106 protein-coding genes (2 of these 106 only partly in view) are annotated in these 111,510 nt (G+C 68.6%); 64 read left to right on the top strand and 42 right to left on the bottom strand.

The genetic code is table 11. The annotated features are described in order from the left end of the window. The 5 genes from speD to GGQ59_RS01755 all read left to right on the top strand — a co-directional run. Positions 1-253, top strand: the 3' portion of a protein-coding gene (gene speD / locus GGQ59_RS01775) for an adenosylmethionine decarboxylase (RefSeq protein ID WP_183815272.1). The gene continues 188 nt to the left of window position 1, outside the view; only the last 253 of its 441 coding nucleotides appear in the window; its start codon lies beyond the left edge, outside the window; it ends in the stop codon at positions 251-253. After that, the gene (locus GGQ59_RS01770; RefSeq protein WP_183815270.1) at positions 253-618 is read left to right on the top strand and encodes a hypothetical protein; all 366 of its coding nucleotides are present in this window, start codon (positions 253-255) and stop codon (positions 616-618) included. Before speD ends, GGQ59_RS01770 begins: the two co-directional genes overlap by 1 nt. After that, positions 615-1,499, top strand: a complete 885-nt coding sequence (speE, locus tag GGQ59_RS01765; protein ID WP_183815268.1) for a polyamine aminopropyltransferase — start codon at positions 615-617, stop codon at positions 1,497-1,499. Before GGQ59_RS01770 ends, speE begins: the two co-directional genes overlap by 4 nt. A gap of 181 nt (positions 1,500-1,680) precedes the next feature. Continuing rightward, positions 1,681-2,934 carry a hypothetical protein gene (locus GGQ59_RS01760; RefSeq protein WP_183815266.1) on the top strand — a complete coding sequence of 418 codons (1,254 nt, stop codon included), beginning with the start codon at positions 1,681-1,683 and terminating at the stop codon, positions 2,932-2,934. 56 nt (positions 2,935-2,990) lie between these two features. After that, on the top strand, positions 2,991-3,179 hold the full coding sequence (locus GGQ59_RS01755) for a hypothetical protein (RefSeq protein ID WP_183815265.1): 189 nt from the start codon (positions 2,991-2,993) through the stop codon (positions 3,177-3,179). 371 nt (positions 3,180-3,550) lie between these two features. Here GGQ59_RS01755 and GGQ59_RS01750 read toward each other — a convergent pair whose 3' ends face one another. From GGQ59_RS01750 to GGQ59_RS01730, 5 genes are all read right to left on the bottom strand, one after another. Further along, complete coding sequence (locus GGQ59_RS01750) at positions 3,551-3,907, bottom strand: hypothetical protein (protein WP_183815263.1); 357 nt, start codon at positions 3,905-3,907, stop codon at positions 3,551-3,553. A 183-nt stretch (positions 3,908-4,090) separates the two neighbouring features. Further along, on the bottom strand, positions 4,091-4,855 hold the full coding sequence (locus GGQ59_RS01745; protein WP_183815261.1) for an autoinducer binding domain-containing protein: 765 nt from the start codon (positions 4,853-4,855) through the stop codon (positions 4,091-4,093). A 703-nt stretch (positions 4,856-5,558) separates the two neighbouring features. Continuing rightward, on the bottom strand, positions 5,559-7,112 hold the full coding sequence (locus GGQ59_RS01740) for a S10 family peptidase (RefSeq protein WP_221400824.1): 1,554 nt from the start codon (positions 7,110-7,112) through the stop codon (positions 5,559-5,561). Continuing rightward, positions 7,109-7,852, bottom strand: a complete 744-nt coding sequence (locus GGQ59_RS01735; protein ID WP_221400823.1) for a glycosyltransferase family 2 protein — start codon at positions 7,850-7,852, stop codon at positions 7,109-7,111. The genes GGQ59_RS01740 and GGQ59_RS01735 overlap by 4 nt, the downstream gene beginning before the upstream one ends. A gap of 61 nt (positions 7,853-7,913) precedes the next feature. Next, the gene (locus GGQ59_RS01730) at positions 7,914-10,169 is read right to left on the bottom strand and encodes an HAD-IIB family hydrolase (RefSeq protein WP_183815257.1); all 2,256 of its coding nucleotides are present in this window, start codon (positions 10,167-10,169) and stop codon (positions 7,914-7,916) included. Between the two features lie 93 nt (positions 10,170-10,262). Between GGQ59_RS01730 and GGQ59_RS01725 the strand changes: the two genes are divergently transcribed. Continuing rightward, the gene (locus tag GGQ59_RS01725; protein WP_183815256.1) at positions 10,263-11,285 is read left to right on the top strand and encodes a glycosyltransferase family 4 protein; all 1,023 of its coding nucleotides are present in this window, start codon (positions 10,263-10,265) and stop codon (positions 11,283-11,285) included. Continuing rightward, on the top strand, positions 11,282-11,998 hold the full coding sequence (locus GGQ59_RS01720) for a hypothetical protein (protein WP_183815255.1): 717 nt from the start codon (positions 11,282-11,284) through the stop codon (positions 11,996-11,998). The genes GGQ59_RS01725 and GGQ59_RS01720 overlap by 4 nt, the downstream gene beginning before the upstream one ends. Here the strand turns inward: GGQ59_RS01720 and rfbA are convergent. From rfbA to rfbC, 4 genes are read right to left on the bottom strand one after another with little or no spacing between them, the layout of a single operon-like run. Continuing rightward, positions 11,966-12,880, bottom strand: coding sequence for a glucose-1-phosphate thymidylyltransferase RfbA (rfbA, locus tag GGQ59_RS01715; protein ID WP_183815254.1), 915 nt, complete (start codon positions 12,878-12,880; stop codon positions 11,966-11,968). The genes GGQ59_RS01720 and rfbA overlap by 33 nt on opposite strands. Then, positions 12,877-13,755: a dTDP-4-dehydrorhamnose reductase gene (gene rfbD, locus GGQ59_RS01710; RefSeq protein WP_183815253.1), complete on the bottom strand. Its 879-nt coding sequence runs from the start codon at positions 13,753-13,755 to the stop codon at positions 12,877-12,879. The genes rfbA and rfbD overlap by 4 nt, the downstream gene beginning before the upstream one ends. Further along, positions 13,755-14,807, bottom strand: coding sequence for a dTDP-glucose 4,6-dehydratase (rfbB, locus tag GGQ59_RS01705; RefSeq protein WP_183815252.1), 1,053 nt, complete (start codon positions 14,805-14,807; stop codon positions 13,755-13,757). Before rfbB ends, rfbD begins: the two co-directional genes overlap by 1 nt. Positions 14,808-14,820: 13 nt before the next feature. After that, the gene (gene rfbC / locus GGQ59_RS01700) at positions 14,821-15,417 is read right to left on the bottom strand and encodes a dTDP-4-dehydrorhamnose 3,5-epimerase (RefSeq protein ID WP_183815251.1); all 597 of its coding nucleotides are present in this window, start codon (positions 15,415-15,417) and stop codon (positions 14,821-14,823) included. Between the two features lie 203 nt (positions 15,418-15,620). Between rfbC and GGQ59_RS01695 the strand changes: the two genes are divergently transcribed. Further along, complete coding sequence (locus GGQ59_RS01695) at positions 15,621-17,237, top strand: GumC family protein (protein ID WP_183815249.1); 1,617 nt, start codon at positions 15,621-15,623, stop codon at positions 17,235-17,237. A gap of 16 nt (positions 17,238-17,253) precedes the next feature. Continuing rightward, on the top strand, positions 17,254-18,135 hold the full coding sequence (locus tag GGQ59_RS01690; protein ID WP_183815247.1) for a CpsD/CapB family tyrosine-protein kinase: 882 nt from the start codon (positions 17,254-17,256) through the stop codon (positions 18,133-18,135). 35 nt (positions 18,136-18,170) lie between these two features. Here the strand turns inward: GGQ59_RS01690 and secB are convergent, their stop codons facing one another. Beyond that, positions 18,171-18,680 (bottom strand): protein-export chaperone SecB, encoded by a 510-nt coding sequence (gene secB, locus GGQ59_RS01685; protein WP_183815244.1) that lies wholly within the window; start codon positions 18,678-18,680, stop codon positions 18,171-18,173. A 58-nt stretch (positions 18,681-18,738) separates the two neighbouring features. Between secB and GGQ59_RS01680 the strand changes: the two genes are divergently transcribed. The 4 genes from GGQ59_RS01680 to ypfJ all read left to right on the top strand — a co-directional run bounded on the left by GGQ59_RS01680 (position 18,739) and on the right by ypfJ (position 20,973). Beyond that, entirely contained in the window at positions 18,739-19,284 is a 546-nt protein-coding gene (locus GGQ59_RS01680) for a DUF2721 domain-containing protein (protein WP_183815242.1), read from the top strand. 53 nt (positions 19,285-19,337) lie between these two features. Further along, entirely contained in the window at positions 19,338-19,790 is a 453-nt protein-coding gene (locus tag GGQ59_RS01675) for a hypothetical protein (protein WP_183815240.1), read from the top strand. Continuing rightward, complete coding sequence (locus tag GGQ59_RS01670) at positions 19,787-20,002, top strand: helix-turn-helix domain-containing protein (protein WP_183815238.1); 216 nt, start codon at positions 19,787-19,789, stop codon at positions 20,000-20,002. Before GGQ59_RS01675 ends, GGQ59_RS01670 begins: the two co-directional genes overlap by 4 nt. Before the next feature lie 77 nt (positions 20,003-20,079). Next, the gene (gene ypfJ, locus GGQ59_RS01665) at positions 20,080-20,973 is read left to right on the top strand and encodes a KPN_02809 family neutral zinc metallopeptidase (RefSeq protein WP_183815236.1); all 894 of its coding nucleotides are present in this window, start codon (positions 20,080-20,082) and stop codon (positions 20,971-20,973) included. 1 nt (position 20,974) lies between these two features. Here the strand turns inward: ypfJ and GGQ59_RS01660 are convergent, their stop codons facing one another. After that, positions 20,975-22,114, bottom strand: coding sequence for a glycosyltransferase (locus tag GGQ59_RS01660; protein WP_183815234.1), 1,140 nt, complete (start codon positions 22,112-22,114; stop codon positions 20,975-20,977). 162 nt (positions 22,115-22,276) lie between these two features. On the opposite strand from GGQ59_RS01660, the gene GGQ59_RS01655 reads away from it, so the two are divergent. Both GGQ59_RS01655 and GGQ59_RS01650 read left to right on the top strand, forming a co-directional pair. Then, the gene (locus GGQ59_RS01655) at positions 22,277-24,598 is read left to right on the top strand and encodes a glycosyltransferase family 4 protein (protein WP_183815231.1); all 2,322 of its coding nucleotides are present in this window, start codon (positions 22,277-22,279) and stop codon (positions 24,596-24,598) included. Between the two features lie 49 nt (positions 24,599-24,647). After that, positions 24,648-25,955, top strand: a complete 1,308-nt coding sequence (locus GGQ59_RS01650) for a glycoside hydrolase family 130 protein (RefSeq protein WP_183815230.1) — start codon at positions 24,648-24,650, stop codon at positions 25,953-25,955. Between the two features lie 4 nt (positions 25,956-25,959). Here the strand turns inward: GGQ59_RS01650 and GGQ59_RS01645 are convergent, their stop codons facing one another. Next, on the bottom strand, positions 25,960-27,678 hold the full coding sequence (locus tag GGQ59_RS01645; protein ID WP_183815229.1) for a matrixin family metalloprotease: 1,719 nt from the start codon (positions 27,676-27,678) through the stop codon (positions 25,960-25,962). A gap of 265 nt (positions 27,679-27,943) precedes the next feature. Here GGQ59_RS01645 and GGQ59_RS01640 point away from each other — a divergent pair, with 265 nt between their 5' ends. Then, complete coding sequence (locus tag GGQ59_RS01640) at positions 27,944-28,723, top strand: response regulator (RefSeq protein WP_183815228.1); 780 nt, start codon at positions 27,944-27,946, stop codon at positions 28,721-28,723. Further along, a complete protein-coding gene (locus tag GGQ59_RS01635; RefSeq protein ID WP_183815227.1) occupies positions 28,724-29,359 on the top strand; it encodes a UdgX family uracil-DNA binding protein in 636 nt (211 codons plus the stop codon). A 493-nt stretch (positions 29,360-29,852) separates the two neighbouring features. On the opposite strand, the gene GGQ59_RS01630 is transcribed toward GGQ59_RS01635, so the two are convergent. The 3 genes from GGQ59_RS01630 to GGQ59_RS01620 form a co-directional block, all read right to left on the bottom strand. Then, positions 29,853-33,467 (bottom strand): ABC transporter permease/M1 family aminopeptidase, encoded by a 3,615-nt coding sequence (locus tag GGQ59_RS01630; RefSeq protein ID WP_183815226.1) that lies wholly within the window; start codon positions 33,465-33,467, stop codon positions 29,853-29,855. After that, positions 33,467-34,357: an ABC transporter ATP-binding protein gene (locus GGQ59_RS01625; protein ID WP_183815224.1), complete on the bottom strand. Its 891-nt coding sequence runs from the start codon at positions 34,355-34,357 to the stop codon at positions 33,467-33,469. The genes GGQ59_RS01630 and GGQ59_RS01625 overlap by 1 nt, the downstream gene beginning before the upstream one ends. Positions 34,358-34,455: 98 nt before the next feature. Further along, positions 34,456-35,613 carry a baeRF3 domain-containing protein gene (locus GGQ59_RS01620; protein WP_183815222.1) on the bottom strand — a complete coding sequence of 386 codons (1,158 nt, stop codon included), beginning with the start codon at positions 35,611-35,613 and terminating at the stop codon, positions 34,456-34,458. Positions 35,614-35,752: 139 nt separating this feature from the next. Between GGQ59_RS01620 and GGQ59_RS01615 the strand changes: the two genes are divergently transcribed. Together GGQ59_RS01615 and GGQ59_RS01610 are read left to right on the top strand one after the other, a co-directional pair. Next, positions 35,753-36,196, top strand: a complete 444-nt coding sequence (locus GGQ59_RS01615; RefSeq protein ID WP_183815220.1) for a hypothetical protein — start codon at positions 35,753-35,755, stop codon at positions 36,194-36,196. A 48-nt stretch (positions 36,197-36,244) separates the two neighbouring features. Next, positions 36,245-37,456 (top strand): glycosyltransferase, encoded by a 1,212-nt coding sequence (locus tag GGQ59_RS01610; protein WP_183815218.1) that lies wholly within the window; start codon positions 36,245-36,247, stop codon positions 37,454-37,456. 52 nt (positions 37,457-37,508) lie between these two features. On the opposite strand, the gene GGQ59_RS01605 is transcribed toward GGQ59_RS01610, so the two are convergent. Continuing rightward, positions 37,509-38,420 (bottom strand): DUF4394 domain-containing protein, encoded by a 912-nt coding sequence (locus GGQ59_RS01605; protein ID WP_183815216.1) that lies wholly within the window; start codon positions 38,418-38,420, stop codon positions 37,509-37,511. Positions 38,421-38,720: 300 nt separating this feature from the next. On the opposite strand from GGQ59_RS01605, the gene GGQ59_RS01600 reads away from it, so the two are divergent. Beyond that, entirely contained in the window at positions 38,721-39,302 is a 582-nt protein-coding gene (locus tag GGQ59_RS01600) for a sigma-70 family RNA polymerase sigma factor (protein ID WP_183815214.1), read from the top strand. After that, positions 39,299-40,033, top strand: a complete 735-nt coding sequence (locus GGQ59_RS01595; protein ID WP_183815212.1) for an anti-sigma factor — start codon at positions 39,299-39,301, stop codon at positions 40,031-40,033. Before GGQ59_RS01600 ends, GGQ59_RS01595 begins: the two co-directional genes overlap by 4 nt. Before the next feature lie 4 nt (positions 40,034-40,037). Here the strand turns inward: GGQ59_RS01595 and GGQ59_RS01590 are convergent, their stop codons facing one another. Beyond that, entirely contained in the window at positions 40,038-41,462 is a 1,425-nt protein-coding gene (locus GGQ59_RS01590) for a Glu/Leu/Phe/Val family dehydrogenase (protein WP_183815210.1), read from the bottom strand. Between the two features lie 341 nt (positions 41,463-41,803). Here GGQ59_RS01590 and GGQ59_RS01585 point away from each other — a divergent pair, with 341 nt between their 5' ends. Beyond that, the gene (locus tag GGQ59_RS01585) at positions 41,804-43,720 is read left to right on the top strand and encodes a DEAD/DEAH box helicase (protein ID WP_183815208.1); all 1,917 of its coding nucleotides are present in this window, start codon (positions 41,804-41,806) and stop codon (positions 43,718-43,720) included. A gap of 25 nt (positions 43,721-43,745) precedes the next feature. On the opposite strand, the gene GGQ59_RS01580 is transcribed toward GGQ59_RS01585, so the two are convergent. From GGQ59_RS01580 to GGQ59_RS01565, 4 genes are all read right to left on the bottom strand, one after another. After that, positions 43,746-44,111 (bottom strand): response regulator, encoded by a 366-nt coding sequence (locus tag GGQ59_RS01580; RefSeq protein ID WP_183815206.1) that lies wholly within the window; start codon positions 44,109-44,111, stop codon positions 43,746-43,748. Next, entirely contained in the window at positions 44,104-45,582 is a 1,479-nt protein-coding gene (locus GGQ59_RS01575; protein WP_183815204.1) for a histidine kinase dimerization/phosphoacceptor domain -containing protein, read from the bottom strand. Before GGQ59_RS01575 ends, GGQ59_RS01580 begins: the two co-directional genes overlap by 8 nt. A gap of 156 nt (positions 45,583-45,738) precedes the next feature. Further along, positions 45,739-47,319: a bifunctional phosphoribosylaminoimidazolecarboxamide formyltransferase/IMP cyclohydrolase gene (gene purH / locus GGQ59_RS01570; protein ID WP_183815202.1), complete on the bottom strand. Its 1,581-nt coding sequence runs from the start codon at positions 47,317-47,319 to the stop codon at positions 45,739-45,741. Positions 47,320-47,395: 76 nt separating this feature from the next. Beyond that, positions 47,396-48,715 (bottom strand): class I SAM-dependent methyltransferase, encoded by a 1,320-nt coding sequence (locus GGQ59_RS01565; protein WP_183815200.1) that lies wholly within the window; start codon positions 48,713-48,715, stop codon positions 47,396-47,398. 332 nt (positions 48,716-49,047) lie between these two features. On the opposite strand from GGQ59_RS01565, the gene rpe reads away from it, so the two are divergent. The 3 genes from rpe (at position 49,048) to GGQ59_RS01550 (ending at position 52,585) form a co-directional block, all read left to right on the top strand. Next, positions 49,048-49,722 (top strand): ribulose-phosphate 3-epimerase, encoded by a 675-nt coding sequence (gene rpe / locus GGQ59_RS01560; RefSeq protein ID WP_183815198.1) that lies wholly within the window; start codon positions 49,048-49,050, stop codon positions 49,720-49,722. Between the two features lie 11 nt (positions 49,723-49,733). Beyond that, entirely contained in the window at positions 49,734-51,218 is a 1,485-nt protein-coding gene (locus tag GGQ59_RS15305; RefSeq protein ID WP_183815196.1) for a heparinase II/III domain-containing protein, read from the top strand. Positions 51,219-51,382: 164 nt separating this feature from the next. Beyond that, positions 51,383-52,585, top strand: coding sequence for a UDP-N-acetylglucosamine 4,6-dehydratase family protein (locus GGQ59_RS01550; RefSeq protein ID WP_221400821.1), 1,203 nt, complete (start codon positions 51,383-51,385; stop codon positions 52,583-52,585). A gap of 3 nt (positions 52,586-52,588) precedes the next feature. Here GGQ59_RS01550 and ispH read toward each other — a convergent pair whose 3' ends face one another. After that, entirely contained in the window at positions 52,589-53,554 is a 966-nt protein-coding gene (gene ispH / locus GGQ59_RS01545; protein WP_183815194.1) for a 4-hydroxy-3-methylbut-2-enyl diphosphate reductase, read from the bottom strand. A 100-nt stretch (positions 53,555-53,654) separates the two neighbouring features. Here ispH and GGQ59_RS01540 point away from each other — a divergent pair, with 100 nt between their 5' ends. The 7 genes from GGQ59_RS01540 (at position 53,655) to GGQ59_RS01510 (ending at position 63,194) form a co-directional block, all read left to right on the top strand. After that, entirely contained in the window at positions 53,655-54,218 is a 564-nt protein-coding gene (locus tag GGQ59_RS01540; protein ID WP_183815193.1) for a hypothetical protein, read from the top strand. Positions 54,219-54,222: 4 nt separating this feature from the next. Next, positions 54,223-56,004: an arginine--tRNA ligase gene (gene argS, locus GGQ59_RS01535; protein ID WP_183815192.1), complete on the top strand. Its 1,782-nt coding sequence runs from the start codon at positions 54,223-54,225 to the stop codon at positions 56,002-56,004. Positions 56,005-56,255: 251 nt separating this feature from the next. Beyond that, the gene (locus GGQ59_RS01530; protein ID WP_183815191.1) at positions 56,256-59,375 is read left to right on the top strand and encodes a TonB-dependent receptor; all 3,120 of its coding nucleotides are present in this window, start codon (positions 56,256-56,258) and stop codon (positions 59,373-59,375) included. 87 nt (positions 59,376-59,462) lie between these two features. After that, positions 59,463-59,897 carry an iron-sulfur cluster assembly scaffold protein gene (locus GGQ59_RS01525; RefSeq protein WP_183815190.1) on the top strand — a complete coding sequence of 145 codons (435 nt, stop codon included), beginning with the start codon at positions 59,463-59,465 and terminating at the stop codon, positions 59,895-59,897. Further along, positions 59,890-60,138: a membrane protein insertion efficiency factor YidD gene (gene yidD, locus GGQ59_RS01520; RefSeq protein WP_343074219.1), complete on the top strand. Its 249-nt coding sequence runs from the start codon at positions 59,890-59,892 to the stop codon at positions 60,136-60,138. Before GGQ59_RS01525 ends, yidD begins: the two co-directional genes overlap by 8 nt. Positions 60,139-60,217: 79 nt before the next feature. Then, positions 60,218-62,197: a threonine--tRNA ligase gene (gene thrS, locus GGQ59_RS01515; RefSeq protein WP_183815188.1), complete on the top strand. Its 1,980-nt coding sequence runs from the start codon at positions 60,218-60,220 to the stop codon at positions 62,195-62,197. Further along, a complete protein-coding gene (locus tag GGQ59_RS01510) occupies positions 62,187-63,194 on the top strand; it encodes a glycosyltransferase (protein ID WP_183815186.1) in 1,008 nt (335 codons plus the stop codon). The genes thrS and GGQ59_RS01510 overlap by 11 nt, the downstream gene beginning before the upstream one ends. Here the strand turns inward: GGQ59_RS01510 and phaR are convergent. After that, positions 63,191-63,787: a polyhydroxyalkanoate synthesis repressor PhaR gene (gene phaR, locus GGQ59_RS01505; RefSeq protein ID WP_183815184.1), complete on the bottom strand. Its 597-nt coding sequence runs from the start codon at positions 63,785-63,787 to the stop codon at positions 63,191-63,193. The genes GGQ59_RS01510 and phaR overlap by 4 nt on opposite strands. Positions 63,788-63,905: 118 nt before the next feature. Between phaR and GGQ59_RS01500 the strand changes: the two genes are divergently transcribed. From GGQ59_RS01500 to GGQ59_RS01490, 3 genes are all read left to right on the top strand, one after another. After that, positions 63,906-65,081 (top strand): acetyl-CoA C-acetyltransferase, encoded by a 1,176-nt coding sequence (locus GGQ59_RS01500; RefSeq protein ID WP_183815182.1) that lies wholly within the window; start codon positions 63,906-63,908, stop codon positions 65,079-65,081. Positions 65,082-65,127: 46 nt separating this feature from the next. After that, the gene (phbB, locus tag GGQ59_RS01495) at positions 65,128-65,853 is read left to right on the top strand and encodes an acetoacetyl-CoA reductase (RefSeq protein WP_183815180.1); all 726 of its coding nucleotides are present in this window, start codon (positions 65,128-65,130) and stop codon (positions 65,851-65,853) included. Positions 65,854-66,034: 181 nt separating this feature from the next. Continuing rightward, positions 66,035-66,208 carry a hypothetical protein gene (locus GGQ59_RS01490; RefSeq protein WP_183815178.1) on the top strand — a complete coding sequence of 58 codons (174 nt, stop codon included), beginning with the start codon at positions 66,035-66,037 and terminating at the stop codon, positions 66,206-66,208. Here the strand turns inward: GGQ59_RS01490 and GGQ59_RS01485 are convergent. The 4 genes from GGQ59_RS01485 to GGQ59_RS01470 are packed head-to-tail and all read right to left on the bottom strand — an operon-like array spanning position 66,205 to position 68,705. Then, a complete protein-coding gene (locus GGQ59_RS01485; RefSeq protein ID WP_246408230.1) occupies positions 66,205-67,242 on the bottom strand; it encodes a sodium:calcium antiporter in 1,038 nt (345 codons plus the stop codon). The genes GGQ59_RS01490 and GGQ59_RS01485 overlap by 4 nt on opposite strands. 4 nt (positions 67,243-67,246) lie before the next feature. Further along, positions 67,247-67,591 (bottom strand): cupin domain-containing protein, encoded by a 345-nt coding sequence (locus GGQ59_RS01480; RefSeq protein WP_183815176.1) that lies wholly within the window; start codon positions 67,589-67,591, stop codon positions 67,247-67,249. Positions 67,592-67,603: 12 nt separating this feature from the next. Continuing rightward, positions 67,604-68,509: an SDR family oxidoreductase gene (locus GGQ59_RS01475; protein ID WP_183815174.1), complete on the bottom strand. Its 906-nt coding sequence runs from the start codon at positions 68,507-68,509 to the stop codon at positions 67,604-67,606. A 52-nt stretch (positions 68,510-68,561) separates the two neighbouring features. Beyond that, positions 68,562-68,705, bottom strand: a complete 144-nt coding sequence (locus GGQ59_RS01470; RefSeq protein WP_183815172.1) for a hypothetical protein — start codon at positions 68,703-68,705, stop codon at positions 68,562-68,564. Positions 68,706-68,857: 152 nt separating this feature from the next. Between GGQ59_RS01470 and GGQ59_RS01465 the strand changes: the two genes are divergently transcribed. Both GGQ59_RS01465 and GGQ59_RS01460 read left to right on the top strand, forming a co-directional pair. Continuing rightward, complete coding sequence (locus GGQ59_RS01465) at positions 68,858-69,442, top strand: DUF4142 domain-containing protein (protein ID WP_183815170.1); 585 nt, start codon at positions 68,858-68,860, stop codon at positions 69,440-69,442. Between the two features lie 160 nt (positions 69,443-69,602). Beyond that, positions 69,603-70,613: a sulfite exporter TauE/SafE family protein gene (locus GGQ59_RS01460; protein WP_183815168.1), complete on the top strand. Its 1,011-nt coding sequence runs from the start codon at positions 69,603-69,605 to the stop codon at positions 70,611-70,613. On the opposite strand, the gene GGQ59_RS01455 is transcribed toward GGQ59_RS01460, so the two are convergent. From GGQ59_RS01455 to GGQ59_RS01435, 5 genes are all read right to left on the bottom strand, one after another. Further along, positions 70,601-71,863 (bottom strand): M20/M25/M40 family metallo-hydrolase, encoded by a 1,263-nt coding sequence (locus tag GGQ59_RS01455; RefSeq protein ID WP_183815166.1) that lies wholly within the window; start codon positions 71,861-71,863, stop codon positions 70,601-70,603. The genes GGQ59_RS01460 and GGQ59_RS01455 overlap by 13 nt on opposite strands. A 39-nt stretch (positions 71,864-71,902) precedes the next feature. Next, positions 71,903-72,349 (bottom strand): nucleoside deaminase, encoded by a 447-nt coding sequence (locus tag GGQ59_RS01450; RefSeq protein ID WP_221400820.1) that lies wholly within the window; start codon positions 72,347-72,349, stop codon positions 71,903-71,905. 27 nt (positions 72,350-72,376) lie between these two features. Beyond that, complete coding sequence (locus GGQ59_RS01445; RefSeq protein WP_183815164.1) at positions 72,377-73,735, bottom strand: DUF1501 domain-containing protein; 1,359 nt, start codon at positions 73,733-73,735, stop codon at positions 72,377-72,379. A 12-nt stretch (positions 73,736-73,747) separates the two neighbouring features. After that, positions 73,748-75,529 carry a DUF1800 domain-containing protein gene (locus GGQ59_RS01440; protein WP_183815162.1) on the bottom strand — a complete coding sequence of 594 codons (1,782 nt, stop codon included), beginning with the start codon at positions 75,527-75,529 and terminating at the stop codon, positions 73,748-73,750. Between the two features lie 152 nt (positions 75,530-75,681). Then, positions 75,682-76,398 (bottom strand): class I SAM-dependent methyltransferase, encoded by a 717-nt coding sequence (locus tag GGQ59_RS01435; RefSeq protein WP_183815160.1) that lies wholly within the window; start codon positions 76,396-76,398, stop codon positions 75,682-75,684. Positions 76,399-76,629: 231 nt separating this feature from the next. On the opposite strand from GGQ59_RS01435, the gene groES reads away from it, so the two are divergent. The 12 genes from groES (at position 76,630) to GGQ59_RS15105 (ending at position 85,882) form a co-directional block, all read left to right on the top strand. After that, a complete protein-coding gene (gene groES, locus GGQ59_RS01430) occupies positions 76,630-76,917 on the top strand; it encodes a co-chaperone GroES (protein ID WP_183815158.1) in 288 nt (95 codons plus the stop codon). 50 nt (positions 76,918-76,967) lie between these two features. Next, complete coding sequence (groL, locus tag GGQ59_RS01425) at positions 76,968-78,617, top strand: chaperonin GroEL (protein ID WP_183815156.1); 1,650 nt, start codon at positions 76,968-76,970, stop codon at positions 78,615-78,617. Between the two features lie 105 nt (positions 78,618-78,722). Continuing rightward, positions 78,723-79,388 carry a DUF4328 domain-containing protein gene (locus tag GGQ59_RS01420; protein ID WP_183815154.1) on the top strand — a complete coding sequence of 222 codons (666 nt, stop codon included), beginning with the start codon at positions 78,723-78,725 and terminating at the stop codon, positions 79,386-79,388. A gap of 150 nt (positions 79,389-79,538) precedes the next feature. After that, the gene (locus GGQ59_RS01415) at positions 79,539-79,892 is read left to right on the top strand and encodes a hypothetical protein (protein ID WP_183815152.1); all 354 of its coding nucleotides are present in this window, start codon (positions 79,539-79,541) and stop codon (positions 79,890-79,892) included. Positions 79,893-79,945: 53 nt separating this feature from the next. Beyond that, positions 79,946-80,641 carry an esterase/lipase family protein gene (locus GGQ59_RS01410; RefSeq protein WP_183815150.1) on the top strand — a complete coding sequence of 232 codons (696 nt, stop codon included), beginning with the start codon at positions 79,946-79,948 and terminating at the stop codon, positions 80,639-80,641. Beyond that, complete coding sequence (mutM, locus tag GGQ59_RS01405; protein ID WP_183815148.1) at positions 80,634-81,500, top strand: bifunctional DNA-formamidopyrimidine glycosylase/DNA-(apurinic or apyrimidinic site) lyase; 867 nt, start codon at positions 80,634-80,636, stop codon at positions 81,498-81,500. Before GGQ59_RS01410 ends, mutM begins: the two co-directional genes overlap by 8 nt. A 44-nt stretch (positions 81,501-81,544) precedes the next feature. After that, the gene (locus GGQ59_RS01400) at positions 81,545-81,838 is read left to right on the top strand and encodes a metalloregulator ArsR/SmtB family transcription factor (protein ID WP_183815146.1); all 294 of its coding nucleotides are present in this window, start codon (positions 81,545-81,547) and stop codon (positions 81,836-81,838) included. After that, entirely contained in the window at positions 81,835-82,488 is a 654-nt protein-coding gene (locus tag GGQ59_RS15300; RefSeq protein ID WP_183815144.1) for a DUF1648 domain-containing protein, read from the top strand. The genes GGQ59_RS01400 and GGQ59_RS15300 overlap by 4 nt, the downstream gene beginning before the upstream one ends. Positions 82,489-82,552: 64 nt before the next feature. Next, positions 82,553-82,819 (top strand): 30S ribosomal protein S20, encoded by a 267-nt coding sequence (gene rpsT / locus GGQ59_RS01390; protein ID WP_183815142.1) that lies wholly within the window; start codon positions 82,553-82,555, stop codon positions 82,817-82,819. A gap of 658 nt (positions 82,820-83,477) precedes the next feature. Next, entirely contained in the window at positions 83,478-84,971 is a 1,494-nt protein-coding gene (locus tag GGQ59_RS01385) for a DnaA ATPase domain-containing protein (protein WP_183815140.1), read from the top strand. Between the two features lie 91 nt (positions 84,972-85,062). Further along, the gene (locus tag GGQ59_RS01380) at positions 85,063-85,695 is read left to right on the top strand and encodes a DUF2799 domain-containing protein (RefSeq protein WP_183815138.1); all 633 of its coding nucleotides are present in this window, start codon (positions 85,063-85,065) and stop codon (positions 85,693-85,695) included. Between the two features lie 64 nt (positions 85,696-85,759). Further along, positions 85,760-85,882 (top strand): hypothetical protein, encoded by a 123-nt coding sequence (locus tag GGQ59_RS15105; protein ID WP_281373693.1) that lies wholly within the window; start codon positions 85,760-85,762, stop codon positions 85,880-85,882. 10 nt (positions 85,883-85,892) lie between these two features. Here GGQ59_RS15105 and trhA read toward each other — a convergent pair whose 3' ends face one another. Then, positions 85,893-86,648 carry a PAQR family membrane homeostasis protein TrhA gene (gene trhA, locus GGQ59_RS01375; protein ID WP_221400819.1) on the bottom strand — a complete coding sequence of 252 codons (756 nt, stop codon included), beginning with the start codon at positions 86,646-86,648 and terminating at the stop codon, positions 85,893-85,895. 75 nt (positions 86,649-86,723) lie between these two features. Here trhA and GGQ59_RS01370 point away from each other — a divergent pair, with 75 nt between their 5' ends. Both GGQ59_RS01370 and treF read left to right on the top strand, forming a co-directional pair. Continuing rightward, positions 86,724-87,089: a DUF2237 family protein gene (locus GGQ59_RS01370; protein ID WP_183815136.1), complete on the top strand. Its 366-nt coding sequence runs from the start codon at positions 86,724-86,726 to the stop codon at positions 87,087-87,089. After that, positions 87,086-88,702 carry an alpha,alpha-trehalase TreF gene (treF, locus tag GGQ59_RS01365; protein ID WP_183815134.1) on the top strand — a complete coding sequence of 539 codons (1,617 nt, stop codon included), beginning with the start codon at positions 87,086-87,088 and terminating at the stop codon, positions 88,700-88,702. Before GGQ59_RS01370 ends, treF begins: the two co-directional genes overlap by 4 nt. Here the strand turns inward: treF and gshB are convergent. Together gshB and GGQ59_RS01355 are read right to left on the bottom strand one after the other, a co-directional pair. After that, the gene (gene gshB / locus GGQ59_RS01360) at positions 88,699-89,664 is read right to left on the bottom strand and encodes a glutathione synthase (RefSeq protein WP_183815133.1); all 966 of its coding nucleotides are present in this window, start codon (positions 89,662-89,664) and stop codon (positions 88,699-88,701) included. The two genes, treF and gshB, sit on opposite strands and share 4 nt — an antisense overlap. Positions 89,665-89,721: 57 nt before the next feature. Further along, on the bottom strand, positions 89,722-90,942 hold the full coding sequence (locus GGQ59_RS01355) for an SAM-dependent methyltransferase (RefSeq protein ID WP_183815132.1): 1,221 nt from the start codon (positions 90,940-90,942) through the stop codon (positions 89,722-89,724). Positions 90,943-91,101: 159 nt separating this feature from the next. Here GGQ59_RS01355 and GGQ59_RS01350 point away from each other — a divergent pair, with 159 nt between their 5' ends. Beyond that, positions 91,102-92,277, top strand: a complete 1,176-nt coding sequence (locus GGQ59_RS01350; RefSeq protein ID WP_183815131.1) for an MFS transporter — start codon at positions 91,102-91,104, stop codon at positions 92,275-92,277. Here the strand turns inward: GGQ59_RS01350 and GGQ59_RS01345 are convergent. Then, the gene (locus tag GGQ59_RS01345) at positions 92,274-94,526 is read right to left on the bottom strand and encodes a CHASE2 domain-containing protein (protein ID WP_183815130.1); all 2,253 of its coding nucleotides are present in this window, start codon (positions 94,524-94,526) and stop codon (positions 92,274-92,276) included. The genes GGQ59_RS01350 and GGQ59_RS01345 overlap by 4 nt on opposite strands. A gap of 217 nt (positions 94,527-94,743) precedes the next feature. Between GGQ59_RS01345 and GGQ59_RS01340 the strand changes: the two genes are divergently transcribed. Genes GGQ59_RS01340 through GGQ59_RS01325 form a run of 4 tightly spaced genes read left to right on the top strand, consistent with a single transcriptional unit; the run spans position 94,744 to position 98,326 of the window. Next, positions 94,744-95,880 carry an MlaE family ABC transporter permease gene (locus GGQ59_RS01340; protein ID WP_183815129.1) on the top strand — a complete coding sequence of 379 codons (1,137 nt, stop codon included), beginning with the start codon at positions 94,744-94,746 and terminating at the stop codon, positions 95,878-95,880. Then, the gene (locus GGQ59_RS01335; RefSeq protein WP_183815128.1) at positions 95,877-96,692 is read left to right on the top strand and encodes an ABC transporter ATP-binding protein; all 816 of its coding nucleotides are present in this window, start codon (positions 95,877-95,879) and stop codon (positions 96,690-96,692) included. The genes GGQ59_RS01340 and GGQ59_RS01335 overlap by 4 nt, the downstream gene beginning before the upstream one ends. Before the next feature lie 8 nt (positions 96,693-96,700). Further along, positions 96,701-97,636 (top strand): MlaD family protein, encoded by a 936-nt coding sequence (locus GGQ59_RS01330; protein ID WP_183815127.1) that lies wholly within the window; start codon positions 96,701-96,703, stop codon positions 97,634-97,636. A 12-nt stretch (positions 97,637-97,648) separates the two neighbouring features. Next, complete coding sequence (locus GGQ59_RS01325) at positions 97,649-98,326, top strand: ABC-type transport auxiliary lipoprotein family protein (RefSeq protein ID WP_183815125.1); 678 nt, start codon at positions 97,649-97,651, stop codon at positions 98,324-98,326. A gap of 6 nt (positions 98,327-98,332) precedes the next feature. Here the strand turns inward: GGQ59_RS01325 and GGQ59_RS01320 are convergent, their stop codons facing one another. Both GGQ59_RS01320 and GGQ59_RS01315 read right to left on the bottom strand, forming a co-directional pair. Further along, the gene (locus tag GGQ59_RS01320; protein WP_183815124.1) at positions 98,333-99,799 is read right to left on the bottom strand and encodes a hypothetical protein; all 1,467 of its coding nucleotides are present in this window, start codon (positions 99,797-99,799) and stop codon (positions 98,333-98,335) included. Between the two features lie 133 nt (positions 99,800-99,932). Then, on the bottom strand, positions 99,933-101,132 hold the full coding sequence (locus tag GGQ59_RS01315) for a cation:proton antiporter (protein WP_183815123.1): 1,200 nt from the start codon (positions 101,130-101,132) through the stop codon (positions 99,933-99,935). 126 nt (positions 101,133-101,258) lie between these two features. Here GGQ59_RS01315 and GGQ59_RS01310 point away from each other — a divergent pair, with 126 nt between their 5' ends. Next, positions 101,259-101,786 (top strand): hypothetical protein, encoded by a 528-nt coding sequence (locus GGQ59_RS01310; protein WP_183815122.1) that lies wholly within the window; start codon positions 101,259-101,261, stop codon positions 101,784-101,786. Positions 101,787-101,823: 37 nt separating this feature from the next. Beyond that, positions 101,824-102,780, top strand: a complete 957-nt coding sequence (locus GGQ59_RS01305; protein WP_183815121.1) for an NAD(P)/FAD-dependent oxidoreductase — start codon at positions 101,824-101,826, stop codon at positions 102,778-102,780. Here GGQ59_RS01305 and GGQ59_RS01300 read toward each other — a convergent pair. Further along, complete coding sequence (locus tag GGQ59_RS01300) at positions 102,777-104,630, bottom strand: EAL domain-containing protein (protein WP_183815120.1); 1,854 nt, start codon at positions 104,628-104,630, stop codon at positions 102,777-102,779. The genes GGQ59_RS01305 and GGQ59_RS01300 overlap by 4 nt on opposite strands. A gap of 111 nt (positions 104,631-104,741) precedes the next feature. Next, positions 104,742-105,518, bottom strand: a complete 777-nt coding sequence (locus GGQ59_RS01295; protein WP_183815119.1) for an NAD kinase — start codon at positions 105,516-105,518, stop codon at positions 104,742-104,744. A 238-nt stretch (positions 105,519-105,756) separates the two neighbouring features. On the opposite strand from GGQ59_RS01295, the gene GGQ59_RS01290 reads away from it, so the two are divergent. The 6 genes from GGQ59_RS01290 (at position 105,757) to atpC (ending at position 111,069) form a co-directional block, all read left to right on the top strand. Then, positions 105,757-106,305 carry a F0F1 ATP synthase subunit delta gene (locus GGQ59_RS01290; RefSeq protein ID WP_183815118.1) on the top strand — a complete coding sequence of 183 codons (549 nt, stop codon included), beginning with the start codon at positions 105,757-105,759 and terminating at the stop codon, positions 106,303-106,305. Between the two features lie 4 nt (positions 106,306-106,309). Next, the gene (gene atpA / locus GGQ59_RS01285; protein ID WP_183815116.1) at positions 106,310-107,848 is read left to right on the top strand and encodes a F0F1 ATP synthase subunit alpha; all 1,539 of its coding nucleotides are present in this window, start codon (positions 106,310-106,312) and stop codon (positions 107,846-107,848) included. Positions 107,849-107,887: 39 nt separating this feature from the next. Then, positions 107,888-108,268 carry a hypothetical protein gene (locus tag GGQ59_RS01280; protein ID WP_183815114.1) on the top strand — a complete coding sequence of 127 codons (381 nt, stop codon included), beginning with the start codon at positions 107,888-107,890 and terminating at the stop codon, positions 108,266-108,268. 2 nt (positions 108,269-108,270) lie between these two features. After that, positions 108,271-109,149: a F0F1 ATP synthase subunit gamma gene (locus GGQ59_RS01275; protein WP_183815112.1), complete on the top strand. Its 879-nt coding sequence runs from the start codon at positions 108,271-108,273 to the stop codon at positions 109,147-109,149. A gap of 62 nt (positions 109,150-109,211) precedes the next feature. Beyond that, entirely contained in the window at positions 109,212-110,639 is a 1,428-nt protein-coding gene (atpD, locus tag GGQ59_RS01270) for a F0F1 ATP synthase subunit beta (protein WP_183815110.1), read from the top strand. Positions 110,640-110,688: 49 nt separating this feature from the next. After that, complete coding sequence (gene atpC / locus GGQ59_RS01265) at positions 110,689-111,069, top strand: ATP synthase F1 subunit epsilon (RefSeq protein ID WP_183815108.1); 381 nt, start codon at positions 110,689-110,691, stop codon at positions 111,067-111,069. Between the two features lie 107 nt (positions 111,070-111,176). Here the strand turns inward: atpC and GGQ59_RS01260 are convergent, their stop codons facing one another. Both GGQ59_RS01260 and GGQ59_RS01255 read right to left on the bottom strand, forming a co-directional pair. Then, the gene (locus GGQ59_RS01260) at positions 111,177-111,383 is read right to left on the bottom strand and encodes a dodecin family protein (RefSeq protein ID WP_183815106.1); all 207 of its coding nucleotides are present in this window, start codon (positions 111,381-111,383) and stop codon (positions 111,177-111,179) included. Positions 111,384-111,434: 51 nt separating this feature from the next. Then, on the bottom strand, positions 111,435-111,510 hold the end of the coding sequence (locus tag GGQ59_RS01255) for a TerC family protein (protein WP_183815104.1). 671 nt of this gene lie beyond the right edge of the window; 76 of the gene's 747 nt are visible here — the last part of the coding sequence; its start codon lies beyond the right edge, outside the window — the gene reads right to left on this strand; it ends in the stop codon at positions 111,435-111,437.

Below are 111,510 nucleotides of genomic sequence, written 5' to 3'. Positions count from 1 at the left end.
GGAAGCGTGCGGCGCGACGCTCCTGCACATCCACATCCACACCTTCCTGCCTTCGGGCGGCCTGTCGGGCGTGGCGGTCCTCGCCGAGAGCCACATCTCCGTGCACACCTGGCCCGAGCGCGGCTACGCCGCTTTCGACGTCTTCATGTGCGGCGACAGCGAGCCGCAAAAGGCCGTCGCGATCCTCGAGGCCGCCTTCAACGCGGGCTCCAGCCGCGTCGGCACGCACCTCCGCGGCGAAGGCGTCGAGTAATGCGGCCGGGGCGGCTCGGCCTCGCCCTTCTGGGCGCGGCCGAGCCGTCCCTCGCCTCGGCAGGGGGCGGCGTCGTCACCGTCTGCCAGGCCCGTGACGCCCTCCTCCTCGAGCGCGCCCGCCTCGCGGCGCGCCTCGATGCCCCCGCGCCCCCCGGCGCCGAGGCGCCTCCCTCCGCCGCCGACTTCGCCCGTCTGGAGGGCCTCGGCGCGGAGGAGCTCAAGGGTCGCTACGGCGACCCCCGCATGACCGCGCTGCAGGACAGGCTCGACGCGCTGCGTCCCCTGGCCGAGGAGCGCGGCTGCCCCCCGCCGGACCTCGAACGGACGGCCGAAGACCTCTTAAGACAAGGACGCGCCCCATGACCAACTTCCTCTACAAGCTCGACGGCGAGACCTGGTTCAAGGAGCAGGTCACGGGCGAGATCGGCCACGCCCTTCGCGTGGACGAACTCCTCTTCGAGGGCGAGATCGACCACCAGCACATCGCCGTCTTCGAGAACGAGCGCTTCGGCCGCCTCTTCGCGCTCAACGGCTTCATCCAGCTGTCGACGGCGGACGAGTTCATCTACCACGAGATGGTCACCCACGTGCCCCTGTTCGAGCACGGCGCGGCGAAGCGCGTCCTCGTCATCGGCGGCGGCGACGGCGGCGTCATCCGCGAGGTCCTGCGCCACGAGGAGGTGGAAGAAGTCACCCTCGTCGAGATCGAAGCCGACGTGATCGAGTTCTCAAAGAAGTGGTTCCCGGGCGTCTCCGCGGGCGCGTTCGAGCATCCGAAGCTCAAGCTCGAGATCGCCGACGGCGCGCAGTTCGTGAAGGACCCCTCGCGGCAGTACGACGTCATCATCGTCGACTCGACCGACCCCGTCGGCCCCGGCGAGGTTCTGTTCACGGAGGAGTTCTACGCCGACTGCCGCGCGCGGCTCACCGACGGCGGCATCATGGTCAGCCAGTGCGGGCTCCCTTTCCTGCAGCCCGTGGAGCTCAAGAAGGCGCACGACAACCAGGCCCAAAGCTTTGGCAGCGTCACCTTCTACACCATCGCCGTCCCCGCCTATTCCGGCGGCCTCATGGCGCTCGGCTTCGCGCGAGCAGGCGGCGTCATCCCGGCCGAGGGCGAGATCGCGCAACGCGTCGCGCGCTCGGGGCTCGAGTTCCGGTACTACACGCCGGAAGGGCACAGGGCGGCGTTCGCGCTGCCGGCGTATGTGAGGCGGGTGGTTGAGACGGGGGCGTTTGGGTGAGGCTTTTTCGAGCTTAAGAACGTTGTTCGGCTCTGAGCATGCCTAACAACGCGCGTGCCTACGAACTCTGGCCAAACCGGCCCGAATCCAGGGAATAGGAACATTGATGGGCGCGCGAGCGGAGAAGTAGGCTCAGAAATGAGCTTTGGCGATGGAGTTATGCTCCGCAAAGGTATTACTGATGACAGCCGAAATTGCAGTTATGAACAAGTTCGGAGTGTCTATCGCCGCCGATAGTGCTGTTACTGTACAGGCATACCATAACCGGGAGATTCGGCGAAAAGTCTACAATACGGCAAACAAAATATTCACATTGTCGAAGCATGCGCCAATCGGTGTTATGTTCTATAATGCTGTATCTTTAGCTGGTATACCATGGGAAACAATCGTAAAATCTTACAGAAGAGAACTTGGTGAGAAGAAATTCGATCATCTGATAGATTATTGTAATGATTTTATACGCTTCCTGAATGCCCAGAATGATATATTTCAAGACTCAGCAATTGAAGCTACCCTCGATTCAATATTTGTACGATATTTTCTTCGACTGAGTACGAATTCTGAATATGAAGTTATAAGCAAAGAGGAATTTGATCGACGTCTGGGGGGTGAGTGCGAACGTCTTCGTAAGCTCGACGATATCGAAGGTTTCGATGATGCCTTTGTAGGCCGTGTTTACGACGATCGAAAAAATCTGGTCCTACAATCGGCAAGAAAAATTATCCCAAAGAACCTTGCTATTGGTCGTGTGCGCCGAATTGCTGAACTTGTGCGCTTGCTGATCCGGAAACAGACACCGCTTGCCGAGCAGTCCGGCCTTGTATTTACAGGATTTGGAGAGCGCGAGTATTTACCTGCGCTGCGGCACTATATAGTTGACTGCCATTTAGGTGGCCGAGCTCGCCTGTGGTTGCGTGAAAGTCATTGTGTTTCTCACGATGAGCAAAGCTACGTTATTCCGTTCGCTGATGCGGACGCGATCAGGACCCTTACCGAGGGAATATCGCCACAGTTCCATAGTCAAATGGCTAGAGGCGCACTCGACTTATTACTTCAGATACCTGCAGAGGTACTCGCTGAAATCACCGAATTGAACGATGAGCAAAGAGAAGGCTATCTTCAAAAAGTCAGGGAAGCTCTTCCGTCGCAATTTGAACAATACATGAAAGATATCAGTATTTTTCGATACGAGAACTATACGGAGCCGATGACTAAGTCGATCGCAAGCCTTCCAATCAGTGATCTTGGTGGGGTGGCAGAGTCTCTACTTAATAGCAGTCAGATTAGCAAGCGGGTGAATCCAGACATAGAAACTGTTGGCGGTCCGATAGATGTTGCCACAATTTCGAAGGGCGATGGGTTCGTCTGGATAAAGCGAAAACACTACTTTGAATCTGGCATTAATCCCTCCTTCAATTCACGGTATCTAAAATGAGAAAAAGATGCCAGAATCAGGATCCAGCCTATCTCGGCCTCGATATGGAGGAAGCGATGCCCACTTTTCTGAAGCCGATCGAGAAAGATGTGGCTGAAGAACTCGCCCGGCTTCTCGCAGATTTCGACGTTTCGGAGTCTGAAGACGACCATGTCGCGAGGGCGGCAGACGCTGCTGTCCGGGGATTTCGTCGCCGATATCATGAGCTAATTGCTGAAGAGAAGGCGTCTAGCAAAGCTGATTAGGGCAGTAGTAGCAAGCGTCGCACGGAGGATTGCGCTGCCATCCGCCGATGATCGCGGAGTGATCCCCCTCCCACCCCACCCACGACAGGCCCCCTTGGCCGAGGGCCTTCGGCGGCACGCTTCGCGAGCCGCCCTACGCTGCCCGGCCTCGCCGTCCCGCGCTGAAGGCCCGAGCCTTGCAGCGCGCGGGGTCAGCAGACCGCGCGGGGCGCGGGGGAGGGCGTCTTGCCGGTGCGGGAGATGGAACGGCGCATTCGGCGCGAGCGGACGGGCGAGCTGATCGGTCGCGCGCTGGCGCTCCTCCTTCTGGGCGCCGTCCTCCTCTGGGTCGGGCACCGCCTCGGCTGACGCCGCCCGGCGGCGGCCTCGCCTCAAGGCCGCGTCAGGCGGTCGAGGTCGCGGCGGGCCGAGACGACGAGCTGGCCTTCCGGCGAGGCCACCTCCTCGCTCGACGCCTGCAGCGACCACGTGTCGAGCTTGAACCGGGCGCCGTCGACCGTGCGGGCCTCGGCCGTCGTCACCTCGGCCACGGCCCGGTCGATCTCGTTCATCGGAAACCCTTCGCGGGCGTCCGTCTCGGGCGTGACCGCTCGCGGGGGCAGGTGCGACAGCGCCGAGAGCGCGTCCCACGCGGTCGTCGGCTCGGTCTTGAGCCGGTACAGGCGGCTGTCCGGGAATGGGGGGTCGATCAGTTTTGAAGTCGCCCCTTGCGGGCGGCTGGATGCCACGGTCGCGTCCTCCTCTTGCTTCTTACGACGGTCCGACTCCCCCAAGGGCCGTACCAGCAAGACGAAGAACGCGACCGCAACTCGTCTCTCCGCCCCGCCCGGGGGCGACCCCGGGCGCCTTCGGTGACGAAAGCACGAGAGGCGGCACTGACGACATGGCCCGTTCCTGCCATGGACGCGGGTTCAGCCGATGACGTCGCTCGGCGCGATGTGGCCGTGGATCAGGGCCTTGGCGACCAGGTGCGGGCGGGTCTGCACGTCGAGGCGGGCCTTCGCGTTCTCGACGTGGCGATGCACGGTGTGCTCAGACAGGCCAAGGATGCGGGCGCACTCCCAATCGGTCTTGCCGCGCGCGATCAGCGCGACGACGTCGGCCTGGCGCGGGGTCAGGCCCGCCGCCCCCGCCCCCGCCGCCTGGCGCAGGCGGTCCGCGGCGGCGTAGGCCGAGAGCGCCATGGCCAGAAGCGCCCAACGGGGACGCTCCGGCACCGGCTTGCCGGTCCGCGACGCGAAGCAGGCGACGGCGCGAAGGCTCTTGGTCCCCGGCAGCGGCACGGTGAAGCCGTCGCCCAGGCCCTCGCGCTGGGACTGGTGCAGGATCTCCTTCTGCACGCCGCTCAGCGAAATGAGGTCCGGCAGCTGCGACCAGGTGAAGGGCGAGAACGAGCGGCGGCAGGTCGCCATGACCGGGTCGTGGCGGTCGTAGCGCCGCTCGAAGAACACCTCCTGCCAGCCCGTGGGGTAGTTGGTGTAGAGGACCGCGTCCGGCGGCGGCGCGGCGTAGGGCACGTCGTCCAGAAGCGCGAAGTGGTCGAGCCCGCACTCCCGTGTCGCCGCCTCGCAAAGCCGCGAAAGGTCCGCCGCGTCGGCGACCTTGTTCGTCATGGCGACGAAGTGTTCGATCTGCGCTGGCGTCATGAGCGGCGGGAGCCTCGCGGCATCGGTCACGCTATCGTGAAGCGTTTGGCGGCGCCGCACAAGCCGTTCTTCGCGCACGGAAAACCGCTGGCGCCCCCTCTCCCGTAGGGCGGCTGCCCGGTCACGCTGCCACCGACGGCTTCCGGCCTCTCCGGCAGCCGCGCACCGACCTTGCCGCCCGCGATGTCCCATCGTCCGGCCCCGCGGCTGCGGGCATTCCCCGCGCGCCGCCTCGGCGTTCGTGCCCGCGCAGCCGCCCTACGACTTATCCCCGCCCCCTTGGGCCCGTGCCATTCTCTCCTGGTCGCGGCAGGGCCGGGGCGGGGCGGACAGCTGACGTCTCCCCTGCCTGCCGCCACGAGGTCACGTGCTGGCGAAGTCTGGATGATGGAATGCATCCCACTTGGCCAGGCCAGACACGCGCCGGGCGAGCTGAAGAACGGCCCCGGCGGATCGCGCTGAGGAGCGTGGAGGACTTCGTGCCGCGCGCGGCGAGGGTGTGGGACCCCTTGCGCCGCAGACAACCTCAACTCTCCCCGAACTGCGGCGAGCCGCGCGCGGGACACCCCGGACTTCTTCAAACCCGGCTCGGACGGACGATGAGCGCTGCCTCGCTTCCGGTCTCGCTGGCCCCGCGCCCGCTGGCGCACAGGCCAAAGGCCCGTGCGCCAGCCCAGCGCTCAAGCAGGTGGGCGGTCAGCCCGCCGGTAGCGCCACGAAGAAACTCATACGATCACCGCTGCGCGTCTTCCGCCTCGCCCTCGACGAAGGCCCGTACGTCGTCCGACAGCTGACGGTGCGGCTCGTCCTCCAGGTACATCATGTGTCCGCCTTCGAAGTACCGCGTGACGATCCGATCCTGCGGCATCCCGTAGGCGCTCATCGACATCTCGGCGGCGAACATGGGCGTCGCGAGGTCGTAATAGCCCGCCGCCAGCAGCACGCGCATCTCGTCGTTCTCGCGCATGGCGCGGGCGAGGCCGGGGCCGACATCGACATAGCCGGACCAAAGCTCGTTCTGCGGCTCTTGCGCCTTCCATCCCTGGCCGACCGCGCCCGACAGCACCTGGTACTGACGGTCGATCGTCACGCCTAATGTCCGCGTCAGGTAGTCGTTGACGGCCGAGCTGTACGCCCCGTCGATCGCGTAGAAGGAGGGGTCGGCCTCCGCGGTCTCGCCGACGCGGTCCGAATCCTCGCCCGTGAACCGCCCGTCGAGCCGCCCCACGACGAGGCCGTCGTCACGGCGAAGCTCCTTCATGAAGCGGAACACCCCGACCTCGAGGTCGGCGCGGCGCAGATAGTCCTCGGACAGCCCCGTGAAAGCCGCCATCCGCGCGGTCACCTCGCTCACCGCCTCTTCGGGCGCGCCCTGGCCCAAGAGCAGCACCGGCGCGAGGTCGTTCGCCGCGAAGCTGCGCGCCTCGCTCATGAAGCGCTCGAAGTCGCCCCCCCAGGCGTCCTTGTCGACCTTGCCGTGATACCAGGCGATGGCCGCTTCGGTCGGCAGGAGCCCCACGCCCGACAGCTTCCCGTCGGCAAGCTCGAAGTCGAGGATGGACGAGATCAGAACGATCCCGTTCAGCGTCACGTCGTCGTAACCGGCCGTCAGCTCTTCCGCCACCGCGGCGGCCCTCGTCGTGCCATAGCTCTCCCCGGCGAGGTAGCGCGGGCTCGCCCAGCGGTGATGCTCGGTCAGCCACCGGCGGATGAACTCCCCGATGGAGGCGGCGTCGTTCTTCACGCCCCAGAACGCCTCGGGCTTCGTCTCGCCGAGGGCCCGCGAGTAGCCGGTGCCGACGGGATCGATGAAGACGAGGTCCGCGACGTCCAGAAGGCACCCCTCATTGTCCACCAGCGGATAGGGCGGGCTACCATCGTCCCCGATCCCATAGGGCCAGTCGATCCTCTTGGGTCCGAAGGCGCCCAGGTGAAGCCACAAGGACGCCGAGCCTGGCCCTCCGTTGAAGACGAAGATGACCGGGCGTTCGGCCGGATCGGTGTCTTCGGTCTGGGTATAGGTCACGGAGAAGATCGCGGCGCGGGGCGTTCCGTCCTCGGCGCGAAGGTAGGTCTCCCCGGCGACCGCCCGATAGGCCACCGTCCGGCCGCCCAGCGAGACCTCGCCCTCGCTCTCGAAGCGCTGGGGCGGCGTCTCGGCGGCGGGCGCGGCCTTCCCGGGGGCCTCGTCGGCGCCCTTCTCCTGCGCCTCAGCAGGAAGGACGGCGACCGCCGCGAGAAGAGCGCCGGCGACGAGAAGCGGGCGGAGCAGAAGGCGGGCGCTCAAGAGAAGAGCGTGCCCGGCGGCGCCTTGGCGGCGTCGACCTCGGCGGCTTCGGGGCGGCGCAGGACGTCGATGCCGGCTTCACCCCGAGCGATGAGGCCCTGGCTCTCGAACTGGCCGAGCCAGTAGTCCATCGGCCAGTCGCCCCACTTCTTCTGGAACAGCTCCGCGTTGCGGACGATGTCGTCGAAGTGGTGCAGCGGCGGCTGATAGACCGCGTGGTACTGATGATAGGCCCGCGCCCCTCCGCAGCGGTAGAGCGGCACGCCGCACGCCTCGAGCGTCCGGGCGAAGTCGGTCTCCTCGCCGCCATAGCCGGTGAAGCGCTCGTCGAGCCCGCCGCACCGCTCGAAGGTAGAACGCCGCAGTGCGAAGGACAGGCCCCAGAGCTCGCCGTAATCGGGTTCGGGAACCAGGCCGGTCGTAGGCGCCTTCGGCTTGCTGGGATGACGCGAGCCGATCTCGTCGAGACGGAAGACATCGGCCTCGCGGGTGCCGCCCTCGGGTAGGTAGAGAACCTCGCCCATCAAGCAGCCATCGGTCTCCGACAGCTCCATGGCGTAGGCCATGACCAGTGAAGGCGAGGGGACGCAGTCGACGTCGAGGAAGATCAAGATGTCCCCGGTCGCCGCCTTGGCCGCACAATTGCGGGCCGCGGCGAGGGGTAGGGGGTTGTCCTCGGCGAAGCAGACCCGAACCTCGAAGGGCAGATCCTCGGGCAGGGGGTGAGGATCGTTTTGCATGTAAGTTATGACCAGTTCGTCCGGCGGCATGAGCTGGCCTCTGAGCGCCTGGACCAGGTTCTCAAGATGGCGTTCTCGCCCCCGCACGATCGTCAGCACACTGATCCGTGGTACTACCGGAAAGGTGTCCGCGGCTTGTCCCATGCACAACCCTTCTCTTGGTCACCAGGCCTTGCGCGGCCCGCGTTCTGTTCGTCAGCAGGCCGCCTTCGCCTGACAGGCGCCGCCCGTGGAAGGCGGTCACCCCGTCTAGGACGCCGGCGGCGTGGGGGTAGCTTGAAACGTATGCTCTCCCTACCCGTGCAAGGGCGTCAAGCTCCCGTGTGTAGTTGGACACGAGGATGGGATGTCCCGCCATGGTTAGCATCTCGGTGTCGTTGCCGCTGTCCCCGGCCGCGAGAACGTGCCCGGGAGCCACGTCCAGCTTGGCCCTGAGGTAGTCGAGCGCGTGACCTTTCGAAGCCCGGTGCGGCAGCACGTCGAGGAAGCGCCCATGGCTGAAGATCACGATGACTTGATGTCCCAGCCCTCTCAGCCAGTCGCGCAGACGCGCCGCGATGCCGGGGTCGTCAGGACACAAATAGCCGAGCTTGAACCGCCGCTGGTCCCGAGCGGGTTGCGGCACGAGGTTCGGTTCGGCTTCGCGGGCGAAACGCAGGACCGCTTCGTGAACCGCCTCGGCGTCCCAGTCCTGTCCGATGTGACGCGCCCAGTCGTCGTCGGCGCTGAGCGTCCAGTCGCCGTCATGCAGATGGTAGATCTCCGAGCCGACCGAGGTGATCATCGCGTCCGGGACCGGTGCGCCCCAGCGGCGCAACACGTCGATCGCGCCGTGAAGGCTGCGCCCCGTGTTGACGACGAAGTGGTGCTCCCGGTCGCTCGCCCGCCAGCGGCCGAAAGCGGCGAGCGCCTCTTTGTCGCCGGTCAGCGTGTCGTCGATGTCGCAGGAAAGGAGGAACCGGCGCTGCCTCGACAGCACGACCGGCGCGGGGCGGGGGCGGGTCAGGCGACGCGCGAGGCGAACGTAGTCGGCCGAGTGGCGTGGCCAGTCGTAGTAGCTACAGCTCGCAAGGCCGTTCCGCACGCACTCGGCCCAACGCGCCTCGTTCGTCAGCAGCGAGAGCGCGCCGGCGGCTATGTCCGCACTGTCGAGCGGGTCGACGAGGACGCCGTTGCGACAGCGACCGACGATGTCGCTCGGCCCGCCCGAACGGGTCGCGACGACGGGAAGGCCGGCTGCAGCCGCCTCGAGAAGGGTCAGGCCGAAGGGCTCGTTGAGTGCCGGGTTGACGAACACGCCGCCGAGCGAGGCGGCGGCGGCGTAGATGCCCGGAACGTCGGCAGGATCGTGTGCCTTCGGCAACGCGACTTGGCCGTAGAGGTCGTAGCGGTCGACGAGGTAGAGGAGTTCCTCGAGGACCGCGCGGTTCTCAGGCACCTGATGCTTCAGGTCGCCGCGCGTGCCTGCGAAGACGACGAGGTTCGCGCGCTCGCGCAGCGCCGGGCTCTCGCCGAACGCCTTCACGAGACCAGTCAGGTTCTTCTTCCGGACCGGCCGGGCGAGGGCGAGGAGAGGCGGCTTGCTCGGATCCGTCAGGAACCGGGCGACGCTTTCTTCCCACGCCGTTCGCGGCGCCGCCTCGATTTGGGCGGGGTCGAGGTAGCAGCCCGGCGGGTTGACCGTGATGCGCGCGGGGTCTGCCGCGCGGTAGAGGCCGTACTGCAGCTCCGCCTCGTCGCGGCTCGAAGCGATGATCGCGTCCGCCGCCCCGATGACGGCCTCTTCGTCCCTGATGCGACGGTCGAGCACGCTGCTGCCGGTCGGCACGCGGCGCGGCGCCCGCGGCTCGCCGCAGGCCTCGGCCTTCACGCGCCCAAGACTGTGAGCGGTGAAGACGAAGGGGAGACCAAGCTCGCGCGCGGCCCTCATCGCGATCACGCCGCCGTCGGCGTAGTGGGCATGCAACAGGTCCGGCAGGCGCGGCAGCGTTTGAAGGTAGGTCAGGAAGGCGGCGGTCAGCGCATCGTGATCCTTCCAGAGCGCCTCCTTCTCCAGGTAGTCGTCCGTGCTGCCGCGCAGACGCACGATCTCGGTCTTCGCGTCGTAGCGCTCCCGGGGACGGGCGTAGTCGGGGCCGAGCGCACCGTCGCGGAACGCGCGCGTAACGATCTCCTGCCGCATCACCTCGGGCCTTGCGCCCGCGTGCCGAACGAGGTCCAGGACGTAACGGATGTGACCGCCCGTATCGGCCGTCACGCCGTAATCGATCGGACCGGCCCGAAGGCACCCTTGCAGCGCGACGTGAAGAATGAACATGAAGCCACAACAGGAGTCCGCCGGTAGGGTTCCTCACCCCGCCGTGAATCTTACAGCCTCTTGCTTTGAATCAAGAAATCGGAGTCCCTTCCGTTGCGTATCGCCCAGGTCTGCCCCCTCTTCCTGACCGTCCCGCCCGCCGACCGGGGCGGCACGGAAAGGGTCGTCTTCGACCTGACCGAGGCGCTCGTCCGGGCGGGTCACGACGTGACGCTGTTCGCGGCAGACGGCTCGCTGACGAGTGCCCGGCTCATCGGCCAAGGACCGGCCATCTCCGCAATCGAAGATGCGCCCCCCGGCCTGCCCGGTGCCCGGGAGGCGGTGATGCTGGATGCGGTGGCGGCGCGGGCGGGGGCGTTCGACGTCATCCACTGCCACACCGAGTTCGCGCACGCCGCGGTCCTCCGCGACGTCCGGGAGCGGACGCTGACCACGGTCCATTGGCGCCTGGACCAGGCCGACCGGAACGCCTTCTTCGAGGGTTTCCCGGACCTGCCCATCGCGGCGATCAGTAAGGATCAGGGCAGCGCCTATGTCGGCGCGAACCTGCGCGGCGTCGTCCATCACGGACTCGACGCGGACAGGTACGAGGCGGGGCCTGGCGGGGGCGGCTACGCCGCCTTCATCGGGCGGATGACGGACCAGAAGCGGCCTGACGCCGCGATCCGCATCGCGCGGGGGGCGGGGCTCTCCTGCCGCCTCGCGGGCGGCGTCGACCTCGGCAACCCGCGATACTTCCGCGAGCGGGTCGAGCCCCTCCTGGGTACGGACGCGGTCTTCGTGGGGCCGGTAGGCGACGCCGCGAAGCAGGACTTTCTCGGCGGCGCGGAGGCGCTTTTGTTCCCGATCGACTGGCCCGAGCCCTTCGGCCTCGTCATGATCGAGGCGATGGCCTGCGGCACGCCGGTCATCGCGTACCGCCGCGGCAGCGTGCCGGAGGTGATCGAGGAGGGGGTGACGGGCTTCATCGTCGAAACGGAGGACGAGGCGGCAGCAGCCTTGATCCGCGCAAGGACGCTGGACCGTGCCCAGGTCCGGGCGCGGTTCGAAGCGCGCTTCACCGCGGACCACATGGCGGCTGGCTACGCCTCGATCTACGAAGGCCTCTTGTCGTGAGCTTCCCCTTCCTCTCGGCGCACGTGCCGGACAGCCCCCGGGTCAGCCGCTATCAGGTCTTCGGCGAGCGCTGTTCGGGCACGAACTTCCTGATCCGCCTCCTCGAGACGAACGTGACCTCGGCGATCTTCACGGAGGTCTTCGGGTTCAAGCATTGGTTCGTGCCCGAGGCGCTCTGCCTGCCTGCCGACACGCTCGGCCTCGTCATCGTGCGCAACCCCGAGGACTGGCTCCAGAGCCTGCACGAGAAGGCTTGGCACATGCCAGAAGAGGTCGCGGCCCTGCCGTTCGCGGACTTCATCCGGACCGAATGGCGATGCGTCTGGGACGACCACTTCCTCGGCGTGCCGGACGGTCACCCCCAATGGGGCTCGGAGATGGTGCATGAGCGGCAGGCCTTCGCAGCTGCGCCGATCGCGGACGCGGTGACGCTGCGCCGCCTCAAGGCAGAGAACTGGGAACGCCTCGCGCAGCGGTCGCCCGCCTTCGCCTTCCTACGGTACGAGGACCTTCGGGCGGACCCGCAGGGGTTCCTCGACGCCCTTGGGCGATGGGGCATGTTCTACGACGAGTACCGGCCGGTCGGCAGCTACAAGGGCGAAGGCAACAAGATCTTCGCCCCCAAGGCCCGCGCCCCGCTCTCCGATCAGGACAAGGCCTATGTCGACGAAAGGCTCGACCTAGAGCGCGAGGCTCTCTGGGGATACCGCTGAGCGGCCCGCCTCGGCGATCTCGATGAGGCTTTGGCCGTAGACGGTCTTCTTGAGCTTCTCCCCGTGCTCGCGAAGCTGGTCGCGGGTGATGAAGCCCTTCGCGTAGGCGATCTCCTCGGGCGAGGCGACGAGGAGGCCTTGGCGCTCTTGCACGGTCTGGATGTAGTTCGACGCCTGCAGCATGGATTCGTGCGTGCCTGTGTCGAGCCAGGCGTAGCCGCGCCCGAGCCGTTCCACGTCGAGCGTGCCGTCGCGCAGGTAGGTGAGGTTGAGGTCGGTGATCTCGAGTTCGCCGCGCGGCGAGGGCTTGAGGCCCCTGGCCCGCTCGCAGACGGTGGCGTCGTAGAAGTAAAGCCCCGTGACCGCCCAGTGCGACTTGGGGCTGGCGGGCTTCTCCTCGATCGACAGCGCGCGGAAGTCCTCGTCGAACTCGACGACGCCGTACCGTTCGGGGTCGTGCACGTAGTAGCCGAAGACCCGGGCGCCGGCGTCGAGGCCGGCCGAACGCATCAGCTTCTCCTGGAGGCCCGAGCCGTAGAAGATGTTGTCGCCGAGGACGAGGCAGGCGGGGGCGCCGTCCAAGAACTCCTCGCCGAGCAGGAACGCCTGCGCGAGGCCGTCGGGCGAGGGCTGGACGACGTAGGTCAGCTCGATGCCGAACTGGCTGCCGTCGCCGAGGAGCTGCTTGAAGCGGTCCTCCTCGTGCGGCGCGGTGATGATCAGGATCTCGCGGATGCCCGCCAGCATCAGCGTCGTCAGCGGGTAGTAGATCATCGGCTTGTCGTAGATCGGTAGCAGCTGCTTCGACATCACCATGGTGAGCGGATGAAGCCGCGTGCCGGAGCCGCCCGCGAGGATGATGCCCTTCATGGGTTTGGTCATTGGTCGTCCTTCAAAACCGCTTCGACGGTGCCTGCGACGGGCACGTGCCAGTCGGGGCGCGTCACGCCGAAGGTCTCTTCGATCAGCGCGCAGTCCAAGACGGAGTAGGCGGGCCGCGCTGCCGGGGTGGGGTAGTCGGAAGAGGGGATGGCGGTCAGCGCGACGCGCTCGCCGGTCTGCGCCGCAAGGGCTTCGAAGATGGCGGCGGCGAAGCCGTGCCAGGACGTCTGTCCGCTGGCGGTGTAATGGTAGAGACCCGCGGTTGCCTCGCGCCCTTCGAGTTGTTGGCGCACGATGCGGAGCGCCGCTTCGGCGATGTCCCCCGCATGGGTCGGCGTGCCGTGCTGGTCACTGACCACGCTCAAGGCCCCACGCTGCCGGCCGACGCGGATCATCGTCTTGAGGAAGTTCGATCCGACGTCTGAATAGACCCAGGCCGTGCGCATCACCGTGCCGAGGGGCGCGGACCTGACCGCCGCCTCGCCCGCTAGCTTGGTCCGGCCGTAGGCGCCCAGGGGCCGCGTCGGATCGCCTTCGCGATAGGGGCGCTCGCCCGTCCCGTCGAAGACGTAGTCGGTCGAAAAGTGCAAGAGCGGGACGCCGGCGCAGGCAGCGGCGAGGTTCGCCGGGCCATCCGCGTTGACGGCATGGGTGCGTGCTTCGTCCCCCTCGGCCTTGTCGACGGCCGTGTAGGCGGCGGCGTTGACGACCGCGTCGGGCTTCTCGGCGCCGATCACGCGCGCGACCGCCTCGCGGTCGGAGATGTCGAGATCCTTCGAGCCGAGCGGGATCGCCACGAAGCCGTGCGCGTCGGCGAGCCTGGTCAGGTAGGTCCCGACCTGGCCGTGGGCGCCCGTGATCAGCAGGCGGTCCATCAGGAGGCGAGGCCCAGGCGTTCGCCCTTGTAGGAGCCGTCGCGGATCGCCTGCCACCAGTCGCGGTTGTCGAGGTACCAGCGCACCGTGCGGTCCAGGCCCTCTTCGAAGTCGACCGAAGGGGTCCAGCCGAGCTCCCGCTCGATCTTGGTGCAGTCGACGGCGTAGCGCGCGTCGTGGCCCGGCCGGTCGGTGACGTACTCGATCAGGTCTTCGCAAGACGAGACCGCACCCGCGCCGCTCGCATCGACAGCGGCGCAGATCGCGCGCACGACGTCGATGTTCTTGCGCTCCGCCCGGCCGCCGACATTGTAGGTCGAGCCCGGCTTCGCCTGTTCCGATACGAGGACGAGGGCGCGGGCGTGGTCGTCGACCCAGAGCCAGTCGCGTACGTTCGTGCCCTGACCGTAGACGGGCAGCTTCTTGCCTTCGAGCGAGTTGATGATCATCAGCGGAATCAGCTTCTCGGGAAACTGGTACTCGCCGTAATTGTTCGAGCAGTTGGTCGTGACGACCGGCAGGCCGTAAGTCTCACCCCAGGCGCGAACGAGGTGATCGGAGCCCGCCTTCGATGCCGAGTAGGGCGAGTTCGGCTGGTAGGGGCTGTCCTCGCGGAAGAGGCCCTCTTCGCCCAGCGTGCCGAAGACTTCGTCCGTCGAGATGTGCTGGAAGCGGAAGTCCTGCTTCGCGCCGTCCTTGAGGCCCATCCAGTAACGCCGGGCGGCTTCGAGGAGGACGTAGGTGCCGACGACGTTCGTGTTCACGAAGGCGGCCGGGCCGTCGATCGATCGGTCGACGTGGCTCTCGGCGGCGAAGTGGAGAAGCCGGTCGGGCTTGTAGCTGTCCAGGACGTCCCCGATCGCCTTGGCGTCGGTGATGTCGGCCCTAACGAATTGGTAGCGCGGACTGTCGGCAACGGGCGCGACCGAGGCTAGGTTCCCGGCATAGGTCAGCGCGTCGAGGTTCAAGACCTCGTGATCCGTTTGCTCGATCAGGCGGCGGACGACGGCGGAACCGATAAAGCCGGCCCCGCCCGTGATCAGGTAACGCATGAGTTCGCTTCCGTCAGGCCGCAGGCCGGTCGAGGCTGCGGCAAGAATAAGGGGCCCCCTCGTCGAAGACGAAGGGCGTGTCGATGTCCTGCAAGAGAGGCGCCGCGCGATCCTTGTCGGACAAAACCGGGTCTGTAACGCCCCAATCGATGCCGATCGCGGGATCGTCCCACCGGACCGCGCCCTCGCGCTTCGGGTCGTAAGGCGCATCGACCTTGTAGAGGACGTGGGCGTCCGGCGTGAGCGTCGCATAACCATGCGCGAAGCCGTGCGGCACGAAGAGTTGCTCGCCGCCCTCGGCCGTCAGCTTGGCGGCGACGTGGCGGCCGAAGGTCGGCGAGCCGCGCCGGATGTCGACGGCGACGTCGAGGATGGCGCCGGTGACGACGCGCAGAAGCTTCGCCTGCGCGGATGGTCCGAACTGGAAGTGAAGGCCGCGGATCGTTCCGGCCTCGGCGGACCAGGCGTGGTTGTCCTGAACGAAGGCGCCCGCTTCGAGCAGTCCCCAATCGGCACGCCACGTCTCCGAGAAGAAGCCGCGTTCGTCCCCGAAGCGCCGCGGAACGACGCGCCTGACGGGGGGTACCGCTGTCTGCGCGATCTCGGCCATGCTGCCTTCCTCGAGTAGCGGGTTCGGTTAGCCAGAAGCGTCTAGCCCTGCAACCGTGCCGGCTCGGCCCGCGCCGCAGCGATCAATGCTTGGCGAGGCACGAAGCTTGCGGACAGCCTTTGATTGTCCCATCGCCGGGCCTGCGGTAGACCCTTTGTCTGCTGGTCGAGGGCACCGGCGATACGTCACGCAGGGTCGCAACGATGCGCTTCAACTTCGCACCTCAGGACATCCTACGGATGGTGAGGCAACGCTGGTACTGGTTCGCGATCCCCTTCGCGATCCTCGCCATGCTCGGCCTGTTCGCGATCTCTCAGATGCCCGCTCTCTACAAGAGCCGGGCACTCCTGCTGGTCGAGGGGCAGCAAATTCCCGACGACATCATCCGGTCCACCGTGCAGGCCGAGGCGGAGGAGCGCATGTTGCGCGTTCGCGCCCAGGTCATGGCGCGTGACAACATCATCCGCGTCGGCGAGCGCTACGGCGTCTTCGGGAACGAGCGAATGACCCGGACCGAGAAGAACCGGATCATGCAGGATCAGGCCAGGATCGAGATCGATCGCCGGCAGACCGGTCGGCGCGGACAGAACGCTTCCGTGATGGCGGAGATCAGCTTCATGGACGCCAACCCCGCCCTGGCCCAACGCGTGGCGAACGAGCTGATGACCCAGTTTCAGGCCACAATCGTCGAGATCCGGACCGAGCAGGCGAGCGGGACGACCGACTTCCTTCGCGAGGAAGAGCAGAAGGTTCGCCGCAACCTCGCTCAGATCACCGACGACATCGCGCAGATCAAGGCACAGAACCCGAACGCGCTGCCCGACAACCGCGGCCTGTATCAGTCGACCTATCAGCGCCTTCTGATCGAGCGGGACCGGATCGAGTCGCAAATCTCCGACACGCAAACCCAGATCGGCGTGCTCCAGTTGCAAAAGCCGGTCTTCGAGAGCGCCGGCTCGCCCGAGGAGCAGGATCTGCGCGCGAAGAAGCGCCTCTTGGCGCAGCTGCGCCGCCAGTATCAGGAGACCTATCCCGACGTCATCGCCCTCAAGGAGGAGGTCCTCGACCTCGAGCGCGACCTCGATCCGAGCGCTTTCCGCGAGGATGCGCGCGAGGAGATCGCGCTGCTCGGGCGCCAGCTCGAGGATGAGGACGAAGGAAGCGCCGATTACGATCGCATCGCGGCCAGGCGTTCGGAGCTTCAGGAGCAGGTTCGGACGCTTTCGGCGACCAATGGGCCGGTGACCGCCTCCGAGGCGAGCTATCAGGGCCAGATGATGACCCTGACCAGCCGCATCGAAGGGCTCACGCAGGCGCGGGCGGACATCGATCGCCAGGTCGAGGACCTCGAGAGCCGCATTGGAAAGCTTCCCGAAGTCGAAACAAGGCTGTTCACGCTCGAGCAGGAACGAGAGCGGCTGAGCCGCGACTTGGCCGGCATCCAAGCCAAACGGCAGGAAGCCATGCGCTCCGAGAGCATCGAGCAGCAGCAAAAGGGCGAGCGGGTGCTCGTGCTCGAGCAGCCCATCCTGCCCGACGAGCCGTCGAGCCCGGACAAGCCGAAGCTCGCCCTCGCCGTCTTCGCCTTCGCGGGCGCCCTGGCCGGTGCGCTGGTGCTCATACCGGAGGTCCTGTTCGCGAAGGTGCAGTCGAAGTCTCATCTCGAGGACATGATGCCCGGCACGCCGGTCATCGAAGTTCCCCGCTTCCAGACCGCAGACGAGCGGACGCCGAAGCGGATCGCCATGGCGTCCCTGACCGCAGCGACCGTCGTCCTCGGCGTCGCCCTGTCCTGGACCGCATATCAAACGCTCACCTGAGCGCGAGGAGGACCTTATGAGAGAGTTCGAAGAGGCCCTTCGCCGCGCCCGCGCAGGCGTGAGCGATCCCCTGCCGACCAAAGACGGCCCCGCCGTCGAGCCGCCGGTGCGCCAGGAGTATGCGCGTCGCGCGGAGCCGCAACCCTCGCGCCCGCAGGTCCAAGCGCTGCAGCCGCTGCACGCGCCGTCCGCGCCGTCGAACACGCACGTCTTCCCGCCGCTGACGGCCGACATCGCCTTCTTCCGCGAGAGCTTCGGTAGTCAAGGCGGAGACAGCGCGGTCGTGGACGGTGCCTTCCGCATCCTGCGGACCCGCGTGCTCGAGGCGATGAAGGTGAAGGGCGGCCAAGTCCTCGGTATCACCTCTCCCGCGCCCGGCGCGGGGAAGACCGTGACGGCGATCCACCTCGCCCTCGCCTGTGCGCGCCGTCCCGAGCAGACCGTCATCCTTGCCGACTTCGACTATCGTCGGCCGGCCGTCGCTCAGTACCTCGACGCGACCGGCTTCAAGCCCTCGATCGACTACTTCCGCGGAGAGGGGCAGGCGCTCGACTATCTCTACCGGAACGAAGCGGGCAACCTGCTCTTCATGCTGACCGACCGCTCGACGGAGATGAGCGCAGAGCACCTCGCGAGTTCCCGGTTCGCCGCCGCGCTCGATTCCCTTCGCGGCGTCGCGGAGGACGCCCTCGTCATCCTCGACCTGCCGCCCATGACGGGATGCGACGACACGCTGGCGGTCATGCCCCGCCTCGACGGCGTCTTGCTCGTGGTCGCGGCCGGCGAGAGCCGTTTCAGCCACCTCGAAGAGACGGTCGCTCAGATCCCTAAGGACAAGCTGATCGGGACCGTCCTCAACAAGGCGGAAGGCGCCGGCGCCGCCTACGACTACTACTGATCGGCCGGGGGCGGCGCAGGCCGCCCCCGAGCCCCTTACGCGTGCCCGACCGGCGGCTCGCCGCCCTGCGCCGCGCGCGCCTTCTGCATCGTGTACATGCCGGCGAAGTCGAGTGGCTCAAGCCGGAGCGGGTTGAAGCCGCCATCCGCCGTCGCCGAGGCGATCACCTGACGTGCGAAGGGAAACAGAAGCTGCGGCGCGGTGACGAGCAGCACGCCTTCGATCTGCTCTTGCGGCACGTTCTGGATCAGGAAGAGCCCGGCATAGTTCGTCTCGACGACGAAGACGGTCTTGCCGTCGCGGGTCGCCGTCGCCGAGCAGCTCAGTTCGACCTCGTACTGGTCGGAGCCGAGGCCCCGCGCGTTGACGTCGACCGCGACTTCGACGGCGGGCGGCGGCAGGTCGGGCCGCACCATTTCGGGGGCGTTCGGGCTCTCGAAGGACAGATCCTTCACGTACTGGTTGAGGACGCGCATCGCCGGCGCGTCGCCGGGCGCGCCTTCGGGACCTTGCGGCGTTTGGGGTTCGGGCGGAGTCTCAGACATCGGCAGCCTTCGGTTTGCGTCGCGGCGGGGTAACGGCACGACGCGAGACCGGCAAGGCTTGACCGGACCGGGCGGCGCCGCCACCCCGCGCCGCATGGACGCCGACACTCTTCCCCTTGCCACCGACGCCCTGACGGTGGCGGCCGTGATCCAGCTCTCGGTCGCGCCGGTCTTCCTGCTGGCCGGGGTCGGGGCGATCCTGAACGTCATGACCCAACGCCTCGCGCGGGTCATCGACCGGGCGCGCAAGATCGAGACTCTGCTCGAGGAGGGCGAAGGCCCCGAGGAGACGCGGCGTCACCGGCGCGAATTGGCGGCGCTGTCCCGGCGGATGACGTTGATCAACGGCGCGATCGGTTCGAGCGCAGCCGCCGCGCTCGCCGTCTGCTCGGTGGTCGCGCTCCTCTTCGTCGGGGACCTTCTCGGGCTCGACCTCAACGTCCTGATCGCGATCCTGTTCGTTGCCACCATGGGCCTGCTGATGACGGGGCTGACGCTCCTCCTCCTCGAGATCTCGGTGGCGATGGGGTCTGTCCGGGTCCGAACGGAGCTCTTGATGGACCGTCAGGACCGCCAAGACCGTCGGCAAGGAAAGGAAGCTTGACAGCTGGACGGCGCCGATCCATTGTCAAGGGACGTTGACAAGGAGAAGGGGGCGTGGGTGCTGGCGCGTGGCGTACCGCTTCGATCCCCCTCGCTTCGGCGAGCGCGGGTCTGGTGATCGCGCCGTGGCAGAACGGCGGCTCGGCGGTCCTGATGGTCTCGGCCGACTTCGTCCTTGCCGGTAGCCTCTCTTACGCCATCGTCGCTCGACCGACGGAGGAGGCGAAGCGAGGCAGCCTCGACCTCGTCTTCGGCGACATGTCGGACCCAGGGCGGCGCACCATGATCTATGCGGTGCCGCACGTCTTCGCTCTGATCCTTCTGAGCAAGGGCGAAGCCGGCGAAGAGGTCCTGATCGCGGCGTGCGCGACCTACGTCGCGGCGCTCGGGCTGCCGAAGCCCGGCTTCCTCGTCGACCATGTCGGCTTTGCCACCATGATCTACGCGAGCTGCTACCTCGTATGCCTGCCACGCCGGCGGCCCCGGCCGGCAGGTGCGGCGTCGTGAAGAACGCGCTTCCCGAGCTGCGCGCCGAGCGGGGTTGGTCGCAGGCCCGCCTCGCCCAGGCGCTCGGCGTCTCGCGGCAGACGGTGAACGCGCTCGAGACCGGGCGATACGACCCCTCCTTGCCGCTCGCCTTCCGCATCGCGCGCCTGTTCGATCGGCCGATCGAGGGCATCTTCCACGACGAGGAGGCGTCGACGCCGGCAGCCGAGTGAACTCTTCGCAGCGCCTGTCGGCGACGCGACGCCTCCGCGCGTGTTAGCGGTTCGCCTTTGACGAACCGGAGCCGTCCATGCGTTGGGAAGACTATCGCCGCAGCAGCAACGTCGTGAACCGCCGAGGCGAGGGCGGCCGATCTTTCGGCGGGGGCGGGGGCATGGTCGGCCTCATGCTGCTCCGTGCGATTTTCAGCCGCTTCGGCATCGTCGGCGTGGTTGTCGCCGTCGGTGCCTTCTTCCTGCTCTCGCAGATGGGCGTGAACCCGCTGGGTTCGTCGGGTGGCCAGAGCGTGCGCGGCGGCGAGGGCGGCACCAGTCCCTATGACGCCGAGATCGACGCGATCCTGGCGACGACGGAGGACGTTTGGACCGAGCAGTTTCAGGCCAACGGCCTCGGCGACTATCCCGAACCGACGCTGAACCTCTTCGCGGGGGGCGTGCAGACCCAGGGCTGCGGTTTCGCGAATGCCGCCGTCGGGCCTTTCTACTGCCCGGGCGGCCAGCAGGTGTACCTCGACACCTCCTTCTTCGAGCAGCTCGACCGCCAACTTGGCGCCCCCGGCGACTTCGCCCGGGCCTACGTCATCGCGCACGAGGTCGGCCACCACGTGCAGACCGTGACCGGCATCTCCCAACAGGTCTCGCAGATGCAGGCCCGCACGGGCGAGCGTTCGGGGGCGGACTCGGCGCAGGTCCGCATGGAGCTGATGGCGGACTGCTTCGCCGGGGTCTGGGCCAACAACGCGCAGCGCCTCGACGGCTTCACGCTCGAAGAAGGCGACATCCAGGAAGGTCTGCGCGCGGCGCAGGCCATCGGCGACGACGCCCTGCAGCGGAAGTCCCAAGGCCGGGTTGTGCCGGACAGCTTCACCCACGGCACCTCGGAGCAGCGCCAGCGTTGGCTTTCGGTCGGCTACAGGTCCGGCGACATGCGCGCCTGCGACACGCTGAGCGCGCAGGACCTCTGAACTACTCTGCGGCCAAAGCGGCCTGCGCTTCGCCGGCCCAAAGCCTGTCCGCGGTCTCGTCGAGGTAGCCTGCGATCTTCGCGCCGGCGTCCTCGGCGAAGAGGGCGCGCTGAGCGTCCAGGTCCAGCGCCCTCGCCGCCTGGATCGCCGCACGCCAGCCCTCGTCCCCTCCTGGCCATACGGTAAGGGTGTGAGCCGCCCCCGCCCGGTGCAGCGCCTCTGCCTTGCGCACCTGCTCGCCGAAGTAGCGCCACTCGGGCACGCACAGGAACGGGCGTCCGACCCGGGCGACCTCGTGCACCGTGTTGTCGCCGGCGCTCGCGATCACGACGTCGGCCGCGGCGATCCAGGTCAGCGGGTCCTCGACCCAACCGTGCTCGGTCAGGTTCCGAAAGTCCGTCTCGTGCCCCTCGCGCACCGTCTGGCCGATCACGTGCCAGTCGGCGCCGGGCAGGGCGCGGCACCCCATCGTCAGCGGCGCGTAAGGCGTGCCCGCGCCGCCCCCGCCCGTTAGGGTCAGGATGACTTCTCGGTCGGGGTCCAGGCCGAGCTTCGCTCGTGCGGCGGTCTTGTCCGGCACAGGGGCCGTCGTCGTGCATAGGCCTCCGGAGTAGAAGGTCTTGGCGCGGGCCCAGGCTGGATAATCCGCCTGCTCGATCGTCTCGTCGAACGGTGCCACCATCCCGACGCAAGCCTCGTAGGCGGCGACGTGGCTCGGGTCGTTCCGGTCGCCATGCATCCGCACCTTCACCGCAGGGACGGAAAGGATGCGTGAGAGGAGAGCGATCTCGGCCGAGACGTCGATGAAGAAGAGCGCCGGGTCGCGCTCGCGCAGCGTCTGCGCGATCTGTCCCATGTGCTCGCGCACCTCTGTCACGCCCAGCGGCGCGCAGTAGAGGGTCGGGCTCGCCGGCGCGTCGTGAAGGGCGGGCGTGCGGCTCGGTGCGCCGATCATGTTCGGTAGGGGGACGACCTCGGCACTGCCGGGCAGGTCGGTAAAGAGGCCTGGGTCGGCGCAGAGGATCACGGCCGGGCGCTTCAAGTGCTGCAAGATCGCCTCGCAGCGCTTGGCATGTCCGCGCCCCTGATGATGGACGAAGAAGGCGATCGGCTTCGCGCTGGCAGCGTTGCGGGTCGGCATGGCGGTCTCACTCGTTCCCTGAGCGTAAAAGATAGGTGAGCGCTGCGTTTGGCCACTCCCAATTTGGTGCTGCGGTTGCGAACTCAGGTCACCCCGCGGTGTTCAGGGAGGTAGCGCAGCCCGCCGGCGGACCCGTCCGTCGGTCCTAGACGGAACCGCTTCATGACAAGCTCCTCGACCCAGCGGCCCACCGGCCCGCGCGCCGCCCGTGTCGCCTTCGTTGGAACCTACCCGCCCCAGCAATGCGGGCTTGCGACCTTCTGTCAGGACCTGCGCCGGTCGGTTGAGGCGGCCGCGCCCCTCGGCCATCCCGTCGTGCCGGTCGCGCGCGAGGGCGAGCCCGTCGCGCGAGGCGCCCTTACGGTGATCGACCGCGACGACGAGGAGAGCTACCGGGAGGCGGCGCGCGTTCTCAACCGGTCCAATGTCGACGTCGTCTGCATCCAGCACGAGTTCGGCATCTATGGCGGCCCGGCGGGGGCCTTCATCGAAGCCTTCCTGACCACGCTGCGAAAACCGATCGTCAGCGTCCTGCACACCATCCTGCCGGACCCGAACGACGATCAGCGCCGCGCGATGGAAGCCGTCATCGGCCACTCGATCAAGCTCGTCACCATGGCCGAGCGAGGCGCGGCGATGCTGCGCGAGACCTACGGCGTGCCGAGCGATCAGATCGCGCTCATCCCGCATGGCTTCCCCGACCGCGCCCCTGGCGACCGGGCGGCGCTGAAGGAGGCGCACGGCCTCGCCGGCCGCAAGGTGCTTCTGACCTTCGGCCTGCTCGGACCCGGCAAGGGCCTCGAGAACGTCGTCGAAGCCTTGCCTGCCATAACGAGCGCCGTGCCAGAGGCGACCTATGTGATCGCGGGCGCGACCCATCCCGGTATCGTGGCGCAGAGCGGCGAGTCCTATCGAGAAGGCCTCGTGGCACGGGCGCGCGAACTCGGCGTCGAGGCGCATCTGCACTTCGTGAACCAGTACCTGAAGACGGACGAGCTTCTGGACCTTCTCCAGCTCTCCGACGTCTACGTGACGCCCTACCTCAACCCGCGCCAGATCACCTCCGGCACGCTGACCTTCGCCTTCGGCATGGGGCTGCCGATCGTCTCGACGCCCTATTGGCACGCGGAGGAGCTGCTGACGGACGGGCTCGGCCGGATCGTCCCCTTCGCCGACCCGGACGCCATCGCCGAGGAGGTAACGGCGCTCTTCACGGATGACGAGGACCGCGCGGCGTTGTCGGCCCGGATCTGGGAGGCGGCCCGTCCCATGACCTGGGACGCGGTTGGCGCGTCCTACGCTGCGCTCTTTGGCGCCGCCGCGGCGGAAAAGCCGACTGGCAGGGTCCGGGTCGTCGACTTCCGCCGCACGGGCGAGGCGCCGCAGAGCGTGCCGCCCGCCCGACCGCTCGTCCAGCAGCCCTTCGGTCACCTCCTGCGCATGACGGACAGCGTCGGCATCTCGCAACACGCCGTCTTCAAGGTGCCGGACCGGGCGCATGGCTATTGCACCGATGACTGCGCGCGCGTGCTGATCGCCTGCGGCGCCGCAGCGGGGCGGGCGGACGTCGATCCCCGCCTCGGGGATGCGGTCTCGGCCTGCGCGGCCTTCCTCGAGCACGCCTGGAACCCGGAAGCGGGTCGGTTCCGCAACTTCCTCGCCTATGACCGCCAGTGGCTGGAAAGAACGGGTTCGGAGGACAGCTCGGGCCGCGCGCTCTGGGCGCTTGGGGTCGCGAGCGCAGACGCCTACGATCCCGCGTTGCGGGAGTGGGCGGAGCACCTCTACCTCAAGGTCCGCGACCTGCGGGAGCATGTCACGTCGGCTCGTGCGCTCGCCTTCTGCGTCCTCGGCGAGGCGGCGCGCCGCCGCCGCCGGGGACCGGACGGAGACGCCGTCTTCGAACGCTTCGGCGCGCTGATGATGCATCAATGGACGGAGGTCGAGAAGCGTGCCCGTCAGGGCGGACACGATTGGCGCTGGTTCGAGACCGCACTCGCCTACGACAACGCCCGGCTTTGCGAGGCGCTTCTGGAAGCGGCCGCCGTGTGCGGTCGGGCGGACTGGCGGAAGACCGCAATCGAAGCGCTGCGTTGGCTGACCCGGGTCCAGGACGGGGGCGATCACGTCCACCTCGTCGCGACGGGCAATTTCGGCCGAGACTTCGCCGCCGATGCGCTCTGCGACGAGCAGCCGGTCGAGGCGACGGCGATGATCGACGCGGCCGCGGCGGCCTACCGCGCGACGGGCGAGGCGGCGTGGTTGCGCGTCGCGGACCGCTTCTTCGCGTGGTTCACGGGCGGCAACCGTCTGCACACCCCTCTCGTCGACCTGTCGGACGGCGCCTGCAAAGACGGCTTGCATGCGGCGCGCCCGAACGGCAACTGCGGCGCCGAGTCCGTACTCGCCTACGCCCAAGCCGCCGCGACCATCGCGGCGCTGCGGACAAGGGCGCCTAAGGCAGCGCTCGGTTCGGGCGCATGAGACCGTAGACCGAAGAGGCCGGGGCGGCGCCCCCGGCACAGGAGAGCCTATGAGACTGCTGGACGGTGCCCGACTGCAAGACCTCGCCTTGCCGCCCGATCAAGAGGCGGTGCTGCTGCAGCCTTTCGGGCCGGTGGTCATCCGAGCGCCCTATCAGAGCAACGAGGCGGGCAAGCTGCGGGCGACGGCCCACCGGCTCTGCGGCATAACGGACGAGCACGCAGAACGCCTCCTCGACTCCATTCGTGCTCACTACGTCCATCGACACCCCGATTGGGATTCGATGGTCGAGGACCGGTGGGAGAAGATCCGCCACGGCCTCATCGACATCGACTGCATCGGACCGCTGCGTCAGCGCCTGATCGCGAGCTACTTCCTGTCCGAGTACACCTTCAAGTCCACGGCCTACTTCAACCCCTCGATCGTGCCGCACCCGGACGACGAGGGCGGCGAGGGGATGCGCGTCGTCCTGTCCGTCAGGGCGGTTGGCGAAGGGCACATCTCTTCCGTCGCCTTCCGAGAGGGGCGGATCGGGGCGGACGGCACGCTCAGCGTGCTGGAAACGCCCGACGTCTACCAGTCCGGCGTTCTCAAGGGCTTCCGGATGCGCGAGGGGACGATGACCGAAGCGAAGGTCGCCGAGGTCGGTTTCGAGCACGAGGGCGAGCTCGGCTCGCGCATCCTGTTCCCGCTGACGGCCGCGACCTCGAACGGGCTCGAGGATCTGCGTCTGATCCGGTTCGAGGACGGTGGCGAACGCACCTATTACGGGACCTACACGGCCTATGACGGCCGACACATCGCCTCGCAGCTATTGCGGACGGACGACTTCAAACGCTTCGAGCTGATGGAGCTCGAGGGCGATGCGGTCGGCAACAAGGGCATGGGGCTCTTCCCCCGCCGGGTCAACGGCCACTATGCCATGCTCGGCCGTCAGGATGCGGAGCGGGTCTGGCTTCTCTACTCCGACGACATCGGCAACTGGTCCGGCGGCGAGGTCATCCTCGAGCCCGCCTACGACTGGGAGTTCATGCATATGGGCAATTGCGGCTCGCCGATCGAGATCGAAGAGGGTTGGCTGATCCTGACGCATGGCGTCGGCCCGGTCCGCGAGTACACGCTCGGCGCCGCGCTCGTGGACTTGGACGATCCCTCTAAGGTCATCGCCAGGACGCCCCGCCCCCTGATCGCGACCGACGAGACCGACCGTCACGGCTACGTCCCCAACGCCGTCTACTCCTGCGGCGGCATCGTCCACAACGGCCGCCTGGTCCTGCCCTTCGGCCTCGCCGACTACGAGGTCCGCTGCATGGACATCGGTGTGCGCGACCTGATCGATCAGATGGAGCGGGTCTGAGGGGCTAGGCTAAAGCCTCCGCCCAACCGTCCGGCGTTTCGTAGTAGTAGCCGATCATGCCGAGGCCGTCCCCGGCGGGGAGGGACGAAGCTGTAACTTCCGGCTGGACCGACACATGTAGTGTGTAGCTGCTTTCTGTCTGTACAGGCTCTTGATCGTATTGTTCATCATACGAGTACTGACCGACGATAATATAGAAGTCTCCTGCTCCCAGAATCGTAGTCAGAAAACTATCTAGGTTGTGGGAAGACGGGCCAAGACTATTCGTGCCTGGATCTTCTACAAAACCGTCATCGTTGAAAGCGATCCTGTTGCCTGCAAAATCTTCGATGGCGATGTAGCAATCAAAGCTGCCTGCACCTTCATAGCCCTTCCAGGCTCCGTCAACGTCGATAGTTACCACCGTGTCCTGTTCAAGAGTTACCAGGTAGTACTGCAGGTTAACGCCGTCGGTTCTGGCATCTACGGTGACGGCGTAACCAAGGTTACCATTTGCGATGATCGGATTTTCGGACGGCGCGAACTGATTTGAGAGATCTAGTGCGGAGTAGGCGCTTCGGTTCCCGTCTACTTCTGTTATTCCTACTTTGCCATCGCCGTGCGCAAGGCCATTCGGCAACGCGTAGGTAGTGGGACGCGGGAAAGCAGCGCCAAAGGTCGTGACGCTTTCATGATCTCCAACGATGATATCGTCGCCATCGCCGCCGAAAATAATATCCGATCCGTCGAGCCCATAGATAATGTCGTTGCCACTACCGGCACTTAGCTGGTTGGCACTTTCGTTTCCGACAAGAACATCGTTTCCGCCCCCCGTCGCACCATTCTCAATGATCGCGCCACTTGCGATGGTAAAGCCGCCGTGGATGCCTTCCACGTAAGAAAGGAGCCCCCCGCCAGTCGGGCTATCATCAATCGTCGCGTCGTCAAGAAAAACGTAGGCGTCCTTATTGCCATCGTAGCGGATCGTATCCGTCCCGCCCGCATCCCATATTGCTGCGTAACCAGTCGCCACCCCACTACTGCCAGCTGGGGCGTCCGAATCAGCTAGCCGGTAGATGTCGTTCCCACGACGCGTCGAATTGTTTGCCCCGTAGATCGCTTGGATCGCAGCAATGTCGAGCGCCATCGGACTCTGATTCCACCCATATTCGCGAGGAAGGAACTCGCCTTGATCCCACCAACCATCCGCATAGCCCATTACGGTGTAGAGGCCTTGGTTTAGACCGAAGGTACCCGTATCAGTATCGTTTGTTACGCCTAGAAATAGGTCGTCGTCGTGAGGGTGCTCTAGGCCTAAAGCATGACCGAGTTCGTGCAGAAGGGTCACGAAACCATAGCCGCCAGGCTTAAGCCCAGCCGCAGTCCACCCCTCTCCAGCAATGTTGAACTGTCCGAATGTTTGCGCGCTGGTGCTACCGTACGGTAATTCGTGGAACCCGAGGTCAGTTGGGTCCGCACGGTAGAGACTCTCTACAAAAGTCGCGCCACCCTCGTCTACTGCCTCCTCAAACCTAATATTGGCGACCGCCGACCACGTCTCGAAGGCATTTGCCATCGCTGCAACTTCGTGCGGATCCCAGGTTTCAACGCCGGAATCGCTGAGGTGGTAAGTAAAGTGAAGAGGCGTGTTGTCGTCGTTACGCTCCCAAACCTGTAAGAACGTCAGTCCCCTCAGAACGGCACTGTCTTGACCGCTGTCGTCTCTAAATACCGCTGTCGGCATGCCGCCCCTCCTGCCCTTCAGCCCCTCTTAACCTACGGTAGATGAACGGTTCGCTGCCGTCACGAGCTGTATGGTTGCCAGCTCCTAACTTGAAGCGCGGGCCTCTTTGCGACTTCGGCGGGAACCAGCCTCGCCCCGCAGGCGTTCGCAGTCCGTCTTCGAAGGTGCACCGGGCGTCATCCGTCCGTCGCGCCAGGCAAGGGAGGGGCGCCGAGAGGCGCGTGGTCGGTAGATGGTAGCGCAGGATCGGGCAAGGGGGGCAAGTTTGGCGAGCGCTTCTGTCGCACGACACGGCCTGACGCCTCTCGAGGCCGCGATGCTCCGCCGCTACTTCCGCGCCGTCTTCGGCGATCAGCAGTCCGGCGACCGGCTCGTCGCCGCGCTCGCGCCGCGCTTGCCGGCGGGCGACGGGACGGTCGTCTCGCTCTTCACGCAGGCCACGCGGACCTGGCGCAAGATGCACGTGGACGACTGCGCCCCTGCCTTCTCCGCCCGGACCGTGATCGACGTGCTGTCGCCCGGGCAGGCCGTCGAGCGGCAGGCAGGCGTCCTCATCGACGTCTTCGGTCTCAGCGTCGATCAGGCGGCGACCGTCTTGGACCGGAGCGCCGGCGAGGTCGTCCGCCTTCTCAGCGCGACGCGGCGCGGCCGTCAGACCCCGATCGGCAAGTCCGTCCTCGTCGTCGAGGACGAACCCCTGATCGCGCAGCATCTCGCCCAGCTCGCCCGTAAGGCCGGCGCCGGCATCGTCACGATGGCTCGTAGCTACGACGAGGCGATGACGGCTGCGCAGGCGAGCCCGCCCGACATCGTCCTTTGCGATTACGACCTCGGGGCGGGCAAGACCGGCACCGACGTCGTGCGGACGCTGTCCGCCGAGTACGATACGCTCGCCATCTTCGTGACCGCTTATCCGAACGAGGTCCTGACGGGGTCGGAGCACGAGCCTTCCTTCATCATCTCCAAGCCGTTCCGCGACGACGTCGTCCGGGCGGCGCTCTACTTCGCTGCGACGACCATACGCCCCGAACTGCTGGCGGCCTGAGTGGCGGACCTGTTCTCGCGCGCGGTCGGCAACGCCGACGCCGTCCTCGACGCCCTCCGCGAGGAGGCGGCGGGCTGCACGCTCTGTCCGCTCTACGAGCCCGCCACGCAGACCGTCTTCGGCGAAGGACGCGCCGCCGCGCAGATCATGCTGGTCGGCGAGCAGCCCGGCGACCAGGAAGACCTCGCGGGCGAACCCTTCGTGGGGCCCGCAGGCCAGGTACTCGACGAGTGCCTGGACCGCGCCGGGATCGACCGGTCGAACGCCTACGTCACCAACGCGGTCAAGCACTTCAAGTTCGTGCAGCGCGGACGGCGCCGCATCCACGAGAAGCCCAAGGTCTCCGAGATCGACGTCTGCGCGAAGGCGTGGCTCGCCCGCGAGCGCGAGGTCGTCGCGCCGGACCTCGTCATCGCGCTCGGCGCCTCGGCGGTGAGAGGGATCACGGGCAAGTCCGGCACCATCAAGTCGATGCGCAGCGACATCCGTCCGATCGAGGGCGGCAGCCACCTCCTCGTCACCGTCCATCCCTCCTACCTCCTGCGTATCCCGGACGACGAGATGCGGGAGGCCGAGACGGCGGCCTTCGTAGACGATTTGCGGATGGGCCGCGAGTTCGTGGCAGGGCTTTCTTAGTGGCGCTGTCGCTCGCGATGCTCGCTGCATTCTTAGTGGTGCTACCGCCTTCGGCTACTTGAGCACGGGCTGGCGGCACGGGCCTTCGGCCCCGGGCGCCAGCGGGCGCGGGGCCAGCGAGACCGGAAGCGAGGCAGCGCTCATCGTCCGCTTGCGCGGTGGTACGATGGTCCGGGGTGTCCCGCGCGCGGCTCGCCGCAGCGAAGGGTTTGATTTGGAGGTGCTGCGGCGTGAAGGGTCCCACACCGTAGCCTGACGCGCGGTACGGGACCCTCCACGCTCCTCAGCGCGATCCGCCGGGGCCGTTCTTCAGCTCGCCCGGCGCGTGTCTGGCCTGAGGACGTGGGTAGCATTCCATCTACCAGACGCCTCAGCACGTGGTCCCGCAGCGGCAGGCAAGGGAGACGTCAGCTGTCCGCCCCGCCCCGGCCCTGCCGCGACGGGAGAAGAGTGCCATAGGCTAAGAACATGGGGATAAGTTCGCCGCCTTATGTTAGTCCGCGCCCGCCGTTTCCTCGACCGTGACGGCCGTCACGTTGTCCTCGGGCGTCCTGTCGATCAGCTTGTTGTAGGGGTCGGCGCCGGCATAGGCCGGGCGCTCGTCCACCGTGACCGTGATCTCCTGCGTCCCCGTGCGGACCTCTCGCTTCTCGAAGAACAGAACGTAGTCCTCGCCGCGCTTCGCCTCCCGCGGGTGTTTGGTGAAGACGCCGACGTCCATGGGGAAGGTGAAGTCCTCCTCCGTCTCGTTGCCCGCCCCGTCGGCGACGAGCTTGCGCGCTGCGACCTTCAGCGTGACGTCCCAGCGTCCGTCCGCCCGCTCGGTCGCACGGACCTCCTCGGTGTCGACGTCCCACAGGACGATCCGCTCGAAGAGGTCGGTGACGAGGTCCTGATGCTCGGGCCCGACTTCGTCGCGCAGGATGGCGAGGTAGTCGGTCGATCTCGGGTAGGGGCGGGACTTGTAGGCCCACTGATCGATCATCCGCGCGAGGGAGCGGTTCACCGCCTCCTCGCCGACGACGTCGCGCAGGAGGTACATGACGAGGCCGCCCTTCTGGTAGTGGATGTATTGCTGGTTCTCGACGAGCGCGAGCGGCATCTCCTCGATCGGCTCGCCCGCCCGCCCCGAGAGGTAGCCGTCGAGTTCGTAGCGCAGGAACCTGCGCATCTGCTCGGGTCCGTAGAGGTCCTCCATGACCAGGAGCGCGCCGTACTGAGCGAAACTCTCGATCAGCATGGTCGAGCCCTGGACCGGCGCGGCGGAGAGCTGGTGGCCGAACCATTGGTGCGCGACCTCGTGCGCGGTGACGTAGGTGACCGCGTCGATGTCGTCGTCCTCGTCAGGTTTCTGAATGAAGCCGATCGCCTCGGAGTAGGGCACGGTGTTGGGGAAGCTCTGCGCGAAGGTCTGGTAGGCCGGGAACTCCTGGATGCGCATCTGCCGGTATTGGAAGGGCGAGAAGGCCGCCGAGAAGCGCGCGAGGCTGAGCTTCATCGCCTCGATCATGCGGTCGACGTTGTAGGGGTGGTGCTCGTCGTAGAAGACCTGGAGCGTGACGTCGTCCTGGCCCTCGGGCGCGTCCCATAGGTCCTCCTTCACCTCGTAGTCCGCAGACTGAACGGCGAAGAAGTTCTGGATCGGCACGTCCTGCTCGTAAGTGAAGGTGCGGCGGTCGCCCGTCGTCGTGTCGGAGACGAGGTAGCCCGGCGCGACCGCGATCTGGTCCGCATCGGTCGTGATCTCGGCGCGGAAGTCGATCCAGTCCGCACCCAGGATCGAGCGGTCCCAATAACGCTCGTCGTCGATCGCCGGCATCCGGGGATCCTCCGGCAGGCCGCGCTTGCGGCGCTCGGCCCGGTCGGTGAGGATCTTGCCGCCGCCCCAGCCCATCTGCGGCAGGGCCTCGTCATTGGTGACGAAGGTGCCGTTCCAGTTGACCGAGGACTGGTTGCCCCGGTTCTTGAAGCCGGGATTGGTGCTCTCGACCTTGGCGCGAAGGGTACGGGTCTCGCCCGGTTGCATCGGCGTGTCGAAGGCGAAGACGTAGTGGACGTCCTCGGGGGCGGCTTCCTCGATGTGGGCCCCCTCGATGGACTGCTCCAGCACGGTGGTCCGCCACCCGTAATCGACATGGGCGGTGGTCAGCGGCTCGTCCTCGCGGTTCTCGATCGTGTAGACGACGTCCGCGACGTAGGCGCGCTTGTGCGGATAGAGCGCCATGTCGAGGTCGACCGAGGTGATCGTCGGTTGGGGCGCGAACTCGTACTCGCGCCAGCGGCGCTCATAGGCCTCGGCGCCGTCGCGCATGTCCTCCGCCGTCAAGTAGTCGTTGCGGACGCTCGTATTGTACCAGATCCAGGTCCCGACGACGCCGAAGCCTATGAGCGCGACGCCCGTGACGATCGCGGAGGTCGTGCCGTAACGCGAAGGCAGCCTGCGCAGGCGGCCCCCGATCGGCTCGAGGCTGCCTCGGCTCCACAAGACGAAGGTCAGGACGGCGAGCGCGACCGCGAAGAGCGACCAGTAGAGCGTGAGCCACAAGGAGATGCCGACGAACTGCGCGCCGCCGTTCATGTCGGACCAGGGGATCCAGCCGCTCGTCGAGCCGTAGGTGTAAAGAACGTTCTCGAAGCCGATCTGGTCGAGCACGATCGAGACGACGAAGAAGGCGAGGATGACGCCGATCCCGGCCCAGCGGTTGTTCGTCAGCACCTGGAAGAAGAGCGCGAGGACCGTCAGGAGGCCGAAGGCGATGACGAAGTCGATGCCCAGGCGCAAGGCGTACTGGCCGACGTCGTAGGCGGCGTAGCCGCGGAAGGTCTGGATCAGCATCGCCGTCAGCGCGGCGACGACGGCGAGGGCGACCAGGATCACGAAGACGGCGAGGAACTTCGCCGAGACGAGCACCCAGGAGGGCGTCGGCGTCGCGTCCACGATCTCGTGGAAGCGGTGGGACCGTTCCCGCCAGACGAGCTCAGCCGTGTAGTAGACGGCGATGGCGAGCGGGATGAAGGAGAAGGCGCCGAGGATGTCGGTGACCATCAGGCGCGTCACCGGGTAGCTCTGCGTGCCGTACATGTTGCCGGTGTCCCACAGCGATCCGACCGTGTTGACGATCGACAGGAGGAGGACGACCCAGAAGGCGACGGAGCGGACCACGCCGCCGACCTCGAAGCGGGTCCGGCGGCCGAGCTGAAGGAAGGACGCGGCGCCCAAGGGCGCGGGCGTCGTGCGCGGAAGGTCGACCGGGCGAAGCGCGGCGGGGGCCGGGCCGGTTTCGAGCTTCTTCTTCCGGCGCAGGGCGCCGGGTACGCGCAGGCCGCGCGGCAGGGCGAGGTCGATCGCGAGGAGGACGAGCGCGACGCCGCCGTAAAGAAGCCGGTTCTGCAGCAGGAGTCCGCTCAATGCGGGCACCTGCGCGTTCCGCTCGGCCGCGGTCCAGTAGCGGGTCTGCTCGGACGCGGCGCCGATGCCGAAGGGCTCGAACAGGGCCGCCGTGTCCCGCGTCTCCAGCTCGCCGATCAGGGAGACGGCGACGACCCAGCCGATCAGAAGCGCGATCATCGCGATCCAGGCCGCGAGAAGCGAGCGGGTAAGGTTCGCGATGGTGTAGAGAACCGTGCCCGCGACCGCGATGTTGATGACGCCGAGGAGCAGGTAGAGGTAGAAGACCTGGCCGGGGTTGAACGGCCCCATCTGCTCCTGATCGAGCCAGGGCATGAGCGAGCCCGCGAGGAAGGCGAGCGGCACGCTCGCAAAGCACAGCCAGCTGACGATCAGGCCACCGACGTAGCGCCCGAGAAGAAGCGTGCGGTCGCCGACGGGCGTCGATCGGAAGGTCTCCTCCGTCCCCAGGGTCCTGTCCCGCGTTACCCCCGTCGCCAGGAAGACGACGGGAATGAACATGCCGATCACGCCCATCACGGCGATGATCTGCTGCGCCGCGGCGGGGGAGTTGATGTGCACCGCTTCCGAACTGCCGATCTGGATCTGATCGATCGTGACGGCGCCGAAGACGAAGAGGAAGAAGAGCGCGAAGATGAGGACGAAGGCCGCGCTCTTGAGCTGGTAGGAGAGCTCGAAGCGGATGACGGAGCCGAGCATCAGGCGGCCTCCGCCAACGGGCCGACCGCGTCGCGGATGGTCGCGAAGTAGACGTCCTCGAGCGTGGGCTCGACCGGCGCGAAGCCGTCGCCGGGGTCGCCGAGGCTGTAGGTGCGGACGACCGTCTGGCCCTGGACCAGGCGGGCGGACACGATGGTGTGGCGGGCCTGGTGGTCTTCGAGGGCCGCCTTGTCGATCACCTTGCGCCAGATCTTGCCGCGTACGGACTCGATGAGGTCCGAAGGCCGTCCCGAGGCGGCGATCCGGCCGCCATTCATGATCGCCATGTCCGAGCAGAGGTCCGAGACGTCCTCGACGATGTGGGTCGACAGGATGACGACGACGTTCTCGCCGATCTCCGAGAGGAGGTTGTGGAAGCGGTTGCGCTCCTCGGGGTCGAGGCCGGCGGTCGGCTCGTCGACGATGATGAGGCGCGGGTCGCCGAGCAGGGCCTGCGCGATGCCGAAGCGCTGGCGCATGCCGCCGGAGTAGGTCGAGGGCGCCTTCTTGCGCACGTCCCAGAGGTTGGTCTGGCGCAGCAGCGCCTCGACCGTCGCGCGGCGCGCCTTGGCGTCGGAGAGGCCCTTGAGGACCGCGATGTGGTCGAGGAGCTTGATCGCGGAGATGCGCGGATAGACGCCGAAGTCCTGGGGCAAATAGCCGAGCTGGCGCCGGACGGGGTCCGGGTCGCGAAGGACGTCGATCCCGTCGAAGTCGACCTTGCCGCTGTCGGCGTCCTGAAGCGTCGCGAGGGTCCGCATGAGCGAGGACTTGCCCGCGCCGTTCGGGCCCAGGAGGCCGAACATGCCGCGGCCCACGTCGAGCGTCACGCCGTCAAGCGCTCTGACGCCGTTCGCATACGTCTTGGTCAGTCCTTCGATGCGCAGCATCCGCCCCTCCATGCCTTTGGATGAAGGAAAGCTAAGAACTTATCGAATATCGGTAAAGAGGGCGCCCGGATGTTTTTCCGAGCGCCCCGATGCGCGCCTCAGTAGCGCATGCTCGCCGAGATCAGCGGCAGGTCGTCCGCCATCTCCTCGCCGAAGAGGACCAGCGAGGCGCCGTTCTTGAGCGCGTAGGCGACGATCGAGGAGCGGGCCTCGACCTCCCAGTCGTCGACCGAGTCGATCTTCAGACGCTCGTCGTCGCCGTGGAGGAGACCGGCGCCGTCCTCGCGCAGGTAGACGGTGGCGATCCTGCCTTCGCGTGCCGCCTCGAGGAGAAGGTTCGTGTTGTCGGTCAGCGTGTTGCGGTCGAGCTCGTCGAGCAGTGCCTTGCGGCGCTTGTCCTCCTCCGCCTTCATCGCATCGCCCGCCCGGCCCGCGAGTTCGCGCAGCTCGAGCGCATCGCCCGCGACGTGCAGGTCGGGCTCGACGAGGTGCTGGTGATCGAAGTGGCCGCGGAAGAGGCCCGTGCGCTTGGGGTCGCCCGCGAGGAGGACGGGATCGGAGTCGCCCTTGACGACGTCGCGGACCTGCACGGCGAAGCGCGTCAGCACGTTCTCGATCTCGGTCTGCTTGAGGTCCTGCGTCGCGGTGCCGAGGCCGTGGAACTTGGCCGCGGCGTGGCCCGCCTGGCCGATATGGGGACGGCCCGAGGAGTGGAAGGTGACCGACGCCATGGGCTCGGTCCGGCCCATCTCGCCCGACAAGGTCATCACTTCCTTGGGCGTCCTGTCGGTCCAGGTGCCGCCCTGCACCTCGAAGAGGCGGGGCGCGTCGATGTCGAGGACGACGACCCAGTAGCGCTGCGCCGCCGCCGCGTCGACGAGGGCGGGCAGGGCGTAGACCTCGCCCTCATGCAGGGTCGGCGCGGGGCGGACGGTGAGGGGGTGGATCGTGACGTCCTCGCCGTCGGCGAAGAGCGCGAAGCCGCCCGTGGGCAGGTGCTCCGTGTCCATGCTGGCGACGTAGTCGCGCAGCTTCGCGGCGGCGCGTTCGTTCAGGCCGTGATCCTCGTCCAGGCGCGACAGGATGTTCTTCTGCGCGATGTCCCATTTGTGCTGATCGCCGCTCACGTCGGGCGTCGGGTAGATCAGGCTGACGACGCTCGCCGCCTTCCCGCCGGGTGCGTCCGCGCCGGGCGCGGCGGGGTCCTTGATCAGCGGGGCGAGGCTTTGCAGGCGTTGTTCGAGCAGGGTGGCCATGAAGGGCTCCTTTCGCGTGGAAGCTGTTTCTATGCCTTCCGGAACACGGCCGGCCGGGCCGCGGTTTCGCTCGCGCCTGCGCTTGCGAGGTCGCAGGGCGGGCGCTAGCGGCGAAGCGGAGCCGTCTTGCGAAACCGTCATGCGTCACGTTCACTTTTCGGGCCCGAACGCGTCGGCCCTTATCGGCGCTGCGGGCGCGACGATCGCGTCCTTCGCGCTTCGCGGCTGGAGATGCACGGTCGCGGCAGGCGGCGCGAAGAAGGAGGCGCTCGCGGCCCTGGGCGCCGAACCGGAAGCATCCGGGGAAGCGGACCTGTTCGTCGCACACGAAGCGGAGCGGCCGCGTGAGCGCCCTTGCCTCTTCTGGGGCGGCGCCGCGCCGCTCATCCTGCGCGTCCATGAGGGGCTCGACGCCAAGGTCGCGGCGCTCGGCGCGCAGCGCGGCTTCGCGCTCGGCGAGGGGGAGGCGCGGGCGGTCATCCTGGCCGCGCTGACGCTCGGGCAGGGCACGGGCGCGGAGGGCTTCGCGCCCGGCGAGGGGGCGGAGGACCGTCTGCCCGCGCTCCTCGCCGCTGACCGTTAACCTCGCCGAGGCTAGGACGGGCCGTCAGATGCGAGCGGAGCCGAGGCGATGAAGATCCTCTTCCTCCACAACAACTTTCCGGCCCAGTTCGGCGCCATCGGCCAGTACCTCGCGGGCGAGGGCTGGCAGGTCACCTTCATGACCCAGCGCCAGGGCGCCAAGGCCGACGGGATCGAAACGGTCGTCTATCGCGACCGGGAGATGCCGAAGGACCTCAAACCTCACCCCTTCCTCGCAGGCGCGACCAAGGCCGTCGTCACGGGCGCTTCGGCCGTCGAGGTCGGAACGCTCCTGCGCGACAAGAAGGGCTACAGGCCCGACCTGATCGTCGCCCATTCGGGCTGGGGCCCCGGCATGTACCTGAAGGACGTCTGGTCCGACGTTCCTTACGTGGGCTACTTCGAGTGGTACTATCGGGGGGACGCGGACGACATCACCTTCCTGTCGGGCCCCGACCGCCCGCCGCTCGAGCGCGCCCGCGAGCGCACGCGCAACGCGCCGATCCTGACCGACCTCACCGCCTGCGAGGCGGGCCTCGTGCCGACGCGCTATCAGGCGAGCCAGTTCCCTTCGCTCTTCCGGCCGAAGCTGACCGTGCTCCATGACGGGATCGACACGGAGACCTATGCGCCCGGCGACCCCGGCCCCGTCACCTTCGGGCAGCACACCTTCCGCAAGGGCGACGAGGTCGTCACCTACGTCGCGCGCGGCATGGAGCCGTATCGGGGGTTTCCCGAGTTCATGGCGGCGCTCGCGACCGTCCAGAAGCGAAGGCCGAACCTTCGCGCGATCGTCGTTGGCGAGGACCGCGTCGCCTACGGACGGAAGCATCCTTCCGGGAAGACCTACAAGGAGGTCGCGCTCGAAGAGTTGGACCTCGACCCGGCCCGCATCTGCTTTACGGGGCTCTTGGGGCGGCGCGACTACCTCCGTGTGCTTCAGGTCTCCGGCGTCCATGCCTACCTCACCGTGCCCTTCGTCCTCTCCTGGTCGTCGATGGAGGCGATGAGCGCCGGGTGCCTAATGCTCGCCTCGGACACGGCGCCGGTGCGGGAAGTCATGCGGCACGGCGAGAACGCCGTCTTGGCGGACCACCGCGACGCCGAGGCCCTTGCGGACGCCCTCGAGGACACGCTCGCGCGCAGGGACGAGCTCGCGCCCCTGAGAGCGGCCGCCCGGCGGACCATCCTCGAAAGCTACGCCGCGCGCGACGTCTACCCCGCGAAGAAGGTCTGGTTCGCGGGTCTGACCGGCGCCTGAACGAAGAAGGGCGCCCTGAGGCGCCCTTCGCACTCGGCTCGCCGAAGGCGGCCTACGCCGTCTTCTTCCTGCGGCGCATCGCGGCGAAGCCGCCCGCCCCGGTCAGGAACAAGAGGCCTGCCGCCGGTACGGGAACCGGCGCCATGTCGGGCACGAAGACGGCGAGGCTGGTCAAAACGCCGTACTCGTCGGTCGTCTCGAAGAGCCGGGTGAAGACGAAGCTGCCGAGGTCCACCTCGTAGAACGCGGTGCCGTCATTGCCGGTCAGAAGCGCGTAGCCGATGTTGCTTCCGTCGGGGGCGGTGAACACGTCGAATCCGCCGGTCGCGGTGAAGTCCGTCCCGACGTCGCCCCTGAAGTCGATGTCGCCGTCATTGTTGTTGAGGACGCCGATCGTGTCGGTCTGCGCGTCGAGCACGTACTGGGTCGTCCCGAGCGCCTGCGCCTCGGCCTGTCCGATCTGGTTCGTGTAGCCGTTGCCGACCGGCAGCGGCTCGGCGAGCGCGGGGTCGTAGCCCTCGTCATAGGTCAGGTCGTTAACCCGCGTGATCGTACCGGCGTTGGGGTTGTAGACGAGGTTGTCGCCCGCATCGGTTACGAGCCGGACGGCGTCGAGCGTCGGGTTGAAGTCCATGCTGACGACGTTGGTCAGGACGTCGATGTCGGAAGCGAAGGCCGCCGTCGCGGCGCCGGTGCTCGGATCGATGATCCAGAACTGATCGTCGTCGGAGGAGAAGCCGTAGAGCTGCCCCGTCTCCGGCCGGTAGGTGATGGCGTCGAGCGAGGGCAGGTTCGTCCCCGTGATCGCCATGGCGGTCGCCACGCCCGACCCGTCCGGGGCGAAGGTGACGAGCGTGTTGCCGTTGTTGCCGAGCGTGTACGCCATGTGCGCGGCGTGCGCGCCGGTCGCGCCGAACGCGGTAAGGCCGGCGGTGACTAGCAGACTTTTGGTCAGGTTCTTCACGGAGCGTTCTCCTCTCTACTCTCTCCGGCGCGGCGCGCCCTGACGCCTCGTGTCATGCCGAAGCCGCAGAGAAGAATCACGAACGCTCAAGTGGATGCTAAAAGCAGTTTTTGCGAACATCGTGACGTTTACTGTGCAACCGGATGGGCATCGGCTTCGTATACGATGCGCGGCGCAGGCTGGTTTCGCGGTGATGAGGCTTTGCTTCGCAAGGATGGCCGCAGTTTGGCTGTTCTCGGTCGTTGCCTTCCGACGGGAATGCTGTTTCGACGGCAGGAAAGATTGGGAAGGGACGCTGCGGTGACGGGCGCGAGAGAAGATCTGGCGGTGCTCCTGCAGCGGGCGGGGGCGCGTGACCGCGCCGCCTTCTCCCTTCTCTACGACGCGACGGCCCCACGCCTTTACGGCGTCAGCCTTCAGGTCCTGGGCGACGCGGCCGAAGCCGAGGAGGCGTTGCAGGAAGCCTACGTCAAGGTCTGGCGCTACGCCGACCGCTACGGACCGCAGGCCGGTCCGCCGCTGGCTTGGCTGATCTCGATCACGCGCAACTCGGCCATCGACCGGCGCCGCCGCCGGCGGATCGTGGACCGCAAGCCCGACCTGCGCGACGCGCCGCACGGCACGGTCGTACCGCTTCCCGTGCCGACGCCCGAGCAGGCGATCCTGCACGCCGCCGAGGTCTCGACACTCCACGACTGTCTGGACATGCTGCCGCAGGAGCGGGCATCGGCGATCAGAGATGCCTACTTCGCCGGTTCGACCTATGCGGAGATGGCGGAGACCACCGGTCATCCGGAAGGAACGTTGAAGAGCTGGGTACGCCGCAGCCTATCGGCCCTCAGGGACTGCCTCGAGGGGCGCGGCGTGGAGGAGCGGTCATGAGCGAGACCGAAGACCTTCGCGACGACGGCGTGCTCGCCGCCGAGCGCGTTCTCGGCCTGCTGCCGGCCGAGGAGGCGCGGGCGGTCGACGACCGTGCGCGGACGGACGAGCCTCTCGCCGCCGAGATCGCGCGCTGGCAGATCGTCTTCGCGCGGTTCGGCGAGGCGGTCGCCGAGGTAGAGCCCCCCTCGGCGCTGAAGAACCGCGTCGAGGCGGCGCTCGGCGCGAACGACGACCTGCCGATGGCGGGTAGCCGCGCGAGGGGCGCTCGGGCGTGGCAGGTCGCGGCCACCGCGCTCGGCCTCGTCGCCGTCGTCGAGTTTGGCCTCCTCATGACCCGGTTCGGCGCGCCGCCTACGGAGGAGCCCGTCCCTCAGGCGGCGGCGGAGACGACGCCCCCTTACGTCGCAGTGCTGTCGCCGACCGACGCCCAGGCGCCGGTCCTCGTTCGGCTCGACCTGCCGACCGGGGTTCTCAGGGTGGATCCGAGCTCGATCGAAGCGGGCGGCCGCGCCGTGCAGCTCTGGCTGCTGCCCGAGGGCGGAGATCCTGTCTCGCTCGGCGTCCTCGTTCCGAACACGGACAACACGCTGACGCTGGACCTGGGGCCGCTCGCCGAAGCGGCGGGGACGCTGCCCAGCCTCGCGATCAGCCTGGAGCCGCCGGGCGGCTCGCCGACGGGCCTGCCGACGGGACCCGTGGTCGCCGCCGGTCAGGTCGAGCCGCTCTGACGCCTTAGAGGCCTAAGGAGCGGTAGCTCGTCGCCACGTCCTGCAGCGCGACGTAGTAGGCCGCCGTGCGCAGGTCCTCGATGCCGTCCTTCTCCCGCCAGGCGGTGCGCATGTTGCCGTAGGCGGTGCGCATGGTGTCGTCGAGGCCGGAGCGGACGAGGTCGAGTTCGTCCGCGCCCCGCTCGAAGCGCAGGCGGAAGGCGTCGGAGAACTTCTTGCCGGTGATGCTCTCGAGCTCGGCGAGGAGCATGCGGTTGCGCTTCTCCTCCTCGCGCCGCTGCATCCGGCCGAAGCGGATGTGGCTGAGGTTCTTCACCCACTCGAAGTAGGAGACCGTCACGCCGCCGGCGTTGGCGTACATGTCGGGGATGATGAAGACGCCCTTCTCGCGAAGGATGGTGTCGGCGTTGGCGGTGATGGGGCCGTTCGCGGCCTCGATGATCATCTTCGCCTCGATCCGCGCGGCGTTGCCCGAGTTGATCGAACCCTCGACGGCAGCCGGGATGAGGATGTCGCACGGCATCTCGAGGACGGCCGCGGAGTCCTCGACCCAGCGGCCGTGCGGATAGCCCTTCACGCCGCCATTGGTGTTGATCCAGGTCTTGAGGCCTTCGATGTCGATGCCGTTCTCGTCGACGATCGCGCCGTCGAACTCGGCGACCGCGACGATCTTGGCGCCGTCCTCCTCCGACAGGAACTTCGCGGCGTGGTAGCCGACATTGCCGAGGCCCTGGACGATGACGCTCTTGCCCTCGAGCTCGCCTTCGAGGTTCGCGTCGCGCAAGTCTTCGGGATGGCGGAAGAACTCGTGCAGCGCGAACTGCACGCCTCTGCCCGTCGCCTCGACGCGGCCCGCAATCCCGCCCGCATGGAGCGGCTTGCCGGTGACGCAGGCGCGCGCGTCGATGTCGGTCGGGTGGAGGCGGTTATAGGCGTCGGCCATCCACGCCATCTCGCGCTCGCCCGTGCCCATGTCGGGGGCGGGCACGTTCTGGCTGGGGTGGATGAGGTCGCGCTTGGCGAGCTCGTAGGTAAAGCGGCGCGTGATCCGCTCGAGTTCGTCCTCGTCCCACTCGCGCGGGTTCAAGGTCAGGCCGCCCTTGGAGCCGCCGAAGGGGACCGTGACGAGGGCGCACTTGTAGGTCATCAGCGCGGCGAGGGCCTCGACCTCGTCCTGGTTGACCGACATCGCGTAGCGGATGCCGCCCTTGACCGGCTCGACATGCTCGGAGTGCACGGCCCGGTAGCCCGTGAAGGTGTGGATGTCGCCGCGCAGGCGGACGCCGAAGCGCACCGTGTAGACCGAGTTGCAGACCTTGATCTTGTGCTTGAGGCCGTCGGACACGTCCAAGTGCGCCGCCGCGCGATCGAACATCATGTCGGTCGACTCGCGGAAGGTCATCTCGCGGTGGTGGGTCGGTCGGGACATCTAGGCCTCCATCGTAGAGCGCGCGCGTCTGAGCGCGTTTTGCCAAGGCCCTACCGCAGCTTCGGACCCTTTGGCAGGGGCGACAGCAGGCCCGCGCCGGGCGCGGCGCGACTTGCATGAATCGGCTTTCCCGAGCGCGCGCGGGATGCGATCCGCCCCTTCCGCGAGGCGTCGCCGCGCGATGAGCGCGCCGTTCGCGCTGCAGCGCGGCAGGGACGGACCCCGCCTGAGGCGCGTCGACGCGCAGGGGTCGCAATTCGTCGCCCTTTGGCGTAGCTGCGTCACCCGACACCGGCCCCGGGCGGCGACGCCCGGGGCCGCTTTGCATTCCGAGACCCCGAATGACCGAACCCGCTCAGGGCCTTCCGCCCGCCCTCTCGAACGCGCTCGACGCCAAGGGCTACGACACGCTGACCGACGTCCAGGAGGCGATGCTCGCGCCCGAGGTCGCAGGCCGCGACCTCCTGGTCTCCGCCCAGACGGGGTCGGGGAAGACCGTCGCCTTCGGGCTCGCCGTCGGACCGGACCTCCTGCGGGGGGCGGACCGGTTGCACGCGGCGGGGCCGCCGCTCGCGCTCGCCGTCGCGCCGACGCGTGAGCTCGCGCTGCAGGTCGCGCGCGAGCTGACCTGGCTCTACCGCGAGGCGGGGGCCGTCATCGCGACCTGCGTCGGCGGCATGGACATGCGCGACGAGCGGCGGGCCTTGGCGGGCGGCGCCCACATCGTCGTCGGCACGCCGGGGCGCCTCGTCGATCACGTCAGCCGCGGCTCGCTCGACCTGTCGGCGCTGAGGGCCGTCGTCCTCGACGAAGCGGACGAGATGCTCGATCTCGGGTTCCGCGAGGAGCTCGAAGCGATCCTCGAGGCCTGCCCCGAAGAGCGCCGGACGCTGATGTTCTCCGCGACCGTCGGCGGCGGGATCGCGAAGCTCGCGAGCCGCTATCAGAACGACGCGCTCAGGATCTCGGCCAGCGGGCCGAGCCGCCAGCACACCGACATCGCCTACCGTGCGCTCGTCACCGCGCAGCACGACGCGGAGCGCGCCATCATCAACACGCTGCGTTACTACGAGGCGCCGAACGCGATCGTCTTCTGCTCGACCCGCGCGGCGGTGGCCCGGCTGTCGAGCCGCCTCGGCAACCGAGGCTTCTCGGTCGTCTCTCTCTCGGGCGAGCTCGACCAGAAGGCGCGTACCGCCGCGCTCCAGGCCATGCGGGACGGACGGGCGCGGGTCTGCGTCGCGACGGACGTGGCGGCGCGCGGCATCGACCTTCCGGGCCTCGAGCTTGTCATCCACGCCGACCTGCCGAAGAACCAGGAGGGCCTGTTGCACCGCTCGGGCCGCACCGGCAGGGCCGGCCGCAAAGGGACCTCGGTCCTGATCGTGCCGCCGCGCGCCCGGCGCCGCGTCGAGCGCCTGCTCGGCGACGCGAAGGTGACGGCCGAGTGGGGCACCCCGCCGAGCGCGGAAGAGGTCGAAGCGAAGGACGACGAGCGCCTGCTCGCCGACCCCGCACTGACCGAGGCGCCGACGGAGGTCACGGACCTCGTCCGCAAGATCGCGGATGAGTACTCCGCCGAGCACCTCGCCGCGGCGCTCGTTCGTCTGCACCGCGCCGGCCGCTCCGCGCCCGAGGAACTCTCCGAGGTCGAACCCCTGGACGCGCCGCGCGAGCGGAAGCCGCGCAAGGAGATCGAGGACGCGGTCTGGGTCGTCCTGTCGGTCGGCCGTACCAAGCGGGCCGAGCCGCGCTGGCTCCTGCCGATGCTCTGCAAGTCGGGACCGATGAGCAAGACCGCGATCGGCGCGATCCGCGTGCGCGAGGACGAAACCTACGTGCAGCTGGACGCCGAGGGCGCGTCGGACTTCCTGGAGAGGATCGGGAAGGCCGGGCGCCTAGAGGACGGCATCAACGTCCGACGGGCCGACGGGCCGCCGCCGCCCGAGCAGTACGTCCCTCGCGGCCCGGCGCAAAGGCGCCCCGAGAAGCCGCACCCGAAGACCGGCACGCGCAGCAAGCCGCCCTACGAGAAGAAGGCGAAGCCCGAACCGAAGGTGCAGCCGGACGGCGAGCCGACCTCGGTCGCAAAGCCGTGGTCCGCCGATGCCGACGCCCCCGGCTTCAAGAGGAAGCCGAAGCAGGCGGGCAAGACCGCTGGCCAGAAGAAGGTCAGGACGGCCGCCGACGGCGCCGGTCCGCGCAAGCGCCCCGGCAAGGCGAAACCGTTCAAACGCGTCAAGTCGCGGCCGGAGTGATCGGCACCGCCCGGGCGGGCGCGGGTCAGTCGAGGCCGAAGGCCTCGCGCAGCTCGCTCGGGTTGATCGGCTTGATGAGGACGCGGAACGGATCGTCCGTATTGATACGGTCGAGCGTCGGGGGCTCGTTCGAACCGGTGATGAAGACGATCCGGGTCTCCGGCCTCTCCGCATGCACGGCGTTGGAGACGTCCACGCCGTCGCGCCTTCCCTGCAACCTCACGTCCATCAGGATGTACTGAGGCTTCGTTTCCGAGATGAGGGACAACGCCTCGTCGGCCTTCGCGGCCAGGCCGAGGACCTCGACGCTCATCTGCTTGCAGAGCCCGTCGAGGTAGTTCGCGATCAGGAACTCGTCCTCGACGATCACGACCGTTTTGGCTTCAGACATGGGGACTTCCTTCCATCATACCCTTAGGTATGACGATCCGGGTTCTCGTCCCGTCTTCGCCTGAGGTGGTCAGGCTCGCCTCGAGCTGACGGACGAGGCCGTCCACGATCAGCGTTCCGGTTCCGGCCGCCTCTTTCGCGTTCGCGGCGCCGCCGGTCCCGTCATCCTCGACCGTGAGGATGCCTTCGCCCTCGCGCGTTCGGGTCAGGCGAACGGTGACCGTGCCGCCGTCCGGAAAGGCGTGCGCGAGGGCGTTGGTGACGAGTTCGTTGACGATGAGGCCGAGCGCGATGGACAGATCGATGGGCAGCGGCACCTCCGCCGCCTCGACCTCGACCGTGACGCCTCGGCCGGCGGCGTCCTGACCCGAGGCGAGGTTCTGGCAAAGCTCGTCGAGGAAGGGCTCGGCCCGGAACTCGGTCAGGCTCGGCGAGGCGATGAGGAGCCTGTGAACGGTGCCGAGCGCTTGGACGCGCCGGGACGTCGCGTCGAAGGCGCGGCGTGCGTCCTCGCTGTCGACCCCCGCCGCCTCGATCGCGAGCAGGCCGTTGATCTGCTGAAGGTTGTTCTTCACCCGATGGTAGACCTCGCGAAGCAGGAGGTCGCGCTCGCCGATCGTGACCTGGAGGTTGCGGGTCAGCGCATCCTGCCTCGCCTCGGCCAGGTTCTCTCTCGCAGCGTTGCTCAAGACCGCCACGGCCAGGACGACCGTCATGACGATGGCGAGCACGCTGAGCCGGAAGTTGGGGCCGAAGACGCCGTTCCGGGTCAGCCATAAGGTGGCGAGGCAGAGGACGAAGGGCAGCGCGACGATGACGGGGAACAGCCTGCGCGCACCGGCGCTGCCCGTGCCCGGACCGATGAGGAGACGGACCCAACTGGCCTGGAGTTTTGCCAGGAGAAGGCCCGAGAAGAGCATCGCGAAGCCGAGCGCCGTGTGCAGTGCCATCGCGGTGAAGATCGACACCTCGTAGAGCGCGTCGGTATCGAAGGCGTAGCCCGTGGCCGCGGTCAGGCTGAGGACGAGCCCGACCGTGGCGAAGGCCGTCAGCGGAAGGTCCGAGGTCCGGGCCCCCGCTCGCCGGAGGCGCAGCAGCGCGCCGCTCGCCAGGAGAAAGCAAAGAGCCGTGGCGCTGGCGGTCCCCGCGACGCCCGAAGAGCGCGTATCGGAATGCAGCAGCGCGTCGAGGCCCGTCGCCGTGGTCAGCAGAAGCGCGCCGATGTTCGTCGCCGCGATCGCTGCGACGGCGATGGCGACGATGAGCAGCGCGCGCCGCGCCGCGCGGCTGCCGTCTCGCTTCACCGCGTAGAAGGCCGCACCGCCGGTCAGCACGAAGGAGAACGCGGTGCTCGGCACCATCGCCGCGTAGCGGGGCACGATGCGCCGCGCGACGTCCGCGCCGAGTCCCCAACCGGCGATCAGCACGAAGAGGCCGAGCAGGACGACGCTCCCGAACAACCACAGCGGCACCGTCCGAAGAACCCTAGGGGGATCGCTCCGCTCTGGCGTCACCACGGTTCACTCCGACGGCTTCCCGTCTCAACACGTATGGGAGTTCCTCCCCGCGCCCAACCGTCCAGGGGTGCGGCGCGTACAGGCCGGCGACCCGTTCGGACCGGGACGAAGTCAGTGCCGGAAGTGGCGCACGCCGGTGAAGACCATGGCGAGGCCTTCCTTGTCCGCGGCCTCGATCACCTCGTCGTCGCGGATCGAGCCGCCGGGCTGGATCACGGCCGTCGCGCCCGCCGCCGCCGCGGCGAGGAGGCCGTCGGCGAAGGGGAAGAAGGCATCGGACGCGACGACCGAACCCTTCACGAGCGGTTCTTTGAGCTTGCTCGCGAGGGCCGCGTCCTCGGACTTGATCGCGGCGATGCGGGTCGAGTCGAGCCGGCTCATCTGGCCAGCGCCCACGCCGACCGTCGAGCCGTTCTTGGCGTAGACGATGGCGTTGGACTTGACGTGCTTGGCGATCGTGAAGGCGAAGAGGAGGTCGGCCATCTCTTCATCCGTCGGCTGACGCTTGGTGACGACCTTGAGCTCGTCCGCGCTCACCCGCCGCGTGTCCTTGTCCTGGAACAAGAAGCCGCCCGCGATGGGCTTCAGGAGCATGCCGTGCTGGTCCGGGTCGGGCAGGGCGTCCGTGACGAGGAGGCGCAGGTTCTTCTTCTTGGCGAAGGCAGCGCGTGCCGCTTCGTCCGCGCCCGGCGCGATCACGACCTCGGTGAAGATGCCGGTGATCATCTCCGCCGTCGGCCCGTCGAGCGGGCGGTTGAGCGCGACGATGCCGCCGAAGGCCGAGACCGGGTCGCACCGAAGCGCCGCCTCGTAGGCCTCGGCGATGGTCGCGCCGACGGCCGCGCCGCAGGGGTTCGCGTGCTTGATGATCGCGACCGCCGCCCGGTCGCGCGGCAGCTCGGCGACGAGCTCGTAGGCCGCGTCGGTGTCGTTGAGGTTGTTGTAGGAGAGCGCCTTGCCCTGCACCTGCTCGGCCGTCAGCACGCCGGGCCTGTTCGTGCCGTCCGTATAGGCGGCGGCGTCCTGGTGCGGGTTCTCGCCGTAACGCAGGGTCTGCGCGAGGCGGCCGGCCATGCCGATCCGGCGCGGCGCCTCGCCCGCCTGCTTGGCGAACCAGGTCGCGATCATCTGGTCGTACTGCGCAGTGCGGCCGTAGGCGATGCCCGCGAGGCGGCGGCGCTCCTCGAGGCTCGTGCCGCCATTCCCGATCGCGCCGAGGATCACCTCGTAGTCCTCGGGGTCCGTCACGACGGCGACCAAGGCGTGGTTCTTCGCCGCCGCGCGGATCATGGCCGGCCCGCCGATGTCGATGTTCTCGACCATGGTCGCGTCGTCCGCGCCGGAGGCGAGCGCCCGTTCGAAGGGGTAGAGGTTGACGACGAGAAGGTCGATCGGCGCGATGCCGTGCGCCTCCATCGCGCTCAGATGCTCGGGCTTCGAGCGGTCGGCGAGGAGGCCGCCATGGACGCCGGGGTGCAGCGTCTTCACGCGCCCGTCCATCACCTCGGGAAAGCCGGTGAGGTCCGAGACGTCCCTGACCGCGAGCCCTTCGTCGCGCAGGAGCCGCGCCGTGCCGCCGGTCGAGACGAGTTCGACGCCGGCCGCCGACAGCCTGCGCGCGAGGTCCGCGACGCCGGTCTTGTCCGAGACGGAGAGGAGGGCTCTTCGGATCGGGATGCGGGCGTCGGTCATTCGAGTTCTCCGGTCGGGCGCGGGCGGCTTATCGTCCGCGCCGGTCGGAGGAGCAAGGTCGCGCCTAAAGAGGCCGTCAGGCCCGGCGCTCCGCGACCACGCTGAGGGCCGGGCGCTGCATCGCGCTCAAGGCCGCGCGGAGCGACTCGACGCTACCGGGGCCGTCGGTCACCGCGAGGGCGCGGCCGAGTTCGGTGGCGTAGTTGTGGGCGTCGATGACGTGCAGCTCGGGCTCGACGAACCACAGCTTGCCGCCCTCCATGACGAAGCCGTGCCACTGCTCGAGGGACTCGCGGCGGCGCCAGGCGGGCGCGATCAGGATGTCCGGCGGCGCAGAGCGCGCCTCGTCTTCGGTCAGCCGGTCGAGGCCCTCGGCATAGCCCGGAAGGCCGGCCTCGCCGACGATCCCGGTGACGAAGCCTTCCGGCAGGCCCGCGCCACGAAGCGCCGCGGCCATGCGTTCACCGCCGCACAGGGCGTAGGCATGTTCGAAGCGTTCGGCCGCGGTCGCGCCGAGCGCTTGGATCTCGGCCGCACGCGCCGCGTGCCGCGCGGCGAAGGCGCGGTAGGGGGCCGGGCCGTGAAGCGCGAGCGCCGCCTCTTCGTCCCAGAGGCGGGCGAGGCCCTCGGTCCAGGGTTCGTAGTCGTGCCCGGCATAGGCCGCGTGGGTCAGGAAGAGGCGAATCGAGCCCGCCGCGGTCTCGGTCATCGCGCCGCGGACGATCTTGAGCGCCGCCGCGCGGGCGAGCCGCTCGAGCACGGAGAGCATGTAGACGGCGCGGGCGCGGTCGTGGAAGGCGCTGCCGAGCGTGCGGGTCAGCGCGAGCGCGGCGTAGGGCGTCTCGAGGACGAGGACGCCGTCCTCGGCCAGGCGGTCGCGGGCGCGCAGGAGGAAGGCGAGGGGGTCCTCGGCCTCTTCGAGGACGCCGACGGCGGTGATGACGTCGAAGAGGCCGAAGCCCGCCTCGTCGAGGGCGTCCTGGCCGTCCTGCGTGACGAAGTCCTCGGCGAGGCCGTAGCCCCAGTCCTGCCCGCCGCTGGCGGGGAGGCGCGGATCGATGCCGACCGGCGAGACCCAGCGCGGGTAGGCGGACAGAAGAGCGCCGTCGCCGCAGCCGATGTCGAGGGCGCAACCGTCGCGCGTCGTCATCATCTCGAGCGCCTCGGCCGCGGCCGTGCGGCGGCGGTACTGCTCGGTCCAGCTCGGCGGCGTGATCGCGAGGAGCGGCGCCTCGGCGCAGACGCTGGCGCGCTGGAGGAGACCGCAGCCGCCGCGCCCCTCACCGTCGCCGCAGAAGACCCAAGGGTCCTCGCCGGGCAGGCAGAACGCCTCCGTCAGCTCCGTCCCCTCACAGGCTCTGCAGGTCGCGATGCGTTCGAGGGGCTGGCTTGGCATGGGGCGTCCGTGTTCTCGTTTGCGCCTTTCTGCCCGCTCACGGTTAAGCGGCCATGAAGCCGAAGGCGAAGGGGCGTCCCGGGCGAGCACGGCTTCGCGAGCAGGCCGTCTCAATTCCGCCGCCTTTCTCGAATACGAGGTCGGTATTCGTTCTCAGCTTCCCGCCGAACCGCCCTCGGCCTTCCAAGGCCGGACCTTGCACCGAAGGCGCCCGTCCCTCCCGGACGGGCGTTCTTCTTTTCGGCTCGGTTCCCAGCCTGTTTCCCGGCCCGGTCTCGGGTCTGGCAAACTAGGCGTCCACATCGCGAGCGAACGGGTCTAACCTGCCGCCTATGCTGCCGCTTATCGCCCCCTCGATCCTCTCCGCCGACTTCGCCGCGCTCGGCGACGCCGTGCGACGGCTGGACGAAGCCGGCGCGGACATGATCCACATCGACGTCATGGACGGGCACTTCGTTCCCAACCTGACCTTCGGTCCCGGCATGGTCCGTGCGCTCCGGCCGCACAGCGCGCTGCCCTTCGATGTCCACCTGATGATCGAGCCCGTCGCGCCCTACCTCGAAGCCTTCGCGGAGGCGGGCGCCGACACGATCCACGTCCATGCCGAGGCCGGCCCGCACCTTCACAGCAGCCTTCAGAAGATCAAGGCGCTCGGCAAGAAAGCCGGCGTCGCGATCAACCCCGCGACGTCTCCGGACGTCGTCGGCGAGGTGCGCGAACTCTGCGATGTCGTCCTCGTCATGTCGGTCAATCCGGGCTTCGGCGGGCAGGTCTTCCTCGACAGCCAACTGCGCAAGATCGAGCGGCTGCGCGCGATCGTCGACGAGGCGGGGACCGGTGCGCTGATCGAGATCGACGGCGGCGTGACGCCGGACAACGCAGACCGCATCGTCGCGGCGGGCGCGACCGCCCTCGTCGCAGGATCGGCCGTATTCGCGGGCGGGCCTTCGGCCTACGCGGCGAACATCCAAGCGTTGCGCGCGCACGCCTCGCGCGCTCTGGCCTGAGGGGCCGTCCGGTGCCGACCTCTCAACAGCGCGTCTCGGCGGGCAACCGCTTCTATCACGACGTCTCTCTGCGTGGCCCGGTGCCCGACCGCCTGCTCGCGGCGCCGCCCGACCCTTGGGGGCCTGACGATGCGCTGGCCGACCGTCTGGCCCGCATCGCGTCGCGACATGCCGACGCCTTCTTCGCCCGGGAAGCCTCGACCTTCGCCTACGCCCAGAGCTTCGGCTGGCTCGCGCCCCTCGCAGCGCGGGAGCGCGAAGGCGGCGACGGTCGTCACCCTGCCCGCGTGTTGTGGGAGGCGTGGCTGCGCGGGCACGGACGCTACGCGCCCAAGCCCTGGGCGCCCTTGCTGACCGCCGCGCGGACGGAGGCGATGCTACGCCATTCGGGCTTGCTCCTCGAAGGGCGCGACGCGCCGCAACGCGAGGCGGTCTTCGGAACGCTGATCCGTCAGACGCGCCACCTCGCCCGCTCCCTCAAGGGGAAGGCCGGGCCGGAGCAGCGCCTCCCGCTCCTGATCGGCCTCGCGCTTGGCGGCCTCTGCCTGCCCTTCGCCGCAGAGCAAGAGCGCGTGGTGAAGCCGCCCCTCGCCGCCGGCCTGACGGCCCTGGCGGGCGGCGCGCTGCCGAAGGGGTTGCGCGATCCGCACGAGGCCGTGCGCCTCGCCGTCAGCCTGCACGGCCTGCGCGAGGCCTATCGCGCCCGCGGACTGACGGCGCCCGCGGATCTGCCGCCCGCCCTCGCCGTGCTGCGCCTCCTTCTCGGCGGCCTGCGGGTCGGCGATGGCGGCCTCGCGGTCCTGCCCGGCGGGACCGAGGGAGACCGCAGCGCGATCGAAGCGGTCCTGCCCCTGATGCGGGGCGAGGCGGACGCCGTCCTGGAACACTACGGCTACGCCCGAGCCGGCGCGCAGGGCACGCTGCTCCACGTCGACCTCGGGCGCCTCTCCTCGGACGCCGGGGCGGGCGCCTTCGCGCTGACCGACGGTCCGGACCGCCTCATCACCGCCGCCGGGGCGCCTTCGCCGGCGCTGGCGGCGATCGACCCCGCGCTGAGCACGTGGCGCGAGGCGCTGCTGCGGCCCGCGGCGGCCGCGACGCTCGACGCGGCGGGGCACGGCGCGGCCGCGCTCGACCGCGAGGACAGCCGCGCGGGCACGCTCCTCGCCATGGTGCGCTCAGGCGCGGAGGGAGGGCACAAGCGGCGCCTCTTCCTCGAAGCGGACGGTGCGGCCCTTCTCGGCGAGGATCAGGCGCGTATGCCGGGCGCCGTCTACCGCTTCCCCCTCCATCCGGGCGTCGAGGCCCGCGGCGGCACGGAGGGGCGCGCGACGCTCGTGCTGCGGTCGGGGCGCAGTTGGCGCTTCGAGTCCGCCGCCGCGAAGCTCACCATCGAAGACGGCGTCTATGCCGGGGCGGGAACGCCGCGGCCGAGCCGCCAGCTCGTGCTGACCGCCGAGCGGGAAGGTGTCCGCTGGGCCTTGCGGCGAGTGTGACATGGCAGAAACAGGCCAAGCGCAACTTCCTGTTAACCGGATTCTTGCCTTGTTCGAGCCTGATGGTAGCATCTTAACGATTGGGCCGGAGACAACCTAACTCTATGATAGATCGGCCGGGCCGACGCGGCTCCACCTCTCAGAAGCCTCGACTGGGCAACCTCATGCGGCGGCGACGCACGGACCTCGTGACGCCGCGCCCGGCGCCGTTCGGGCTCGGTCTTCTCGAGATGGACTCCGCGCAGCTCCTCGGCCGGGAACCGCGCAAGCCGGACCTGCGCGCCGCCTCGCGGCTCATCGCCGGCAAGACGGTCATGATCACGGGGGCGGGGGGGACGATCGGCTCGGAGCTTGCACGGCAGGTGGCGGGTTTCGGACCGTCACGCCTGGTGCTGGTCGATAACGCCGAGTTCAACCTCTACGAGATCGACCTCGAGATGCGTCAGGAAGGGCATGCGAAGCTCATCCACTCGCGCCTCGTGGACGTGTGCCGCCGGGACCACCTGATGGACGTCTTCCGGGACGTCGCCCCGCAGGTCGTTCTGCACGCCGCCGCGTACAAGCACGTGCCCATCGTCGAGGCGAACCCGTGCCCGGCGGCCCTCGTCAACGTGCTCGGCGCGAAGAACGTCTTCGACGCCGCCGTCGAGACGGGCGTCGACGCGGTCGTCTTCATCTCGACCGACAAGGCGGTGAACCCGACCAACTTCATGGGCGCGACCAAGCGCATCGCCGAGCTCTACGCCCAGGCGCTCGACGTCGCGCAGTCGGGCACGCGCTTCGTCACCGTGCGCTTCGGCAACGTCCTGGGCTCGACGGGCTCGGTCGCGCCGCTCTTCCAGCGCCAGATCGCGCGGGGCGGTCCGATCACGGTGACCCATCCCGACGTGAAGCGCTACTTCATGACCACGCGCGAAGCCGTGCAGCTCGTCCTGCAGGCGGCCGCCCTCAAGGACCGCGCGCCCGGCAGCGACGACAGTCACGACGGACGCATCTTCGTCCTCGACATGGGCGAGCCCGTGAACATCACCACGCTGGCCGAGCGCATGATCGACGCGGCCGGCCTCCGCCCGCACGAGGACATCCGAATCGAGTTCACGGGGCTACGCCCCGGCGAGAAGCTCTACGAGGAGATCTTCTCCGACCTCGAGCGGCTGGTGAAGACGGGCGCGGACGGCGTGCTGCTCGCCAGTCCCTCCATGATCGACCTGCCGCTTCTGAACCCGCGCCTCGCCGACGTCGTGCGGCACGCCAAGGCCGCGAACAGGGAAGGCCTAGAGGACGCGGTGCATCACCTCGTGCCCGAGTTCCGTCCCGACCTCCGGGCGGTCGCCCCTCAGAAGCCGGCCATCCGCGCGGCGGAGTAGGGGCTACTCCGCGAGCGCGCGGGGCAGCTTGAAGGTGACCGTCTCGCGGGTCGTCTCGACCTCGTCCACGGTCAGGTCGTAGCGATCGGCGAACGCGTCGATCACGCCCTGCACCACCGCCTCCGGCGCGGACGCCCCTGCCGTCAGCGCGACGACGCCCGGCGCGAGGCGGCCCAGCGTCTCCCAGTCGATCGCGGCCGCATCCTCCGCGAGCACGGCGTAGGGGCAACCCGCCTTGCGTCCGACCTCGACCAGGCGCTTCGAGTTCGACGAGGTCTCGGAGCCGATCACGATCAACGCGTCGGCCTCGGCCGAGATGACGGCCGCCGCCTCCTGGCGGTTGGTCGTCGCGTAGCAGATGTCGTCCTTGTGCGGCACGTGGATGCCGGGGAAGCGGCGCCGCAGGATGCTGATCACCGTCGCCGCCTCTTCGACCGACAGCGTCGTCTGCGTGACGTAGGCGAGGGACCGCGGGGCGCCGTCCGCGCCGAGCGGCGGCTCGAACGCCTCCGCATCCGCGGGCGTGTCGATCAGCGTGACCGCGCCTTCGGGCAGCTGGCCCATCGTGCCGATCACCTCGGGATGGCCGGCATGACCGATGAGGAGGACGTGGTGGCCCCGGTCGAAGTGGCGCTGCGCCTCGATGTGCACCTTCGAGACCAGGGGACAGGTCGCGTCGAGGTAGAGGAGGTTCCGCCGCTCGGCCTCCGCCGGTACCGATTTGGGCACGCCGTGAGCCGAGAAGAGGACGGGGCGGTCGCCCGGCACCTCGTCGAGCTCGTCGACGAAGACCGCGCCCATCTCGCGCAGGCGGCGCACGACCGTCTCGTTGTGGACGATCTCGTGGCGGACGTAGACCGGCGCGCCGAAGCGCTCGATCGCGCGTTCGACCATGATGATGGCGCGCTCGACCCCGGCGCAGAAGCCGCGGGGGCTCGCGAGGCGCAGCGTCAGCGGAGGCTTCGTCATCGTAATCCTTCGTCCGCCCCCGGGGGCGGTGGCGTCTGCGGTCCATATGTCTATAAGCGCTTCCCGGCGCGCCCGACAGGGGCGGCACGAGGAACGCTTCATGGCACGCTTCACGATCCCCGCTCTTCTCCTCACGCTCCTGCTGCTCGCAGGCTGCTCCTCGCTGCGGGAATCGCGCCGACGGGCGGAGCAGGCGAACCCCGCCCCGTGCCCCAACGTCTTCGTCCTCGACGATGCGGCGCGGATCATCGAGTTCGACGGCGAGCCGAGCCTTGATACGGTCGCCTGGACCGGCGAGGTGCGCGACGTGCGGACCAATTGCCGCTACGTCGAGGACACGCCGATCAGCGCCGAGATCGAGATCGACTTCGCGCTCGGCCGCGGGCCGGCGGCGAGCGGCTACCAGCACGAGCTTCAGTACTTCGTCGCGGTGACGCGGACGAACCGCGACCTGATCGAGAAGTCTGAGTTCACGCTACCCGTCACCTTCCGCGAGGGACGGGCGACCGTGACCCTGACCGATGAAGTCGACGGCATCGTCATCCCGCGCGCGAACGCGGACACGGCCGGCACCAACTTCGAGATCGCGGTCGGCTTCGTGCTGACGCGGGACCAGCTCCTCTACAACCGCTCGGGCGACAGCCTGAAGTTCCCGGAGCTTTGACGCCGTGAGCGCGACCCTAACGGACAGGCTGTCGGCGGTCGTCGGACGCGCCTTCGAGGCGCAAGGGCTGGACGCGGCCCTGGGCACGGTGCGGCCGTCGGACCGGCCCGACCTCTGCCAGTTCCAGTGCAACGGCGCGCTGGCGGCCGCGAAGCAGGCGAAGCGCAACCCGCGCGAGGTCGGCGCGGCGGTGGCCAAGGCGCTGAAGGGCGAGGCGGTGTTCGCCACCGTCGAGCTCGCAGGGCCGGGCTTCCTGAACCTCACCCTGACCGACGAGGCGCTTTCCGAGGCGGCGCAGGCGGCGCCTGCGGGGTGGACCGCACCGACGCCGCAGAAGATCGTCGTCGACTATGGCGGCGCGAACGTCGCCAAGCCCCTTCACGTCGGCCACCTTCGCTCCGCCCTCATCGGCGAGGCGATCAAGCGGACGCTGAGGGCCGTCGGGCACGAGGCGGTCGGCGACATCCACCTCGGCGACTGGGGACTGCAGATGGGGCAGCTCATCGTGCAGATGGCGGAGGAGCGTCCGGATCTTCCCTACTTCGACGAGGGCTTCGAAGGACCCTATCCGGAAGAGAGCCCCGTCACGGTGGACGACCTCGCCGCGCTCTATCCGCGCGCCTCGGCCGCCTGCAAAGCCAAGAAGGACGAGCTGGACACGGCCGTGCGCGAAGCCGCCGCGTCCCGGCTCGCGAAGGCGCAGGGCGCGACGGCCGCGCTTCAGGCGGGGCGTCCCGGCTACCGGGCCCTCTGGCAGCACTTCATCGACGTCTCCCTGCCCGCCCTCGAAGCGGACTACGGACGCCTCGGCGCGCAGTTCGAGCTGTGGCGCGGCGAGGCGAGCGTCAACGACCGCATCGCGCCCCTGGTCGCGCGGCTCGAGGGGCAGGGGCTGCTCGAGGAGTCGGACGGCGCCAAGGTCGTCCGCGTCGCGCGCGCGGACGACAAGAAGGAGATGCCGCCGCTCCTGATGATCAAGTCGAACGGCTCCGTCGGCTACGGCTCGACCGACCTTGCGACCATCGACGAGCGGGCGGAGGAGGGCTTCGAGCGTTGCCTCTACGTCGTCGACAAGCGGCAGGGCGAGCACTTCGAACAGGTCTTCCGCGCGGCGGACGCGGCCGGGATCATGGCCGAGGACCGCCTCGAGTTCTGCGGCTTCGGCACGATGAACGGCAAGGACGGCAAGCCGTTCAAGACGCGGGCAGGCGGCGTTCTGCGCCTCTCCGACCTCTTCGAGATGGTGCTCGGCAAAGCCCGCGACCGCCTGTCCGAAGGCGGGGTGGGGGCGGACTACCCCGAAGAGGAGCGCCAGGCGATCGCCGAGGCCGTCGGCATGGCCGCGCTCAAGTTCGCCGACCTCTCGAACCCGCGCACCACCGACTACGTCTTCGACCTCGACCGGTTCGTGGCCTTCGAGGGCAAGACGGGCCCCTACCTTCTCTACGCCGCGGTCAGGATCGATTCGGTCCTGCAGAAGGCCGCCTATGAGGGCGGGGCCGACGGTTTCCGCATCGGGCACGAGGCCGAGCGCGACCTCGCGCTCGCCTTGGCCGCCTACCCCGACGCGCTTCGGGCCTCGCACGACCGGCGGATGCCGCACGTCCTTTGCGACCACGCCTACGCCGTCGCTCAGGCCTTCAGCCGCTTCTACGCCGCCTGCCGAATCGGGGACGAGGCGGACAGGGACGTCAGGACCTCGCGGCTCGCCCTCGCCAAGGCGACGAGCGAGCAGCTGCACACGGTGCTGGACCTCCTCGGGATCGCGCTGCCGCCCCGCATGTAGCCGGGGCGGGGCGTAGCGCCCTGAAAATGCCCATGGTTCGGCGGTCGTCCGTCGTAATACTCTCAGGCCCGGGTCGAGGCGCGTTCACAGGAAGGTGTTGCATCTATGCAATGCTGCAGCGCGAAGTTCCCCTTGGGGAAAACCGCGGGGTGCGCTGCAAAAGAACTGTCACACAGGATGACTAACGCCCCGCTCACGATCGGGCAGCGTTCAACACGCCGTCCGGCACCTTCGTTCCAGAGGTCATCCGAATGAACTTCAAGACCCTCCTCGCCGCCGGCGCTGCCGTCTCGGCGCTCAGCACCGTCGCGGTCGCGCAGGACATCACCGGCGCCATTCGCGGCACCGTCACCGACGAGGCGGGCAGCCCGCTCTCCGGCGCCAACGTCTCCATCACCGACACGCAGACCGGTCAGACGCGCCGCTTCACGACCGACGATTCGGGCAGCTTCTCCGCCCGCAACCTCTCCGTCAGCGGCAGCTACACGGTCACGGCCAGCGCGTCCGGCTACCAGCCGGAACAGACCGAAGGCCTGCGGCTCAGCCTCGGCAACACCCAGACCCTGACCTTCGACCTCGCCTCGGGCACCACGGACGAGATCGTCGTCGTCGGCACCCGGCAGATCGTCGACGTCGCGACGGGCCCGGCGGCCGTCTTCAACCTCGAGACGCTCGAGAGCACGCCCGCGATCAACCGCGACATCAAGGACGTCGTGCGGATCGACCCGCGCCTCTACCTCGACGAATCCAACGTCGACGCGATCCAATGCGCAGGCGCCAACCCGCGCTACAACTCGCTCACGGTTGACGGCATCCGTCTCAACGACAATTTCGGCCTGAACTCGAACGGCTACCCGACCGAGCGGATTCCGTTCTCCTACGACTCGATCGAGCAGGTCTCGGTCGAGCTCGCGCCCTTCGACGTCGAGTATGGCGGCTTCACCGCGTGCAACATCAACGCGGTCTCGAAGTCCGGTCAGAACGAGTTCTTCGGCTCGGCCTTCGCCGACTACACCGCTGACGAGCTGCAAGGCGACAAGGCCGGCGACCGCGACATCGACAACGGCAATTACGACGAGTGGCGCTACGGCGTCTCGGTCGGCGGCCCCGTCATCCCCGATACGCTGTTCTTCTTCGCCTCGTACGAGAAGCTCGAAGGCCAGGACCTGTTCGGCAACAACACGCCGACCGGCAAGGGCATCACGGACGCGCAGTTCCAAGAGATCGTCGACATCGCGCAGTCGGTCTACGGCTACACCGTCAGCGACCTTCCCTCCGTGCTCGCCAACAAGGACGAGAAGTTCCTCGGCAAGCTCGACTGGAACATCAACGACGACCACCGCGCCTCGTTCACCTACAACTACAATGAGGGCTTCTCGAACTCGCCTTCGGACGGCGACCCGGACGAGCTTCCCGAGTTCAACCACTTCTACAAGCGCGGCGCGACGCTGAACTCCTATGTGGGCTCGCTCTACTCGAACTGGACGGACCGTCTGTCGACGGAGTTCCGGGTCTCCTACATCGACCTCGAGAACCTGCAGCAGTCCTACGGCGCCGACACCGGCTTCGGCGAGGTGCAGATCGCGGTTCCGGGCGGCGATGGCGGGCGGACGACCGTCTACCTCGGCGAGGACGACAGCCGTCAGTCGAACGAGCTGAACTACGAGCTGCTGACGCTGAAGGCCAAGGCGGACTACGAGGTCGGCAACCACATCATCACGATCGGCGCCGAGCGCGAAGAGTTCGACGTCTTCAACCTCTTCGTCCAGGAGACGGGCGGCGAGTTCCGCTTCGACTCGGTCGAGGACTTCCGCAACGGCGACCTGAACCGCATCATCTACGAGAACGCGGCGGGCACGAACAATCCCGACGACGGCGCGGCGAAGTTCGGCTACGAGATCACGACCGCCTACCTGCAGGACGTGTGGCAGGCGACGACGGACCTTCAGATCACGGCGGGCGTGCGTTGGGACTACTACACGTCCGACGACCGGCCGAACTACAACCCGCTGTTCCAAGGGCAGTACGGCATCCGCAACGACGACAACCTCGAGGGCAAGGGGCTGGTCCAGCCGCGCGTCGCCTTCAACTGGGACGCGGGCGCGAACGTCTCCGTCCGCGGCGGCGTCGGCCTCTTCTCGGGCGGCAACCCGAACGTCTGGATCTCGAACAACTACTCGAACAACGGCGTCACGCTGTACGAGTTCCAGGAGCGCGGCACGAACATCCTCACCGACTACACCTACTCGGGTGGCGGTCAGCCGATCTTCGACATTCCCGACGAGGCGCTTGCCGAGGTCGCGGCGGCGCAAGGCGGCGGCCCCGTCAACGCGCTCGACCCGAACTTCGACCTGCCGGCGGAGTGGAAGTACGCGCTCGGTGCGACGATCAACTTCGACACGAGCCCGCGCTTCCTGGGCGAAGGCATGCGCCTCGACCTCGACGCTCTGTACTCGAAGACCAAGGAAGCGGCGATCGTCAAACCGCTCGCCTACATCGAGGACATCGCTCGCGGCGACGCGTCGGTCGCGCCCGACGGCCGTCCGATCTACCCCGGCGGGGCGGGCGACTTCGTGCTGACGAACACGGACGACAAGGGCGACGCCCTCGTCCTCTCGGCGAGCCTGTCGGCGGGCTACGACTTCGGCCTCGATTGGTCGCTGGGCTACGCCTATACGGACGCCACCGACGTCAACCCGATGACCTCGTCGGTCGCGTCGTCGAACTTCTCGAGCTACGACACGTCGGACGCGGTCTTCCCGCGGGCCTACACGTCGGACTACGAGATTCCGCACCGCTTCACGATGCGTCTCGACTACGCGCATGACTTCGTGCCGAACTACGAGACCCGCTTCTCGCTCTTCGGCCAAGCGTTCGAAGGCTCGCCCTTCAGCTACGTCTTCGGCAACAACGCGTTCGAGACGGGCGGCCTCGTCTTCCCGGACGACCGTCAGCTCCTCTACGTGCCGATCAGCGCTGGGGACCCGCTCGTGGCGTCCGCGCCGCAAGAGTTCTACGAGTTCGTCGCGAACAACGAGGACCTGCGGAAGCATGTCGGCGGCATCGCGCCCCGGAACGGCTTCAACAACGACTGGTCGACCAAGTTCGACCTGCGCGTCGAGCAGCAGTTCCCGGGCGTCCTCGAAGGGCACGCGGCCTCGGCCTTCGTGATCCTCGAGAACGTGGGCAACTTCCTCGACAGCGACTGGGGTCAGCAGACGACCTACGGCTTCCCCGAGGACGCGCCGATCGTCGACGCGGAGATCGTGAACGGCCAGTACGTCTACACGAACTTCCAAGAGCCGGGGACGAGCACGGTCCTCAACTCCTCGCTGTGGAGCATCCGCCTCGGCGTGCGCTACGAGTTCTAAGCGCCTCGCTGAAGCGAACTTCGAAAGGGCGGCCTTCGGGCCGCCCTTTCTCTTTATGGCGCGTCAGAAGACGCCTATCTTCAAGCCATGCTCGACGACCTCTACTCGGACGCGCTCCTCGAAGCCGCCGGCAGCGTGCCCGCCGCCCGGACGCTGCCGGATGCCGACGCGACCGCGCGGCGCAGCTCCAAGGTCTGCGGCTCGTCGGTCGAGCTCGACCTCTCGGTCAGGGACGGCGTGGTCGCCGACGTCGCCCTTCGCGTGAAGGCCTGCGCGCTCGGCCAGGCCTCCGCCGGCATCTTCGCGCGCACCGCCGAAGGCGCGACGCCGGCGGAGCTTCATGAGGCCGCAGCGCAGATGCGCGCGATGCTGAAGGAGGACGGACCGCCCCCCTCGAACCCGCGCTTCGCGGAGGCGGCCAAGCTACAGCCGATCAAGGCCTACCCCGCGCGCCACGCCTCGACGCTCCTCGTCTGGGACGCCGCCGTGGATTGCCTGGATCAGATCGCAGCGCGTGCTTAGGCGCGCGCTTCTCGGCCTCGTCCTCGCCTACCGGGCCGTGGGCTCGCCGTTTTTGTGGTTCTTCGGGCTACGCTGCCGGCACGAGCCGTCCTGCTCGGCCTACGCGGCGGAGGCGCTGCGGACGCACCCCTTGCCGCGCGCCTTGTGGCTGTCCGCCCACCGCCTCGCGCGCTGTCACCCCTGGGGCACGCAGGGCTACGATCCGGTGCCGCCGAGGCGGACGCCAGGCCCGCTCGCTTGACGCAGGGCGGGGGCGGGGGGCACACCCGGATCGCCCCTGCGCGGGGCCTGACCCCCGCGCCTAAAAGACAAGGTTTCTCATGCCGGTTCTGACGCTGCCGGACGGCGCGAAGAGAGAGTTCGAAGGCCCCGTCACGGGCGCGGACCTCGCCTCGGACATCTCGAAGTCCCTCGCCAAGCGCGCCCTCGCCGTGAAGGTGGACGGCCATGTGCGCGACCTCCACCGCGAGATCGAGAAGGACGCCGCGGTCGCGGTCGTCACCGCGCAGGACGAGGACGGGCTCGAGCTCATCCGTCACGACGCGGCGCACCTGCTCGCCCAAGCCGTCAAGAAGCTCTACCCCGAGACGCAAGTGACGATCGGGCCCGTCATCGAGGACGGCTTCTACTACGACTTCTTCCGCGAGACGCCCTTCACGCCGTCCGACTTCGAGCGCATCGAAGAGGAGATGCACCGCCTCGTCGACGCGGACCTGAAGACCCGCCGCGAGGTCGTGGACCGCGACGAGGTCGCAAAGCGCTTCGAGGCGCAGGGAGAGCACTACAAGGCCGAGATCATCCGCGACCTGCCCAAGGACGAGGACGTCACGGTCTACCATCACGGCGAGTGGTACGACCTCTGCCGCGGCCCGCACCTTCCGAGCACGAAGGACATCGGCCACGCCTTCAAGCTGATGAAGCTCGCGGGCTCTTACTGGCGCGGCGACCACCGGAACGCCGTCCTGCAGCGCGTCTACGGCACGGCCTGGGCGAGCGAGAAGGATCTCAAGGGCTACCTCCACCGCCTGGAGGAGGCCGAGAAGCGCGACCACCGCAAGCTCGGCCGCGAGATGGACCTCTTCCACCTGCAAGAAGAGGCGCAAGGGTCCGTCTTCTGGCACCCCAAGGGCTACGAGATGTGGCTTTCGCTCGAAGCCTACGTCCGGCGCCGCCTGGGCGAGGACGGCTATCGCGAAGTGAAGACGCCGCAGCTCCTCGATCAGAAGCTGTGGCAGGCCTCCGGCCACTGGGGCAAGTACGCGCAGAACATGTTCGTCGTCCCCGACGCCGTTCCGGACACGGAGAGCGGTGGCCCCTTGTTCCCCGAAGGAGCCTTCGGCGAGGACGCGAAGCTCCTCGCGATCAAGCCGATGAACTGCCCCGCCCACGTGCAGATCTTCCGTCAGGGAACGAAGTCCTACCGCGACCTGCCGCTGAGGCTCGCAGAGTTCGGCTGCTGTCACCGCAACGAGCCGACGGGCGCGCTTCACGGCATCATGCGCGTGCGGCAGTTCACGCAGGACGACGCGCACATCTTCTGCCGCTGGGATCAGATCGAGGCGGAGACGATTCGGTTCTGCGCGCTCGCCTCGTCGGTCTACAAGGACTTGGGCTTCGAGGACGTGCGGATCGCGCTCGCGACCCGGCCGGAGCAGCGCATCGGCACAGACGAGGAGTGGGACCGGATGGAGGCGGCGCTGGCGCGGGCTCTGGACGCCGCCGGCCTCGACTATGACGAGCTGCCGGGGGAGGGCGCCTTCTACGCGCCGAAGCTCGAATACCACTTGCGCGATGCGATCGGCCGGTCCTGGCAGTGCGGCACGCTGCAGCTCGACCCCCTGCTGCCCGAACGCCTCGACGCGGCCTATGTCGACGAGGACGGCGCGCGGAAGCGGCCGGTCATGCTTCACCGCGCGATCCTGGGCTCGATGGAGCGGTTCTTGGGCATCCTGATCGAGGATTCCGCGGGCCGCCTGCCGCTCTGGCTGTCGCCGGTCCAGGTCGTCGTCGCGACGATCACGACGGACGCGAACCCGTATGCGGAGAAGGTCGCGGCCGAGCTGCGCGCGGCGGGCCTCCGGGTCGAGACCGACCTTCGCAACGAGAAGGTCGGCTACAAGGTGCGCGAGCACTCCGCCGCCAAGGTGCCTGTCATCGCCGTCGTCGGCGGGCGCGAGGCGGAGGAGGGCACGCTCGCGCTCCGCCGGCTCGGCTCCAAGGAGAGCGAGACCCTAAGCATTGAGGATGCCGGAAAGAGGCTTTCCGGCGAAGCGACGCCGCCTGACCTTCGTGGAGACTGATCCTGTGAGGGGGGAAGGGGAGCAGCTGGACTTGCTGGACGGCACGGTCAGCGTCGTCGTCGTCTCCTACTTCACGGGACCGCTCCTGTGGCGCTGCCTCGCCGCCGCGCTCGCTCAGCCCGAGGTTCGCGACGTCGTCGTCGTCGACAACGGCAATTGGGACCGCACGCGCGACGACCTCGCGCTCATGGCGGAAGCGGACGACCGCGTGCACGTCGTCACCGGTCAGGGAAATGTCGGCTTCGCGGCAGGGTGCAACCTCGGCGTCGCCGCCGCCTCGGGCGAGGTGATCTTCATCCTCAACCCGGACGCCATCCTAGCGCCCGGCGCGGTCGCCACCCTTCTGCGCGAAGGGCGGCGTTACGGCGGGCGGGGGGCGTGGCTCATCGGGGGGCGCCTCCTCAATCCGGACGGGACGGTGCAGGCGGGCGCGCGGCGGGGCGCACTCACACCCTGGACGGCGCTCGTCGAGATGACGCGCCTCTACCGCGTCGCGCCGCGCCACCCCTACTTTCGCCGCTTCAACCAGCACGGCGAGCCCGAACCGGACGGCACCGTGCCGATGCCGGTCATCTCGGGCGCCTGCATGATGATGCCCCGCGAGACCTACGAGGCGGTCGGCGGGATGGACGAGGCGTACTTCCTTCACGTCGAGGACGTGGACTTCTGCGTCCGGGTCGGGGCGGCGGGGGGCAAGGTGCTCTACACGCCGAAGGCCGAGGTCACGCACTACAAGAGCTCGTCCCGGGCGAACCGCTTCCGGATCGAGCAGTTGAAGGCGCACAGCCTGCATCTCTACTTCCGGCGTCACTTCTCGGGCGTCTACCCGCCCGGCTTCCTGACGCTGGTCTCGGCGGTAAGCTGGGGCGGGGTCGGGCTGCGCATGGCGAAGCTCACGGCCCAAAGAACGATCGGACTGACGGGCGTGGGCCGGCGCAGCGGCGCCAGGGGCGGGGTGCGCGCGGCGAGGGTCACCGGCCGCGCGGCGGAGCGCTAGCTCCGCGCCGCGAGCTCCGCCTTCAGGCGCTCGACCTCGGCGCGCAGCGCGCGGACCTCGTCGTCATTGCCGGTCGTCGCCGGGGTGCTCAGGCCGAACATGCGCAGGCCCTCCTCGAAGAAGGCCATGTTCTTCTTCGCCGCGTCCTCGAAGATCTTCAGGCCCGATTGCGGGCTCGCGAAGGCTTCGGACATGGATCGGCGCATGGTCTCCTGGTTCTTCGCGAAGGCGTCCATGGACGCCTCGAGGTAGGAGGGCACGAAGCTCGACAGGTTGTTGCCGTAAAGGCCGATCAGCTGGCGCAGGAACGGCACGGGCAGCATGTTCTCGCCGCGGTTCTCCTGCTCGAAGATGATCTGGGTGAGGACCGAGCGGGTCAGGTCCTCGCCGGACTTCGCATCGACGACGACGAAGTCCTCTTCGCGACGCACCATGTCGGCGAGGTGCTCGAGCGTGACGTAGGAGCTGGTCGCGGTGTTGTAGAGGCGCCGGTTGGCGTACTTCTTCACGATGGTCGGAGAGCCGCCCTTCCGCCCCGATCCCTGCGCATCGTCCTTGCCTTCGAGGGCCGTCTTCTGTTGGGGATGCGCCATGGAAACTCTCTTCTATCGCTGTGCTGCGCCCGATTCGATAAACTGTATACAGGATATCGATTAGCGGAAATCGCTGCAGCGCACAAACTCTGCCACGCATCCAGTTAAGGAAAAGTCCATGGCCAGCTCCGTCGTCATCACCGCCGCGGCCCGTACGCCCATCGGCTCGTTCGGCGGCACCCTCGCGCCCCTCACCGCCGCGAAGCTCGGCGAGGTCACCATGCGCGAGGTCCTCTCCCGCGCGAACCTCGACGGGGCGCGGATCGACGAGGTCATCTTCGGCCACGTCCTGACCGCCGCCCAGGGCCAGAACCCCGGCCGTCAGGCGAGCGTCAATGCCGGCATCCCGAAGGAGCGCCCGGCCATGACCATCAACCAGGTGTGCGGCTCCGGCCTCAGGGCCGCCATGCTCGGCGCCTCGGCGATCCGCGCGGGCGAGGCGAAGGTCGTGCTCGCGGGCGGGCAGGAGTCGATGTCGAACGCCCCGCATGCGAGCCAGCTTCGCGACGGCACGAAGATGGGGCCTGTCACCTTGGTCGACACGATGATCGTGGACGGTCTGTGGGACGCCTTCAACGGCTACCACATGGGCAAGACGGCCGAGAACCTGGCCGAGAAGTACGGCATCTCCCGCGACGAGCAGGACCAGTTCGCCGCCGCCAGCCAGCAGAAGGCGGCCGAGGCGCAAGAAGCCGGACGCTTCGACGACGAGATCGTCGCGGTCACCATTCCCGGCCGCAAGGGCGACACGGTCCTCGAGAAGGACGAGTACATCCGCGCAGGGACGACCGCCGAGAAGCTCGGCGGCCTCAAGCCCGCCTTCGAGAAGGAAGGCACCGTCACCGCCGGCAACGCGTCGGGCCTCAACGACGGCGCTGCGTCCCTGATCCTGATGTCCGAGGAGGCTGCGTCCGAGCACGGACAGACCCCGCTCGCCCGCATCGTCTCCTACGCGCATTGCGGTGTCGACCCGGCGATCATGGGCATCGGCCCGGCGCCGGCTTCCAAGCTCGCGCTCGAGAAGGCGGGCTGGTCCGTCTCCGACCTCGACCTCATCGAGGCGAACGAAGCCTTCGCCGCGCAGTCCCTCGCCGTCGCGCGGGAGATGGAGTGGGACATGGACAAGGTGAACGTGAATGGCGGCGCGATCGCGCTCGGCCACCCGATCGGCGCGTCCGGCGCGCGGATCCTCACCACGCTTCTCTACGAGCTCAAGCGCCGCGGCGGCGGCAAGGGCCTCGCGACGCTCTGCATCGGCGGCGGCATGGGCGTCGCCATGTGCGTCGAAGCGTAAGCCCAGAGAGCTAGAACCAGAAACCTAGAAAAGGTGGGAGGAAGGCATGAGCGGAGTTGCGATCGTCACCGGCGGGACGCGAGGGATCGGCAAGGCGATCTCCGCCCGGCTGAAGGGGGACGGCTACACCGTCGCCGCGATCTATGGCGGCAATGACGAGGCGGCGAAGGCCTGCGCGGACGAGCTCGGCATCGCGGTCTATCGCTGCGACGTCTCGGACCCCGAGGGCTGCGCCGAGACGGTCTCCCGGATCGAGGCGGAGCACGGCCCCGTGGCCGTCCTCGTCAACAACGCGGGGATCACCCGGGACGGCATGTTCCACAAGATGAGCGCCGATCAGTGGCGGGCGGTCCTCAGCACCAACCTCGACAGCGCCTTCAACATGACCCGCCCCGTGATCGACGGCATGCGCGAGCGCGGCTTCGGCCGGATCGTCAGCATCTCCTCGATCAACGGCCAGAAGGGCCAGCTCGGCCAGGTCAACTACTCCGCCGCCAAGGCGGGGCTGATCGGCTTCACCCGGGCCCTCGCCATGGAGACGGCCCGCAAGGGCATCACCGTGAACGCCATCGCGCCGGGCTACGTCGAGACGGACATGACCTCTCAGATGAAGCCGGAGGTCCTGCAGTCCATCGTCGCGGGCATCCCCGTCGGCCGCATGGGCAAGCCCGAAGAGATCGCCCACGCGGTGAGCTACCTCGTCTCGGAGCATGCGGGTTTCGTCACCGGCGCGGTCCTGACGGCGAACGGGGGCCAGTACGTCGCGGCCTGAACGGCGGGGCAGAATTGGCTACGACACGCACTCTTCGCGCCACATTCTTGCCCTCGCCCTTAACAGGACGTCTCCCAAGCCGCTTGGTTTCTGATCGGGGACTGAAACCTTCCCTCACACCTCTGCGATAGGCAGGCTGTGCCGGGGCCTCCCCGGCTGCAGCGGGAAGGGAGTCCCCGGCATGACTACGCTCAAACGACGCGACTACATCTTCCGTCCGAAGCCGCGCCGCGCGCGTTCGGCAGTCCTCTTCGTCATGCTCGCCGCGGCGGGCACGCTCGGTGCGGCTGCGGTGACCGCCACGGAAGCGGGCGATCTTCAGGCCATGGCGGCCGCCGTCGCGCAGCTCGGCTAACCGGCCGCGACGAGGACGCCGCCGCCCACCAGATAGGCGGCGATGAGAAGAACGGTCTCGAAGCCGATCCCGCCCGGGCCCTGACGCTCGCGGCGAAGAAGGCCCATGACGAGAACGGTCGTCATCAGCATGCACAGGGCGAGGGTGAAGACCTGCCGCTGGTTCACCGCGGCGTAGATCGGACCGCCCCGATAGGCTGCGTCGGACGCCGCCAAGAACAGAACGTCGAAGGCGTTGCCGCCGATGATGCCGCCGACCGCGAGCGTCAACGCGCCGCGCCGCACGGCGGCGACCGTCGTGACGAGCTCCGGCAGCGAGGTCACGAGCGCCGTGCCGAAGACGCCGATCACCGATTGGGAGAGCCCATAGGTCTCGACCGCGCCCTCCGCGGCGCGTCCGACGAGAAGGCCCGCCGCGCCCGTCGCGAGCGCGAGGAGGGCGAACTCGGTCCAGAGGCGGGCCGTGGAGGCCTCGCCGCTCTCGTCCTCGTCCGGGTCGTCGGTCCTGGTGTCGTCGGTCCGTTCGGGCTGCCAGCCCGGCGTCTGGCTCGCGCGGCGCGTGACCCACAGGCCGAGGGCGTAGAAGGCAACGAGGAGGAGGCTCGCCGGGTGGATGCCGAGGACGGCGTAGTCCGGCATCGCCGTGCCGAGCACGGCGAGGGCGAGGCAGCCCGTGAGGACCGTCCCCTGGATCATGTTCTGAAGGCTCGCCGCCGCGTGCTCGAGGTTCGCGCGGCGGTAGGCGAGGTCGGCGATCGCGAGGAAGAAGGTCTGGCCCGCAATGCCGCCCGCGGCGTTCGAGACGGCCAGCTCCGGCAGCCCGTTCCACGCCGCGACGACCGAGGTCGTCAGGCCGGACAGCGACGTCGCGGCGCCCAAGAGGACGGCGCCGACGATCGCCTCGCCGAGGCCGGTCCTGTCGGCGAGCCTGTCCGCGACGCTCGAAAGCCGAACGCCTGCGAACAGGATGATGACGGCTGCGACCCCGAAGGCGGCCAGGATGCCGGTCGTGCTCTCCGGGGTCAGGAACGCCAAGAGATCAGCTGGCGCTCATGCCGCCGAGCGCTTGCCCGCGGGCGGGCGGGCTCGTCACTTCGACCGCGCGGAAGCTCTCTTCGACTTCGTAGTGGTGCATGACGCCCTTGGGCACGCGCCAGCTGTCGCCTTGGGTCAGGTGCAGCGTCTCGTCGCCCGAGCACAGCTTGGCTTCGCCCGCGATGACGTAGCCCAGCGTCTCGTAGTCCTGGGCGTGGTCGTCCTTGCCGGTCGTCTTGCCTTCGTTCCACTCGCGCAGCGCCATGCCGGCGCCCGCCATCATCTGCGCTTCGCCGTGGCTGCCGGGGGTGGCGTCCTCGGCGTTCAGCTTCTCGATCTTATCGGCCATTGCGTATTCTCCTTATGCTGTAGGGTTGCCACCAGTGACGCCGATCACCTCGCCGGTGACGTAGCCGCTCTCCTGCGTCGCGAGGTACACGTAGGCGGGGGCGAGCTCCGCGGGTTGGGCCGGGCGGCCGTAGGGCACCTCGTCGCCGAAGTTCTCGATCACGTCCTGCGGCTGGCCGCCCGAGGGCTGCAGCGGCGTCCAGACGGGGCCGGGGGCGACGCCGTTCACGCGGATGCCGCGCTCGGTCATCTGCTTGGCGAGCGACTTCGTGAAGCCGATGATCGCCCATTTGGTCGAGGCGTAGTCGAGCAGGTTCGCCGACGGTTTCGAGCCTTGGATCGACGTCGTCGTGATGATCGCCGCGCCCTTCGGCATCAGCGGGATCGCCGCCTTGGCGAGCCAGAACATCGCGTAGCAGTTCGTCTTGTAGGTCCGGTCGAACTGCTCGGTCGTGATGTCGAAGATCGACTCCTGCGCGGTCTGCTTGCCGGCGTTGATGACCAGCACGTCGAGCCCGCCGAGCGCGCCGGCCGCGTCCTTGACGAGGGACGTGCAGAAGCCTTCTTCGGTCAGGTCGCCGGGGAAGGTGTGCAGCGTCTTGCCTTCGGCCTCGAAGAGCTTTTTCAGCCCCTCGACGTCGGACGCTTCTTCTTGAAGGTAGTTGATCGCCACCTCGGCGCCTTCGCGCATGTAGGCGATGGCGGTCGCGCGGCCGATGCCGCTGTCCCCGCCGGTGATCAGCGCCTTGCGGCCTTCCATCCGACCGAGCCCTTTATAGCTCGTCTCGCCATGGTTGGGGGCAGGGGTCATCTGATCGGTCGTGCCCGGCGCGTCCATGGGTTGCCGGGGGAAGGGGGGGCGGGCGTACTGGGTCAGCGGGTCGCGCATCGCCCATTGGTTCTGCGTCGCGTCGGTCATGTCGTCTCCTGACGGTGAAAGCTTCCCGGTAACAGGGCTGTGCCGGGATGGTTCACCCGTGGCGCGGATCACCGTCCGTTTCGCCCGGCACGTTCTTGCGTTGCGAGCCGCCCTCGCGTTCGGCTTCGCGGCGGCCCTCCTCGGCGGGCGGAGTGCGGGGGTCCTGGTCCTGGGTCTTGCGCGGATCGTCGGTCATGGCGGCCTCCTTTCTTGCCGAACACGCGGCGGGTGAGGGCGGCAGGACACGAACACGTGTGAGGCTCGGTCAGGAACACGAACCCGGACCAAGGCGTTGGCGGGATTACGGGAACGAGGCGACTGAGACAGTAGCTTCGGAAGAGACACATCATGAAACGCACGACCATGGGCTTCGCCCTCCTCGCCGCTGGTTCGCTGACGGCCGCCCCCGCCCTCGCCCAGCAGGAGATGTCCGATCACGGCAGCATGCATAGCGAGACGACGGCCATGAGCCCGTCCATGAAGTCCAAGAGCGCCGACACCGCGTCGATGGACATGGACGCGATGTTCACGAAGGCCGCGGCGCAGTCCGGCCAGTTCGAGATTCAGAGCAGCCAGCTCGCGCTCGACAAGAGCGACAACCAGGACATCCAGCAATACGCGCAGCAGATGATCACGGATCACCAGAAGCTGTCGAAGCAGCTCAAGTCGGCGGCCTCGATGACGCCGCCGATGGACGCGGGGCCCGCGAACGATCTGATCCTCGCCAGCCTCGAAGGCATGGAGGGGTCCGAGTTTGATCAGGCCTACATCGAGAACCAGGTCCACGGCCACGCCATGACCGTCGCCTTCTTCGAGGCGATGGCCGAGAACGGCGATGGCGAGCTCGCCGACCTCGCCGAGCAGGCCCTGCCGACGCTCCGCGATCACCTCGACCATGCCCGCGGCATCGCGAGCGGCATGAACCTGATGTAAGACCGGCTCGGTCCGTAAGCGGACCGACCGAACGATCAGGAAGGCCCGGCCGCCCCGCGCGTGCCGGGCCTTCTTGCGTTCGCGCCGGAAGGCGTCCTCGCCATTTTGCCCGGAGGCCCTTTCGGCTAGGGCGAGCTTCGCGCGCCGAGGGACCATCGCCTTGCCAGGACGGATCTTCTCCAGGAGCCGAGCGTTCCCGCTCTGGCTCGTCGTCTTCTACACGGGCTGGCTCGCGCTGATGGCGGCGGGCCGGTTGTGGGGCGAAGCGCTCGCGCACTGGCCGATCGCCGTCGCGATGGCGGTGGGGTCCTACTTCGCGGGTTCGACGCCGATGGGGGGCGGCACGGTCGGCTTCCCCGTCCTGACGCTGATCTTCGGCCTTCCCGCCTCGCTTGGCCGCGGCTTCGCCCTTGCGGTGCAGTCGGTCGGGATGACGTCGGCCTCGATCTACATCCTATCCTCCCGCAAGACCGTCGACTGGGCGCTCTTGCGGCCCGCCCTCGTCGGCGCGACGCTCGGCGTGCCGTTCGGGGCGGCCTTCCTCGCGCCGCACGCGCCCGACCTCGGCGTGAAGCTCCTCTTCGCGGTCGTCTGGGCGAGCTTCGGGATCATTCACCTCACTCGCTTCCACGCGATCGTCGAGCCGGAGGGCGGACGCCCGCCGCATGGGCCGCTCGACCGGCCGATCGGTCTCGGGGTCGGCTTCGTCGGCGGGATCGTCGCCTCGCTGACCGGGGTCGGGATCGACATGATGATCTACGCGGCCTTGGTCTTGTTCTTCCGTACGGACCTCAAGGTCGCGATTCCGACCTCCGTCATCCTCATGGCCTACGCCTCGCTGCTCGGCACGGCGTCCAACGTCGCCCTCGGCGCCGCCTTCGGGGCCCCTTACGGCGTGCCTTACGAAGTCTTCCTCTACTGGATCGCAGCGGCGCCGGTCGTCGCGGTCGGCGCCCCCTTCGGCGCGCTGGTGGTCGACAGGATCGGCCGAAAGCCAACCTTGATCCTGGTCTCGGTCCTCTGCGTGGCGCAGTTCGCCTGGATCGTTCTGCAAGAGAAGGTCACGGGTCCCCCGCTCTTGGCGGCCTTCGTCGGCCTCGGCTTCCTTTGCGGCGTCTTCGCCGGCGTGATCGCCCTCGGTCGCCGGATGGGCGCCCGTCAGGGGGCGTAGCCCGCCTCGGCGAGCAGGGTGAGGAGCGCGATCTTGGTCGCGCGCTGCGTCTCCTCGTCGGTCCAGCGCTCGTCGAGCGAGTGCGCCCTGACCGAGCGGCCGCCGCGCGACAGGGTGATCGCGGGCACGCCGAGGGAGAGGGGCACGTTCGCGTCCGTGCTGCTCGCCGCCGTCTCCGGCTGGAGGCCGAAGGCGCGAAGCGCGGCGCCCGCGTGCTGAACGAGGGGCGAGCGCAGGTCGCCTTGGCCCGCCGGGCGCTTGCCGATCGGCTCGACCGCGAGCGTCAGGGGCTCGCCGACCCGGCGCACCTTGTTCTCCGCCTCGAGGCCCGCCCGCATCGCCTTCTGGAAGGCCTCGTCGAGCGCGGCGAGCTTCTCGGGGTCGCCTGAGCGCATGTCGACCTCCATCACGCTTTCGAAGGGGATCGAGTTGACCGAGGTGCCGCCGCCGATCCGGCCGACCGAGTAGGACGACTTCGGCCCGCGCGCCGTGATCGGCCTTGCGGCCTCGTCGAAGGCAGCGATCGCGCGGGCGAGGGCGATGTGCGGGTTCGGCGCGCCGAAGTCGGACCAGCTGTGCCCGCCAGGGCCTTCGATCCGCACACGGTAACGGTTGGAGCCGACCGCGCTCGTGACGATCCTTTGCGCTTCCGATCCGTCGATCGCGATCAGAGCGCCGAGGGGTTCTGCGCCCTCGCGAAAGAGGTGCCGCACGCCCGAGAGGTCGCCGAGGCCTTCCTCGCCAACGTTTCCGACCAGAAGGATGTCGCGTTGCGTTTCGATGCCTGCCTCTTCGATCGCGCGCGCAAGCTCGAGGAGGAGGACCACCCCGCGCGCGTTGTCGCCGATGCCGGGCGCGGCGTAGGTGTCGCCGTCGCGCTTCACGGTCACGTCCGTGCCCTCGGGAAAGACGGTGTCGATATGCGCGAGGACCGCGACGGGCTCACCGCCGCCCGTCCCCTTCCGCCGAGCGACGACGTTCCCGGCCTCGTCGGTCGTGACCGTGCCGAAGCCGGTCTCTTCGAGCATCCCCGCGACGAGCTTCGCCCGCGGTCCCTCGCCAAAGGGCGGGGCGGGCGTCTCGGTGATGGCGACGAGGTCTTCGAGGCTCGCCTCGCCCATCCCATCGAGCGCCGTCATGGCGGCGGCGACCTTGGGGTCCGCGGCGAGGTCTTGCGCCTCAGCTTCGTAGCGGCGCTCGACGGCGAGGGGCTGGAAGAGGAATGCGGCGGCGGCGAGTAGGGATATCATCGGCGCAGCGAAGCCGAGCGGGTCCTCCCGCGCAACCGCTCAGCGCCGCGCGCGGAAGAAGGTCCGCAGCATCTCGCCCGCCGCCTCGCCACCGGGACCTCGCTCGACGAGGGGCCGGGCGTGGATCGTGGGCTGCCCGAAGAGCTTCGGCCCATGCTCGACGGCGCCGCCCTTGGGATCGAGCGCGGCGTAGACGAGGCGCCCGATGCGCGCATGGCTGATGGCGCCGGCACACATCGCGCAAGGCTCGAGCGTCACGTAGAGCGTGCAACCGGTCAGCCGATGGCCCCGGCGCTTCGCGCCTTGGCGCAGGGCCACGACCTCGGCATGGGCGGTAGGGTCACGGTCGCGCAGGGTACGGTTGCTGGCCTCGGCCAGTATGACGCCCCGCTCGTCGACCAGGACGGCGCCGACCGGCACCTCGCCCGCCGCTTCGGCGGCGCGGGCCGCCTGAAGCGCACGGGTCATGAAGATGGTATCGTCCATCGAGACGGCTTAGCCGCCCCGGCGGGTTCAGAACAGCGTCACCGCGTTCGGATCGAACCTGCCATAGCGCGGCAACACGTCGGCGAGCTGGCCTTCCGAAAGACCGAACCAGCGCCCCAGCGCACCGGCGTACTGCTCGGTGCTGATCGTGGGAATCAACCGCCCACGGCCGAAGTCGTACTGGTGCTTCTCGACGCTCGGCGGGATCGTGCCGACGATGCGTCCGCCTCTGACCGCGCCGCCCATGACGAGGTGATGGTTACCCCAGCCATGGTCCGTCCCGCTCGCGTTCGGGATCAGCGTGCGGCCGAACTCTGCCGTCGTGAAGGTCGTCACGCTGTCGGCGACGCCTTGCGACTCCGTCCAGGCGTAGAAGCGGGACATCGCGGCGGAGAGTTGCGATTGCAGAGAGGCCAGCTTCTCGGCCTGACCCGAATGGGTGTCGTAGCCGCCTGCGCGGACGAAGAAGACCTGGCGCGACAGGCCCAGCTCCGCGCGCATGCTGATGATCTTGGCGACCATGGCGAGCTGCGCGGAGAGGTCGTTGTCGCCGGTGGCGATCTCGTCGCCGGTCAAGTCCCCCTTCGCCATCTCGGACAGGGAAGCGGTGGCTTCGACGGCGAGGCGGTGCGCGGCCATGTAGTCGGAGGCCAGAAGGCTATCCATCCCGGCTGCGGAGGCGGTGAAGTGCTCCTCGAGGATCGAGGGCAGCTCTTCGGAACCGAAGGCCCTGTCCCACATGCCGTAGACGCGCGGGATCTCGCCGGTGGGGACTTGGAACGGACGGGTCTTGTTGCCCGACAGGAAGGTCGGGTTTCGGAAGAGCGAGATGGCGGCGTAAGGAGAGGAGGCATCGCCGACGATGTCGCTCATGCGACCGCCCCAACCCGACTTGGCGCCCTCGATCTGGCAGCTGTGCCAGATCGCGTCCTGGTCGTTGTGCGACATCAGGCGCTTGGGCAGCGGCACGCGCTTCGCCTCGGTGTCGGCCCGCGTGCAGTACGCCTCGAGCGGGCCCACATTCGCGACCACGGCGAGGTTGCCCTCACGATAGAGGCTGGCGAGGGAGTCCATCTGGGTCGGCATGCCGAAGCTGCGGCCGTCGCCTTGGGCCGACAAGGACTGCAGCGCTTCTCTCTTGCGGCTTCCGTCCGTGTAGGTTTCGAGCAGTAGCTTGCGGTGACCCGCCCACTCTGCATACCCCTCCGCGTCGCTCGGAATGACGGTGTCGTGGCCGTCCATTCCGCCGTCGAGGTAGACGCAAACCAGCGCTTTGTACCCGCTGCCGGTCTGTGCGAGGGCGGACATGCCCGACAGGGAGCTTAGCGCGATGCCCGCGCCGCCGAAGGCGAGGCTCTGGCGAAGGAAGTCTCTTCTCGTGGTCATGGTCGAAGCTCCTTAGCGCTGCACGGCGTATTCGGGCGCAGTCATCATCATTAGCACCGCAGTGTTAATGCGATCATGCTGACGCAGATCTTTCTTTGCACCCGTGATGTCGATCTCGTTGAGGGCACGGATGATCCGCTCGCGGGTACTGTCCGTCAGCTGGCCGTAGGTGAGGAGATCGTCGAGGTGGTCGACCAGGGCCGCAGGATCGTCGACCAGGGCCATCTCTTCGGAGAAGTCGGGTTTGAAGAACTCCGTGCCCCAAAGGTCGCCTTTGATCGCCATGGCCATGAAGCCGATGTAGTTGGAAACACGCGACGCGGTCACGATCTGCATCTCGGGCGCGACCATCTCCGCACTGGCCGTCCAGCCGCCGGGGGCGACGTAGCCCGGCCTGAACCACCCGAAGACGCTGGGTGCGGCGTAGGGCTTCTGCCCGAGCGTGTCCAAGCGTTCGGAGTAGCGCAGGCGTCCGGTCGGAAGCGGATCGCCGGTCTCGGGCGCGCCTTGGCCGTCGCGGAAGGCCCGGGCGAACTGAGCGAAGCGCAGGACGGGCTCACGGACCTTGCCGTGCTCGGGCTGCATGGCGAGTTCGAGGTCGCGAGCTTCCGGGTCGAGCAGGATCGCCGCGATGGTCGCCGCCATGTCGCCCCGGCGGCCCGTGCCGAAGCGCACGCCGTCGTCTTCGAACGTGCCGGTCTCGAAGGCGTGACCGACTCTCGTGACGTAGGCCGGGGAGGGATTGGAGCTGACGAGGTCCTGGATCAGCCGTTTGCTGACGAAGGGGGCGAGGTTCGGGTGCGCGAGGATGTGGTCTAGCGCCGCATCGACGCTGGCTTCCGGGTTCGCACCGAAGTCAATCGTCGTCCCGAGGAACGTCTTCGGCTTCTCCTCATGATACTGGGCGTAGCCTTCCATGGAGACGCTCTGGCTCGCGGCCGTGAAGCCCGGGCTGCTGAACGACTTGTCGTTCCAGGAGAAGCCGGTGAACACCGACGCCAGGCCCTTGATGTCGTCGATCGTGTAGGTCTCGGCTTCCTTCGGGGTGCCGTCCGGGTTCAGCTCGACGAGGCCGATCGTGAAGAGCTGCATGATCTCGCGAGCGAAGTTCTCGTCGGGCTGGATGCCCGTCTCGGGATCCATCTTCCGGTTCTTGAGGTGCGACAGGTAGAGGCCCATCGCGGGGCTGAGGGCCACCTCGCGGATCACGTCGGTGTAGTTTCCGAACGCGCCGCGCTGCAGAATGTCCATATAGGCGGCGTAGGCCCGGAGCCTGATCTCCCGATAGGCCGGTTCGTCGGCGCAGATCGGAATCATCTTGGACAGGGAATAGGCGACGCGGTGGCGAAGCTGATCGTCCCCCTCGACCGCGTCGTTCCAGAACAGATCGTACACGATCAGGTTGTTCACCTCGTCCCGCGCGGCGGCGCGCGCCTCGACCCGGCTCATCCGCGTAACGATCGGAAGCTTCATCTGCGCCTCGATCCAGCGCGCGTATCCGAGCGACTGAACGTCCGCGACTTCGTCGGGAACGGGGCCGAAGCTCGCCTGGACCAAGAAGCGCGACGCCTCGTCCTTGGTGGGCGCCTGCTTCTCGGAAGGCTTCGCGGGCGCGGGCTGAGGCGCAGGCTTGGGGTCCGGCGTGGGTTCGGACGTAGGCTCCGGCCTCGTGTCCGGCACGGGTTTTGCTCCGATGGGCGGAACAGGGGGCGCTTCCGCCGTGAACTGAGGAGCGTCGTTCGTTTGATAGCAGGCGCTCAAGAGGAGCGTGAGACCGATCGCCTTCAACCGCATGGCTCGTTCCTTCGGACTTCGTTGGAACGAGGATTATCAAATGGCCGTCAACGGACGGTGCGAGGCGCCGTAGGTTTTGCACCGTGCTTGGTAGGGTAAGGTTAAAGTATTGGGCGATTCAGGGGCCGCATTGCGACGTGGTGAACGCCTGCTTAAGGCTTCGCGAAGAGAAGAAGGTAGTTCTCTTTAAGCCCTTCCACCGGCACCTCCCCGACGAAGGAAAAGCCGGCTGCCGCAATCTCGGCGATGACGTCGGCCTTGCTCGAACGGACGTGCCTCAAGATCCAGTCTTCGGCGCCTGGTCCTCGATCGAAGTCTAGGACGGCGTACCGCCCGCCGGGCCGCAGCGCCTCGAAGAGGTGGGCGTTCATCGCCCGCGGCTGTTCGAAGTGGTGGTACACGTCCGAAGTGAAGACCAGGTCCAGGCTGGAGGGCGGCAAGGTCGTCGTCTCGTCCCGTCCCAGGACGGTACGCAGGTTGGTCAGGCCCTCGCGACGGGCCACAGCGTCCACATAGGCGAGGAGGGGCTCGGCGATGTCGACGGCGTAGACCGTGCCTTCAGGCCCGACCGCCCGGCTGAAGGGCTCGGCGTAGATGCCCGTCCCGGCGCCGACATCCGCCACCGCGTCGCCGGGCCGTATGCCGAGCGCGGCCGTGACGGCGTCGCGGGCGGCGTAGACCTCCCGGCTCTCCGAGGAGAAGCCTTCGTTCAGGCGCGGCACGTCGAGGTCCGGGTCGAGGTAGGCGGCGTTGATGTCCGCTCTGACCGCGGGTTCGAGGCTGTCGGCCGCTTCGCCTTCGACCGGGCCGTCCTGCGGCGCGGCGCAGGCAGCGAGGATGAGGGCGGCGGAAGCGATGAGAAGGCGCATCAGAAGTCTTCGAATGGCACAGCATGAAGGGTAGGGCGGGCCCTGCCCGCGTCGAGGGGAGCGGGCCCTCTCGCCCGTCGCCGCCCTCGGAAAAAAGATCAGCGCAGGGGACGCCGGCCTAGTTGACGATGCCCTTCGGGCTTCCTAGCTGCGCGGCGTTAGCAGCCGGGGGCGATGAGTGCCAACGGCTGCCACGGGAAGCGAACAGTCTCACTTACGGAGAGCAACCCCATGGCCTTTCGACCCCTTCACGACCGCGTGCTCGTCCGCCGCGTCGAGGAAGACACCAAGACCGCCGGCGGGATCATCATCCCCGACACCGCCAAAGAGAAGCCGCAGCAAGGCGAAGTCGTCGCCGTCGGCACCGGCACGCGCGGCGAGAACGGCGACGTCACGCCGCTCGACGTCCGCGAAGGCGACCGGATCCTGTTCGGCAAGTGGTCCGGCACCGAGGTCAAGCTGGACGGCGAAGACCTTCTGATCATGAAGGAATCGGACATCCTCGGCATCGTCGCCTGAGCCGATCGTTCGATCCTCAATCCTGAAATCAACGTACTAGGAGACCAGTAATGGCTGCTAAGGAAGTCAAGTTCGAGGCCGACGCCCGCGAACGCATGCTGCGCGGCGTCGACATCCTCGCCAACGCGGTGAAGGTCACGCTCGGCCCGAAAGGCCGCAACGTCGTCATCGAGAAGTCCTTCGGTGCCCCGCGCACCACCAAGGACGGCGTCTCGGTCGCCAAAGAGATCGAGCTCGAAGACAAGTTCGAGAACATGGGCGCCCAGCTCATCAAAGAGGTCGCCTCCAAGACCAATGACGAGGCCGGCGACGGCACGACGACCGCCACGGTCCTGGCGCAAGCCATCGTCCGCGAAGGCTCGAAATACGTCGCGGCGGGCATGAACCCGATGGACCTCAAGCGCGGCGTCGACATGGCCGTCCAAAAGGTCATCGCCGAGATCAAAGCCAACTCGACCCCGGTCTCGGGCTCGGAAGGCATCGCGCAGGTCGGCACCATCTCCGCCAATGGCGAGAAGGAGATCGGCGAGATGATCGCGCGGGCCATGGACAAGGTCGGCAATGAAGGCGTCATCACGGTCGAAGAAGCCAAGACGGCTGAGAGCGAACTCGACGTCGTCGAGGGCATGCAGTTCGACCGCGGCTACCTGTCGCCTTACTTCATCACCAACGCCGACAAGATGACGGCGGAGCTCGAGGATCCCTACATCCTCCTGCACGAGAAGAAGCTCTCGAACCTCCAGTCGATGCTTCCCCTCCTCGAAGCCGTGGTGCAGTCGAGCCGTCCGCTCGTCATCATCTCCGAAGACGTCGAAGGCGAAGCGCTCGCGACCCTCGTGGTCAACAAGCTGCGCGGCGGCCTGAAGATCGCGGCCGTCAAGGCGCCTGGCTTCGGTGACCGCCGGAAAGCCATGCTCGAGGACATCGCGATCCTCACGGGCGGCCAAGTCGTCTCCGAAGACCTCGGCATCAAGCTCGAGAACGTCGGCCTCGACATGCTCGGCACGGCCAAGCGCGTCGTCATCAACAAGGACGACACCACGATCGTCGACGGTGCGGGCGAGAAGTCCGACATCGAAGCGCGCACCGCGCAGATCCGCAAGCAGATCGAGGACACGACCTCGGACTACGACCGCGAGAAGCTGCAAGAGCGCCTCGCCAAGCTCGCCGGCGGCGTCGCCGTCATCAAGGTGGGCGGCGCGACGGAAGTCGAGGTGAAGGAGCGTAAGGACCGCGTCGACGACGCGCTCAACGCCACCCGCGCGGCCGTCGAAGAAGGCATCGTCCCCGGCGGCGGCACGGCCCTCCTCTTCGCGAGCCGTGTCCTCGACGGCCTCGAAGGCGAGAACGCCGACCAGACGGCGGGCGTCGCCATCGTGCGCCGCGCGCTTCAGGCCCCGCTGCGTCAGATCGTCGAGAACGCGGGCGCCGAAGGCTCGATCGTCGTCGGCAAGCTGATGGAGCAAGGCGACGCCAAGTACGGCTTCGACGCGCAGACCGAAGAGTATGGCGACCTCGTCGCCAAGGGCATCGTGGACCCCGCCAAGGTCGTCCGCACGGCCCTGCAGGACGCGGCCTCGATCGCCGGCCTCCTGATCACGACGGAAGCCATGATCGCCGAGGCGCCGAAGAAGGAGTCCGCCGGCGGCGGTCACTCCCATGGCGGCGGCATGGGCGGCATGGGCGGCATGGACTTCTAAGTCCGAACGCTCAGCTCAGACTGACGGAAGGGCGGCCCTCGGGCCGCCCTTTTCGTTTTGTTGGGACTCGGTGGTAAGCCGTTCGCCGGGAACAGGGGGACGGTCATGACTACGATCGAACATGCGGCGGTGTCCGGTGGGCGCCGAGCTGAACGCGAGCCGAAGCCGTTAGACCGCCTCTACAAGAGGGCGCGTTGGTCGCTGATCGTCTTCGCAGGTCTGGCTGCGCTGATGGTCGTGCTGCTAGGAATGACGCTGGCGCTTCAACTCGACACTGCGGTTGCGATCGGCCCCGGTTCTCTTGCTCAAGATGCGATGCTGCTCAGTGCTATCAGCTTCGGGTACGTCGCTGCGACGTTCGTCACTCCGATCTTCGTTGCGATCTGGCTCTTCAGAGCGATGCGAAACCTCCACGCCGTCAAGGAACCCTACGCCGACATGAGTGCCGGATGGGCCATCGGTTGGTACTTCGTTCCTATCGCCGCCTGGTGGAAACCGTTCGAGGCGATGCAACAGATCGTGGACGGTAGCTACCATGCCGCGGGTTGGCGCCCCTACGATACGCCGAGCCTCGGTGGTTGGTGGGCTTTGTGGATCGTCGGGTCGATCGGAGACCGCGTTGCCGGCTTGGTGCTCGATGTCGGCAATGGTCTTCTCGTCGCTGCGATGTTCTCCGCGACATGCCTTGGGTCAGCCGCTCTGCTGCTTCAGCGCATCATGGGAAAGACCACCGCCGCGCAGAGCACGATGATGGCGACGCGGACGTTCTGACGGATCACGCGCGAGCGTGTATTGCCTTTACCATTTTTAGATGTCGGTGACCGCCGTCACTCAACCCTTAACTGCATCTTCACCCTTGCGCGTGCGTCGCACACTGTAACAGACTGAGATCGAGCGGTGGGTGTATCACGGGAGACGAGGATGATGAGAAAGATCCTTGGAGTGATGCTCGCTGGCGCGGCCTACTCCGGTGCCGCCCTGGCCGATGATGACGGGTTCGAGTTGCTCTCCGCGACGCTCGAAGGAACGCCCGTCATGGTGTTCGTCGACGGACGCGGCACCGCCGTCGCGGTCGAAGTGACCGATCGGGGCGCGCAGGTGCTCACCGGGCTCGCGGCGGGGGCGCTCCTCTCCGACCTGCGTGAGGCGGAGGCGCTGCCGACCTTCCGTGCGTCGCGGGCGAGCTATACCGACGCCGAGGCGATGATCGAGACCCTAGCGGGCCTGTCCGAGCTTCAGCGTTCCAAGCTGCGTACGGCGCTGGCGCTCGCCTGACCGCATCGCCGCAGGGCCTCGCGAAGCGGCGAGGGCGCTCTTAGTTTCCTCCGATGACGACTAGGACCGAAGGCGCGATCCTTATTCACGGGCTGGGACTGAGCGTTCAGGGCGCCTCGATGCGCCCGCTCGCCCTTCGCCTGCGTCGGGCGGGCTACGCCGTGACCTGCCTCGATTATCCTTCCAGCCGGATGAGCCTCGACGACGCCGTCCGGCACCTCGCGCCCTACGTCCGTTCAGCCGGCGAGCGGTGGGACCGCGTTCACCTCGTCGGCCACTCCCTCGGCGGTCTCCTCGCGGTCAGGCTTCACGAGGCGCTGCCTGAAGAGAAGCAGGGCAGGGTGGTGCAGATCGGATCCCCCAACCTCGGCTCGCCGCTCGCGACGGTCGCGCTGCGGTTGACGCCGATCCGGGCGGCGCTCGGCCCTGCGCTGGGGGAGCTTCAGCACGCGCGGCCGCGCCACGCCCTTTGGGACAAGCGGCCGGGCGTCGGGGCCATCGCCGGCCGGACGGGGTGGGGGCCTGCCGCGCGCCTGCCAGCATCGTGGCGCGAGGGCCTCGAAGGGGAGACGGACGGAAAGGTCACCGTCGCATCGGCGCTCGCGGGCGCCGACGGGCGCGCCGTCATCCCCGTCGGTCACGCCTTCCTGCCCGCCTCCCGCCGCGTCGCGGACGCCGTCATCGCCTATCTGCGGGACGGGGCCTTTCCGGCCGCCATCCGCGTCGAGCGCGAGGTCGCCCTTGCCTGAACTTCCCGAGGTCGAGACGGTCAGGCGCGGCCTCGCGCCGGCGCTGACCGGCGCCACCATCACCCGCGTCCTACAGCGCCGCCCGGACCTGCGCTTTCCCCTGCCGCCGGACATGCCCGAGCGGCTCGAGGGGGCGAGCGTGCTGGCGGTGAAGCGGCGCGCCAAGTACCTCGTCCTGCCGCTCTCGACGGGGGAGAGCCTGATCGCCCATCTCGGCATGACGGGCCGCTTCACGGTCACGGCAGACGGTGAGGTCCGGGCGCCGGGCGCCTTCGACCACGCCGTGAACCCGCAGAAGCACGAGCACATCGTTCTCGAAGCGGAGGGCGGAAGCCTCGGCCCCGTCCGCATCGGCTTCGCCGACCCGCGCCGCTTCGGCTATTGGGACCTCCTCTTCACGGACGACCTGTCTGGGTCGCGCCACTTCGCCGGCATGGGGCCCGAGCCCCTGTCGGACGAGTGGACCGGCACTGCGCTGACTGAAGCGCTCGCCGGCAAGCGCACCCCGATCAAGGCGGCGCTTCTCGACCAGCGCGTCGTCGCGGGCCTCGGCAATATCTACGTTTGCGAGGCGCTGCACCGGGCCGGCATCAGCCCGAGGCGCGAGGCACGGACGATCGGCGCCAAGAGGGCAGGGCGGCTCGTTCCCGAGGTGAAGGCCGTCCTCCAAGAGGCCATCGAGGCGGGCGGCAGCACGCTGAGGGACTACAGAAGCGCCGAGGGCGGCACCGGCTACTTCCAGCACCGCTTCTCGGCTTACGGCCGGGAGGGCGAGCCTTGCACGCGATGCGGCGGCGTCATCGCCCGCATCGTGCAGTCCGGCCGCTCGACCTTCTACTGCGGCGGCTGCCAACGCTGAGGACGGACCTGGACTCTATTTAGACGAATATCTAAATAGGCGCCATGCGTGACGTCTTCGCAGCCCTCTCCTCGCCGATCCGGCGTGAGGTCCTGACCCTTCTCAAGGACGGCTCGAAGAGCGCGGGCGAGCTGTCGGCGGCGTTCGGCGTCTCCCGCGCCACCATGTCCACCCACTTCGCCATCTTGAAGGAGGCGGGGCTGATCGAGGCCGACCGCGACGGCACCCGCATCCTCTACGCCTTGCGCCTCTCGGTGCTGGAGGAAGCGATGGCGGGGCTGATGGACACGCTCCGGCTCGGCGAGGCGGCGGGACGGAAGGAAGGAGAGGCGACGTGATCAGAACCGGCCTTCGGTGGAGCGTGCCGCTCCTACTTCTCTCCCTCCTCGCCAGCGTCCTCGTCTGGCCCCGCGTGCCCGAGGGCGCGGCGGTGCCGATCCATTGGAACCTCGAAGGGCAGGCCGACGGCTTCGCGTCGCGCGTCGTCGCGCTCTTCGCGATGCCGGCTCTGATGGCCGGGCTCATTCCCTTCTTCGCCGTCCTGCCGCGACTCGACCCCAAGCGAGCGGGGCTCGAGCGCAGCGCCGGTCTGTACCTGACGGGCTGGATCGGCTGCAGCGTCGTCCTTCTTCTGTTGCACCTCGTCATCCTCTGGCATGCGCTCGGACGCGAGGCGCCCGTCGGTACGGTCGCCCTGGCCGCCGTCGCCCTCCTCTTCCTCGTGATGGGCAACTTTGTCGCCAAGTCGCAGCCCAACTGGTTCGCGGGGCTCAGGACGCCCTGGAGCCTGTCGAGCCGGGACGCTTGGATCGCGGGAAACCGTGCGCTCGGCTGGGGCTTCGTCGCCTCCGGCGGCCTAGGCCTGGTCGGCCTCCTGGCCGGCGGGGCCCCCTTGGGCCTCGGCCTCCTTCTGGCGGGAAGCCTAGCCAGCACGGCGCTCGGCACCTATCGCTCCTACGCTGTGTGGCGCGCCGAGACGCAGCGTTGACGGGGCGGCGGGCCTTCGCTATGGGCCGCCGCTACGCTTTCACACCCAACTTAAGAGCTTCCGCATGGCCAACACGACTTCGGCCCAGAAGATGGTCCGCAAGATCGAGCGGCGCACGGCGGTCAACAAGGCCCGTCGCAGCCGCGTCCGCACTTACCTGCGCTACGTCGAAGAGGCGATCGCCGCCGGCGATCACGACGCCGCCCGTACCGCGCTCCGCACCGCAGAGTCCGAGATGTTCCGCGCCGTCTCCAACGGCGTCGTCTCCAAGAACACCGCCGCCCGCAAGGTCTCGCGCCTGTCGAGCCGGGTGAAGGCGCTCGGCGCCTAAGCCGACCGGTCCATCCCCTTGAAGAAGGCCCGTCCCGGACCCCGGGGCGGGCCTTCGTCATTACAGGGAGTATGCGCGTTTCTGGCGAGTCTTGTGTGAGTCCAGACGAGTCCCCGCTACATGTTGCGGCGTGGCGCATCCAGCGCGCCGAAATCCCTATTATAGAACAAAATCAGACTCTTCGTGCGGGTGAATGATTCCAACCCCTGTTGAAAACCCTTCCGCAGTTCGGCAGTCCAGTTAACGCCTCATTAAGCTCTTGATTCATGGCCTCTTCGCGCAGAACGGGTGATCGAGGCGCGAATGATTCCTGAGACTCAACCTGTCGTCACCTTGTCATGCTGGGGCCTGAGGAATACTCTCTTTCAGGTCAGGTTCAGACGGTACGAAGACACCGCCGGGCAAGGCGCGGTCATCGAAACGCGAGAGGGAAGGGGAACGGCAATGGCGTCTCTTTGGGCAGAAGTTCGGAGACACGAGCCGGTGAACGGCGCGGCGCCCCCCTCGAGTTTCGGGGCCGCTTAACCCGCTATTTACGGCGACCCTGCCACCGTCGTTAACGCGCCGTCACCGGCGCTTCATCCGTAAGACACGCCGTCCGGCTCCCGCGCGAAACGCGCTGCGGGGGAATGGCGAGCCCATGCCCGAGTGAACGCCGATGCCAACGCCTTCCGACCTCGAACGCTTCGACACCTTCAAGTCAGAGCTGCGCGACCGCTTCGGTGCCGCCGTCTACTCGAGCTACTTCGAGACGCTAGGCCTTGCGGAGGCGTCGTCTTCGAACGTCGTGCTGCACGCGCCGACGCGCTTCTCCGCGAGCCTGATCTCGCAGCGCTTCGCGCCGGGCCTGCGCGAGGTCTGGTCGGAGGCCTGCGGCCCCGTCAATCGCTTGTCGGTCAAGGGCGTTCAGGACCTGGCACAGGTCCGCAGGATCGAGGTCGAGGCCGAACGGCCCGCCGCGCTGGCCCCGGCCCGCGCCGCGTCTAGACTCAAGGCATCGCCCTTCCGTAAGGGGCTGCGCGCCGAGGAAAGCGCCGAGATGAGCACGAGCGCCGGAAGACCAGAAAGAGACCGCGCCGAGGGCCTGCCCTTCGACAGCGAGCTGCCGAGCCAGTTCCACAGCGCGATGACGCTGGAGCGCTTCTGCGTCAACGACACCAACCGCCTTGCCCGGCACGCCGTCACCAAGATGCTCGACGGCACGGGCGCCGCGCTCACCTACCTTCACGGCGCCTCGGGGCGCGGCAAGACGCACCTCCTGAACGCCGCCGCGCAGGAGTGGCTGCGCCGCCGTCCGACGGACAACGTCCTCTACCTCACCTATGACAGCCTGATGACCGACGTGTCGGAGGCCTTCATCTCGAAGTCGGTCAAGGAGCTTCGCAGCTTCCTGCAGTCGACCGACGTCCTTCTCGTCGACGACATCCAGCTCCTGCGTGGCCGCAAGCGCACCCAGGAAGAGCTCGACTGCCTGATCGACCGCCTGCGCGGCGCCGGCAAGCGCGTGCTCGTCGCGGGCGCCCTCCCGCCAGCGCGCCTGTCCGAGACCGGCATCTCCCAACGCCTCGCCGACCGTCTCGCAGGCGGCCTCTGCGTCTCGATCGACAAGCCCGACTACGACCTGCGACTGCGCGTCGCGCGCCAGGCCGCGGCCCTCTTCGAGATGCAGACGGGGCTGCCCGTGCCCCAGCGCCACATCGACCTCATCGCGCGTCGCTGCGAGGACTCGGTGCGCGAACTCGAGGGGATGCTTTCCCTCCTCCAGGTCGCGATCGAAGCCGAAGGCGGGCGTGAAGGCCCCGCCGCCCTCTCCGACGAGCGCGTGCGCAAGCTTCTGGCCGAGCACCTCTCGCACCGTCGCCAGGCGGTCACGGTCGAAGACGTCTTCGATTTCACCGTGCGCACCTTCGGCCTGACCAAGGAAGAGGTCGCGGGGCGCGCGCGCAAGCAGCCCATCGTCCGTGCGCGGCACGCCTTCTGCCTCGCCGCGCGCAAGCTGACCGACACGCCGCTCACCGCGATCGGCGCGATGATCAACCGCGACCACACCACGGTGATGCACTCGGTCAAGGCGGCCGAGATCCTGGCCGAGACCGACGCGGTCTTCGGCGACCGGATCACCGCGATCTTCGACGAGTTCGAGCGCGGTTGAACCGCTCGGCGCTCAGCCTGGGCCCTGCAGCCCAAGCAACCCGCCGTTTATCTCCCCGCGCTAAGGTTCCGCCGCGATCAGGGGGAACAGCATGCTCAGATTCATCCTCTCCGCCGGCGCGTTCCTCGCGCTGAGCGCCTGCGCGACCGGCATGAACGTGCATGAGTGCGCCTCTGCCGACTGGGCGTCCTACGGCTATGAGGACGGGGTCGCGGGCGCGCCCCCTGGGCTCGCCAACGACCGCGCCGCCGCCTGCCAGCGTCACGGCTACGGTTTCGATCACGCCGCCTACTGGGCAGGGCGCGAGCGGGGCCTGTCTTCCTTCTGCGCGCCGTCCCGAGGCTATCGCATGGGCGAATCCGGCGAGCCTTACCTCGGCCAGTGCGCTTCTCACGGCGAGGCGGACTTCCTCGCCGCTTACGACGAAGGCTACGAGCTTTGGACCTATGCGAGCGCGGTCGACGCGGCTCGCTATCGCCTCGCCGTCGCCGAGGGCCGCCGGGACGAGGCGCGGCGGATCCTCGTCGCGCTCGCCGCAGGCGGTTTCGAAGGCGACTCGCCGGAACGCACGGCCGAGCGCGCGGCGATGGCGATCCAGACCGAACGCGCCATGGTCGACAGCGAGATCCCGGAGGCCACGGCCGCGCTGCGCATTGCCGAAAGCGACCTCGCCGACTACCGCGCGCGGCAGGACGAGGCCGGCCGCTACGCCGAACGGTATTGAAGGCACGCTGGTCTTGGTGATCCGACCTGGCTAGGGCGGGAACAAGCCGCAACGAGGTCTGCCAGTGCCCGATCCGGAAGAGACGAAACGCAACCGGGTCGCCATGCTCAGCGCGCTGGTCGCGGTCCTCGCCGCTCTCGCCGCCATCGTCTCCGCGCTCGTGAGTGCGGGCGTCTTCGGCGGCTGACGGCGCCCGCTTACGCCTCGCCCGAGAGGACGAAGCCGTAGATGCTGACGAAGTGGCAGGCGCTGCCCGCGAGCACGAAGACGTGCCAGATCGCGTGCGTGTAGCGCGGGGCCTTCCAGGCGTAGAAGACCGCACCGACCGAGAAGCACAGGCCTCCCGCGATCAGCCAGAGGAAGCCCGCGAGCGGCAGGTTCTCGTAGAGCCATCCCATCACGAAGATGCCGATCCAGCCCATCCCGACATAGGCGGCGAGGGACAGCCAGTCCCAATTGTCGAGCCTCGAGGCGAAGTGGCAGACGATCTTGAGGGTGACGCCCACGATCGCGACGGTCCAAACGGCGATCAGGATCGCGACGCCCGGCCCGGTGGGCAGCGTGATGACGGCGAAGGGCGTGTAGGAGCCCGCGATCTTCAGGTAGATCGCTGCGTGGTCGAGCGCCCCCAGGAAGGGTTGGAAGGCCGATCCGAAGGCCGCGTGATAGACGGTCGAGGCGAGGTAGAGGAGCACGACCGAGCCGCCATAGATGGAGACGGCCGTGACCTCCGCGGCGCTCCCGTTCTGAACGGCCTTCAACACCAGGAAGACGAGGGCGACGACGCCCAACGGAACGCCGATGCCGTGGGTCGCCGCGTGCCAGGCTTCCTCCGCGCCGGTATGCGCCCGCTGCGACGTGTTGGCGAAGCGCGTTCGCGCGGCGCGTCGGCTGTCCTGGCGCTCCAACTCTACGCGGGAGCCCGGACCGGAAAGGGGTCGGGTCGCGTTCACGCTCCGTTAGGTAGCACGGGGCGTGCCATCGATGCGAGACGACATAGGTTCACCCTGACTATAAGGGGAACTGATATGGCGAGGAACGTTCTGGGCGAAACCCTGGCGGTCTGCGGGTGCGATCCGATGACGGGGTTCACCCGGACCGGATCGTGCGAGACGGGACCGCGGGACGCGGGCAGCCATACGGTCTGCGCGGTGGTGACGGACGAGTTCCTGCGCTTCTCGGCGGAGAAGGGAAACGACCTGATGACGCCGAGGCCCGAGTTCGGCTTTCCCGGGCTCAAGGAGGGCGACCGTTGGTGCCTGTGTGCGGGCCGTTGGGAAGAGGCGCGTGCGGCGGGGCTCGCCCCGCCGGTGGTGCTCGACGCCTGCCATGAGCGCTCGCTGGACGCGGTCAGGCTCGAGGACCTGAAGGCTCATGCGTCGGGGCGGCAATGAGAATACCCTTCCTTCCGCTCCTTCTCCTCGCGGCGTGCGCGACGGCGGGCGGTCCCGCTGCGGACCACCCCGCGCCCTCGCAGGTCTATGACGACCTCTTCGCGGCCGTGGCGCTATCCGGCGTCATGGAGCCCAAGGACTGGGCGGACGCGACGCCGCTGCGGGATCCGGACGCGATCGTAGAAGATTGGGAGGACGAGGGCGCGCCGACGGATACAGCGACCCTTCGCGTCTTCGTCGCCGCGAACTTCGCGCCCCCCGCCGCCGTCGCCGCGCCGCCGACCTTGCCCCCGGACAGGACGCTGGCGCAGCACGTGGACCTCCTTTGGCCGATCCTCACCCGGCCGGGGACGGGGGGAACGCAAGGCTCGCTCCTGCCGCTGCCGAACCCCTACCTCGTGCCGGGCGGGCGCTTCCGCGAGGCGTACTACTGGGACGCCTACTTCACGCTGCTCGGGCTCGACGACCGGGCGCTTCGCGAGGGCATGGTCGCGAACTTCGAGGCCGAACTCGCGCAGTACGGCCGCATCCCGAACGGCAACCGGACCTACTACCTCGGACGGTCCCAGCCGCCCGTCCTCTACCTCATGGTCGCGCTTCTGAACGAAGCCGATCCCGCAGCCGCATGGGCGGCGCATCTGGAGGCGCTTCGCGCGGAGCACGCCTTCTGGATGGCGGGCGCGGACGATCTGGACGAAGGCGAAGCGCGGGCGCGCGCCGTCCGGCTCGGCGACGGAAGCCTGCTGAGCCGCTACTGGGACGACCGCGCCGCCCCGCGCGACGAGTCCTACCTCTACGACGTCGAGACCGCGTCCCGGTCGGGCCGCGCGCCCGAGGCGGTCTATCGCGACCTGCGGGCGGGGGCCGAGAGCGGATGGGACTTCTCCTCACGATGGCTGGACGAGCCCGCCGACCTCTCGACGATCCAGACCACCAACATCGTGCCGGCCGACCTCAACGCGCTCCTCTACGGCCTCGAGCAGGCGATCGCGGCGGGCTGCGCGCGCGCGGGGGAGGCGGGCTGCGCGAGCGCCTACGCCAGCGCGGCCGAAGCGCGCTCGGCGGCGATGCGGCGGCACCTCTGGTCCTCGGACGGCGGCTACTTCGCCGATTACGACCTTCGGACCGGCGCGGTCAGGGATCGCCCGACGGCGGCCATGCTCTATCCGCTCTTCACCGGCCTCGCGACACAGGCGGAAGCCGACCGCACGGCGCGGTCCGTCCGCCGCCACCTCCTCGCGCCGGGCGGCGTGCTGCCGACGCCGGTCGAGACGGGCGAGCAGTGGGACGCGCCCAATGGCTGGGCCCCGCATCAGTGGATCGCGGCGGCGGGACTGTCGGCCTATGGCCATGACACGCTCGCCGAAGAGATCGAGGCGGGGTGGGCCCGAACGGTCGCGCGCGGTTTCTGCGAGAGCGGCCGTTTGGTCGAGAAGTACGACCTCGAGACGGCGCGGGACGGCGGGGGCGGGGAGTACCCGACCCAGGACGGCTTCGGCTGGACCAACGGCGTGACCATCCGGATGATCGAGGATGAGCCGGCCCTCGCGCCGCTCGGCGAGGTCCGCATCCTCCGCGACCCCGCCGCCTGCGCCGCCGCGGTCAGGCTCTAACGGCGCGCAGCCGCGGTTTCGGTCCAGTCCCAGAAGGCTGCGGAGACGTCAGGCCCCCCGAAGCGCTTGAGCTCCTGAACCCCCGTCGGGCTCGTCACGTTGATCTCCGTGATGAGGCCGCCGATCACGTCGATGCCGGTCAGGACCAGGCGCCGCCGCTTCAACTCGGGCGCGAGCCGCGTGCAGATCTCGCGGTCCCGCTCGGTCAGTTCCGCCGCCTCGGCGCGACCGCCGACATGCATGTTAGACCGTGCCTCGCCCTCGGCGGGGACGCGGTTGATGGCGCCGATCGGCTCGCCGTCGACGAGGAGGACGCGCTTGTCGCCTTGCCGCACGGCGGGAAGGTAGCCCTGCGCGATCACCGGCACCGGCCGCCGGCAGGGGCCGGGGGCGCCGAGGAACATCTCGAGCAGGCTCGCGAGGTTCTCGTCCTCGCGGCGCAGCCGGAACACGCCCGCCCCGCCATTGCCGTAGAGCGGCTTCACGACGATCTCGCCGTGCCGGTCGCGGAACTCGCGGATCGCGCTTTCGTCCGACGTGATGAGCGTTGGCGGCATGAGGTCGGGGAACGCCATCACGAAGATCTTCTCCGGCGCGTTCCTGATCTCGGCGGGGTCGTTCAGGACCAGCACCTCGGGCGGCAGCATCTCCAGGATGTGGCACGTCGTGATGTAGGTCATGTCGAAGGGCGGATCCTGGCGGACCAGCACCACGTCCGCTTCGCCCAGGTCGCGGACCTCGGTGGTGTCGAAGACGACGTGGCTGCCTTGGGTCTCGGTCAGCCGCTCGATCCGGTGGGCGAGGGCGGTCACCCGCCCGCCCTCGAGCCGCAGGCGCTCCGCGCCGTAGGTCCAGACCTCGTGTCCGCGCGACAGCGCTTCGCGCGCGAGGGCGAAGGTCGTGTCGCCACGGACCTGGACGCCCTCCATCGGGTCCATCTGAATGAAGATGCGAAGGGTCATGAGAAGAAGCCGTCCCGTGCTTTCGTGGCCAACACCTAGCAGGCGCGGCCCTCGCTCCTACAGCGTCGCGAGGGCCGCCTCCGCCTCGCCCATGTAGTCCCGGCTGAGCGGGAGGGCGTCCACCTCCCGCGTCAGCTGGAGCTGGAAGTTCATGTGGCTGCCGTGCCGGAACGCCATCTCGGAGGCAGCGAGGTAGAACTCCCACATCCGGCAGAAGCGCTCGTCGAACATGGCCTGCGCCTTGTCGCGGTTGGCCTCGAACCGCTCGCCCCAGCGCTTGAGCGTATGGGCGTAGTGCATGCGCCAGACCTCGACGTCGGTGACCCACAGGCCGGACCGCTCGACGGCCGCCAGGGTCTCGGACAGCGCTGGCGAGTAGCCTCCGGGGAAGATGTACTTGCGTGTCCAGGCATCCGTCGCGGACGGGCCGCCCTTGCGGCCGATCGAGTGGACCAGCGCCACGCCGTCATCGGTGAGGAGGCCGCGGATCTTGCCGAAGAAGGCGTCGTATTGGGGCACGCCGACATGCTCGAACATGCCGACCGAGACGATCCTGTCGAAGGGGCCTTCGACCTCCCGGTAGTCCTGGATGCGGATCTCGACGCGGTCCTGCAGCCCGCGCTTCGCGATCCGCTCGTCCGCCAGCGCCTTCTGTTCCTTGGAGAGGGTCACACCGACGACGTTGCAGCCGGCCTCGCCGAGCAGCATCGCCATCGAGCCCCAGCCGCAGCCGATGTCGAGGACACGCGCGCCGTCGAAGAGACGCAGCTTCGCGGCGATGTGGCGCAGCTTCGCGGTCTGCGCGTCTTCGAGCGACATGTCCTCGGACGGCCAGTAGCCGCAGGAGTAGTTGAGGCCCCGATCGAGGAAGAGGCGATAGAGATCGTTCGACAGGTCGTAGTGGTGCGCGACGTTGGTGCGCGACCTGAGCGGCGAGTTCGCCTGCTGGAACCGCCGCGCCTTCTTGTAGAGCGTGCGGAAGTAGCGCTGGGTCGAATCGGCGCGGAAGCTCTGCCGGTTCATCCCGAAGACGGCGAGGAAGTCTCTGAGCGTGCCTTCCTCGACCGTGAGCGTTCCGTCCATGTAGGCCTCGCCCGCCCGCAGCTCCGGCGCGAGGGGGATGGCGGCGAGGAGGCGGGGGTCGTGCAGCTTCACCGTCACGAGGGGGCCGCCCTCGCCGCTTCCATGCGCGCGCGCGCGGCCGTCGGGCGTGACGATCGTCAGCCGCCCGCGCTTGATCGACCGCGCGAGCAGCGGGTTCAGAAGATCCAACGCCATTCTACTTGCCTTCAGTTCACCCTCGATGAGCGGTCCTAAACCGCGCCTCCCCGGGCCGCCAAGCCGAGCGCTTCATTCAGTCGGCAGCGCGCCGTCTTTTCCCGGCGGGCGACGCGCTATAGGCGCGCGCCGAGACCTTCCGCGAGCCCTTCGGCCTTCATGACCGCTTCGACCCGTCCGATGCTGGCGTTCGGCGCCTACTACGCGGCGCAGTTCGCCTTTCTCGGCGTGCAGCTGCCCTTCTTTCCGGGGTGGCTCGACGCGCGCGGCTACCAAGCGTCCGAGATCGGCTTCCTGATCGGCGGCGCGCTCGCCTGTCGGCTCCTCTTCGCTCCGGTCCTCGCCTACCGCGCGGAGGGCGTGCGCGATCCCCGCTCGCCGCTGCGCCTCGTCTCGGCGGCCCTGGCTGTCGGGGCGATCTTCCTGCTCCTTCCGCTGCCGAAGACGGCGCTGAGCGTCTGCATCGTCCTGACCTTGTTCTCCTTCGGGCTCGGTGTCCCGCTCGCCGACGCCAGCGTGCTGCGCGCGGATAGGGCGGGGGAGCTCGACTACGGCCGCACGCGCGGGATCGGCTCCTTCGCCTTCATCCTCGCGAACCTAGGAGGCGGCGCCGTCATCGCTGCTTACGGGGACGGCGCGACCGTCGTCTGGATGGCGGCGATGGCGCTTTGCATGGTCGGCGTCGCGCTCGTCCTGCCCCGCCCGGGAAGGGGCGCCCTGCCGAAGCCGAGCCTCGCCGAGGCGGGCCAGCTCTTCCGCTCGCGCAGCTTCCTCCTGATGCTCGCCGCGGCCGGGCTCTGCCAGGGCAGCCACGCCGTCTACTACGCCTTCTCGGAGCTTCACTGGTCGGCGCTCGGCTACTCGCCGACGTTGATCGGCGTGCTCTGGACGGTGGGCGTCGTCTTCGAGATCGGCGTCCTCGTCTTCGGCAAGGCCGTGCTCCGGCGGATCGACCCCGCGCTCCTCATCGCGCTCGGCGCGCTCAGCGCCCTCGTCCGCTGGCCGCTGACGGGGCTGTCGCCGCCGCTTCCCGTCCTCTTCGTCCTTCAGGTGCTTCATGCGGGCACCTTCACCGCCGCCTTCTTGGGCACGATCGAGTTCGTCGGGCGGGCGGTGCCGGACGGCTACCGCGCCACGGCGATGACGCTGATCTCGACCTTCGGGATCGGCGCGGTGACGGGGATCGCGACCTCGGTCGCCGGTCTCCTCTTCGACGCGCAGGCGCCGCTGCCCGCCTACCTTCTCATGGGCGGCATGGGCGCCGGGGGCCTCCTCCTGGCGCTCAAGCTTCGGTCCCGCTGGGACGGCGGCACGCTCGGCGCGCTGGCCGTCTAGACGAGCAGGATGTCGGCAGGCTCCCAAGCGTCGCCGGCCGCGCGGGCGATGGCGATGCGCTCCTCGAACAGCGCCACGTAGGCTTCCGGCACGCCCGGCAGGGCGCGCAGGCGCTGCAGCTGGAGAAGAGAACCCGAGAGGTCGCCGGCTTTCCACGACAGGAGGAGCTCCCGCTGCGCGTCGGCCAGCTGCCGGAAGGACTTCGACGCCTTGAGGAAGGGATTGCCGACGAGGCCGTGCACGCTGCGCGCGCCGGACTTCTCGGACAGCTTGACGACGTCGAGGTCCAAGAAGGCGTAGTGGTGCCGAAGCGTGTCGAAGACGACGTCATCCGTGATGATCGCCGGGCCGTAGAGGCCCGAACGCGACCGCAGCCTCGTCGCCAGCGTCACCGCCTCGCCGAGCACGGCGTAGCGGTTGCGCGCGCCGATCCCGACGGGGCCCGCGAAGCACGGACCCGAGGCGATGCCGACCTCGATCGCGAGCTCGGCGAAGCCCGGATCGACCGACGCCTCTCCCGCCAGGGCGGCGGTGGTCACGTTCTCGGACAGCGTGCTGACGTCGTCGATCATCTTGAGGGCGCAGGCGCAGGCCTGCTCGACGTGCTGGGCGGAGGTCTCGGGCACGTTCCAATAGGCGAGGAGTTGGCCGTTCTCCGCGTGGTCCACCGTGCCCTGATGGGACAGGATCGTCCGGCGCAGCGCGTCGTTCGCCGAGGCCATGAAGCCGACGAAGTCGTCCGGGCGCCCCTCGAAGCGGCGCACGACGGCGTCGGGCAGGCGCAGCGCGCAGGCGAGCACCGTCACCTCTCGGCGGGTGCCGCGAAGGAGGCCCGCGCCGCCACGCGCCTGGAGCCGTTCCATGGTCGCGGGCGGCAGCGCGCCGTGGAAGGCGCCCCGTACCGCGTCGTCGCGGACGAGCATGTTGCCGACGACCATGGCGAAGACGGCGAGCTGACCGCCCGCCATGGCGAAGATCGGGGGAAGGGGATCGAGGAGGAGTCCGGACCCCTGGAAGACGAAGAAGGCGCCCGCCGCGACCGCGGCCGACAGGACGAAGGTCAGCGTGCCGGCGACGAAGGGGCTCAGAAAGATCGCCGCGCCGACGGCCAGCGCGCCGAGGAGAAGCGCGAGGAACCCTTCGGCCGCGCCGCTCCAAGCCGGCCGCCGCAGGACGGCGCCCGTGCGTAGCTGCTCTGCGAGCTGGGCGTGGAGGGCGGCGGCGGTCAGCGGGCCGCGCGGCGTCGAGACCAGGGCGTCCGGCGTAACGGACTGGCCGATGAAGACCGCCCGGCCGCGCAGGGACTGACGCCACTGCGCGCCGCCTTCGAGCACCCGCCAGGCGGGCACGCTCGGCAGGTCGAGGTCGGCAGGCAGCCAGATCCGGAACTCGCCCCGCCCGTCGAGGGGCACGACGCCCCCCTCGGTCGACAGCGCCCGAAGGGGCGGGCCGCCGACCCGGAACCGTCCCCGCGCCGCGGCGGCGTCGACGGGGTCGATCAGGACGAGGGGAGCGAAGCCTGCGCTTGGGACGGGCGCGCCCGCCAAGGACCAAACCAGCGGCGTGCGTCGGATGCGCCCGTCGCGATCTTCGGGCAGGCCGATCACGGCGGGCGTCGCCGCGTTGCGGAGCGCCGGTGCGACTTCGCCCCGGGCCTGAACGGCGGGCAGCGCGACGACCGTCTCGGCCGGGTCGCCCGCGAGGCGCAGCCAGTCCGCGGCCGCGACGTCGCTGCGTTGCCAGGAGGGCGCTTGGCGCGTCGGCCGCGCCTCGGCCGCGACGCCGAGCGCGGTGGGTACGCCGCTCGCGGAGGCGGCGAGCGCCGTGTCCGTGCTCGGCAGCCGGCCGATCAGACGCGCAGCCTCGCCCCCGGCGCGCGCGTCGGTCAGCCAGTAGCGACCCAAGACTTCAGGCGAGAGGGGATCGGGGCCCTCGGTCGGAACCGTCACGACCACGGCGGCGGCTTCGGCCTCCTCGGCGGCGGTGACGAGGCGGGCGAGCGCGCTGCGCGGCCAGGGCCAGGGGCCGAGGCGGGACGTGCTCTCCCCGTCGATGTCGATCAGGGCAACGCTCGACGTGTCGCTCGCCGGGCGCGGCGCGAGCCGGGCGAAGACGTCGAAGATGCCCTCGCGCGGTTGCACGCCCGGAAGCCGGGCGGTCGTCACCGCGAGGGCGGCGATCGCGAAGACCACCACCGCCGGCAGGACCAGAAGGAGACGCAGCTTTTGCTGAAGCCTTTGTTCGATCACGACGCGTTCCTAGATGAGGCAGCGACTGGCGGTGTGACGGACCGGCCTCGTCATGCCTAGCGGCGAACGGGACCGGCGGTCTTCCCGCCCTACGGGTGTGGTTTCTCGGACACCTTACACACGGCGCGGGCACCGTTCAGGGGGCGTTCAGCTTCCTATGTCATGATGAACGCGGAGTTGACGGCACGGAGTGGAGACGCAGCGTTCAATGGTGGCTATGGCGAGCTTCGAAGCGACGGGGGAAGGGGCAGCTGCGCGCATCGTCGCGCGGGGCACCTGGACGCTCGAATGCGGCCTCGCCGACATCGACGCCAAGCTCCGCCGGTTCGCCTCTCGCCAGGCCGGGCAGGGGCTTTCGATCGATCTGAGCGAACTGGAAGGCCTCGACACCTCGGGCGCCATGGTCATGCAACGGACCATGCGCCAAGCGCTCGGCGAGGCGCAGAAGGATGCGCTTTACGGTTTCATCGGCGCGAGCGACGCTCAGGCCGCGCTTCTCGAGCAGGCGAGCCGTCATCCCGTCACCTGCCGCCCGCCGCGCAAGCGGCCCGTCTCGGTCCTTCTCCTCCTCGAGCGCATCGGCCAGGGGACCGAGAACGTCCTGTCGGACGCGCTCAACATCATCAGCTTCGTCGGCGCGGTCACCGCGCGGATCGGCGCGACCTTCGTGCATCCCCACCGCTTCCGGCCGGTCTCCATGGTCTCCCACATGGAATCGGCCGGGCTCGACGCGACGCTGATCGTCGGGCTCATGTCCTTCCTGATCGGCGCGGTCGTCGCCTTCATGGGCGCCACCGTGCTCGCGGCCTTCGGCGCCGAGGTCTTCGCCGTCGAACTCGTCGGCATCTCGGTCCTTCGCGAGTTCGGCGTGCTTCTGACCGCGATCCTCGTCGCTGGCCGGTCGGGCAGCGCCTTCACCGCTGCCATCGGCTCGATGAAGCTGCGCGAGGAGATCGACGCGATGCGGGTGATGGGCATCAACCCGCTCGACGCGCTCGTCATTCCGCGCGTCCTGGCCCTCGTCCTGACTCTGCCGGTCCTCGCCTTCCTCGCGGCCTTCCTCGGCATGCTCGGCGGCGGGCTCGCGGGCTGGCTCGCCCTCGACATCCCGCCGGCGCTGTTCGTCAACCGGACGCAGGAGATCGTCACGGTGTCGAACCTCGTCGTCGGGCTCGTGAAGGCGCCGTTCTTCGCCTTCGTCATCGCGGTCGTCGGCTGCTATCACGGCATGAACGTCGAGAGCTCGGCCGAAGAACTCGGCCGCCGCACGACCATGGCGGTCGTGCAGTCGCTCTTCCTCGTCATCCTGATCGACGCGCTCTTCGCCATGTTCTTCATGGAGATCGACGTATGAGCGCGAACAGCTCCGCCCCGGACGACGAGCCGGTCATCAAGGTTCGCGGCCTCGTCAACCGCTTCGGCGACTACACCGTCCATGACGACCTCGACCTCGACGTCCGGCGCGGCGAGGTCCTCGGCGTCGTCGGCGGATCCGGCACGGGCAAGTCGGTCCTCCTGCGCGCCATCGTCGGCCTCCGAAGGCCTCAGGCGGGAACGATCGAGCTTCTCGGCCACGACATGGTCAACCTGTCCGAGGCCGAGCGCGCGACGCTCAATCAGGAGATCGGGCTTCTCTTCCAGGACGGCGCGCTCTTCTCGTCTCTCACCGTCCGTCAGAACGTCATGGCACCGATCAAGGAGCACCTCGACGTACCCCAGAGCCTCGCGCGCGAGGTCGCGGCGATGAAGATCAGCCTCGCGGGGCTGCCGGACGACGCGGGCGACAAGTACCCCGCGGAGCTGTCGGGCGGCATGCGAAAGCGCGCGGCGCTCGCCCGCGCCCTCGCCCTCGACCCGCAGGTCCTCTTCCTCGACGAGCCGACGGCGGGCCTCGACCCCGTCGGCGCCGAGCGCTTCGACGAGCTGATCGTGTCTCTGCGCGAGAGCCTCGGGCTCACCGTCTTCATGGTGACCCACGACCTCGACAGCCTCTATCACGACTGCGACCGCGTCGCGGTCCTCGCCGAGAAGCGCGTCATCGCGATCGGCTCCATCGACGAGGTCCGCCGGTCGGACCACCCCTGGATCGAAGAGTATTTCGGCGGGCCGCGCGGACGCGCCGCGCTCGCCTCTCAGACGGGCGCGCCCGCCTCGCGGCGCGCCTAGGAGGAGTTATGGAGACCAAAGCCCACTACGTGCTCATCGGCAGCTTCATGCTGGGCAGCATCATCCTCGCGGTGCTGTTCACGCTGTGGCTCGGCTCGGTGGAGCGCGAGTTCGACGAGTACGACGTCATCTACAACGAGCGCATCTCCGGCCTTCAGGTCGGCGCCGCCGTGCAGATCAACGGCATCCCCGTGGGGGCGGTCAGCGACCTGCGCCTCGCCCCCAACGACCCCTCCCGCGTGATCGCGCGCATCAGGGTGGAGGAGGGAACGCCCATCAAGACCAACACGGTCGGCGAACTCGAGCTGGCGGGCGTCACAGGCCTCGCCATCATCCAGCTCGTCGGCGGCACGGCCGAGGCGCCGCTCGTCAAGGACGTGACGCGCCGCCGCGTGCCGGAGATCAAGGGCGAGCCCGGCGGCGTCGCCGCGGCGATCAACTCCGCCGGCGACATCTTCGCCAATGTTGGCCGCGTCCTGTCCGAGGACAACGCGGCGACGCTCACCCGCATTCTCGACGACGTCGAGGCGGTGACCGACGTGCTCGCCGACAATGAAAGCCAGATCCAGCAGATGGTCCAGGACCTCTCGATCACCGTCGCGATCGTCCGGCGCAACGCCGAGGCGCTCGACGGGGCAGGCGAAGACGTCAGCCTTCTGCTCTCCGACACGCGCGACCTTCTCAACGGCGAGACGCGCCAGGCGATCTCGGAGATCCGCGGAACGGCCAACAGCGTGAACCTGCTGGTGGGCGACCTTCAGGAGATGGTCGACGACAACCGGCCGGCCATCGACGCCTTCGCGCAACAGGGCCTCGGTTCCGCCGTCGGGGTCATCGCGCGGACCTCGCGCCTGGTCGACACCGCCGAGGGCATCCTGCTCGAGATCGACCGCGACCCGACGCGCTTCTTGCTGGGCGAAGGCCGCCCGACCACCGCCGACTGAGGACTGGGCACCATGACGAGACCTTTCGATCTTCCGAGGCTCGGCCTCGCCGTGCTGACCGTCGGCCTTCTTTGCGGCTGCGCGTCGTTCCTGCCGAGCAGCGACGACCTGGCGCCGCGCCTGTCCCTCGACGCCGGCTCGGCCCGCGCCCCTCGAGGGGAAACCCTGCCGGTAACGCTCTCGGTCGCGGACCCGCGCAGCGAGGCCGTCTTCAACACGAGCAGCGTCGCGGTGCAGACCTCGCCGCTGCAGTACGGCTACCTCAGCGGGGCGGAGTGGACTGACCGTGCGCCCCTCATGCTCGGCCTGTTCCTCGAGCGGAGCTTCGAGAACACGGGGCTGTTCGCCGCCGTCGGCGACCAGGTCTCGCTTCCGGTCTCGGACTACGCGCTGCTGACCGACATCCGCGCCATGCATCTCGACCGGACAGGCGGAGAGAGCCGGGCGGTGATCGCCTACGGGGCGCGGCTTCAGTCGCGCCGGGGCGCGACGATCGGCTCTGAGATCTTCCGGGAAGAAGTCCCCGTCGTCGGCACCGGCAACGATGCGGCGGTGACGGCGCTCAACGCGGCGGCCCAGCGCATCGCGGACCGGACCTTGGACTGGATGCTGCCGCTGATCGGCGAAGACAACGCGGCTTACGAACGAGCCCGGGAAGAAAGGGCGCAGCGCCGCGCGACGCGCAGCTGAACCTCGTCAGTCGAAGCGGCCGAGGGCCGTGCCGACCAGGACGTAAAGCCGGCCGAGCGGCGACTTGAGCGTCTCGGCGATCGCTTCGTCGCCTTCGCCCTCCGCGCCGAGCGGCTGGAGGAGGGCGTCGAAGTCGCCCAGGAACTCCCGCACGGCGGAATCGAAGACCGCGTTGCGGCCCGCTTCCGTCGCGATCCGGCGACGAAGCTCGCTCGAATCCTCTTCGAGCAGCTCCCGCACGAAGATCAGGCGTTCGCCCCCTTCGAACCGGGCGAGGTCGTCGCGGGCCGGGCCGCCGTAAAGGCTCGTCCGCATCGTCAGCGAGAAGCGGTGCATCCGTTCGACGAGGCGGTCCATCGCCGCCTTGACGTCGGCGGGGGCGGGGCTCTCCGACCGGGCGGGCAGGCCGCGCTCGACGGCGGACAGGATGTCCCGCCAGGCGCCGCGGCGCTTCGGCTTGGGCGCGGTCTCGCCGAGGCGCGTCAGGCGTGCGGTCTGGTCCGCGACCGCCTTGGCGAGCTTCTCGGCCCGCTGGCGCTGATCCTTCATCAGGGTCTCAATGCGCTTGGCGTGGTCGGCGAGGTCGCTCTGCGCCTGCAGAAGGGCGCTTTGGTTCTCGCCGAGCTTCGCGGTGGCCTCCGACTGCTGCTCGGCCTGCGCGGCCAGCGCCTCGCTCCGCCCGGCCATGCTGTCGGCGAGCGTCTCGAACCGTTCGAGCGAGCGGCGCGAGATCTCTTCGAGCCGCTCGATCTGTCCGTCGAGGGTCTCATTCGTCTCGCGAAGCCGCGCTTCGGTCGCGCTGCCCGCCTCGCTGGCCGTCCGGCTGCGTTCGGCGATCTTCTCGGCGAAGGCCTCGGCTTCCTTGTTCATCTCTTCGGTCAGGTTCATCAGCGCGCTGCGCTCCGCTTCCAGCCGCTCCGCGCTCTTCGCGGTGCCGCTCTCGATCGCGGCGCCCGCGCTGTCGAGCGCCCGGACCTGCTGACGGATCATGCTCTCGGCCGAAGCGAGGCGTTCGAGCGCGCGGTCGATCTCCGCGTTGAGGGCGCCGATCTCCGCGCGCGCCGCCGTCCCGTTCGGCCCGAGCGTGCCCGCGAAGCTGTTCGCCGCCCGCCTCAGGCGCTCGGCGCTGTCCTCGAGCCGGAACCCGGCCGCGAGGGCGCGTCCCCCCGCCAGCACGAGCGCGGCGGTGGTCAGTGCGAAGAGCAGGACTTCGATCGTGTAGCCGAGGCGGAAGGCGAAGCGCCCGAGCGCCGCGGTCGCTCCCATCGTGCTGCCGATCGGCCACCCGACGAGCCAAGCGGCGAGGATGCCGCCGGCGAGCCACTTCGCCGCACGCCAGCTGTTCGCCGCATTGCGGGGCCAAGCCTCGTCGTGGGCCGCTTCATCGTTCTCCAAGGCCCCCTCGAGCGGCACGGCGAACGCTCCCTCTTCGTGCTTCCTCGCCGTCAACGGCACGACGCTGTTGTGACCCATGGTGCGCTGCCTCCCTCGGCGGCCCCCTTAGACCGCGAGCACCAACGGCCCCGGTTCACCCCAGCGCCCTTGTCTTGGTTCTAGGTTAACGGTGCATTAACGGTCGTTTCGAACTTGGTAAGAAATATTCGGCTCACGCGGTGCCATAGCGGCGCTTTCGTGCCCTTGCCGACGCGTGAACGAGGCGTCGGATGAGGGCTGTCGAGGTGAGGCGCGTGACCGCCAGGCTCGCCAGCACGAGCACGGTCGCAACCGCCACCACGCCTTCCTGCGCCGCGCTCGAGGCGCTGCCGAGAAGGCTGACGGTGAAGAGGGCCGCAGCCGCGGCGGGCGCCCCCCCGAACCAGGACAAGAAGCCCTTGTCCGCCACGGGCAGGCTGGTGCCGCCGAGCACGGCCGAGCGGACGACCGGCCGCAGGACGAGGGGTGGCACGAGGGCGGCGAGCCAGATCAACGGGTCCGACTGGAAGAGTACGGGGCCGAGCGCGGCGCCGAGCGCGAAGAAGGCCGGCGGCGCGCACCAGCGGACACCGGCCGAGTAGAGTCGGCTTCGCACCGGACCGAGCAGCGGCGCCTCCTCGGCGTAGAGGAGGCCGGCCGCCACCGCGCCGAGCAGCGCGTCGTAGCCTACGGCGCGCGTACCGAGATAGGCGACGACGAGCACGACGAGCGGGGCGGCTGGGATCGCCGCATCGCGGATCGGCAGGAACCTTCCGCCCAGAAGGCCGATCGCACCGCCGACCGCAGCGCCCGCGAAGGCCTCGAACAAGGTGTTGTCGACGAAGGTGTCGCCCGGCTCCGGCGGCACCCCCGCAGCGGCGACGAGGAGGCCGATCGGCAGGGCGATCAGGAGGGCGTAGGCCGCCTCGAGCCGCAGAGCCCGCTTGGTGTCGTCGGGAATAGGCGCCGTCAGGGCGCGAGCCTCCTCGACCGCGCCGAGACCGAGCGGCACGAGGCTGCCGACCAGAAGCGCCGACCAAAGCCCGAGGCCGGGCAGGATGGCGAAGACGGCCGCGCCGGAGGCCAGGATCAGGAGCGGCGCGCCGAGCAGGCCGAGGCGTGCCGCGGCGGGTGAGAGCCGGGCCAGCCGCGAGGGGCGGCACTGCTGAATCGTGAGGAAGACGAGGACGGCGAGGCCGAGCCTGGCCGCCTCGGCCAGGCCCTCGGGGTCGGCCCCCGGCAAGCCGAAGCGGCGGAAGGCCATGCCCACGGCCATGCCGATCCCCGCCGTGAGCAGCGGCCGCGCCCCGAACCAGGCGAGCGCGCCGAAGTGAGCGAGCGCTGCGACCAGCAAGATGCAGGAGAGGGGGAAGAGCAGGACGGCCCAGATCATCGAAGGCCTCCCTAACCGGCTTCGCGCCCGGGATACAGGCATGGCGGGGCGGATGCACAACCGACGACTTATCCCCAGCCCGCCGCGGCGGCCTTAGCCTCGCCGTCCACCGGCAAGGAGGCAGCCATGCCAAGGAATGAAGAGGGCGCGCTCGCCCGGGTCAGGGGGGTCGTCGCCCAGAGCGCACCGGCGCTCGCCGCAGCCCTCGGCGGACCGCTCGCCGGGGCGGCGGCCGAGGCGCTGCGCCGGGCCTTGTCGAACGAAGACGACGACCGGCCGCTCGACGAGGTGATCCTCGCGGGCGCGCCTGCGACGCTCCTCGCGCTTCGCCGCGCCGAGCACGACTTCCGCTCGGCGATGGCCGAGGCGGAGAACGAAGCCGAGAGGATCGCGGCGAGCGATCGCGCCGACGCCCGCGCCCGCGAGGTCGCGGTGCGGGACAGGACGCCCGCCATCCTCGCCGCCTGCGTGATCGCCGGCTTCTTCGGCGTGCTCGCCGTCATGCTCTTCCGCGTGCTGCCCGAACAGGCCGAGCCGGCCTTCTCGATCATGCTCGGCGCGCTCGCGACCATGACAGCGGCGGTGGTGAACTACTACTTCGGCTCGTCTGCCGGTTCGAAGGCGAAGACGGATCTTCTGCGTAGGCTCCCCTGAGCTTGCGCGGGGACGTATTCGCCGCGACGAGGAGGCGATGACGAGCTTCGACATGGCGGTGGCAGGCGGCGGGGTGATCGGCCTCGGCGTCGCGCTCGAGGCGGCGCGGCGGGGCGCGCGGGTCGTCCTCGTTTCCGATGACGGGCCCCGGGCGAGCGCCGCGGCGGCGGGCATGCTCTGCCCGAGCTTCGAGGCGCTGCACTTCGGCGGCAGGGCGCTCCTGAAGCTCGGTACGGACAGCCTGGCGCTTTGGGACGGCTTCGCGGCGTCGCTCGCGGAGGATCCCGCCCGTGACCTCGACTATCGCCGGGACGGCGTGATCGCCCTCGGCTTTCCGCCGCGCGCGCTGCCTGGCGAGCCCTGCACCGTGCCCGACGGCGTCGAGGCGAGCCGGGCGCTCCTCGTGCCCGGCGAGGGCCAAGTCGATCCGCGCCGCCTGCTGCCCGCCCTCGAACGCGCTTGCGAGGCCGCGGGGATGGAGCGCCGCGCCGGCCGGGTTTCCGGCCTCGTCGGGGACGCGGAGCAGGCGCAAGGCGTCGTTTTGGAAGGCGGCGAGTCCCTTCGCGCCGCGACCGTGGTCCTCGCGACCGGCGCCGCGCCGCGCGAGGAGGCCGAGATGGTGCCACTGCGCGGACGCGCCCTCGCAGTGGCCGGTCTGCCCGTAATGCCCGAACGGACCTTGCGCTCCCCCGGGGTCTACCTCTGCCCGAAGGCGGACGGCACGCTCTACGTCGGCGCTACGGAGGAGGAGCGCGACATGCCCGCAGCGCTCGATGGCGTCTGGCACGAGGCGAGCTGGTTGATGCCGAGCCTGACGAAGGGGCGGATCGTCCGCCGCTTCGACGGGGTGAGGCCGGGCACGCGCGACGGTCTGCCCATCGTCAGGCGGTCTTCACGGAAGAAGGCGCTGATCCTGGCGCTCGGCCACCACCGCAACGGCGTGCTCCTGGCGCCGCTGACGGCGAAGCGGGTCGCGGATCTGGCCGGTTTCTAGGCGGCCGTGATCGCCGCGAGCTTGGTCGCTCGTACGGCTTGGCGGCGCCTATGCGCGCGGACCCAGCCCCGCGGCCAGAAGTGGGTGATCTTGTACTTGCGGGTGAGGAAGTTCTTCTTCTTGCGCCGCGGCGCGCCGAGCCGGGCGGCGAGGCCAGCGGCTTCGGTATCGAGGGGCTCTGCGCCTTCGGTCCCGGTGATCGTATCGGCGCCGAGGACCGGCATCTCCGCGACGACGGCGTCGAGGCGGTCTTCGGGCGTGTCGAACTCGGCGAGCGCTTCCGCAGGCGCGGGTTGAGAAGGCAGAGCGGGCGCTTCGAGCGTCATCTCCGCCGACTGGCGCAGGCGGCTCTTCTGGTCCTTCGGGACGGGCAGCTCGTCGAGGATCTTGTGGATGGCCGAGGCCATGGAAGAGAACGAAGCCGGCGCGGCGCCGCCCTCTCGGACGGCCGGCTCGGCCATCGGCGCCAGCGCGCCCGAGGTTGTGCCGCCGCCATAGCCGTCGATACGGATCCCGTCCGCGAAGGACGTCGTCTTGGCGAGGCCCAGCGCCGCTTGCGCGAGGCTTTCCGTCATCAAGACGCCGGCATGCTCGTCTTCAGGCTCGTCAGGGCGTCCCGCCGGCGCGGCGAGCGCGAGAGCCATGGGGTGGGGCGCGTCGGTCTCCGCGTCGTCGTCGTCCTCCGCCGCGACCTGCTTGGCGAGGCGTTCTTGAAGGCGGCGCGCAGTCTCGCTCGCGACCCGCGCGGCGGAACGCTCCGCCTCGGCGGCCTTCCGCGCGGACTCCGCTTGCCGCATGGCGAGCTTCTTCGCAGCGATCTTCCGCGCCTTCAGACGCGCGATGGCGAGCGCCGTCGCGTCCGCGGCCGGGGCGGCCTCTGCCTCGGCAGCGGGCTCGCCTGCGTCCGGTTCCGCGGTCGAGAGGCCGTCGTCCGCCATCGCGGCGGGTTCGCTTGCGTCGGCCGTCTCCTCGGCGGTCTCTTCGAGCAGCAAGGGCTCGGCCGGGACGCGCTCGAGCAGGGTGCCCAGCGCCTCCTGGCTCAGAGGCTCGAGGCCGAGCGTCAGCCGCGCCTCGTTGATCGCCTTGGCGCTGAACCCTTCGAGCGATCCTGCCGCGGCGAGGTGCTTGCCCTGACCGCCGTCGAAGCCCGCTCCCTTCAGCGCCAGGGCGCTCTCGGCATCTTCGACGCCGACCGCCACCGCGCGTGCGTCGTGGGTCTTGGCGAGCGCGATGACCTGCTCGACCGCTTCGAGGCTGGCGCCACCCTTCGCCGTACGGGCGAAGCGGAGGATCGCGGCGCCGCCGGTCTTGATCTCGGCGAAGGGGAAGGGGGACAGCGCGGCCAGGTCGGCGGGCGGTGCGCCGCGCACCTCGATCGCGAGGGGGCAGCCCGTCTCGGCGAGGCGGGCGAGGCCGGTCTGCACTTCCTTCAGGCGCGGCCCGCCGGGGAGGGGCGGGCATTCGAGCGTCAGGAGTTCGGCCGGAAGCCCCTCTTCGCGAAGGATGTCCGCGAGGTCGTCGGGGAAGGCTTGGTCGGTGAGGTCGGACTGCGCGAGGTTGATCGAGCAGCCGGGGCCCGACGTGCCGCGCCAGGCTTTGTACTGCCGCGCGGCCTGCCGGACGATGTAGCGCGTCAGGTCGCCCATGCGTCCCTGCGCCTCGAAGAAGGAGATGAAGGCGCCGGGCGGCAGGCTGCCGAGGCCGGGGTGGTCCCAGCGGATGAAGACCTCCATCCGCAGCAGGTCTCCGTCCTCGAAGGCGAAGAGCGGCTGGAAGACGAGGCTCAGATGGTCGTTCGCGAGCGCGTTGTCGATGTCGACTTCGGTGAGACGAACGGCCTGTGCGCTCATGGGTTAACCCTCGCTGCCGACGCCGGACATGAACCGGCAAGGCTTTGCGGCCAGGATTAACCGCTCAATCGTTAACGCGTCCTTGCCAAGGAGCCGTTCACTGCGAAAGCGTTAATGCGAGAACTGTTCCTGAACGATGCGCTCTTCGAGGCTCGCCCCCGCATCGAAGAGGAGGGTCATCGTCCGATCGGTGTCGATCTTGGCCGCGACGGAGACCACGTCGCGCACCTCGACGTTGTCCGCCGTCGCCGAGACCGACCGGAACTCAGGGTCCTGGACCTCGAAGCTCACCTCGGCGTCGTAGGGCAGAAGCGCGCCCCGCCAGCGGCGGGGGCGGAACGGGCTGATCGGCGTCAGCGCCAGGAGGTTCGACATGATCGGCAGGATCGGCCCGTGCGCCGAGAGGTTGTAGGCGGTCGAGCCGGCGGGCGTCGAGACGAGCACGCCGTCGCAGATCAACTGGTGGAGCCTGACCTTTCCGCCGACCTTGATCGTGATCCGCGCCGTGTTCCGGGTCTGTCGCAGAAGGCTGACCTCGTTGATCGCGGTCGCCCTTTGCGTCTCCCCGTTCCGGTTCGTCGCGGTCATGACGAGCGGGTTGATCCGGGCCGCGTCCGCCTCGGCGAGGCGCTTGGGCAGGTCGTCGGTCTGAAGCTCGTTCATCAGGAAGCCGACCGTGCCGCAGTTCATGCCGTAGACCGGCACGTTGGCCGCCATCGTCTCGCGCAGCACCTCTAGCATGGTGCCGTCGCCGCCCAAGGCCACCACGACGTCCGCGTCGTGGGGATCGCAGTCGCCGTAGCGCGCGATCAGCGCCTTCTGGGCCTCCTGCGCGGCGGGTCGGTCGTTCGCGAAGAAGGCGATGCGCTGCGGGGCGGGACGGGACATGGGGCGGCTTTATAGGATGCGCTCCTGCGAGCAAGGGTAGCCGGCATCCGTCACCGTCGAGGCGGCGTCGGCCTCTCACGAATGAGGGAAGTTGCGCCGTCCGAACGCGTTGCGCCCCCTGGTCCCGTGTGCTACCCGCCCGCGGAACTTCTGGGGCGGCCCCGTCGTCCCGTCATCACTCACCGCCGAGAGGGCGCGCCGCCGGCGCCGCCCTTCCGCCCGTCTCCGGGAGCCTTGCATGCAAGACGACCGCGCCGCCGTCGCCGAGCGATATGCGGGCGCCTTCTTCGACCTCGCTCGCGAGCAGGACGCGATCGCGCCGCTCGAAGAGGACATGAAGGGTTTGCGCGCCGCGATGTCCTCCTCGGAGGATCTGCGCCGCCTCGCCCTGTCGCCCGTCTTCGAGTCCGAGGACAAGACGCGCGGCATGACGGCCGTGCTCGACCGCATGGGCGCGCATGCGCTCACGCGGAACCTCGTCCTTCTGCTGATCCGGAACGGGCGTCTCTTCGCGATGGACGGCGTGGCGAGGGCGTTCCTGGAACGCGCCGCCGCGGCGCGCGGCGAGGTCGCGGCCGAGGCCGTCAGCGCGCATCCGCTTTCGGAAGAACAAGAAGCCGCCTTGCGCGCCGAGATCGGCCGCGCCGTCGGCAAGGACGTGAACCTCACTACCCAAGTTGATCCCTCGCTCCTCGGCGGCCTGATCGTGAAGGTCGGCAGCCGGATGATGGATAACTCGCTCAAGACCAAGCTCAACAGACTGCACGCGCGTCTCAAAGAGGCCTAAGACCATGGAACTCAACGCCGCTGAGATCAGCTCGATCCTGAAGCAGCAGATCGCGAACTTCGGCCAGGAGGCCGAGGTCTCCGAGATCGGCTCCGTCCTTTCCGTCGGTGACGGCATCGCCCGCGTCTACGGCCTCGACAACGTCCAGGCGGGCGAGATGGTCGAGTTCGAAGGCGCGGAAGGGATTCGGGGGATGGCCCTGAACCTCGAGAGCGACAATGTCGGCGTCGTCATCTTCGGCGACGACCGCACCATCAAGGAAGGTCAGACGGTCCGCCGCACGGGCGCGATCGTGGACGTCCCCGTCGGCAAGGGCCTCCTCGGCCGCGTCGTCGACCCGCTCGGCAACCCGATCGACGGCAAGGGCCCGATCGAAAGCGCCGAGCGCCGCCTCGTCGACGTGAAGGCGCCAGGCATCCTGCCGCGCAAGTCGGTGCACGAGCCCGTCCAGACCGGCATCAAGTCGATCGACGCGATGATCCCGATCGGGCGCGGCCAGCGTGAGCTGGTCATCGGCGACCGTCAGACCGGCAAGTCCGCGATCTGCGTCGACGCCATGCTGAACCAGCGCGAGCCGAACGAGGCCGCGACGGACGATTCGGGCAAGATGTTCTGCATCTACGTCGCGATCGGGCAGAAGCGCTCGACCGTCGCGCAGATCGTCAAGACGCTGCAGGACAACGGCGCGCTCGACTACACCATCGTCGTCGCCGCGACCGCGTCCGAGCCCGCGCCGCTCCAGTTCCTCGCGCCCTTCGCGGGCTGCGCCATGGGCGAGTTCTTCCGCGACAACGGCATGCACTGCACGATCGTCTACGACGACCTGTCCAAGCAGGCCGTGGCGTACCGTCAGATGTCGCTGCTCCTTCGCCGTCCGCCGGGGCGCGAAGCCTATCCGGGCGACGTCTTCTACCTGCACTCGAGGCTCCTCGAGCGCGCGGCGAAGCTGAACGAGGGTCACGGCTCGGGCTCCTTGACGGCGCTGCCGATCATCGAGACGCAGGCGAACGACGTGTCGGCCTACATCCCGACGAACGTCATCTCGATCACGGACGGCCAGATCTTCCTCGAGACCGACCTCTTCAACCAGGGCATCCGCCCGGCCGTGAACGTCGGCCTGTCGGTCAGCCGGGTCGGCTCGGCCGCGCAGATCAAGGCGATGAAGCAGGTCGCGGGCAAGATCAAAGGCGACCTCGCCCAGTACCGCGAGCTCGCGGCCTTCGCGCAGTTCGGCTCGGACCTCGACGCGGCGACGCAATCGACGCTCAACCGCGGCGCGCGGATGACGGAGCTGCTGAAGCAGCCCCAGTTCTCGCCGCTTCAGGTCGAAGAGCAGGTCGTCGTCCTCTTCGCGGGCACGCGCGGCTACCTCGACAAGATCGAGACCGCCAAGGTGCGCGAGTTCGAGGCCGAGTTTCTGCGCCACATGCACGCGAGGCACGCCGACCTGCTGACGACGATCCGGACCGAGAAGAAGCTCTCGGACGAGACCGACACGAAGTTGACGGGCATCCTCGACGAGTTCGTGAAGAGCTTCGCGTAGAGACGGTAGCTCCGTAGGATTGGTTTGAGGCGACGTACGATGGCTCGATACAAGTTCGGATTGATCGTGCTTCTCGCCTCTTCGATCTTCGTGCTCGAAGGTTGTGCGAGTACGTCGAAAGCGGACCGTTTACGCGAGAACTATCTGAGCTCCGGCGTTCGCGTAGGGGTTGATACGGATTGCGAGGGGCAGTCGCCGGAAGACTGCCAGTGCGTAGCGGAGGCGTTCGGTCAACTGGTCGCAAATCCTGATGATCAATCACTCATCGAAGCGGAGAAGTTCGTAAGAGTGGCAGGTCTTGGTGATGGTCGGACAGGCGCTAGCCGTGCAGCCTTCGCGATGATGGTCGGAACGATGCTGGTCACCCGGGCAGAAGAGCTCTGCGGGGTGACCGAAGAAGAAACAGAAGTGGCGGACTAAACATGCCCAGCCTCAAAGACCTCAAGGACCGCATCACCTCGGTCCGCTCGACGCAGAAGATCACCAAGGCCATGCAGATGGTCGCGGCCGCGAAGCTGCGCCGAGCCGAGGAGGCGGCGACCGCCGCGCGGCCCTACGCGCAGCGGATCGAGACCGTGCTTGGCAACCTCGCTGCGGGCCTCACGCCCGGCGCGCCGGGGCCGAAGCTTCTGACCGGGACGGGCAAGGATCAGGTGCACCTCCTGGTCGTCGCGACCGCCGACCGTGGGCTCTGCGGCGGCTTCAACAGCTCGATCGTCCGCCTCGCGCGCGAGCGCATTGTCTCGCTGCAGGGGCAGGGCAAGACGGTCCGCCTGTTCACCATCGGCAAGAAGGGCCGGGATCAGTTGAAGCGCCTCTACGGCGACCTAATCCTGGAGCACTACGACACCGAGGGCACGAAGACGGTCGGCTTCGAACAGGCGAAGGACGTCGCCGACCGGCTGCTCGCGCTCTACGAAGAGGGGGCGTTCGACGTCGCGACCATCTTCTACGGCCGCTTCCAGTCCGTGATCGCGCAGGTTCCGACCGCGAGCCAGGTGATCCCGGCGAAGCCGCCCGCAAGGCCGCAGGACGCAGCGCCCGTCGCGCCTTACGAGTACGAGCCGGACGAGGAGGCGATCCTGACGACGCTCCTGCCGCGCTACGTCGCCGTGCAAGTGTTCCGCGCGCTGCTCGAGAACGCGGCGTCCGAGCAGGGGGCGCGCATGTCCGCCATGGACAACGCGACCCGCAACGCCGGCGAGATGATCGATACGCTGAACCTGCAGTACAACCGCGCCCGCCAGGCACAGATCACGACGGAACTCGTCGAGATCATCGCCGGTGCGGAAAGCGTCTAGGGCAGTTGGCGGAAGAACGAGGAAGGCGCTAGGCGCCACCGAACGAAAGGAAGATGCAAGTCATGGCACAAGGACGCATCGCGCAGGTGATCGGGGCGGTCGTGGACGTCGAGTTCGACGACCACCTGCCGTCGATCCTGAACGCGCTCGAGACCGACAACCACGGCAACCGCCTGGTCCTCGAGGTCGCCCAGCACTTGGGCGAGAACACGGTCCGCACCATCGCGATGGACTCGACCGAAGGTCTCGTGCGCGGCCAGACCGTGACCGACACGGGCGAGGCGATCCAGGTCCCCGTGGGCGAAGCGACGCTCGGCCGGATCATGAACGTCATCGGCGAGCCGGTGGACGAACTCGGTCCCGTCAACGCCGAGACGCGCCGCCCGATCCACGCGACGGCCCCCGCCTTCGTCGAGCAGTCGACGGAGAGCGAGATCCTCGTGACCGGCATCAAGGTCGTCGACCTCCTCTGCCCCTACGCACGGGGCGGCAAGATCGGCCTCTTCGGCGGCGCGGGCGTCGGCAAGACGGTCCTCATCCAAGAGCTGATCAACAACATCGCCAAGGTCCACGGCGGCTACTCGGTCTTCGCCGGCGTCGGCGAGCGCACCCGTGAGGGCAACGACCTCTACTGGGAGATGATCGAGTCCGGCGTGAACAAGGACCCGTCCAAGAACGACGGCTCCGCCGCGGGCTCCAAGGCCTCGCTGATCTACGGTCAGATGAACGAGCCGCCGGGCGCGCGTGCCCGCGTCGCGCTGACGGGTCTCACCGTCGCCGAGCACTTCCGCGACCAGGGCCAGGACGTCCTCTTCTTCGTCGACAACATCTTCCGCTTCACCCAAGCGGGCTCGGAAGTGTCGGCGTTGCTCGGCCGCATCCCTTCGGCCGTTGGCTACCAGCCGACCCTCGCCACCGACATGGGCGCGATGCAGGAGCGGATCACGACCACGACCAAGGGTTCGATCACCTCGGTCCAGGCCGTCTACGTGCCCGCCGACGACCTGACCGACCCCGCCCCGGCCACGTCCTTCGCCCACCTCGACGCGACGACGGTTCTGAACCGTTCGATCGCCGAGAAGGGCATCTACCCCGCCGTGGACCCGCTCGACTCGACGAGCCGGATCCTCGACCCGCGTGTCGTCGGCCAGGAGCACTACGACACCGCTCGCGGCGTCCAGCAGATCCTCCAGCGCTACAAGTCGCTGCAGGACATCATCGCCATCCTCGGGATGGACGAGCTCAGCGAAGAGGACAAGCTGACCGTGGCGCGCGCGCGTAAGGTCGAGCGGTTCCTGTCGCAGCCCTTCGACGTGGCCGAGGTCTTCACGGGCTCGCCGGGCGTTCAGGTCCCGCTCGAAGAGACGATCAAGGGCTTCAAGGCGCTGATCGCGGGCGAGTACGACCACCTGCCCGAGCAGGCCTTCTACCTCGTCGGCTCCATCGACGAGGCGGTAGCCAAGGCCGAACGCCTCGCCGAAGCGGCGTAACGATCTTCTAGGGCGCGGCCCGGCCGCGCCCTGACACTGGAGACGCCTGATGGCCAAGCTTCCCTTCTCCCTCGTCACGCCGGAGCGCGAGTACGCCTCGGGCGAGGCTGACAGCGTGCTCGTGCCCGGCACCGAAGGCCTGTTCGAGGTCCAGGCGAACCACGCGCCGCTGATGTCGACGCTCAGCCCGGGCATCCTCGTCATCCGCAACGCCGGCACGGAGCGTCGTCTCTTCGTCCGCGGCGGCTTCGCCGACGTGAACCCCGAGGGCCTCACGGTTCTCGCCGAGGTGGCGATCCCCGAGGACGAGCTGAAGGGCGACGTGCTCGGCCGGCAGAAGCAGGCCGCGCAGAAGGCGTTGAGCGAAGGCGGCACGCCCGAGCAGGTGCTCGAGCAGCAGCGCGCCGTGGACGTGCTGGCAGGCTACTGACGCGGGCTCGGGTACCGGCGAGGTCGGGTACTAGGTAGGGTAAGCTGCCGACGCGAGCGGGGCGCTAGGTCGGGCACGGTACGCTCCGCCCGCACCGCGCTGCCCGCTCAGTCTTCGAGGATGAAGGTCACCTTCATCGCGACCCGATACTCCTGGATGTTGCCGTCACCGTCGCACTCGACCTTCATGTCCTGAACCCAGGCGCCCTGCACGTTCTTGAGAGTCTTGTTGGCGCGCTTGACGCCCTTCTTCACGGCGTCGTCGAAGCTGTCCTTCGAAGCGGCGATGATGTCGGTGACGCGGGCGATGGCCATGATGCTTTCTCCTTCTCGGCGACCGAAGGGAAGGACCGGCACCGCCGCGGGTCAAGCGGCGGGCTCAGTGACCGCTGCACCCTTCCGCCGCCGCGCGAAGACGTTGAGGGCCTCGACGAAGGCCGAG

Source organism: Parvularcula dongshanensis, assembly GCF_014199615.1.
Taxonomy (GTDB): domain Bacteria; phylum Pseudomonadota; class Alphaproteobacteria; order Caulobacterales; family Parvularculaceae; genus Parvularcula; species Parvularcula dongshanensis.
This window is presented reverse-complemented; position numbering and strand designations above follow the sequence as displayed.

Coding starts and splice junctions, on each gene's coding strand:
- purH (WP_183815202.1), bottom strand. CDS start 47,319: ATGACCGACGCCCGCATCCCGATCCGAAGAGCCCTCCTCTCCGTCTCG.
- GGQ59_RS01350 (WP_183815131.1), top strand. CDS start 91,102: ATGACCGCTTCGACCCGTCCGATGCTGGCGTTCGGCGCCTACTACGCG.
- GGQ59_RS01620 (WP_183815222.1), bottom strand. CDS start 35,613: ATGGCCACCCTGCTCGAACAACGCCTGCAAAGCCTCGCCCCGCTGATC.
- GGQ59_RS01470 (WP_183815172.1), bottom strand. CDS start 68,705: ATGACCGACGATCCGCGCAAGACCCAGGACCAGGACCCCCGCACTCCG.
- GGQ59_RS01755 (WP_183815265.1), top strand. CDS start 2,991: ATGCCCACTTTTCTGAAGCCGATCGAGAAAGATGTGGCTGAAGAACTC.
- GGQ59_RS01275 (WP_183815112.1), top strand. CDS start 108,271: ATGCCCAGCCTCAAAGACCTCAAGGACCGCATCACCTCGGTCCGCTCG.
- GGQ59_RS01455 (WP_183815166.1), bottom strand. CDS start 71,863: ATGATATCCCTACTCGCCGCCGCCGCATTCCTCTTCCAGCCCCTCGCC.
- GGQ59_RS01280 (WP_183815114.1), top strand. CDS start 107,888: ATGGCTCGATACAAGTTCGGATTGATCGTGCTTCTCGCCTCTTCGATC.
- GGQ59_RS01325 (WP_183815125.1), top strand. CDS start 97,649: ATGACGAGACCTTTCGATCTTCCGAGGCTCGGCCTCGCCGTGCTGACC.
- GGQ59_RS01370 (WP_183815136.1), top strand. CDS start 86,724: ATGGCGAGGAACGTTCTGGGCGAAACCCTGGCGGTCTGCGGGTGCGAT.
- GGQ59_RS01625 (WP_183815224.1), bottom strand. CDS start 34,357: ATGCTGCGCATCGAAGGACTGACCAAGACGTATGCGAACGGCGTCAGA.
- GGQ59_RS01465 (WP_183815170.1), top strand. CDS start 68,858: ATGAAACGCACGACCATGGGCTTCGCCCTCCTCGCCGCTGGTTCGCTG.
- GGQ59_RS01475 (WP_183815174.1), bottom strand. CDS start 68,509: ATGACCGACGCGACGCAGAACCAATGGGCGATGCGCGACCCGCTGACC.
- GGQ59_RS01335 (WP_183815128.1), top strand. CDS start 95,877: ATGAGCGCGAACAGCTCCGCCCCGGACGACGAGCCGGTCATCAAGGTT.
- GGQ59_RS01690 (WP_183815247.1), top strand. CDS start 17,254: ATGAGAGAGTTCGAAGAGGCCCTTCGCCGCGCCCGCGCAGGCGTGAGC.
- GGQ59_RS01540 (WP_183815193.1), top strand. CDS start 53,655: ATGGCACGCTTCACGATCCCCGCTCTTCTCCTCACGCTCCTGCTGCTC.
- GGQ59_RS01565 (WP_183815200.1), bottom strand. CDS start 48,715: ATGCCAAGCCAGCCCCTCGAACGCATCGCGACCTGCAGAGCCTGTGAG.
- GGQ59_RS01330 (WP_183815127.1), top strand. CDS start 96,701: ATGGAGACCAAAGCCCACTACGTGCTCATCGGCAGCTTCATGCTGGGC.
- GGQ59_RS01590 (WP_183815210.1), bottom strand. CDS start 41,462: ATGTCCCGACCGACCCACCACCGCGAGATGACCTTCCGCGAGTCGACC.
- GGQ59_RS01530 (WP_183815191.1), top strand. CDS start 56,256: ATGAACTTCAAGACCCTCCTCGCCGCCGGCGCTGCCGTCTCGGCGCTC.
- GGQ59_RS01420 (WP_183815154.1), top strand. CDS start 78,723: ATGACTACGATCGAACATGCGGCGGTGTCCGGTGGGCGCCGAGCTGAA.
- GGQ59_RS01300 (WP_183815120.1), bottom strand. CDS start 104,630: ATGAGCGCACAGGCCGTTCGTCTCACCGAAGTCGACATCGACAACGCG.
- GGQ59_RS01695 (WP_183815249.1), top strand. CDS start 15,621: ATGCGCTTCAACTTCGCACCTCAGGACATCCTACGGATGGTGAGGCAA.
- groES (WP_183815158.1), top strand. CDS start 76,630: ATGGCCTTTCGACCCCTTCACGACCGCGTGCTCGTCCGCCGCGTCGAG.
- GGQ59_RS01415 (WP_183815152.1), top strand. CDS start 79,539: ATGATGAGAAAGATCCTTGGAGTGATGCTCGCTGGCGCGGCCTACTCC.
- GGQ59_RS01645 (WP_183815229.1), bottom strand. CDS start 27,678: ATGCCGACAGCGGTATTTAGAGACGACAGCGGTCAAGACAGTGCCGTT.
- GGQ59_RS01500 (WP_183815182.1), top strand. CDS start 63,906: ATGGCCAGCTCCGTCGTCATCACCGCCGCGGCCCGTACGCCCATCGGC.
- GGQ59_RS01310 (WP_183815122.1), top strand. CDS start 101,259: ATGCCAAGGAATGAAGAGGGCGCGCTCGCCCGGGTCAGGGGGGTCGTC.
- GGQ59_RS01435 (WP_183815160.1), bottom strand. CDS start 76,398: ATGCGCCTTCTCATCGCTTCCGCCGCCCTCATCCTCGCTGCCTGCGCC.
- GGQ59_RS01340 (WP_183815129.1), top strand. CDS start 94,744: ATGGCGAGCTTCGAAGCGACGGGGGAAGGGGCAGCTGCGCGCATCGTC.
- GGQ59_RS01585 (WP_183815208.1), top strand. CDS start 41,804: ATGACCGAACCCGCTCAGGGCCTTCCGCCCGCCCTCTCGAACGCGCTC.
- GGQ59_RS01550 (WP_221400821.1), top strand. CDS start 51,383: ATGCGGCGGCGACGCACGGACCTCGTGACGCCGCGCCCGGCGCCGTTC.
- GGQ59_RS01770 (WP_183815270.1), top strand. CDS start 253: ATGCGGCCGGGGCGGCTCGGCCTCGCCCTTCTGGGCGCGGCCGAGCCG.
- ypfJ (WP_183815236.1), top strand. CDS start 20,080: ATGCGTTGGGAAGACTATCGCCGCAGCAGCAACGTCGTGAACCGCCGA.
- speE (WP_183815268.1), top strand. CDS start 615: ATGACCAACTTCCTCTACAAGCTCGACGGCGAGACCTGGTTCAAGGAG.
- GGQ59_RS01595 (WP_183815212.1), top strand. CDS start 39,299: ATGAGCGAGACCGAAGACCTTCGCGACGACGGCGTGCTCGCCGCCGAG.
- thrS (WP_183815188.1), top strand. CDS start 60,218: ATGCCGGTTCTGACGCTGCCGGACGGCGCGAAGAGAGAGTTCGAAGGC.
- atpD (WP_183815110.1), top strand. CDS start 109,212: ATGGCACAAGGACGCATCGCGCAGGTGATCGGGGCGGTCGTGGACGTC.
- phbB (WP_183815180.1), top strand. CDS start 65,128: ATGAGCGGAGTTGCGATCGTCACCGGCGGGACGCGAGGGATCGGCAAG.
- treF (WP_183815134.1), top strand. CDS start 87,086: ATGAGAATACCCTTCCTTCCGCTCCTTCTCCTCGCGGCGTGCGCGACG.
- GGQ59_RS01490 (WP_183815178.1), top strand. CDS start 66,035: ATGACTACGCTCAAACGACGCGACTACATCTTCCGTCCGAAGCCGCGC.
- GGQ59_RS01450 (WP_221400820.1), bottom strand. CDS start 72,349: ATGGACGATACCATCTTCATGACCCGTGCGCTTCAGGCGGCCCGCGCC.
- GGQ59_RS01735 (WP_221400823.1), bottom strand. CDS start 7,852: ATGCAAAACGATCCTCACCCCCTGCCCGAGGATCTGCCCTTCGAGGTT.
- GGQ59_RS01655 (WP_183815231.1), top strand. CDS start 22,277: ATGACAAGCTCCTCGACCCAGCGGCCCACCGGCCCGCGCGCCGCCCGT.
- rfbC (WP_183815251.1), bottom strand. CDS start 15,417: ATGGCCGAGATCGCGCAGACAGCGGTACCCCCCGTCAGGCGCGTCGTT.
- atpA (WP_183815116.1), top strand. CDS start 106,310: ATGGAACTCAACGCCGCTGAGATCAGCTCGATCCTGAAGCAGCAGATC.
- GGQ59_RS01385 (WP_183815140.1), top strand. CDS start 83,478: ATGCCAACGCCTTCCGACCTCGAACGCTTCGACACCTTCAAGTCAGAG.
- atpC (WP_183815108.1), top strand. CDS start 110,689: ATGGCCAAGCTTCCCTTCTCCCTCGTCACGCCGGAGCGCGAGTACGCC.
- GGQ59_RS01260 (WP_183815106.1), bottom strand. CDS start 111,383: ATGGCCATCGCCCGCGTCACCGACATCATCGCCGCTTCGAAGGACAGC.
- GGQ59_RS01760 (WP_183815266.1), top strand. CDS start 1,681: ATGACAGCCGAAATTGCAGTTATGAACAAGTTCGGAGTGTCTATCGCC.
- GGQ59_RS01410 (WP_183815150.1), top strand. CDS start 79,946: ATGACGACTAGGACCGAAGGCGCGATCCTTATTCACGGGCTGGGACTG.
- phaR (WP_183815184.1), bottom strand. CDS start 63,787: ATGGCGCATCCCCAACAGAAGACGGCCCTCGAAGGCAAGGACGATGCG.
- GGQ59_RS01660 (WP_183815234.1), bottom strand. CDS start 22,114: ATGCCGACCCGCAACGCTGCCAGCGCGAAGCCGATCGCCTTCTTCGTC.
- rpsT (WP_183815142.1), top strand. CDS start 82,553: ATGGCCAACACGACTTCGGCCCAGAAGATGGTCCGCAAGATCGAGCGG.
- GGQ59_RS01400 (WP_183815146.1), top strand. CDS start 81,545: ATGCGTGACGTCTTCGCAGCCCTCTCCTCGCCGATCCGGCGTGAGGTC.
- GGQ59_RS01610 (WP_183815218.1), top strand. CDS start 36,245: ATGAAGATCCTCTTCCTCCACAACAACTTTCCGGCCCAGTTCGGCGCC.
- GGQ59_RS01650 (WP_183815230.1), top strand. CDS start 24,648: ATGAGACTGCTGGACGGTGCCCGACTGCAAGACCTCGCCTTGCCGCCC.
- GGQ59_RS01730 (WP_183815257.1), bottom strand. CDS start 10,169: ATGTTCATTCTTCACGTCGCGCTGCAAGGGTGCCTTCGGGCCGGTCCG.
- secB (WP_183815244.1), bottom strand. CDS start 18,680: ATGTCTGAGACTCCGCCCGAACCCCAAACGCCGCAAGGTCCCGAAGGC.
- groL (WP_183815156.1), top strand. CDS start 76,968: ATGGCTGCTAAGGAAGTCAAGTTCGAGGCCGACGCCCGCGAACGCATG.
- GGQ59_RS01290 (WP_183815118.1), top strand. CDS start 105,757: ATGCAAGACGACCGCGCCGCCGTCGCCGAGCGATATGCGGGCGCCTTC.
- ispH (WP_183815194.1), bottom strand. CDS start 53,554: ATGACGAAGCCTCCGCTGACGCTGCGCCTCGCGAGCCCCCGCGGCTTC.
- rfbA (WP_183815254.1), bottom strand. CDS start 12,880: ATGACCAAACCCATGAAGGGCATCATCCTCGCGGGCGGCTCCGGCACG.
- rpe (WP_183815198.1), top strand. CDS start 49,048: ATGCTGCCGCTTATCGCCCCCTCGATCCTCTCCGCCGACTTCGCCGCG.
- GGQ59_RS01615 (WP_183815220.1), top strand. CDS start 35,753: ATGCGTCACGTTCACTTTTCGGGCCCGAACGCGTCGGCCCTTATCGGC.
- GGQ59_RS01295 (WP_183815119.1), bottom strand. CDS start 105,518: ATGTCCCGTCCCGCCCCGCAGCGCATCGCCTTCTTCGCGAACGACCGA.
- GGQ59_RS01320 (WP_183815124.1), bottom strand. CDS start 99,799: ATGGGTCACAACAGCGTCGTGCCGTTGACGGCGAGGAAGCACGAAGAG.
- GGQ59_RS01315 (WP_183815123.1), bottom strand. CDS start 101,132: ATGATCTGGGCCGTCCTGCTCTTCCCCCTCTCCTGCATCTTGCTGGTC.
- GGQ59_RS01355 (WP_183815132.1), bottom strand. CDS start 90,942: ATGGCGTTGGATCTTCTGAACCCGCTGCTCGCGCGGTCGATCAAGCGC.
- GGQ59_RS01380 (WP_183815138.1), top strand. CDS start 85,063: ATGCTCAGATTCATCCTCTCCGCCGGCGCGTTCCTCGCGCTGAGCGCC.
- GGQ59_RS01440 (WP_183815162.1), bottom strand. CDS start 75,529: ATGCGGTTGAAGGCGATCGGTCTCACGCTCCTCTTGAGCGCCTGCTAT.
- GGQ59_RS01630 (WP_183815226.1), bottom strand. CDS start 33,467: ATGCTCGGCTCCGTCATCCGCTTCGAGCTCTCCTACCAGCTCAAGAGC.
- GGQ59_RS01305 (WP_183815121.1), top strand. CDS start 101,824: ATGACGAGCTTCGACATGGCGGTGGCAGGCGGCGGGGTGATCGGCCTC.
- rfbB (WP_183815252.1), bottom strand. CDS start 14,807: ATGCGTTACCTGATCACGGGCGGGGCCGGCTTTATCGGTTCCGCCGTC.
- GGQ59_RS01580 (WP_183815206.1), bottom strand. CDS start 44,111: ATGTCTGAAGCCAAAACGGTCGTGATCGTCGAGGACGAGTTCCTGATC.
- gshB (WP_183815133.1), bottom strand. CDS start 89,664: ATGACCCTTCGCATCTTCATTCAGATGGACCCGATGGAGGGCGTCCAG.
- rfbD (WP_183815253.1), bottom strand. CDS start 13,755: ATGGACCGCCTGCTGATCACGGGCGCCCACGGCCAGGTCGGGACCTAC.
- GGQ59_RS01480 (WP_183815176.1), bottom strand. CDS start 67,591: ATGGCCGATAAGATCGAGAAGCTGAACGCCGAGGACGCCACCCCCGGC.
- GGQ59_RS01525 (WP_183815190.1), top strand. CDS start 59,463: ATGCTCGACGACCTCTACTCGGACGCGCTCCTCGAAGCCGCCGGCAGC.
- GGQ59_RS01445 (WP_183815164.1), bottom strand. CDS start 73,735: ATGACCACGAGAAGAGACTTCCTTCGCCAGAGCCTCGCCTTCGGCGGC.